The organism is Bradyrhizobium sp. MOS002, assembly GCF_003020115.1.
Classification (GTDB): Bacteria; Pseudomonadota; Alphaproteobacteria; order Rhizobiales; family Xanthobacteraceae; genus Bradyrhizobium.
In genome coordinates, this window is the sequence record NZ_PYFX01000008.1 from 111,368 (window position 1) to 223,187 (window position 111,820).

The 111,820-nt window shown below is 63.5% G+C and carries 110 protein-coding genes, 1 tRNA gene and 1 pseudogene (1 of these 112 only partly in view); 63 read left to right on the top strand and 49 right to left on the bottom strand.

All coding sequences use genetic code 11. From position 1 onward, the window contains the following. Positions 1-164, top strand: partial view of a hypothetical protein gene (locus tag C7G41_RS23655; RefSeq protein ID WP_106944778.1) — the 3' portion only. Its footprint begins 43 nt before the window's first position; only the last 164 of its 207 coding nucleotides appear in the window; its start codon lies beyond the left edge, outside the window; its stop codon occupies positions 162-164. A gap of 333 nt (positions 165-497) precedes the next feature. Here C7G41_RS23655 and C7G41_RS23660 read toward each other — a convergent pair whose 3' ends face one another. After that, complete coding sequence (locus tag C7G41_RS23660; RefSeq protein ID WP_018457953.1) at positions 498-689, bottom strand: hypothetical protein; 192 nt, start codon at positions 687-689, stop codon at positions 498-500. Between the two features lie 47 nt (positions 690-736). Continuing rightward, positions 737-1,120 (bottom strand): hypothetical protein, encoded by a 384-nt coding sequence (locus C7G41_RS23665; RefSeq protein ID WP_106944779.1) that lies wholly within the window; start codon positions 1,118-1,120, stop codon positions 737-739. A gap of 373 nt (positions 1,121-1,493) precedes the next feature. Here C7G41_RS23665 and C7G41_RS23670 point away from each other — a divergent pair, with 373 nt between their 5' ends. Beyond that, the gene (locus tag C7G41_RS23670) at positions 1,494-5,474 is read left to right on the top strand and encodes a hypothetical protein (protein WP_245446658.1); all 3,981 of its coding nucleotides are present in this window, start codon (positions 1,494-1,496) and stop codon (positions 5,472-5,474) included. Positions 5,475-5,911: 437 nt separating this feature from the next. Here the strand turns inward: C7G41_RS23670 and C7G41_RS23675 are convergent. From C7G41_RS23675 to C7G41_RS23685, 3 genes are all read right to left on the bottom strand, one after another. Continuing rightward, a tRNA-Lys gene (locus C7G41_RS23675) sits at positions 5,912-5,987 on the bottom strand. Positions 5,988-6,303: 316 nt separating this feature from the next. Continuing rightward, complete coding sequence (locus C7G41_RS23680) at positions 6,304-8,979, bottom strand: glycosyltransferase (RefSeq protein WP_106944781.1); 2,676 nt, start codon at positions 8,977-8,979, stop codon at positions 6,304-6,306. A gap of 215 nt (positions 8,980-9,194) precedes the next feature. Then, a complete protein-coding gene (locus tag C7G41_RS23685) occupies positions 9,195-9,785 on the bottom strand; it encodes a beta-1-3, beta-1-6-glucan biosynthesis protein (RefSeq protein WP_106944782.1) in 591 nt (196 codons plus the stop codon). Between the two features lie 330 nt (positions 9,786-10,115). On the opposite strand from C7G41_RS23685, the gene C7G41_RS23690 reads away from it, so the two are divergent. Further along, positions 10,116-11,675 carry a beta-(1-6) glucans synthase gene (locus C7G41_RS23690; protein ID WP_245446660.1) on the top strand — a complete coding sequence of 520 codons (1,560 nt, stop codon included), beginning with the start codon at positions 10,116-10,118 and terminating at the stop codon, positions 11,673-11,675. Here C7G41_RS23690 and C7G41_RS23695 read toward each other — a convergent pair. From C7G41_RS23695 to C7G41_RS23700, 3 genes are all read right to left on the bottom strand, one after another. Next, positions 11,635-12,015 carry a hypothetical protein gene (locus tag C7G41_RS23695; protein WP_106944879.1) on the bottom strand — a complete coding sequence of 127 codons (381 nt, stop codon included), beginning with the start codon at positions 12,013-12,015 and terminating at the stop codon, positions 11,635-11,637. The two genes, C7G41_RS23690 and C7G41_RS23695, sit on opposite strands and share 41 nt — an antisense overlap. Before the next feature lie 89 nt (positions 12,016-12,104). After that, complete coding sequence (locus C7G41_RS37925; RefSeq protein ID WP_199198569.1) at positions 12,105-12,260, bottom strand: hypothetical protein; 156 nt, start codon at positions 12,258-12,260, stop codon at positions 12,105-12,107. Positions 12,261-12,373: 113 nt separating this feature from the next. Continuing rightward, on the bottom strand, positions 12,374-13,726 hold the full coding sequence (locus C7G41_RS23700; protein ID WP_106944784.1) for a hypothetical protein: 1,353 nt from the start codon (positions 13,724-13,726) through the stop codon (positions 12,374-12,376). Between the two features lie 175 nt (positions 13,727-13,901). Between C7G41_RS23700 and glmU the strand changes: the two genes are divergently transcribed. Further along, entirely contained in the window at positions 13,902-15,269 is a 1,368-nt protein-coding gene (gene glmU, locus C7G41_RS23705; protein WP_106944785.1) for a bifunctional UDP-N-acetylglucosamine diphosphorylase/glucosamine-1-phosphate N-acetyltransferase GlmU, read from the top strand. A 6-nt stretch (positions 15,270-15,275) separates the two neighbouring features. Here the strand turns inward: glmU and C7G41_RS23710 are convergent, their stop codons facing one another. Next, positions 15,276-15,494, bottom strand: coding sequence for a hypothetical protein (locus tag C7G41_RS23710; protein WP_106944786.1), 219 nt, complete (start codon positions 15,492-15,494; stop codon positions 15,276-15,278). Between the two features lie 219 nt (positions 15,495-15,713). On the opposite strand from C7G41_RS23710, the gene glmS reads away from it, so the two are divergent. The 3 genes from glmS to C7G41_RS23725 all read left to right on the top strand — a co-directional run bounded on the left by glmS (position 15,714) and on the right by C7G41_RS23725 (position 19,361). Beyond that, complete coding sequence (glmS, locus tag C7G41_RS23715; protein WP_106944787.1) at positions 15,714-17,540, top strand: glutamine--fructose-6-phosphate transaminase (isomerizing); 1,827 nt, start codon at positions 15,714-15,716, stop codon at positions 17,538-17,540. Positions 17,541-17,628: 88 nt separating this feature from the next. Continuing rightward, positions 17,629-18,399 (top strand): DUF502 domain-containing protein, encoded by a 771-nt coding sequence (locus tag C7G41_RS23720; RefSeq protein ID WP_106944788.1) that lies wholly within the window; start codon positions 17,629-17,631, stop codon positions 18,397-18,399. 104 nt (positions 18,400-18,503) lie between these two features. Continuing rightward, on the top strand, positions 18,504-19,361 hold the full coding sequence (locus tag C7G41_RS23725; RefSeq protein WP_106944789.1) for an NAD(P)-dependent oxidoreductase: 858 nt from the start codon (positions 18,504-18,506) through the stop codon (positions 19,359-19,361). A gap of 28 nt (positions 19,362-19,389) precedes the next feature. Here the strand turns inward: C7G41_RS23725 and C7G41_RS23730 are convergent, their stop codons facing one another. Continuing rightward, positions 19,390-19,905, bottom strand: coding sequence for an AAA family ATPase (locus C7G41_RS23730; RefSeq protein ID WP_106944790.1), 516 nt, complete (start codon positions 19,903-19,905; stop codon positions 19,390-19,392). Between the two features lie 178 nt (positions 19,906-20,083). On the opposite strand from C7G41_RS23730, the gene C7G41_RS23735 reads away from it, so the two are divergent. The 3 genes from C7G41_RS23735 (at position 20,084) to panE (ending at position 22,541) form a co-directional block, all read left to right on the top strand. Further along, positions 20,084-20,473 (top strand): hypothetical protein, encoded by a 390-nt coding sequence (locus C7G41_RS23735; RefSeq protein WP_106944791.1) that lies wholly within the window; start codon positions 20,084-20,086, stop codon positions 20,471-20,473. A gap of 105 nt (positions 20,474-20,578) precedes the next feature. After that, a complete protein-coding gene (locus C7G41_RS23740) occupies positions 20,579-21,409 on the top strand; it encodes a helix-turn-helix domain-containing protein (RefSeq protein ID WP_106944880.1) in 831 nt (276 codons plus the stop codon). Positions 21,410-21,611: 202 nt separating this feature from the next. Then, positions 21,612-22,541, top strand: a complete 930-nt coding sequence (panE, locus tag C7G41_RS23745; RefSeq protein ID WP_106944792.1) for a 2-dehydropantoate 2-reductase — start codon at positions 21,612-21,614, stop codon at positions 22,539-22,541. On the opposite strand, the gene recG is transcribed toward panE, so the two are convergent. Next, positions 22,538-24,646, bottom strand: coding sequence for an ATP-dependent DNA helicase RecG (gene recG / locus C7G41_RS23750; RefSeq protein ID WP_106944793.1), 2,109 nt, complete (start codon positions 24,644-24,646; stop codon positions 22,538-22,540). The genes panE and recG overlap by 4 nt on opposite strands. A gap of 184 nt (positions 24,647-24,830) precedes the next feature. On the opposite strand from recG, the gene C7G41_RS23755 reads away from it, so the two are divergent. The 3 genes from C7G41_RS23755 to C7G41_RS23765 all read left to right on the top strand — a co-directional run bounded on the left by C7G41_RS23755 (position 24,831) and on the right by C7G41_RS23765 (position 29,086). Beyond that, the gene (locus tag C7G41_RS23755) at positions 24,831-25,121 is read left to right on the top strand and encodes a succinate dehydrogenase assembly factor 2 (RefSeq protein ID WP_106944794.1); all 291 of its coding nucleotides are present in this window, start codon (positions 24,831-24,833) and stop codon (positions 25,119-25,121) included. Next, the gene (gene mfd, locus C7G41_RS23760; RefSeq protein ID WP_106944795.1) at positions 25,118-28,636 is read left to right on the top strand and encodes a transcription-repair coupling factor; all 3,519 of its coding nucleotides are present in this window, start codon (positions 25,118-25,120) and stop codon (positions 28,634-28,636) included. The genes C7G41_RS23755 and mfd overlap by 4 nt, the downstream gene beginning before the upstream one ends. Positions 28,637-28,876: 240 nt before the next feature. After that, positions 28,877-29,086, top strand: coding sequence for a cold-shock protein (locus C7G41_RS23765; protein WP_007610535.1), 210 nt, complete (start codon positions 28,877-28,879; stop codon positions 29,084-29,086). A gap of 202 nt (positions 29,087-29,288) precedes the next feature. On the opposite strand, the gene C7G41_RS23770 is transcribed toward C7G41_RS23765, so the two are convergent. The 3 genes from C7G41_RS23770 to C7G41_RS23780 all read right to left on the bottom strand — a co-directional run bounded on the left by C7G41_RS23770 (position 29,289) and on the right by C7G41_RS23780 (position 33,976). After that, a complete protein-coding gene (locus C7G41_RS23770) occupies positions 29,289-30,515 on the bottom strand; it encodes a hypothetical protein (RefSeq protein WP_106944796.1) in 1,227 nt (408 codons plus the stop codon). A gap of 85 nt (positions 30,516-30,600) precedes the next feature. Next, positions 30,601-32,103: a class I adenylate-forming enzyme family protein gene (locus C7G41_RS23775; RefSeq protein ID WP_106944797.1), complete on the bottom strand. Its 1,503-nt coding sequence runs from the start codon at positions 32,101-32,103 to the stop codon at positions 30,601-30,603. Between the two features lie 4 nt (positions 32,104-32,107). Beyond that, positions 32,108-33,976, bottom strand: coding sequence for an extracellular solute-binding protein (locus C7G41_RS23780; RefSeq protein ID WP_106944798.1), 1,869 nt, complete (start codon positions 33,974-33,976; stop codon positions 32,108-32,110). Positions 33,977-34,237: 261 nt separating this feature from the next. Between C7G41_RS23780 and C7G41_RS23785 the strand changes: the two genes are divergently transcribed. Then, complete coding sequence (locus tag C7G41_RS23785) at positions 34,238-35,047, top strand: invasion associated locus B family protein (protein WP_106944799.1); 810 nt, start codon at positions 34,238-34,240, stop codon at positions 35,045-35,047. A 78-nt stretch (positions 35,048-35,125) separates the two neighbouring features. On the opposite strand, the gene hspQ is transcribed toward C7G41_RS23785, so the two are convergent. Further along, positions 35,126-35,458 (bottom strand): heat shock protein HspQ, encoded by a 333-nt coding sequence (gene hspQ / locus C7G41_RS23790; protein ID WP_027518019.1) that lies wholly within the window; start codon positions 35,456-35,458, stop codon positions 35,126-35,128. Positions 35,459-35,564: 106 nt separating this feature from the next. Here hspQ and C7G41_RS23795 point away from each other — a divergent pair, with 106 nt between their 5' ends. Next, positions 35,565-36,518 (top strand): AEC family transporter, encoded by a 954-nt coding sequence (locus C7G41_RS23795; protein WP_106944800.1) that lies wholly within the window; start codon positions 35,565-35,567, stop codon positions 36,516-36,518. A gap of 4 nt (positions 36,519-36,522) precedes the next feature. Here C7G41_RS23795 and C7G41_RS23800 read toward each other — a convergent pair whose 3' ends face one another. Beyond that, positions 36,523-37,707 carry a UbiH/UbiF family hydroxylase gene (locus C7G41_RS23800; protein WP_106944801.1) on the bottom strand — a complete coding sequence of 395 codons (1,185 nt, stop codon included), beginning with the start codon at positions 37,705-37,707 and terminating at the stop codon, positions 36,523-36,525. Between the two features lie 87 nt (positions 37,708-37,794). Between C7G41_RS23800 and pcsA the strand changes: the two genes are divergently transcribed. The 3 genes from pcsA to C7G41_RS23815 all read left to right on the top strand — a co-directional run bounded on the left by pcsA (position 37,795) and on the right by C7G41_RS23815 (position 40,343). Next, positions 37,795-38,562 carry a phosphatidylcholine synthase gene (gene pcsA / locus C7G41_RS23805; RefSeq protein WP_106944802.1) on the top strand — a complete coding sequence of 256 codons (768 nt, stop codon included), beginning with the start codon at positions 37,795-37,797 and terminating at the stop codon, positions 38,560-38,562. Beyond that, positions 38,559-39,293 carry a TerC family protein gene (locus tag C7G41_RS23810; RefSeq protein WP_106944803.1) on the top strand — a complete coding sequence of 245 codons (735 nt, stop codon included), beginning with the start codon at positions 38,559-38,561 and terminating at the stop codon, positions 39,291-39,293. The genes pcsA and C7G41_RS23810 overlap by 4 nt, the downstream gene beginning before the upstream one ends. Positions 39,294-39,368: 75 nt before the next feature. Further along, positions 39,369-40,343 carry a quinone oxidoreductase gene (locus C7G41_RS23815; protein WP_106944804.1) on the top strand — a complete coding sequence of 325 codons (975 nt, stop codon included), beginning with the start codon at positions 39,369-39,371 and terminating at the stop codon, positions 40,341-40,343. A 94-nt stretch (positions 40,344-40,437) separates the two neighbouring features. On the opposite strand, the gene C7G41_RS23820 is transcribed toward C7G41_RS23815, so the two are convergent. Next, positions 40,438-41,634, bottom strand: a complete 1,197-nt coding sequence (locus C7G41_RS23820; protein WP_106944805.1) for an acetylornithine transaminase — start codon at positions 41,632-41,634, stop codon at positions 40,438-40,440. A 400-nt stretch (positions 41,635-42,034) separates the two neighbouring features. Here C7G41_RS23820 and C7G41_RS23825 point away from each other — a divergent pair, with 400 nt between their 5' ends. The 3 genes from C7G41_RS23825 to C7G41_RS23835 all read left to right on the top strand — a co-directional run bounded on the left by C7G41_RS23825 (position 42,035) and on the right by C7G41_RS23835 (position 43,922). Continuing rightward, entirely contained in the window at positions 42,035-42,982 is a 948-nt protein-coding gene (locus C7G41_RS23825; protein ID WP_106944806.1) for a hypothetical protein, read from the top strand. A gap of 156 nt (positions 42,983-43,138) precedes the next feature. Beyond that, on the top strand, positions 43,139-43,570 hold the full coding sequence (locus C7G41_RS23830) for a MerR family transcriptional regulator (RefSeq protein WP_106944807.1): 432 nt from the start codon (positions 43,139-43,141) through the stop codon (positions 43,568-43,570). Further along, complete coding sequence (locus C7G41_RS23835; RefSeq protein WP_106944808.1) at positions 43,503-43,922, top strand: carboxymuconolactone decarboxylase family protein; 420 nt, start codon at positions 43,503-43,505, stop codon at positions 43,920-43,922. The genes C7G41_RS23830 and C7G41_RS23835 overlap by 68 nt, the downstream gene beginning before the upstream one ends. Positions 43,923-44,009: 87 nt before the next feature. On the opposite strand, the gene rimO is transcribed toward C7G41_RS23835, so the two are convergent. Further along, complete coding sequence (gene rimO / locus C7G41_RS23840) at positions 44,010-45,335, bottom strand: 30S ribosomal protein S12 methylthiotransferase RimO (RefSeq protein WP_007590900.1); 1,326 nt, start codon at positions 45,333-45,335, stop codon at positions 44,010-44,012. A gap of 111 nt (positions 45,336-45,446) precedes the next feature. Here rimO and C7G41_RS23845 point away from each other — a divergent pair, with 111 nt between their 5' ends. The 5 genes from C7G41_RS23845 to C7G41_RS23865 all read left to right on the top strand — a co-directional run bounded on the left by C7G41_RS23845 (position 45,447) and on the right by C7G41_RS23865 (position 51,279). Further along, on the top strand, positions 45,447-46,037 hold the full coding sequence (locus tag C7G41_RS23845; protein ID WP_106944809.1) for an ANTAR domain-containing response regulator: 591 nt from the start codon (positions 45,447-45,449) through the stop codon (positions 46,035-46,037). Next, positions 46,034-47,197: a CmpA/NrtA family ABC transporter substrate-binding protein gene (locus C7G41_RS23850; RefSeq protein WP_106944810.1), complete on the top strand. Its 1,164-nt coding sequence runs from the start codon at positions 46,034-46,036 to the stop codon at positions 47,195-47,197. The genes C7G41_RS23845 and C7G41_RS23850 overlap by 4 nt, the downstream gene beginning before the upstream one ends. A 331-nt stretch (positions 47,198-47,528) precedes the next feature. Continuing rightward, positions 47,529-49,310 carry a NirA family protein gene (locus C7G41_RS23855; RefSeq protein WP_106944811.1) on the top strand — a complete coding sequence of 594 codons (1,782 nt, stop codon included), beginning with the start codon at positions 47,529-47,531 and terminating at the stop codon, positions 49,308-49,310. Further along, positions 49,307-50,926 (top strand): sulfite reductase subunit alpha, encoded by a 1,620-nt coding sequence (locus tag C7G41_RS23860; RefSeq protein WP_106944812.1) that lies wholly within the window; start codon positions 49,307-49,309, stop codon positions 50,924-50,926. The genes C7G41_RS23855 and C7G41_RS23860 overlap by 4 nt, the downstream gene beginning before the upstream one ends. Before the next feature lie 200 nt (positions 50,927-51,126). Further along, positions 51,127-51,279 (top strand): hypothetical protein, encoded by a 153-nt coding sequence (locus tag C7G41_RS23865; RefSeq protein WP_199198570.1) that lies wholly within the window; start codon positions 51,127-51,129, stop codon positions 51,277-51,279. Between the two features lie 108 nt (positions 51,280-51,387). Here C7G41_RS23865 and C7G41_RS23875 read toward each other — a convergent pair whose 3' ends face one another. From C7G41_RS23875 to pxpB, 3 genes are read right to left on the bottom strand one after another with little or no spacing between them, the layout of a single operon-like run. Continuing rightward, positions 51,388-52,158, bottom strand: a complete 771-nt coding sequence (locus C7G41_RS23875; protein WP_106944814.1) for a LamB/YcsF family protein — start codon at positions 52,156-52,158, stop codon at positions 51,388-51,390. Positions 52,159-52,190: 32 nt separating this feature from the next. After that, positions 52,191-53,228: a biotin-dependent carboxyltransferase family protein gene (locus C7G41_RS23880; RefSeq protein ID WP_106944815.1), complete on the bottom strand. Its 1,038-nt coding sequence runs from the start codon at positions 53,226-53,228 to the stop codon at positions 52,191-52,193. After that, a complete protein-coding gene (gene pxpB, locus C7G41_RS23885) occupies positions 53,225-53,956 on the bottom strand; it encodes a 5-oxoprolinase subunit PxpB (RefSeq protein WP_106944816.1) in 732 nt (243 codons plus the stop codon). The genes C7G41_RS23880 and pxpB overlap by 4 nt, the downstream gene beginning before the upstream one ends. 246 nt (positions 53,957-54,202) lie before the next feature. On the opposite strand from pxpB, the gene C7G41_RS23890 reads away from it, so the two are divergent. Further along, entirely contained in the window at positions 54,203-54,901 is a 699-nt protein-coding gene (locus C7G41_RS23890; RefSeq protein WP_007590912.1) for a ribonuclease activity regulator RraA, read from the top strand. A gap of 25 nt (positions 54,902-54,926) precedes the next feature. Next, a complete protein-coding gene (locus C7G41_RS23895) occupies positions 54,927-55,331 on the top strand; it encodes a cupin domain-containing protein (RefSeq protein WP_106944817.1) in 405 nt (134 codons plus the stop codon). Positions 55,332-55,474: 143 nt separating this feature from the next. Here the strand turns inward: C7G41_RS23895 and C7G41_RS23900 are convergent, their stop codons facing one another. The 3 genes from C7G41_RS23900 to C7G41_RS23910 all read right to left on the bottom strand — a co-directional run bounded on the left by C7G41_RS23900 (position 55,475) and on the right by C7G41_RS23910 (position 57,869). Then, complete coding sequence (locus tag C7G41_RS23900; protein WP_106944818.1) at positions 55,475-55,825, bottom strand: hypothetical protein; 351 nt, start codon at positions 55,823-55,825, stop codon at positions 55,475-55,477. 180 nt (positions 55,826-56,005) lie between these two features. Then, a complete protein-coding gene (locus tag C7G41_RS23905) occupies positions 56,006-56,914 on the bottom strand; it encodes a DUF2147 domain-containing protein (protein WP_106944819.1) in 909 nt (302 codons plus the stop codon). 172 nt (positions 56,915-57,086) lie between these two features. Further along, entirely contained in the window at positions 57,087-57,869 is a 783-nt protein-coding gene (locus C7G41_RS23910) for a transporter substrate-binding domain-containing protein (protein WP_106944820.1), read from the bottom strand. A 138-nt stretch (positions 57,870-58,007) separates the two neighbouring features. On the opposite strand from C7G41_RS23910, the gene C7G41_RS23915 reads away from it, so the two are divergent. Then, positions 58,008-58,505, top strand: a complete 498-nt coding sequence (locus C7G41_RS23915) for a DUF1993 family protein (RefSeq protein WP_199198575.1) — start codon at positions 58,008-58,010, stop codon at positions 58,503-58,505. 33 nt (positions 58,506-58,538) lie between these two features. Here the strand turns inward: C7G41_RS23915 and C7G41_RS37930 are convergent, their stop codons facing one another. From C7G41_RS37930 to C7G41_RS23945, 6 genes are all read right to left on the bottom strand, one after another. Next, on the bottom strand, positions 58,539-59,018 hold the full coding sequence (locus C7G41_RS37930) for a hypothetical protein (protein ID WP_199198571.1): 480 nt from the start codon (positions 59,016-59,018) through the stop codon (positions 58,539-58,541). Between the two features lie 184 nt (positions 59,019-59,202). Further along, positions 59,203-60,192 (bottom strand): hydroxyacid dehydrogenase, encoded by a 990-nt coding sequence (locus C7G41_RS23925; RefSeq protein WP_106944822.1) that lies wholly within the window; start codon positions 60,190-60,192, stop codon positions 59,203-59,205. A 33-nt stretch (positions 60,193-60,225) separates the two neighbouring features. Beyond that, positions 60,226-61,326: an ABC transporter ATP-binding protein gene (locus tag C7G41_RS23930; RefSeq protein WP_106944823.1), complete on the bottom strand. Its 1,101-nt coding sequence runs from the start codon at positions 61,324-61,326 to the stop codon at positions 60,226-60,228. Positions 61,327-61,332: 6 nt separating this feature from the next. Beyond that, positions 61,333-62,244 carry a carbohydrate ABC transporter permease gene (locus C7G41_RS23935; protein WP_018457902.1) on the bottom strand — a complete coding sequence of 304 codons (912 nt, stop codon included), beginning with the start codon at positions 62,242-62,244 and terminating at the stop codon, positions 61,333-61,335. After that, entirely contained in the window at positions 62,244-63,182 is a 939-nt protein-coding gene (locus tag C7G41_RS23940) for a carbohydrate ABC transporter permease (RefSeq protein WP_106944882.1), read from the bottom strand. The genes C7G41_RS23935 and C7G41_RS23940 overlap by 1 nt, the downstream gene beginning before the upstream one ends. 147 nt (positions 63,183-63,329) lie before the next feature. Beyond that, positions 63,330-64,670, bottom strand: coding sequence for an ABC transporter substrate-binding protein (locus tag C7G41_RS23945; protein WP_106944824.1), 1,341 nt, complete (start codon positions 64,668-64,670; stop codon positions 63,330-63,332). A 484-nt stretch (positions 64,671-65,154) separates the two neighbouring features. Here C7G41_RS23945 and C7G41_RS23950 point away from each other — a divergent pair, with 484 nt between their 5' ends. Then, positions 65,155-65,934 (top strand): Spy/CpxP family protein refolding chaperone, encoded by a 780-nt coding sequence (locus C7G41_RS23950; protein WP_106944883.1) that lies wholly within the window; start codon positions 65,155-65,157, stop codon positions 65,932-65,934. Between the two features lie 111 nt (positions 65,935-66,045). Then, positions 66,046-66,423, top strand: a complete 378-nt coding sequence (locus C7G41_RS23955; RefSeq protein WP_106944825.1) for a response regulator — start codon at positions 66,046-66,048, stop codon at positions 66,421-66,423. Positions 66,424-66,484: 61 nt separating this feature from the next. Here C7G41_RS23955 and C7G41_RS37935 read toward each other — a convergent pair whose 3' ends face one another. From C7G41_RS37935 to glk, 3 genes are all read right to left on the bottom strand, one after another. Beyond that, positions 66,485-66,649 carry a hypothetical protein gene (locus C7G41_RS37935; protein ID WP_199198572.1) on the bottom strand — a complete coding sequence of 55 codons (165 nt, stop codon included), beginning with the start codon at positions 66,647-66,649 and terminating at the stop codon, positions 66,485-66,487. Between the two features lie 143 nt (positions 66,650-66,792). Beyond that, positions 66,793-66,996: a hypothetical protein gene (locus C7G41_RS23960; protein WP_018457896.1), complete on the bottom strand. Its 204-nt coding sequence runs from the start codon at positions 66,994-66,996 to the stop codon at positions 66,793-66,795. 142 nt (positions 66,997-67,138) lie between these two features. Then, positions 67,139-68,110, bottom strand: coding sequence for a glucokinase (gene glk / locus C7G41_RS23965; protein WP_106944884.1), 972 nt, complete (start codon positions 68,108-68,110; stop codon positions 67,139-67,141). Between the two features lie 254 nt (positions 68,111-68,364). Between glk and pncA the strand changes: the two genes are divergently transcribed. From pncA to C7G41_RS24030, 13 genes and pseudogenes are all read left to right on the top strand, one after another. Continuing rightward, complete coding sequence (pncA, locus tag C7G41_RS23970) at positions 68,365-69,003, top strand: bifunctional nicotinamidase/pyrazinamidase (protein ID WP_106944826.1); 639 nt, start codon at positions 68,365-68,367, stop codon at positions 69,001-69,003. A 16-nt stretch (positions 69,004-69,019) separates the two neighbouring features. Beyond that, positions 69,020-70,135 carry an alpha/beta fold hydrolase gene (locus tag C7G41_RS23975; RefSeq protein ID WP_106944827.1) on the top strand — a complete coding sequence of 372 codons (1,116 nt, stop codon included), beginning with the start codon at positions 69,020-69,022 and terminating at the stop codon, positions 70,133-70,135. 141 nt (positions 70,136-70,276) lie between these two features. After that, positions 70,277-72,310 (top strand): NAD(+) synthase, encoded by a 2,034-nt coding sequence (locus C7G41_RS23980; protein ID WP_106944828.1) that lies wholly within the window; start codon positions 70,277-70,279, stop codon positions 72,308-72,310. Between the two features lie 14 nt (positions 72,311-72,324). After that, a complete protein-coding gene (locus C7G41_RS23985; RefSeq protein WP_106944829.1) occupies positions 72,325-72,711 on the top strand; it encodes a GrlR family regulatory protein in 387 nt (128 codons plus the stop codon). A 108-nt stretch (positions 72,712-72,819) separates the two neighbouring features. After that, the gene (locus tag C7G41_RS23990; RefSeq protein ID WP_106944830.1) at positions 72,820-74,085 is read left to right on the top strand and encodes a DUF1236 domain-containing protein; all 1,266 of its coding nucleotides are present in this window, start codon (positions 72,820-72,822) and stop codon (positions 74,083-74,085) included. A 440-nt stretch (positions 74,086-74,525) separates the two neighbouring features. After that, complete coding sequence (locus C7G41_RS23995; RefSeq protein WP_106944831.1) at positions 74,526-75,362, top strand: sugar phosphate isomerase/epimerase; 837 nt, start codon at positions 74,526-74,528, stop codon at positions 75,360-75,362. Between the two features lie 29 nt (positions 75,363-75,391). After that, positions 75,392-77,027 (top strand): annotated as a pseudogene (locus C7G41_RS24000) (ABC transporter substrate-binding protein). A 3-nt stretch (positions 77,028-77,030) separates the two neighbouring features. Next, positions 77,031-78,014: an ABC transporter ATP-binding protein gene (locus C7G41_RS24005; protein ID WP_106944832.1), complete on the top strand. Its 984-nt coding sequence runs from the start codon at positions 77,031-77,033 to the stop codon at positions 78,012-78,014. Next, positions 78,011-79,003: an ABC transporter ATP-binding protein gene (locus C7G41_RS24010; RefSeq protein ID WP_106944833.1), complete on the top strand. Its 993-nt coding sequence runs from the start codon at positions 78,011-78,013 to the stop codon at positions 79,001-79,003. Before C7G41_RS24005 ends, C7G41_RS24010 begins: the two co-directional genes overlap by 4 nt. After that, positions 79,003-79,932, top strand: coding sequence for an ABC transporter permease (locus tag C7G41_RS24015; RefSeq protein ID WP_199198573.1), 930 nt, complete (start codon positions 79,003-79,005; stop codon positions 79,930-79,932). Before C7G41_RS24010 ends, C7G41_RS24015 begins: the two co-directional genes overlap by 1 nt. Beyond that, positions 79,929-80,789 (top strand): ABC transporter permease, encoded by an 861-nt coding sequence (locus C7G41_RS24020; RefSeq protein ID WP_106944834.1) that lies wholly within the window; start codon positions 79,929-79,931, stop codon positions 80,787-80,789. Before C7G41_RS24015 ends, C7G41_RS24020 begins: the two co-directional genes overlap by 4 nt. Positions 80,790-81,055: 266 nt before the next feature. Next, positions 81,056-82,906, top strand: a complete 1,851-nt coding sequence (gene ilvD, locus C7G41_RS24025) for a dihydroxy-acid dehydratase (protein ID WP_106944835.1) — start codon at positions 81,056-81,058, stop codon at positions 82,904-82,906. A gap of 237 nt (positions 82,907-83,143) precedes the next feature. Further along, on the top strand, positions 83,144-83,467 hold the full coding sequence (locus C7G41_RS24030) for a hypothetical protein (RefSeq protein ID WP_199198574.1): 324 nt from the start codon (positions 83,144-83,146) through the stop codon (positions 83,465-83,467). 2,281 nt (positions 83,468-85,748) lie between these two features. Here C7G41_RS24030 and C7G41_RS24040 read toward each other — a convergent pair. Continuing rightward, a complete protein-coding gene (locus C7G41_RS24040; protein ID WP_106944837.1) occupies positions 85,749-86,318 on the bottom strand; it encodes a hypothetical protein in 570 nt (189 codons plus the stop codon). Positions 86,319-86,731: 413 nt separating this feature from the next. Between C7G41_RS24040 and C7G41_RS24045 the strand changes: the two genes are divergently transcribed. The 4 genes from C7G41_RS24045 to C7G41_RS37005 all read left to right on the top strand — a co-directional run bounded on the left by C7G41_RS24045 (position 86,732) and on the right by C7G41_RS37005 (position 88,824). Beyond that, positions 86,732-87,103 (top strand): hypothetical protein, encoded by a 372-nt coding sequence (locus tag C7G41_RS24045; protein ID WP_106944838.1) that lies wholly within the window; start codon positions 86,732-86,734, stop codon positions 87,101-87,103. Positions 87,104-87,267: 164 nt separating this feature from the next. Then, positions 87,268-87,852, top strand: coding sequence for a hypothetical protein (locus C7G41_RS24050; protein ID WP_106944839.1), 585 nt, complete (start codon positions 87,268-87,270; stop codon positions 87,850-87,852). A 75-nt stretch (positions 87,853-87,927) separates the two neighbouring features. Then, positions 87,928-88,371 carry a hypothetical protein gene (locus tag C7G41_RS24055; protein WP_146159791.1) on the top strand — a complete coding sequence of 148 codons (444 nt, stop codon included), beginning with the start codon at positions 87,928-87,930 and terminating at the stop codon, positions 88,369-88,371. A gap of 9 nt (positions 88,372-88,380) precedes the next feature. Next, entirely contained in the window at positions 88,381-88,824 is a 444-nt protein-coding gene (locus C7G41_RS37005; protein ID WP_146159792.1) for a hypothetical protein, read from the top strand. A gap of 2 nt (positions 88,825-88,826) precedes the next feature. Here the strand turns inward: C7G41_RS37005 and C7G41_RS24060 are convergent, their stop codons facing one another. From C7G41_RS24060 to C7G41_RS24130, 13 genes are all read right to left on the bottom strand, one after another. After that, entirely contained in the window at positions 88,827-90,263 is a 1,437-nt protein-coding gene (locus tag C7G41_RS24060) for a terminase large subunit domain-containing protein (protein WP_106944841.1), read from the bottom strand. Beyond that, positions 90,199-90,591, bottom strand: coding sequence for a hypothetical protein (locus C7G41_RS24065; protein ID WP_106944842.1), 393 nt, complete (start codon positions 90,589-90,591; stop codon positions 90,199-90,201). Before C7G41_RS24065 ends, C7G41_RS24060 begins: the two co-directional genes overlap by 65 nt. Next, complete coding sequence (locus C7G41_RS24070; protein WP_106944843.1) at positions 90,591-91,361, bottom strand: hypothetical protein; 771 nt, start codon at positions 91,359-91,361, stop codon at positions 90,591-90,593. The genes C7G41_RS24065 and C7G41_RS24070 overlap by 1 nt, the downstream gene beginning before the upstream one ends. A gap of 27 nt (positions 91,362-91,388) precedes the next feature. Beyond that, complete coding sequence (locus tag C7G41_RS24075; protein WP_106944844.1) at positions 91,389-92,336, bottom strand: hypothetical protein; 948 nt, start codon at positions 92,334-92,336, stop codon at positions 91,389-91,391. Positions 92,337-92,418: 82 nt separating this feature from the next. Continuing rightward, entirely contained in the window at positions 92,419-92,640 is a 222-nt protein-coding gene (locus C7G41_RS24080) for a hypothetical protein (protein ID WP_106944845.1), read from the bottom strand. Between the two features lie 567 nt (positions 92,641-93,207). After that, positions 93,208-93,456 (bottom strand): hypothetical protein, encoded by a 249-nt coding sequence (locus tag C7G41_RS24095; RefSeq protein ID WP_106944848.1) that lies wholly within the window; start codon positions 93,454-93,456, stop codon positions 93,208-93,210. Between the two features lie 863 nt (positions 93,457-94,319). Beyond that, positions 94,320-95,420, bottom strand: coding sequence for an AAA family ATPase (locus C7G41_RS24105; RefSeq protein ID WP_106944849.1), 1,101 nt, complete (start codon positions 95,418-95,420; stop codon positions 94,320-94,322). Then, positions 95,417-95,638, bottom strand: a complete 222-nt coding sequence (locus C7G41_RS24110; protein ID WP_106944850.1) for a hypothetical protein — start codon at positions 95,636-95,638, stop codon at positions 95,417-95,419. Before C7G41_RS24110 ends, C7G41_RS24105 begins: the two co-directional genes overlap by 4 nt. Next, a complete protein-coding gene (locus C7G41_RS24115; protein WP_106944851.1) occupies positions 95,635-96,111 on the bottom strand; it encodes a hypothetical protein in 477 nt (158 codons plus the stop codon). The genes C7G41_RS24110 and C7G41_RS24115 overlap by 4 nt, the downstream gene beginning before the upstream one ends. Beyond that, on the bottom strand, positions 96,108-96,293 hold the full coding sequence (locus tag C7G41_RS37010; protein WP_146159793.1) for a hypothetical protein: 186 nt from the start codon (positions 96,291-96,293) through the stop codon (positions 96,108-96,110). Before C7G41_RS37010 ends, C7G41_RS24115 begins: the two co-directional genes overlap by 4 nt. Further along, positions 96,293-96,604 (bottom strand): ribonucleotide reductase, encoded by a 312-nt coding sequence (locus C7G41_RS24120; RefSeq protein ID WP_106944852.1) that lies wholly within the window; start codon positions 96,602-96,604, stop codon positions 96,293-96,295. Before C7G41_RS24120 ends, C7G41_RS37010 begins: the two co-directional genes overlap by 1 nt. After that, positions 96,601-96,792 carry a hypothetical protein gene (locus tag C7G41_RS24125; protein WP_106944853.1) on the bottom strand — a complete coding sequence of 64 codons (192 nt, stop codon included), beginning with the start codon at positions 96,790-96,792 and terminating at the stop codon, positions 96,601-96,603. Before C7G41_RS24125 ends, C7G41_RS24120 begins: the two co-directional genes overlap by 4 nt. Positions 96,793-96,795: 3 nt before the next feature. Next, positions 96,796-96,987 (bottom strand): helix-turn-helix domain-containing protein, encoded by a 192-nt coding sequence (locus tag C7G41_RS24130; RefSeq protein WP_106944854.1) that lies wholly within the window; start codon positions 96,985-96,987, stop codon positions 96,796-96,798. A gap of 156 nt (positions 96,988-97,143) precedes the next feature. Between C7G41_RS24130 and C7G41_RS24135 the strand changes: the two genes are divergently transcribed. Beyond that, a complete protein-coding gene (locus C7G41_RS24135; RefSeq protein ID WP_106944855.1) occupies positions 97,144-97,425 on the top strand; it encodes a hypothetical protein in 282 nt (93 codons plus the stop codon). Then, the gene (locus C7G41_RS24140; protein ID WP_106944856.1) at positions 97,422-98,588 is read left to right on the top strand and encodes a tyrosine-type recombinase/integrase; all 1,167 of its coding nucleotides are present in this window, start codon (positions 97,422-97,424) and stop codon (positions 98,586-98,588) included. Before C7G41_RS24135 ends, C7G41_RS24140 begins: the two co-directional genes overlap by 4 nt. A 199-nt stretch (positions 98,589-98,787) precedes the next feature. On the opposite strand, the gene C7G41_RS24145 is transcribed toward C7G41_RS24140, so the two are convergent. Beyond that, the gene (locus tag C7G41_RS24145; protein WP_245446662.1) at positions 98,788-99,900 is read right to left on the bottom strand and encodes a site-specific integrase; all 1,113 of its coding nucleotides are present in this window, start codon (positions 99,898-99,900) and stop codon (positions 98,788-98,790) included. A 38-nt stretch (positions 99,901-99,938) separates the two neighbouring features. Continuing rightward, the gene (locus tag C7G41_RS24150) at positions 99,939-100,460 is read right to left on the bottom strand and encodes a hypothetical protein (RefSeq protein ID WP_106944858.1); all 522 of its coding nucleotides are present in this window, start codon (positions 100,458-100,460) and stop codon (positions 99,939-99,941) included. Between the two features lie 108 nt (positions 100,461-100,568). Between C7G41_RS24150 and C7G41_RS24155 the strand changes: the two genes are divergently transcribed. From C7G41_RS24155 to C7G41_RS24210, 13 genes are all read left to right on the top strand, one after another. Beyond that, positions 100,569-100,769 carry a helix-turn-helix domain-containing protein gene (locus C7G41_RS24155; RefSeq protein ID WP_106944859.1) on the top strand — a complete coding sequence of 67 codons (201 nt, stop codon included), beginning with the start codon at positions 100,569-100,571 and terminating at the stop codon, positions 100,767-100,769. After that, complete coding sequence (locus tag C7G41_RS24160) at positions 100,766-101,011, top strand: DUF6074 family protein (RefSeq protein WP_106944860.1); 246 nt, start codon at positions 100,766-100,768, stop codon at positions 101,009-101,011. The genes C7G41_RS24155 and C7G41_RS24160 overlap by 4 nt, the downstream gene beginning before the upstream one ends. Continuing rightward, positions 101,008-101,592 carry a hypothetical protein gene (locus C7G41_RS37015; protein ID WP_146159795.1) on the top strand — a complete coding sequence of 195 codons (585 nt, stop codon included), beginning with the start codon at positions 101,008-101,010 and terminating at the stop codon, positions 101,590-101,592. The genes C7G41_RS24160 and C7G41_RS37015 overlap by 4 nt, the downstream gene beginning before the upstream one ends. 227 nt (positions 101,593-101,819) lie before the next feature. Continuing rightward, positions 101,820-102,074 (top strand): hypothetical protein, encoded by a 255-nt coding sequence (locus C7G41_RS24170; protein WP_106944862.1) that lies wholly within the window; start codon positions 101,820-101,822, stop codon positions 102,072-102,074. Between the two features lie 161 nt (positions 102,075-102,235). After that, the gene (locus C7G41_RS24175) at positions 102,236-102,928 is read left to right on the top strand and encodes a recombinase family protein (protein ID WP_106944863.1); all 693 of its coding nucleotides are present in this window, start codon (positions 102,236-102,238) and stop codon (positions 102,926-102,928) included. Between the two features lie 16 nt (positions 102,929-102,944). Continuing rightward, the gene (locus tag C7G41_RS24180; protein WP_106944864.1) at positions 102,945-103,400 is read left to right on the top strand and encodes a hypothetical protein; all 456 of its coding nucleotides are present in this window, start codon (positions 102,945-102,947) and stop codon (positions 103,398-103,400) included. A gap of 200 nt (positions 103,401-103,600) precedes the next feature. Beyond that, positions 103,601-103,921, top strand: a complete 321-nt coding sequence (locus tag C7G41_RS24185) for a hypothetical protein (protein WP_106944865.1) — start codon at positions 103,601-103,603, stop codon at positions 103,919-103,921. Next, positions 103,918-105,345, top strand: coding sequence for a hypothetical protein (locus C7G41_RS24190; protein ID WP_106944866.1), 1,428 nt, complete (start codon positions 103,918-103,920; stop codon positions 105,343-105,345). The genes C7G41_RS24185 and C7G41_RS24190 overlap by 4 nt, the downstream gene beginning before the upstream one ends. A 2-nt stretch (positions 105,346-105,347) precedes the next feature. After that, positions 105,348-106,220: a hypothetical protein gene (locus C7G41_RS24195; protein WP_146159797.1), complete on the top strand. Its 873-nt coding sequence runs from the start codon at positions 105,348-105,350 to the stop codon at positions 106,218-106,220. Continuing rightward, the gene (locus C7G41_RS24200) at positions 106,221-107,783 is read left to right on the top strand and encodes a DUF4055 domain-containing protein (RefSeq protein ID WP_106944868.1); all 1,563 of its coding nucleotides are present in this window, start codon (positions 106,221-106,223) and stop codon (positions 107,781-107,783) included. After that, a complete protein-coding gene (locus C7G41_RS24205; protein WP_106944869.1) occupies positions 107,780-108,328 on the top strand; it encodes a hypothetical protein in 549 nt (182 codons plus the stop codon). The genes C7G41_RS24200 and C7G41_RS24205 overlap by 4 nt, the downstream gene beginning before the upstream one ends. Next, a complete protein-coding gene (locus C7G41_RS37425) occupies positions 108,325-108,498 on the top strand; it encodes a hypothetical protein (RefSeq protein ID WP_158268028.1) in 174 nt (57 codons plus the stop codon). Before C7G41_RS24205 ends, C7G41_RS37425 begins: the two co-directional genes overlap by 4 nt. Before the next feature lie 4 nt (positions 108,499-108,502). Then, positions 108,503-111,637: a hypothetical protein gene (locus C7G41_RS24210; RefSeq protein ID WP_106944870.1), complete on the top strand. Its 3,135-nt coding sequence runs from the start codon at positions 108,503-108,505 to the stop codon at positions 111,635-111,637. Positions 111,638-111,820: the final 183 nt, after the last annotated feature.

The window sequence follows — 111,820 nt, forward strand, 5'->3', positions numbered from 1 at the left end:
GGCCCAAGCGCTGGGTTGCTCGCATCACGCGGACGGACGGCCAGAACATCCGCACGATTCTGCCAGCGACCGAGCTCCCCTACCTCGAGACGAAGCCGACAACGTCCGCAGAGGAAGCCGAGGCGCTTGCCAAGGAAGGCATCGACTTCGGCGGCGTGGTGTAGTCCGCCGTCGCGACCTCCTGACTTTCATTCGCGAACTCGCCGGCGGCTTCATCCGCCTCCGCAGCAGGCTCTTTACCCGAAAACTATTGTGGCTCGGTTGGCTTATCTCGCTCATGGCTCTCGGCCTCGGCGGCCGCGCACGCGTCCATGCCATGACATTTGCTTAGATAGTATCGAGCGCCTGCGAAGATCGAGCAAACGATCACCACGGAAGCCAGCAGGAAGATCATCCACCGTCGATTCAACATTCCCATGACCTTCTGCACCTACATCCGACGCGGCCCGTCGCCTGACCGACCCAGCCAGGCGAGGCGAAAGGTCGATTAGCTCGAATCAGACCTTGCGCTTCGGATTCAGTCTAGCCTCACGCTCCAGCCGCTCGGACTTCAGGCGTTTGAGGTTTTCCTGAAACTCCGGCGTGGCTTGACTGTCCGCGATTGTCTGTCTCGATCCTATCGGATTGAGGGTCCTTCGATCGGCCTCGTCCGCGACTTGTTGCGCGGCCGAACGTTTAGGTTTGATCATTTGCTGTTGCCTTCAGGCCGGGATTGACCAAGCGGGCGCCGGTCAGTTCATTTTCGATTTGGCCGGTCGCGTCGAACGTTTTGAAATTCCTCAGGCCCCTTGACGAGCCGCCGCTTGCGGCTGGCCTGGTCATCCGGGCTCGCTTTGTTGTCTTTGAGCTTGTCGATCGCGTTACCCGCCATTTCCCGAGCCCGCTCGGACGAGGCCTTGGCGGCAGAGGTGACCGCGAGGGCGGGGGCGGCTTTGCCCAAGCCAATATCGACCAGCCGACGGATGGATTCAGAGCGAGCCGGAGTGTCTTCCTGCCACGACGCCCATGCGTCGATCTGAGCGACCGTCGCCTCCGGCCAGCGCGAGCCGATCTGGACGCCCTGACCAGTAGCGGGGCGACCGCGATGTTTCTGAGGACGAATCTTTTTTGCTGGTTTCATTTTATTTGGTACCAAAAAATCAGGCCGAGGGGAAGCGCGAACTTCCGAGAACTGTGACTGTTTAGTGCATTGGACTGCACCCGTGGAACGAGACACGGTAATTCGTCAACCTCCTCGCGTTCCGAGATGACGTTGTGTCTCCATTTGTGCAGGCAGAAGACGGCCGGAACTCGAACGGCGTTGGGCTCGTGCTCCTCCTCCTTCAGTTCGCACCGCTCCAAGAGGATGCGTTTTGCCGCCGACGCGATCGCCTCATTCTTAAGTTGAGCCCTTGGGCAGGGGAACCTTGATCCATCTCAAGCCGCGCGAGGACGTATTGTGTCGTTGAGACAGTGTTTATGTCGTTTGATCTGGGTGGGCATGAGAGAGCAAGATGCGCAAGGATTGTCGCCGCTCAGCCGTTTTCGCTGTTCTTAGCGCCGGGCTGCAATGTTTCACTGCCGACATTTCCTTCGCGCAAAACGCGCGCGACTTTATGAATGTGTTCGGGGCGATCATGCAGTCGGCTATGGTTCAGGCGACCCAAGCAGAATGGAGAAAGCTTCCGCCCGAGAGCGTGGCATGCGTCGATGAAACGCTAAGACAGCGTGGAATGAACGTTCAGGCATTGATAAGCAGCGGTATTGCTCCGTCAGACGGCAGAATATCTGATGTGGTGACGAACTGCCGGTCGCAGAGGCACTTGCAGCAGCTTGCAAATACCGGGGTTCAGGCTTCGGAAGATCGTGCCAATACAAATTATGTGACACCACCTAACGCACAGTCGACAAGAGATCCATCTAAATACAAGGTCGAAAAGACACCTCTAGCCAGCGTGGTGTTCGATTCCCCGAACTACAGAGAATATCTATGCAAACCTAGTGATCAGTTTCCGGGTTTCACCCGCTGCGAAAAACAGCGTACAGAGCGCGTGGCGCGAGGAGCTTATCTCTCTTCATCTAGTATGCTGCACGCGGAGAACGGACGCGCATTCTATCTGAATCGCTATCTGGAGCCCGCCTTCTTTGATCCGGGAGAGGCAAACGCCGACATCGACCGATTGTCACGGGCGTTTGAAGAGCAGCCGCGCTCCATTGCGATGCCCCAGCGCGTCGAGGGAACGTCGGGCACAATTGCGTATTGGGGCGATGTTGTTCTCGAGCCCCTGAACGCGACTGCATCCTCGAGCTTAGCGTCGGGAAATAGCCCCGGTGGGATGCTCGTCGACTTTCTCGGCAGTTTTCGAGAGTCTGTCCGCAAGGATCTTCCCGTGTATAGGGTAGCAGGCGGTCCCGGCTTCGTGTGGGCGGAGAGCCATGACGCTAACGGCCGCGGGCGACTGCGCTTCTTTGCAATAGACGCTTCCGCTCTTGCCGGGCCTGCCGGCGGTGGTCGCGAAGCCAAGGCATATGTGTCGGCTCCACCAACGCCCGACCCGTGGAAGGAGTGCCAATCATCGGATACTGACATCAGGCTTGCCGGCTGCACGAAAGTCATCGAAGGCAAAGGACCGGACCGTGTTCGCCTTGCCGACGCGTTTGATGGTCGCTGTTCCGCCTACAATCAAAAGGGTCAGTTTCAACCGGCTCTGGCCGATTGTAAGACGGCAATCGATCTGAACCCTAGATATTCGTACGCGTACGCCAATCTTGGTGCCACCTATCTGGGCTTGAATGACCCGGCTAGCGCCATGTCGGCCCTAAATAAAGCAGTTGCGCTAAAGTCGAATTTTGTCTGGTCTCGGTTAAGCCGGGCGAAGGCCCTCGAGGCGTCCGGAGCCCCGAATGACGACGCTCTCCAAGAGTACCGGTACGCCCTGCTGATTGATCCATCAAACCCGGTCGCCAAGGATGGTCTTCTCAGGCTGATGGTCGGATCAACATCAAGCGAAGAGGCACCCTGTCTCGGAGATATCAACGAACAAGCACGGTATATCGCTGTGAAAGCCACCGCTTCCAGTACACCGAGCGCCGATTCCGCAGCTTTGACAATTTCATCGACTGTTCAAGCGTATCGCGACAAAAAAGCCTCGCTGATTTCGAAGGTTGATCAGCTGTCTCGCGCGAAGGAGTCGGCAGATAAGCAACAAGCAGTCCTCTCTGGCGATGGAGAGGATCGGAGGAAAGTCTTGGCTGAGGTGCAGCGACTCAATGAGGCTGAGAGGGACGCGCAGAACAAACTGAATGCTGTTTCAGAAAAGCTCGTTGAACGTGAAGCCCAGCTCAAGGCATTGGAAAGGACGTCGAAAGAAAGAGGACGGCTTAAGGAGGTCCGCCAGGAGCTCGCGAAACTGCAGTCTTCTCATGCTGCTACCGAACGGGAGTTACATCAGAAGACTGTGGAGCGGGATCAGGCTTGGTCGAAGGCAAGGGACAAGGGAGAGGAGATCGCGAAAGCTGTGCTGGAATCAGAGAAGCTGGCCGCGGCGAAGGAGAATGCTGAAAGTTGCGTGCGCCAAATAAATGCCAGCATGGATGCGCTGGAACAGAAAGCGGGTACAATTCGACAGCTGAAGGAAGCACAAATTGCCAAAATTACGTGGAGCAATGCCGAAGCCCTACTGAGTGATCTGGCTGAATTTGCGCAGAAGAATTCGAACTTAGTGCCTCTCGAAGCTGGGCCGCTCGTGGCGGCGTTGAAGGGAGCGATCACTTCAAAAGACATTGGTCGAACTGCGGATTCGTTTTCGACATTGCTGCGGCGTCTCGACGAGATTCCGGAGTTTAAGGATTTTCGCAATTCTCGTGAGGAAGCGCGCAAGCAAGCGACAGCTGCTGAATTGGAGCAGCTTACCGATACTGCGCGAACGTTGTCGGAGTTCATTGAGAGCTTTGTGCGGCGGAATATTACCTCTGACAGCGCACCTGATCTTGTCAAACTGAGGAACGGTTTGTCAGAATTGCTCGTTACGCCAGAAGCAGAGGCGTTGAAGGATAATATCTCGAAATCTGAGAACGAGCTGGAGCGGCTGCACCTGCAGGCGGATTACCACGAGTTCCGAGCAAAGCATCCGATCCGAAGCAGGAAATCACTGCCAGAGACGACGGAGCACAACCGAGTACTTGTAGACGGGCCACTCGATGAAACTTTGCTGCTGGTGAATGAAACCGGCCGGGCAGGGGTGGTCCGCAACATCCGCGGCGATCTTGTATTTGACTCGGGTAAGGCATCGCTCTGCTTTCTGCACGAGAACAGCTTGGACGCGTTCGCGATGTCTGAACTCAAGCAGAGAATTACGGACAAGGGCGCTCGGAGTATTGAAGTATCCACCTCCACATGCGGCGCTGCTAGCTTAACGAATTACGACATCCTTGTGGTGAATAGGGGATTGCTTGCCACTTTGGCGGCGGACGCTGAAATCGCTTTGCTCAATGCTGTCGATAGGGGCGAATTGACGCTTTTGAGCACCGTTAGCGGAAGGGACCTGCAGGCCGCTCGAAACGACGACAGCATCCGCAGTCTTCAGCTGGAAAAGGACATCCTGAAAAAGCCGATCGAAGGGTTTGGTCTTGTATCGATTGCGAATGGAACGTCTGTTGTCTGTCAAACAGTTAGCGACCGCGAGAGGGCCCATGAGGAGCTATTGGCGCGCGCATCAGACCGGGTTCAGCTGGAAATTGGCTCTCCGAAGGTAATTTCGATGTCTGTAGAGAGCGCATTCGTGGCGGCGAAAAGGGGGCAGTGCGGCGCAATTTACGGCGCATCCAAGGATCTGAAAGAACTGGTGCTAAGCTCGCAACGAGACAAGATCAAGTACCACGTCATGCCTATTTGGTTTTCAACTGCCGATGTGGAGGCTGCACAGAAAGAGGTGGCTGAGGTAGAAGCCAGAAGGTTGCGGGCAGAAAGAGAGTTGGAGCAGAAGAGAAACGACGATCAGTATCGTCGGGATCAGGAAAGCAAACAAACCGAGGCCGAGAAGCGACAACGACAAGAAGTTCTCAGAAGAGATAACGGAGTGCTCGCCCGCGGGTTACAGGAAATGATCACGGAAGAGGTGAAGAAGTTCGCAGCAGCGCCAAACGAATCCGAAGACAAAACGTACGTGAGGCAGAGGTGGCCCATGTTGGCGAATTGGTATCGCGACAAGATTCGAGGAGCCTGGGAGCTCGAAAATGTTGCAAGTGACTTGCGGGACTACGGTAGCGTGAAATGGAAGAATCGTGTCCTTGAAGCCGGGTTTGTCGAAGTTACCTTCAGGCTCAAACACAGGGAGCTCGGCGAGCATCAGCAGAAATGCTTTCTCGTAGGGTACGTGGCGGACCGCGAATTTGCTGTACCTAGAGACCCGATCTCCGTGCCATGCGAAGATGCCACTGCCGCCAGCAGGTATAAAGTGGCGCACGAATTTTCGAGCAAATGGATTGCGAATTAGCCAATAGCGCGATTTCGATGAGCTTCAGCACCGCCGCTCTAGCCCTCTCTCGCGCGGATATTGCTTGCGGAGGAATGGCGAGTTAGTTGCTTGGTGCACCGGTAGACATCGATCGGCTTATTTTAGCCAGTGTCGGAGAAGAAGGTCGCGGAAGCCCTTCAACGTTGAGCGCGCGAAGCCGAGGGCTTGGGCATGACCGCATGATGCCAGACGGGCTGCTCAACATGGGCGCGCTTGTCACGGTTTTGGCAGGGAACTTTTGATTTAGATCCCCTTGGGAGTCTGCTCTAATCGATTTTGAGCATGACCAATGAAAGAGGTCCCAGAAGAGATCTAGTACGCTGTTCAGACCGCACTCAACCGCACCTGCGGGCTTGACCCGCATTGGGGTGCTCAGCTGAAAATATCGATAAATACTTGAATTAATTGCTTAATGCTGGTGAGCGCGCTGGGGCTCGAACCCAGGACCCCGTGATTAAAAGTCACGTGCTCTACCGGCTGAGCTACGCGCTCCCATGGCCGCTGATGGCTTCAAAGAGATCGCCATCGTCTTCGGTCATTTGGAAAAGCATGTCTTGCCGCCACATCGACGCAAGCGTTGCGGAAAAACCAGCTGTTTCCGGATCATGCTTTCGGCCCGCGCTGTGTAGGGGGATGGGGCGCGGAGGTCAATAGCTCGGGTGGTTGCCGAAGTTGAAGGCAACAGCGGGAATTCGCGCGCCGTTTCCAATGCTTGAGCCGGGATTTTCAACCGGTATGGCGGGGCGTCATCCACGCCGAAGAACCCGCGACGTCCGCCCACGGGCCGGATGTCGCGTTCGCAGCCCCGTCAGTTCGCCTCCCGTCGGACCTCGCTCGGCACCGGCAATTGCTGCGGCGTGCCGGCGGGGGTCGGCAGCGCGACCGGGCGCAGGCCGATCAGCTCGGCGGTGCGGATCGCGCTGTCGCGCCAGAACTGGAACGAGTTGATGCGGCTGAGCTCGAGGATGGCGATGGCGACCGCAGCCAGGAACGGCAGGCTCTGCAGCACCAGCACGCCGGCGAAGATGTAGATCTCGGTGATCTGGCGATAGCTGTTGGAAGCCACCAGCACGCCGGCGCCGATCAGGAGCAGGGCGCCGATCACGGCCTCCCAGAACGCCTGGAACTCGATCGACATCCGGGACAGGCCGCCCTTGGAGGTGCGCGCGAACGCGATGTGCTCGGTGATCAGTCCCTGCGCCACCGCGCGCGAGACCGTCCACTGCACGCTCATCGCCGCGATCATCGCGCCCAGCATCTGGCCGGGCTTGATCGCGACACGCGCGCGGTACATCGACAAAAAATGCGCAAGCGAGACGATGAAGGCGCCGATGATCGGCAGCGTCAGGATCTTGTCGGGAATGGCGATGTCGGCGAAGGCGACGATCGGCACCCAGACGAGGTTGAGCAGCGCCACGACCACGCCGAGGCTTTCGGCACCCAGCCAGTTCAGCCAGCCCAGGCCATATTCGCGCTTCTGGTCGGGGGTCAGCCGGCTCCGTCCGGGCAGGAAGTTCCGCCAGTGCTTCTTGACGATCTGGAGGCCGCCATAGGCCCAGCGGTGACGCTGCTTCTTGAAGGCCTCGTAGGTGTCGGGGAGCAGGCCCTGACCGTAGCGGTGGTTGGTATAGTGCGTGGTCCAGCCGAGCTGCTGGATCGAAAGGCCGAGATCAGAGTCCTCGCAGATCGTGTCGGACGACCAGCCGCCGGCCATGTCCATCGCGGCGCGGCGGATCAGGCACATCGTGCCGTGCACGATGATGGCGTTGGTCTCGTTGCGCTGGACCATGCCGATGTCGAAGAAGCCGGCATATTCGCCGTTCATGATGTAGTGCATGATCGACAGGTCGCCGTCGCGATGTTCCTGCGGCGCCTGCACCAGGCCGACGCTGGGATCGGCGAACGCCGGCACGAGGTCCTTCAGCCAGTCGGGATCGACGACGTAGTCGGCATCGAGGATGCCGATGATCTCGGCGTCAGCGGCGGTGCGGTCCATCGCGATGCGCAGCGCTCCGGCCTTGAAGCCCTGCACCTTCTCGGCGTTGATGAACTTGAAGCGTTCACCGAGCGCGCGGCAATGATCCTGGATCGGCTGCCAGAAGGCAGGGTCCGGCGTGTTGTTGATGATGACGACGCATTCGTAGTTCGGATAGTTCAGCCGCGACAGCGCATCGAGCGTCTGCTTGAGCATCTCGACCGGCTCGAAATAAGCGGGGATGTGGATCGAGACCTTCGGAAAGTAATTCTCGGGCACGTCCTCGAGCGGCTTGCCCTTCGTGAGCAGCCGCTGCGGCGGCCGGCCGAACGCGACCGCGGCGATCTCGTCGATGCGCGCCATCGCAATGAGGACGAGGGGAACAAGCAGGATCATGCCGAGGGTAAGCGCGAAGGCCGAGCCGAAGATGAAATAGTGGCCGTTCCAGAACGCGAACACGGTGGCGGCCCAGGCGCCGACGCCATTGGCGGTCGCCGACAGCAGGAACGCCTGCTTCGCCGTCGGCTGCTGCAGCCGCAGGATCGGAAGCGACAGCAAGATACCCACCAGGAGGGCGACACCCATCAGCTTCCAATAGTCGGGATTTTGCACCGGGCCCGTCCAGGCGAATTTCGGTTCGCGGCTGGCGTTGAGGATGCCCCAGTACGGACCGACGCCGCCTTCGAAGTATTTCCAGGGCTGATCGATGGCCTCGACGATGTTGTATTCCATGCCGATGGCGTCGGCGCGGCTGACGAAGTTGCGCAAGGTCAGCGCCTGCTGGAACGGACCGGGGTCGGCGTTGCGCAAATTGTAACCCGCGCTCGGCCAGCCGAACTCGGCAATCACGATGCGCTTGCCGGGGAACAGGTTGCGTAACAGATTGTAGCGGTCGACGGCCTGGTCGACCGCCTGGTCGGAGCGGAAGTTTTCCCAGTAGGGCAGCACGTGGGCGGCGATGAAGTCGACGTTGGAGCCGAGGTCGGGATTGTCGCGCCAGATGTTCCAGATTTCACCGGTCGTGACGGGCACGCGGACCGAGCCCTTGACCTTCTTGATCATCTCGATGAGGTCTTCGACCTTCTGCTCGCCGCGGTAGATCACCTCGTTGCCGACGACGACGCCGTTGACGTTGCTGTTCTTGCGGGCGAGCTCGATGGCGGCCTTGATCTCGCGCTCGTTGCGATCCTTGTCCTTGTCGATCCACGCGCCGACGGTGACCTTGAGACCGAACTCGGCCGCGATCGGCGGCACCAGTTCCACGCCGCCGGTGGACGAATAGAGCCGGATCGCGCGCGTCATCGTCGACAGCGTCTTCAGGTCGGCGCGGATTTTCTCCACCGTCGGGATGTTGTCGATGTCGGGGTGAGCCGAGCCCTCGAACGGCGCGTAGGAGACGCTGGGCAGCAGGCCCTTGAAGTCGGGCGCGGGTTCCTTGTCGCGCAAGACTCCCCAGAGGCCGGCGTGGAGCGCGGACACAAGCAACAGAACGGCGGCGACAACGCGCATCGCGGCTAAACCAAAAGGGGCTGAGGGGGCAGGGAAGCGGATCCGACCCCGAGATCCGACCAAGTCCGCGGCAAATGGAGCATACCTCTGCCGCGCGGTTTCACAACTGCCATGGCCTCATGACCTTATGAGGGCATGGCACATTTCGGAATACGCAGCAGTGCCAATTGCTTCTATCGCCGATCGTTCCTGAACGGAGGCTGAAACAATCGCGGCTATTTCGGGGGCGCCGGTGACGGGCTTGCCGCCGGCGAGGGGCTCGCGGCCGGCTGCGGCTGCGCATTGCCCGATGCCGGCGCGGCCGGCTGCGAAGCCGCGGCCGCCGCCTGCTGCGGCTGTGACGCCGGGTTGATCCAGCAAGCGTGCACACGGCTGTCCAGGGTCTCGGCGACCTTGGGATCGATCTGGCCGCCGAAGCGGGTCAGGCAGCGGAAGGCGGCCTGGATGTGGCCGCCCGGGCAGCCGAAGCGGTCGTAGAGATCGAGATGGCGGAATGCGGTATCGAGGTCATCCCGCCACATCAGCCGGACCACGCGCCGGCCGAGCCAGACGCATTCGGGGTTGCCGGCCGGACCGCTGATGACCTGGGCTGCTTCGGCGAACTCGTCGGTGCGTCGCTGATTCTGGGCGGCATCCTTGGCCGCGTCGGCGGGCTGGGCGGCTGCCTTGCTCTGGTCCGGCGCCGGCGTGCCGCTCTGGGCGGAGGCCGCGCCGATACCCATCAGGATGACAAGGGAAGAAACGGCCAAGGTGGCGGCGAACTGCCGCAGGACCGCATTTCGTAACTCGAGCACCCGTTGCCGCATGAATTCCCCAATATATCACTGACCGTCCGCGTCAGGACCTTCGCGGACGCGCCTGCGTGATGGCGTCCAAATGGGTCTCCAATGCGGCGGAAAAGTCCTCCCGAGTCCATGGCCTGAATCTGGAATTTTGTCCAGCAAAGTCACGATCCTAGGCCTCGGTCGAAGGGCCGCAGGTAAATTCCTCAGGGGAGGGATGGATCCATAACGGAGTCACCCCCTTGGCAGACGGCGTGCTAGCAGGTAATCGACGGCCCTTCGCGGAGGACGGAACCGATTTCTCTTCGTACGCCACTGGCGCTTCTGCTCGTTTCACTGGGTGCGATCGCTGCCGTGTGGTGGTGGCTTGCCACGCCGATCTCGCTCGCGCGCGCCCCGATCGATCCCGCCGACAAGGTCCAATGCGTCTCCTACGCGCCGTTCCGCGGCGAGCAGTCGCCGCTGAACGCATGGACCCATATCGAGGCCGACCAGATCGAGCAGGACCTGCGCCAGCTCAAGGAGATCACCGACTGCGTCCGCACCTATTCGATGGAGAATGGGCTCGACCAGGTGCCGGCGATCGCCGCCCGGATCGGCGGGCTGAAGGTGCTCCAGGGCATCTGGCTCTCCAGCAACCGCACCAAGAATTTCGAGCAGGCCGCGCTCGCCATTCGCCTTTCCAAGGATTTCCCCGGAATCATCACCAGCATCATCGTCGGCAACGAAGTGCTGCTGCGCGGCGAGATGACGACCGCGGACCTCGTCTCCATCATCCGCTCGGTGAAGGCGCAGGTCAGCGTGCCCGTCACCTATGCCGATGTCTGGGAGTTCTGGCTCAGGAATCGCGAGATCTATGACGCCGTCGACTTCGTCACGATCCACATCCTGCCTTACTGGGAGGACATCCCGGTCAAGGCCAAGTTCGCAGCCTCCCATGTCGAACAGATCCGCGAGCGCATGGCGGTCGCGTTCCCCGGCAAGGAGATTCTGATCGGCGAAACCGGCTGGCCGAGCGAAGGGCGCATGCGCGAGGGCGCGCTGCCGTCGCGCAGCAACCAGGCACGCGTGGTCTCGGAGATCCTGAGTCTGGCGAAAGCGCAGAAATTCCGCGTCAATCTGATCGAGTCCTACGACCAGCCGTGGAAGCGCAAGCTGGAAGGCACCGTCGGCGGCTATTGGGGCCTCTATGACTCGGTGCGCCGTGGCCTGAAATATCCGCCGGGCGAGCCGATCAGCAATTTCCCGTACTGGAAATGGTACATGGGCGCCGGCATGGGCCTCTCCGTGCTGGTGTTCGCGGTCGCCGGCCTGACGTTGCGGCGCAGGCCGTGGACGCCGCGCTTCTCGGCCTGGCTCGGTGTGGCGATCTCGGCGACCTCGGCAGGCATCCTGCTCGGGATCGGCGCCGACAAGATGTACTACGAGAGCTATGGCATCGGCGGCTCGCTGCTCTGGGGCACGCTGCTCGCGGCCGGCATCCTGTCGCCGATCTTCTGCGCGCAGGCGATGGTGATCGGCCGCAGCCTCCCTACTTTCCTCGATCTGCTCGGTCCCCGCGAGGGCCGGAAATGGTCGAAGCTCACCGCCGTGCTGGGTCTGACGCTGGCGGTGGCTGCGGTGATCGCGGCGCAGACCGCGCTCGCCTTCGTGTTCGACCCGCGCTACCACGACTTCCCCTACGCCTCGCTGACGATGGCGGTGGTGCCGTTCGCGCTGTTGATGCTGAACCGGCCGCAGATCGGCCAGCGTCCGATCGCGGAGTCGGTCTTCGCCGGCCTGCTGACGCTGTCGGCGGCTTATGTGCTCTTCAACGAGGGCCGCGACAATTGGCAGTCGCTGTGGACCTGCGCGATCTATCTCTTGTTCGCGCTCACGCTGTGGCGGGCGCGGGCCGAGCAAATCCAAGAATGAACAGGCCGATCGCCAGGCCCGACAGCACGACATTGTAGAGCACGATGCCGAGGCCGGCGGCGATGATGCCGACGGTGAGCAGCACGATCGACGGCCGCATCAGGTTCAGCGTCGCCACCACCACCGCGACGATGCCGAACACCGAATTCTTGAACAGCACGGTCGAGACCGAGCGCGCCTTGCAGACCAGGGTCTGGAGCCCGGCGTCGCAGGCGAGACCGACCTGCGAGTTTTCGATTCCGAGGTAGCGCAGATAAAGCGCATAGCCGACGCTGGCGAAGCCGACGACGATCAGGAACTGCACCTGGTAGGGCGTGAGGCGGAAGGGCTTTTTTGTCATGGCGGCAATATGGTCGGGATGGCGCGGGCGGGCAACAGGGAAGGCGAGTTTATGTTGATCGCGGGCCGATTGCATGCGTCAACGAGCCATCAAGGGCGATTTTGCACCGCCCGGTTCTGGTCCGCCAGCCGACGTTCGTATTTTTCGGCCAAGGCCAGCAATCGCTTCCTGATATAGGGGTCGGCCTGTTCGGCCAACTCGCGGATGAGCGCGAGGTGCTCGCGCAGAAACGTCTCTTCCGCCATCTCCGCTCCGAATCATGTTCGTCGCGGATACTGCGGTTATCTGTTGAGGGCCTTCGTATCGTTTGATACGTCGCCGCGAGACAGTCTTCACCGCCGCAGAGCGGATGCCACGTCTATCGTCTGAAGAACGATGACAGCGTCGATCCCGCCGACGCCGTCTCCGGCTTCGGCTGTGCGGCCGGCTGCGCCGCAGGAGCAGGCGCCGGCTCCTCGCGCTTCGACGAGCGCTTCGAGGAATAGCTGCGGCGATGCTTGTCGGGCTTCGCGGCCGGAGCGGGCGCCGGGGCGGTCTCGGCTTGCGGCACAGAGTCCTGGTTCTTGTCGGAGTTCTTGTCCTGGACCCTGTCTTGCGACTTGTCCTGTCCCTTGTCTTGCCCCTTCTCCTGGCCGCCGCGCATTGACAGCCGCTGGCCGTCGAACACGGTGGTCTCGCAGTGGCGGTCGTTCTCGGCGAGGCCGGCGCAGAGTTTTGCCGCGGCCGCCGCGTTGAGCAGCGGGCCGGCACCGAGGCGGAGCTGCATGCCGAGGCCGGTGTTGCCTTCCTTGATCATGATGATCGGCCGCAGCGCCGCGATCTCGGGATTGGATTTGGTGACCCCGCGCCACAATGCGCGCAGGCCTTCGAGCGAGTTGGCGCCGCCCAGATCAATCGCAAAGCGCGTCTGCTGGACCGCGATCGCGGGAGCGTCGCTTTCGGCGCCCTCCGGCGGCTTGGCTGGTGCCGCAGCGACTTCGACCGGGGCGGGCGTCGGATCGGGCTTCTTCTCGGCAGCCTTCTCACTGGTCTCGGGCTGAACCAGTTTCGGGGCGGCCGGATCGGGCGGCGCCATGATCGATTTGGACGGGACCAGCGGAAGCATCGGCAGTGGCGAATTCGTTGCCGGCGACTGCCCGACCAGCGAGGCCGCGGCTGCGCTTTGTGGCGGCGGGCTCGACGGCTCCTTTGCGGCCTCGGCGCGCGGCTTGTCGTTGGCCGGAGCTGGTGTCGAGGCGACCGGCGCGATGCCGGGCGCCGGCGGGCCGATCAAAGCTGGCGCGTCCTGCGGCTTCGCAACGGACGCCTGCGGCGGCGTTGTCGTCTGCTTGGCGATGGCGCCGGTGACGGAATCGAGCCCTTGCTCCAGCACGGTGACGCGCGAATAGAGTCGGTCGCGATCGGTGTTCAGCGTCTCGATGGCGGAGGCGAGCCGTCGGGCCTCGTTCTGGCTCTCCTTGGTCAGGATCTGGAGCCGGTCCGCCTGTCGCGCGAGATCGGCGGACGCAACCTGATCGCGCCGCCAGCCGAGCTGGGCCTGGTTGGCGAACACGGCAATGACCACGGCGGCGACGGCCGCCACGCCCCATGAGCCCAGCCGCCACATCATGCCGCGATCGAACGAGCTCTCCTCGGCCACAAGTCCGGAGAACAGCCCGCCGGTCTCCTTGGCGCCGAAGGCATCCGCCAGTGGGTCGGAATCCTTTGCCATGAACGTTAAGTGCCCAACCCCTGTCCGGCTTCCCCGAATCAATCAGGGAACATTAACAGGAAAAGCGTGTCGCACTTGAACTCCGGGCGTTTGCGGGGGTAGCAAGGCGATAGCTGATGAGGGCGGCCCGTCGCCCGCTGGCGCCGATTGATTCGGCCGGATTGACAGGATTTCGATGACCGCCCGTTCCAGCCTCACGATCGTGCTCGCCGCCGGCGAAGGCACGCGTATGCGCTCACACCTGCCAAAAGTGCTGCATCCCGTCGCACACCAGAGCCTGCTCGCCCACGTGCTCGCCGCGGCGCCCAGGGGAACCGGCACCTCGCTCGCGGTCGTGATCGGACCCGACCATCAGGCGGTGGCGGACGAAGCAAAGCGCATCCGCCCCGACGCGCTCACCTTCGTGCAACGCGAACGGCTCGGCACCGCGCATGCGGTGCTGGCGGCGCGCGATGCCATTGCGCGGGGCGTGGATGATTTGCTCATTGCGTTCGGCGACACGCCGCTGATCTCGGCCGAGACCTTCGCGCGGCTGCGCGCGCCACTCGCCAAAGGCGCCGCGATTGCGGCGCTCGGCTTCCGCGCCGCCGATCCCACCGGCTATGGTCGCTTCATCGTCGAGGGCGACCGCCTGGTCGCGATACGCGAGCAGGCCGATGCGAGCGCCGAGGAGCGCAAGATCGACCTGTGTAATGCCGGGGTGATGGCGATCGACGGGCGCCGCGCGCTCGCGATCCTCGACAAGATCGGCAATGCGAATTCCAAGGGCGAATATTATCTGACCGATGCGGTCGGCATTATCAGCGAGCAGGGATGGGATGCCGTGGTGATCGAAACCAGCGAGGACGAAGTGCGCGGCATCAACACCAAGGCGCAGCTCGCCGAGGCCGAAAGCGTGATGCAGGCGCGGCTGCGGAAAGTGGCGATGGAAGCCGGGGTGACGCTGATCGCGCCCGAAACCGTCTATCTCGCCGCCGATACCGTGTTCGGCAAGGACGTCACGATCGAGCCGTTCGTGGTGATCGGCCCCGGCGTTTCGATCGGCGACGGCACGGTGGTCCATTCCTTCTCGCATCTCGTCGAGACCAAGCTGGGCAAGAAGGTCTCCATCGGCCCCTATGCGCGGCTGCGGCCCGGCACCTCGCTCGGCGACGGCGCGCGCATCGGCAATTTCGTGGAGACCAAGGCTGCGACGCTGGAGGCCGGCGTCAAGGTCAACCATCTCTCCTACATCGGCGACGCCACAATCGGTGCCAATTCCAACATCGGCGCCGGCACCATCACCTGCAACTACGACGGCTTCAAGAAGCACAAGACGATCATCGGGCAGGGCGCCTTCGTCGGCACCAACTCCTCGCTGGTCGCGCCTGTGACGATCGGCAGCGGCGCCTATATCGGCTCGGGCTCGGTGATCACGCGCGACGTGCCCGACGACGCCATGGCGCTGGAGCGCAGCCCGCAGACCATCCGCGAAGGTGGTGCGGCGCGCTATCGCGAGATGAAGACGGGTGGCAAGAAGCTTGAAAAGAAGCCGGAGAAATGAGCGCCGCTATTCGTCGTCGGCGAATTCGGAGAAGATCGCGCGCGTCAGGCGCCAGCCGCGCGGTTTGGCACGCTTCGCCGGCTCGCCGGCGACGTGCTTGATGAACACGGGCTTGCTTTCCTTGCCGCGCTGGGGCGGCGGCCAGTGCGCAAGGTGCGTGCCGGTGGTCTCGCTGGCGCGCACCGACATCGATGACAGACTTTTGCGGTCGGATGAGCCTTTCATGGCCTCTCTCCTCGGTACGCAAGGGTTGGCCAAATTCGTTGACAACTCGTTAATGCGCGCGGTTTAAGGCCCAGCCAGTTCGACGCAGGTGAGGCTCGTTGCCGTCGGTGCTGTCTCAATCAGCAATAATTATTGAGTATCTGGTTCCCTACGAACTTCGCTAAGAACCGAGCGCGTCGTTTAGGCGATTTTTCGACGATTTGGGGGATATTGATCCGCATGTGCGGGATTGTCGGCATTCTCGGGCGCGAGCCGGTTGCAGAACAATTGGTGGATTCGCTCAAACGTCTTGAATATCGCGGCTATGATTCCGCGGGCGTCGCCACGCTCGAGGGCAAGCATCTCGAGCGCCGCCGCGCCGAGGGCAAGCTGAAGAATCTGGAGAAACGGCTGGAGGCCGAGCCGCTCAAGGGCACGACCGGAATCGGTCACACCCGCTGGGCCACCCACGGCAAGCCGACCGTGAACAATGCGCATCCGCACGCGACCGAGCGTGTCGCCGTCGTTCACAACGGCATCATCGAGAATTTCCGCGAGCTGCGCGAGGAGCTCGAGAAGAAAGGCACGGTGTTCCACACCCAGACCGACACCGAGATCGTGCTGCATCTCGTCGACGATCTGCTCACGCGCGGCAACAAGCCCGTGGAAGCGGTGAAATTGACGCTGGCGCGGCTGCGCGGCGCGTTCGCGCTCGGCTTCATCTTCGCCGGCGAAGACGATCTCATGATCGGCGCCCGCAACGGTCCGCCGCTCGCGATCGGCTATGGCGACGGCGAGATGTATCTCGGCTCCGACGCTATCGCGCTGGGTCCGTTCACCGACACGATCAGCTATCTCGAGGATGGCGACTGGGTCGTGCTGACCCACAAGAACGCGACGATCTTCGACAAGGACGGCCACGCCGTCCAGCGCGACAAGATCAAGCACGCCGCCTCGACCTCGCTGGTTGACAAGGCCAATTACCGCCACTTCATGGCCAAGGAGATCCACGAGCAGCCGGAAGTGGTCGGCCACACGCTGGCACGCTATGTCGACATGGCGACCGAGCGGGTCTCGCTGCCGGTCAAGCTGCCGTTCGACTTCAAGAACATCCAGCGCATCAATATCACGGCCTGCGGCACCGCGAGTTACGCCGGGTTCGTTGCAAAATACTGGTTCGAGCGTTTTGCGCGCGTGCCGGTCGAGGTCGATGTCGCCTCCGAATTCCGCTACCGCGAGGCGCCATTGCGCAAGGGCGATCTTGCCATCTTCATCTCGCAATCGGGCGAAACCGCCGACACCCTGGCCGCGCTGCGCTATGCCAAGGACCAGGGCGTGCACACGGTCGCCGTCGTCAACGTGCCGACCTCGACGATCGCGCGCGAAAGCGAGATCGTGCTGCCAACGCTGGCCGGCCCCGAGATCGGCGTCGCCTCGACCAAGGCCTTCACCTGTCAGCTCATGGTGCTGGCAAATCTTGCGATCGCGGCCGGCAAGGCGCGTGGCGAACTGTCCGACGAGGACGAAACCAAGCTCGTCCATGGGCTCGTCGAGATCCCGCGTCTGATGTCGGATGCGCTCACCACCGAGCTCCAGATCGAGAAGCTCGCCCGCGAGATCGCCAAGTCGCGTGACGTGCTCTATCTCGGCCGCGGCACCAGCTTCCCGCTCGCGCTCGAAGGCGCGTTGAAGCTGAAGGAGATCTCCTACATCCACGCCGAGGGCTATGCCGCCGGCGAGCTCAAGCACGGCCCGATCGCGCTGATCGACGAGACCATGCCGGTCGTCGTCATCGCGCCCTACGACCGGGTGTTCGAAAAGACCGTCTCCAACATGCAGGAGGTCGCCGCCCGCGGCGGCAAGATCATCCTGATGACCGACGCCAAAGGCGCGGCGGAGGCGACCGTCGAGTCCCTCGTCACCATCGTGATGCCGGATATGGCGGCGGCGTTCACGCCGATGGTCTATGCCGTCCCGGTTCAGCTGCTCGCCTATCATACGGCGGTGATCATGGGGACCGACGTCGACCAGCCGCGCAATCTCGCGAAATCCGTGACCGTGGAATAGGCAGAAGGGCCGGGCCGGAACGCTTCGTGGTCTTCAAAAACCTGCTAGAAGACCCTAGCTTGAACGAAGCGACCGACCTGGAACCAGAATGAACCCCCGTGACGACGCGCCTGCGCCTCTCGATCCCGTGCCGGAGCCGCATACCGGCCTGATAGGCCGCTTTCGCAATTACTTCCTCACCGGTCTCGTGGTGACGGGACCGGTTGCGATCACCTTTTATCTGGTTTGGTGGTTCGTCACCTGGGTCGATGGCGTGGTGCGGCCGTTCGTGCCGCTGGCCTATCGGCCGGAAACCTACATGCCGTACGTCATCCCCGGCTGGGGGCTGATTGTTGCATTTTTCACTTTGACGCTGGTCGGCTTTCTCGCGGCCAATCTGATCGGCCGGACGCTGGTCGATGTCGGCGAGACCTTCCTCGGCCGGATCCCGGCGGTGCGCGCCATCTACCGCGGCCTGAAGCAGGTGTTCGAGACGCTGTTCTCGGGCAAGGGCTCGAGCTTCCGCAAAGTCGGCCTGGTCGAGTTTCCCTCGCCCGGCATGTGGTCGATCGTGCTGATCTCGCAATCGCCGAACGAGGACCTCTCCCGCAGCCTGCCGGGTCAGGAGGAGCACGTCTCGGTGTTCCTGCCGTGCTCGCCGAACCCGACCACCGGCTTCTTCTTCTACGTTCCCAAGAGCAAGGTCATCGAGGTTGACCTCAGTACCGAAGACGCAGCCACGCTGATCATGTCGGCCGGCGTCGTGCAGCCGGGCTCGGCGCCCGACCCGAAGAAGGCGGCTGCTCTCGCGGGCATGGCGAATGCCGCGCGTATTGCCAACGCCTCGGCGCTCCAGCCTCAGCCTGCGAAGGTGGAGTAGGGCCATTCCTCTGTGGGATGGCCGCCGTTCACGCGGACGTCCCGTCCTCTGCTAGTCTCCGGTTGAACCGAGCGCGTTGCTCGCAATTCGATCTGGAGTGCACGATGTCCAAAACCATTGCGATCCTCGCGCCCGGTGCCATGGGCAGCGCCGTGGCCCGCCGTCTCAGCGAGCACGGTGCGCAAGTGCTGACGTCGTTGAAAGGGCGGAGCCAGGCGACGCGCAAACGCGCGGCGGATGCCGGCATGATCGGCGCCGAGGACGACGCGATCGCGGGCGCCGACATCATCCTCTCGATCGTGCCGCCGGGCGAAGCCGTGGCGCTTGCCGAGCGGCTGGCCGGGCTGATCGTCCGGCGCGAGAAGAAGCCGGTCGTGGTCGATTGCAATGCCGTCAACGTCGATACCGTGATGAGGATCGAGGAGATCATCGGCTCGGCACAGGCGCCGTTCGTCGATGCCGGCATCATCGGGTTCCCGCCCCAGCCCGGCGGCAAGAGCCCGGCCTTCTACATGTCCGGCGAGCACGCCAGGGACGTCGCCGTGCTGAAGGACCTCGGGCTCGACGTGCGGATCGTCGAAGGGCCGGTCGGTGCCGCGTCCGCTCTGAAAATGTCCTACGCCGGCATCGTCAAGGGTCTCGCCGGCATCGGCTCGGCGATGGTGGTCGCGGCAACGAAGGCGGGAGCTGCGGATGCGCTGCGCGACGAACTCGCACTCAGCCAGCCCGCGGTTCTGGCCCGGCTCGAAGTCGCGCTGCCGGACATGATCCCGAAGGCCTATCGCTGGGTTGCAGAGATGCGGGAGATTTCCGGCTTCCTCGGCCCCGATCATCCCGCCAGCCAGGTGTATGAAGGCTTTGCGCGCTGGTTCGAGCATCTCGCCGAGGACGCGAAGGGCGATGCGGCGGATACCGACCTGATGAAGGCATTCGCCGTGCGTATCGCGCAGAAGAAATCCTGATTGTCCGGTCTCGCGTCGCGGTCATCGATCATGTGCCGTGCACCGAATCCAGAAAACCCTCGATGTCCCGATCGCGTCTCAAGCGCACGACCGGGACGTCAGCGCCATACTGCACGCGCTCGGCCTCGATCACAGGCGCGCGCTCGGTGTCGTAGCGCCACGCCTCCCGCATCAGTTTCCAGTCGAACTGTTCGGTACACCCCTCCGGGAGGTCAGGCCGGGTCTTGTCGCGATCGAAGGCGGAGCGCAGCAGAATGCGCCACTGGCAGAGCCAGCGCGGGCGGTCGATGACGACCAGAGTATCGGCGCGCGCGAGCGTGAGATCGAAGGCGAGTCCCGAGAAGCTGCCGTCAACAACCCATGCGTCGCCCGCGATCGCAGCAGTGACGCGCGTCCGGAAGCTCGGTTTGTCGGATGGCTTCCAGCCCGGCCGCCAATAGAGCACGTCGAGATGCACCACCGGCAGCCCGAGCTTTCGCCCGAGATTTCGGGAGAGCCTCGTCTTTCCGCTGCCCTGACAGCCCACGACAATGATCCGGCGCATCGTCGTAGGGTTCCATAAAGTCGGGCCCAGGGAAAGAGGAGGCCTCCTGAACGCGCTTTATTACCTGGCATGTAATTGAGCCAATCCGCTGCTTGACTACTGTCCCGGTCATCCACCCAACAGGCAGCATTCAATCAAGCCTCCTGTTGTGCGTGTGTCAGTGCATGAGGAGAGAGATATGCAAGTCGTGTTTACGAAGAAGGAGCCCCCGCAATGGCTGCTCAACATGTGGCAGGAGATCGACGACAAGACCTTCGGACCAGGCTTCGACTGTTTTACGGAGGATGCCGTTTGCAACCTCGGCGTCGCCGATTGGAGAGGGCGCGAGGCGATCCGCGGCAATCTGAAGGCCTTCATCGACACTGGCTTCACCGCGCTGCATCACATCACCGAATATTGGGACGCCGGCCCGCTGAAGGTGTTTCGCGGTGTCGTCGACATGACACCGGATGATGCCTCGATGAAGACGGTTCATCCCACGATGACGCACTTCTTCTACATGGACGAGAGAGACGCGACCAAGGTACGGCACTGGGTCGGCGCCGTGGGGCCGGTCGCTTTCGGTTGACGCCTCGAACCTGCTACCATCGGCGGCGGTGCCTCGGATAAGCCGGCGCACCGCCGCCGATGCGTGTTGACGATGCCGCACATCGACAGGAAGGATCAGTCGACCATGAAAGCGACGGCCAGTGCCCTCAAGACGCGCGCCAGTTCCGCGGGCGCGCTGCTGCGTCAATGGCGGGACATTCGCGGCAAGACACAGCTCGATCTGTCCTTCGACGCCGGCGTCTCGCAGAAGCACATCAGCTTCGTCGAGAGCGGCCGCAGCGTTCCAAGCCGCCAGATGCTGCTCGATCTTGCGCAAGCCCTCGATGTCCCCTTACGCGAACGCAACGAGCTGCTGCTGGCCGCCGGCTATGCGCCGACCTATTCCGATCCCGCGCTCGAGGCACCCGCCATGACGAGCATCAACCGTGCCTTGCAACGCATGCTGCGTCAGCACGAGCCGTTTCCCGCCATCGTCATGGACCGGTACTGGAACGTGCTGATGACGAACGAGGCTGCGCCGCTTCTGTTCAATTGCTTTATCGACATGTCGGCGCGGCCGTCGCCACGAAATCTATTGCATCTCATGTTCGACCCCGACGGCATGCGTCCCTTCATTGCGAACTGGCCGCAGACCGCACGCGGGCTGCTCGCACGGGTGTATCGCGAGGCGGTCGGACACGTGGTTGACATCAGGACGAAGGCACTGCTGGAGCAATTGTCGCAATACCCCGGGGTGAAGCCGGAATGGCGTGCGCCGTCAGCCTCCGATGCAATGCCGATGATCCCGCTGTCCTTCGTCAAGGACGGCGTGGCGCTGGACTACTTTTCCCTGATCACGACGGTCGGAACCCCGCAGACGGTGACGGCGGAAGAGCTGCGGCTAGAGTGCATGTTCCCCGCCAACGATGCGACCGAAGCGGAGCACGGCAAATTTGTGCAAGCTCATTCCGGGTGAGGGGCGTCGCCCCGATTCCACCCGATCGTTATGTGCCAGGCTCGACCCACACCGTCATTGCGAGCGCAGCGAAGCAATCCAGAGTCTTACCGCGGAGGGATTCTGGATTGCTTCGCTGCGCTCGCAATGACGGGGAGGAGACGGAGCGTGGGCCATCTGTTATTGTTTCTGCGGAAGCGGTCGCTCCGCAATGGGAGTTCGAATGAGAGTGCTTGTGATCGGCGCGGGAGCGCTTGGAGGCTATTACGGCGCGCGCCTGGTCCGAGCCGGCGGCGACGTGACCTTTCTGGTGCGGGCCGGGCGGGCGGAGCAGTTGCGGCGGAATGGATTGCAGGTCGTGAGCCCGCACGGCGATTTCGCCGTGCAGCCGAGGGTCATCCTGGCCAAGGATCTCAAGGAAGCGTTCGACGTCGTGCTGGTCGGGGTGAAATCCTACTCGCTCGACGATGCGATGGCCCAGTTTGCCCCGGCGGTCGGCGCCAACACGATGATTTTGCCGATCCTCAACGGCTTGAAACATGTCGACGCCCTGACCGCGCGGTTCGGCGCGAGGTGCGTCCTCGGCGGGCTCGCGAACGTCAGTGCCGGGCTCGATGCGGATGGCCGTGTCGTTCAGTTCATGGCCAATCAGACCATCGTCTTCGGCGAGATCGAGGGGGCGTTGAGCGAGCGCGTGCTCGCCCTGGAGACGCTGCTGCATGTGCCCGGTATCGACGTGCGCGCCAGCGAAGCGATCATGCAGGACATGTGGGAGAAGTTCGTCCAGCTGAGCACGCTCGCCGGCATCACCTGCCTGATGCGTGCAAGCATCGGGGACATTCTAGCCGTGCCGAACGGCGAGCAATCCATCTTCCGCCTGTTCGCCGAATGCTGCGCCGTCGCGACGGCCTCAGGTTTTGAGCCGCGGGCGCCTTTCATCGAGTTTGACCGGAAGCTGTTCACGACGCTGGACTCCCCGCTCAAGGCCTCGATGCTGCGCGATATCGAGCGCGGCTCGATCACCGAGGCGGAGCACATCCTCGGCGATATGGCCAACCGGGCCCGCGCGCTGGGCATCGACACGCCCCTGCTGGATCTCGCCCGCGCGCATGTGGCGGCCTATGAGATCGGGCGGCAGAGAGCGGCCAGCTAACCCGCTCCGATCAGCGGGATGGCTTCATCCCGCTCATACAGATACAGCAGGCATCGCAGCGCCTCACCGCGCTCGCCCTTGAGTTTCGGATCGTCCTTCAGGATGCGCAGCGCCTCGTCGCGGGCCTGCGTGATGAGCTGGCCGTGCACCTCCGAGCGGGCGATGCGGTAGCCGGGCAGGCCGCTCTGGCGCACGCCGAGCACATCGCCTTCGCCGCGCAGCTTCAGGTCTTCTTCGGCGATGCGAAAGCCGTCGGCGGTCTCGCGGATCACCTTCAGCCGCGCTTTCGACATCTCGCCGAGCGGCTCGGAGTAGAGCAGCAGGCAGGTCGAGGCCTCCGAGCCGCGCCCGATGCGGCCGCGCAGTTGATGAAGCTGGGCGAGGCCAAAGCGTTCGGCGTTCTCGATCACCATGATGGTCGCCGCCGGCACGTCGACACCGACCTCGACGACGGTGGTCGCGACCAGCAGGCCGATCTCGTGGGCGGCGAACTGGCCCATCACGCGGTCCTTCTCGGTGCCCTTCATCTGGCCGTGGACGAGGCCGACGCGGTCGCCGAAACGCTTCTGCAGGCTTTCGAAGCGCTTGGTCGCATTGGTCAGGTGCTCGGTGCCCTCGGCCTCGGATTCCTCGACCAGCGGGCAGATCCAGTAGACCAGCTTGCCGGACTGCAGCGCGCGTCCGATGCTCTCCGTGACCTCTTCGAGGCGGCTCATCGATATGGTGCGGGTTTCGATCGGCTGGCGGCCGGCGGGCTTTTCGCGCAGCTCGGAGATGTCCATGTCGCCGAAATAGGTCAGCACCAGCGTGCGCGGGATCGGCGTTGCGCTCAGCACCAGCACGTCGACGGCCTCGCCCTTTGACGTCAGCGCCAGCCGCTCGCGCACGCCAAAACGATGCTGCTCGTCGACGACGGCGAGGGCGAGATCGTTGAAGATCACGTCGTCCTGGATCAGCGCGTGGGTGCCGACGAGGAGGTCGATCTCGCCGGCTTCGAGCTGTGCCAGCAGTTCCTGCCGCTCCTTGCCTTTTTCGCGGCCGGTGAGGATCGCGACCCGCATGCCGGCGCGCTCGGCAAGCGGCGCGATGGTCTTGATGTGCTGACGGGCCAAAATTTCGGTCGGGGCCATCAGCGCCGCCTGCTTGCCGACCTCGGTGACGGCAGCGGCGGCCAGCAGCGCCACCACGGTCTTGCCGGAGCCGACGTCGCCCTGGAGCAGGCGCAGCATGCGCACCGGTTGCTGCAGATCATTCGCAATGGCCGCCGCGGCGTCGCGCTGGGAGATTGTCAGCGCATAGGGCAGGGCATCGATGATCCTGTTGCGGAGGTGCCCGTCGCCGGCGTTGCGCACACCGGCCGGGCGGCGCAATTGCGCGCGAATCAGGGCAAGCGCAAGTTGCCCGGCCAGGAGTTCGTCGAAGGCGAGCCGCGACCAGAACGGCTGGTCGGGCAGAATGTCGGTGAGCTCGACCGGCTGATGCACGCGGGTGAGCGCCTCGGTGATCGGCGGGAAGCTGCAGCGGCGCAGCACCTCTGGGCTGATCCATTCCGGCAACGCCGGCAGCTTTTGCAGCGCCTGCGCAACCGCGCGGCGCAGCGAGCCGAGCGCAAGGCCTTCGGTCAAGGGATAGACGGGATCGATGCCGGAGAGTTTCGAAATCGCCTCCTCGTCCAGCACCCGGTCGGGATGCACGATCTGCGGGATGCCGTCGTACATCTGCAGCGTGCCGGAGACGAAGCGCTTCTCGCCGATCGGCAGCAGCTTCTCGACATAGCCGGGCTTTGCGCGGAAGAACGTCAGCACGACGTCGCCGGTCTCGTCGCTGGCGTAGACGAGGTAGGGCGCGCGGGCACTGCGCGGCGGGGGCGGGCGGTGGCGGTCGACAGTGACCTCCAGCGTCACCATGGTTCCCTGCACGGCGTCGCGGATCTTCGGGCGGGCGCGGCGGTCGATGACCTGGCTCGGCAAATGCAGCAACAGATCGACCAGCCGCGGCGTCTCATTGCGGCTGAGCAGATATTGCAGCAGCTTGTCCTGCTTCGGACCGACGCCGGGCAGGCTGATCACGGGGGCAAACAGCGGATTGAGCAGGCTGGGGCGCATCACGCGAACCTAGGATCGTTTCGGCCCGTCATGCCCGGCTTTATGCCGGGCATCCACGTCTTTTTTCGGAGGTAACGCCGGGTGACGAGCCATGACAAATCGAGGGCTGACACGGGCGGTCCGAGTGGCTATATCACGCCGGCCCGGCACGTCCGGGCTTTTGGCGTTTGACTGGAATTGAGACATGACGGGAACGACACGATCGAGCAACGGGCTGGACGACCGCCGCAAGCGGCTTCTGTTCCGCTGCTGGCACCGCGGCACGCGCGAGATGGACCTGATCCTCGGCCGCTTCGCGGATGCCGAGATCGGCAATCTGTCCGATGACGAGCTGACGCAGCTCGAGACCCTGCTCGAAGAAGCCGATCCCGACCTCTATGCCGCCATCACCGGCGACAAGGTGCTTGCCGCCGAAGTCATCGGCCCGCTGTTTGCGCGCATCAAGGCGTTTCCGATCGCGGACCGCGACGTATGAAGCAGGGGATGAAATCGCCGGCCGAGCTGCTCACGCCCGGCCGCGCGCTGACGCTTGCCAATGTCGCCGAGGGCGCCGAGGGCCTCGTTGTCTCCGATCTCGCGCGCGCCATCGCGGCGCGGCCGAAGAAGCCGGCTGTCAGCCTCGCGGTGATCTGCCGCGACGGCCCGCGGATGCAGCACCTCGAACGGGCCCTGCAATTCTTCGCGCCCGATTTGCCCGTGCTGACCTTTCCGGCCTGGGACTGCCAGCCCTACGACCGCGTCTCGCCGCATGGCGGCGTCCTCGCGCAGCGACTGACGACGCTGGCACGGCTTGCGTCCCTGACTGGCAGCGACAAACCGCTGATCGTGCTGACCACGGTGAACGCCGTCGTCCAGCGCGTGCCGTCGCGCGACCTCGTCGCGGCGCAGGCGCTGTCGGTCGCGCCCGGCAACGTCGTGCCGATGGACACCATCATCGCCTGGCTCGAGCACAACGGCTACAACCGCTCGTCGACCGTGCGCGAGCCCGGCGAATACGCGGTGCGCGGCGGCATTCTGGACCTGTTTCCGGCCGGCCTCGAGCAGCCCGTCCGTTTCGACTTCTTCGGCGACAGCCTGGAATCGATCCGCACCTTCGATGCCGAGACCCAGCGCACGCTGCTCGACATGAGCGCGCTCGATCTCGTGCCGATCTCCGAATTCCAGCTCGTCACCGATACCATCCGCCGCTTTCGCATGGGCTATGTCGCCGAGTTCGGCGCGCCCGAGCGCGACGATGCGCTCTACGAGGCCGTCAGCGAGGGCCGCCGTCATCCCGGCATGGAACATTGGCTGCCGCTGTTCCAGGACCGGATGGACACGCTGTTCGACTATCTGCAAGGCGCGGCCATCGCGATCGAGCCGCAGGCCGAGGATGCCGTCCGCGAACGCTTCAAGCAGATCGTCGACTATTACCAGGCCCGCCGCGATGCGATGGAGCATCCGGGCGGCGGCGCCATCTACAAGCCGCTGCCGCCTGACCGGCTCTATTTGACCGAGGAGGAGTGGGCCAAGCGCGAGAGCGAGATGCCGTTGGTGCGGCTGACGCAGTTTTCGGTGCCTGCCGATGGTACCAGCGTGGTCGATGCCGGTGCACGCAAAGGCCGCGACTTCGCGCCGGAGCGCAACGATAACAATGTCAATGTCTTCGAAGCGGTCGTCGCACATGTGCATGGGCTGCTGACAAGCCGCAAGAAGGTGGTCATCGCGCTCTGGACGGAGGGCTCGCGCGACCGCATGACCTCGATGTTGCGCGATCACAAGCTCACCCCCGTGACCAGCGTCAACAGCTGGCGCACGGTGCAGGCCACTCCGCGCAACGAGACCATGCTCGCCGTGCTCGGCCTGGAAAGCGGTTTCGAGACCGACGAGATCGCGCTCATCAGCGAGCAGGACATCCTTGGCGATCGCCTGGTCCGGCCGCGCAAGGCGAGCCGCAAGCTCGACAATTTCATCTCGGAGGTGACGAGCCTCGCCGCCGGCGACATCGTGGTCCACGTCGATCACGGCATCGGCCGCTTCATCGGTCTGCAGACGCTCGACGTCGCCGGCGCGCCGCATGACTGCCTCGAGCTGCATTATGCCGCCGAGACCAAGCTGTTCCTGCCGGTCGAGAACATCGAGCTGCTGTCGCGCTACGGCTCCGACCAGACCTCGGTCGAGCTGGATCGTCTCGGTGGTTCGGGCTGGCAGACACGCAAGGCCAAGCTCAAGAACCGCATCCGCGAGATCGCGGGCGAGCTGATCAAGATCGCCGCCGAGCGGCATCTGCACGAGGCGCCGAAGCTGCCGGTGCAGCCGGGCCTCTACGACGAGTTCTGCGCCCGCTTCCCCTATGACGAGACCGAGGATCAACTTGGCGCGATCGAGTCCACGCTGAAGGACCTCGAGCTCGGCCGTCCCATGGACCGGCTGATCTGCGGCGACGTCGGCTTCGGCAAGACCGAGGTGGCGCTGCGCGCGGCCTTCGCCGTGGCGCTCGAAGGCAAGCAGGTCGCGGTCGTGGTGCCGACCACGCTGCTCGCCCGTCAGCACCACAAGACGTTCACCGACCGTTTCAAGGGTTTCCCGGTCCAGGTCGCGCAGGCCTCGCGCCTGGTTCCGGCCAAGCAGCTCAATCTGGTCAAGAAGGGCCTCACGGACGGCTCGGTCGATATCGTCGTCGGCACCCACGCGCTGCTCAGCAAGTCGATCAAGTTCCGGGACCTCGGCCTGCTGATCGTCGACGAGGAGCAGCATTTCGGTGTCACCCACAAGGAGCGGCTGAAGCAGCTCCGCGCCGAGGTGCACGTGCTGACGCTGTCGGCCACGCCGATCCCGCGCACGCTCCAGCTCGCGCTCACCGGCGTGCGCGAACTCTCGATCATTGCCTCGCCTCCTGTCGACCGTCTCGCGGTCCGCACCTTCGTCGCCCCGCACGATCCCCTGATGATCCGCGAGGCGCTGCTGCGCGAGCGCTATCGCGGCGGCCAGGCGTTCTACGTGGTGCCGCGCATCGACGACCTCGCCGAGGTCAAGGACTTCCTCGACAAGAACGTGCCGGAGATGAAGGTCGCGGTCGCGCACGGCCAGATGCCGCCCGCCGTGATCGAGGACATCATGACCGCGTTCTACGACGGCAAGTTCGACATCCTGCTGTCGACCACGATTGTGGAATCCGGCCTCGACATCCCCAACGCCAACACGCTGATCGTGCATCGCGCCGACATGTTCGGCCTCGCCCAGCTCTATCAGCTCCGCGGCCGCGTCGGCCGCTCCAAGCTGCGTGCCTATGCGCTGTTCACGCTGCCGGCGCAGCAAAAGATCACGGCGCAGGCCGAGCGCCGGCTCACCGTGCTGCAATCGCTGGAGACGCTGGGCGCGGGCTTCCAGCTCGCCTCGCACGACCTCGACATCCGCGGCGCCGGCAACATTCTGGGCGAGCAGCAGTCCGGCCACATCAAGGAGGTCGGCTTCGAACTCTATCAATCGATGCTGGAGGAGGCGATCGTCAACCTCAAGGCCGGCGTGTCCGAGCCCGCCGCCGATCGCTGGTCGCCGACGATCACCATCGGCATGCCCGTGCTGATCCCTGAGGACTATGTCGGCGATCTCTCGGTGCGGCTGTCGCTCTACCGCCGGCTCGCCGACCTCGACAGCGAAGAGGAGATCGAGAACTTCGGCGCCGAGATGCGCGACCGTTTCGGCGTGCTGCCGGACGAGGTGCGCTATTTGTTCAAGGTCGCCGCGATCAAGGCATTCTGCCGCCAGGCCAATGTCGGGAAGATCGATGCCGGCCCGAAGGGCGCCGTCATCGCCTTCCGCGACAATTCCTTTGCCCATCCCGACCGCTTGGTGAGCTTCATCCGCAGCCACGGCCAGGCCGCGAAGGTGCGGCCCGACATGAAGGTGGTGTTCCTGCAGGACTGGGAAACGCCGGAGGAGCGTCTGGCCGGCACCACCGAGATCATGCGCCAGCTGGCGCAGCTCGCGCAGAGCAAGAAGGCGGCGTAGTAGTTTCGAGAGGCGGCGGCGCGAAACGACGCGCCGCACCCGGATCCCGGAATAGCGACATATGATCACTTGCGGAATGATCGAACAGTTGCTACGTTCAATCTATCGAGTTTCGGCCGAACGACTTGGCCTCGCCGCTGAAAAGCGCGCCTGACTGACGACCCTCCCTCCAGATCTCGACGACACCCACCGCGCTTTTGAGCGCGGCTAAACGTTTATCTATCTTAAAGGACGATCCCCATGACGACGGGAACTGTGAAGTGGTTTAACAGCCAAAAGGGCTTCGGATTCATTCAGCCGGACGAGGGCAGCCAGGATGTGTTCGTTCATATCAGCGCCGTTGAACGCGCCGGCATGAATACCCTCAACGAAGGGCAGAAGGTTTCTTTTGAAATCGTTGCAGATCGCCGCACCGGCAAGTCTGCTGCTGAAGATCTGCGCGCCGCATAGGCTGCCGCAATCTCAATGACGTTGCTTTGACCACGGATGTACTGGCAGAGCTTCGGATCTTTGGACCCGCGACCGTTCATCGGTCGCGGGTTTTTTGCGCCGGCGGCCGCCCGCCGCGCACGAGAATGCGAACGGTACGTTTCACGTAAAGATTCCATATAAGAGCAGTCGAGCTCCGACGGCAGCGAGCGCGGGCGGATGATTACGACGCCGCGCGCGAGGCCTCGGCCGACAGCCGCCCAAGCAGCGACCTTGCCGTATCCGACGGCGACAGCGAATCCACCGAGACGACGGGATCGCTGCGCATCTCGTGCTTGCCGTTCGACGTGTGCCGCATCACTGAGGAGAGGCGGCGGGCGATCATGTGGGCGGTGCGGAAGTCGGTCTCGGCGAATACGACGATGACCGAACCGTCCTTTTGCGCCACGCCAAAATCCATCTGCCGCATCAGGCGGCTCAGAATGCGCGCAGCATCGAGCTGGGCCCGGGAATTGCCGGGATCGAACGCGAAGCGTGCGACCGAAAGACCGCCGCCGCGGGCCAGCGTCTGCTCGACCGCCTTGGCAAAATCGCGCGCAAAAGCTTCCACCGTGAGCAGGCCACTGCGTGGGTCGAGCCAGCCGCCGGCATCGATCGAGCGCAGCGTGCGGCTCAGCTGGGCTTCCATGGCGTGCTGGCGGATCAAGGTCAGCGCGTTGGCGGCGACCTTCGCCGGCTCGCCCGGGATCAGCTCGAGATTGGGCAGGTCGTAAGTCTGCGTCAATTGATGCGCGGTGACGACCACGGGCAGGCTGCGGAAACGGGTGTCCTCGGCGAGCACCGTGAGGAAGGCATCGGTCACGCGGGGGGTAAAGCCTTCGGCGAGCACGACACCGTCGAGGTCGCGGGTGTTGAGATGCTTGGCCGCGGCCTCGATCGAGAGCGCCCCGATGACGCCGACGCGCTCGCCGAGCGCAACGGAAAGCGCGGGGTAAGCCGCGCCGCGGCCGATCAGGAGCACTGTGGCATCGCGAACGGGATCGGCCTCCGGCAGCGCGACTTTCACCTCGGGCAGCCGGCGCAGCACCGTGGCATGAAGCGTGCGAATGCGCAGCGCGGCGCGAAGCCGCGCGATCAGGCGTTCGGAATGACCGGCGCGCGAAGAGGAGAATGGCAGGGCGTTGTGCGGGAGCGTGCCCGCCGCATCCAGCGCCACGAAGGGAAGGTAGGGTGATTGCTCCGCGATCTTCCTCGCGAGCGGTGCCAGATAGGGCTCGTGCCCGGCATGCATCGCGGCGAGGACCACGGCCGGCTGCACCTCCTCGACCGCGCGTGCCGCGCCCGCCCAGCCGGTGTCGATCACGGGGAAGAATCGCGCCTCGTCCAGCGCCGTAATGAAGCCCGGCCGCTCGGCATTGGACACAAACAGGATCGGGCCAGCCTGGGACATCGAGAGACTCTGATCACGCGACAGGTGCTGCGCAATCTAGTCCGGCCGCCTTAATGCAGCGTCAATGGAACGGTCGAAACTACGCTTAGACCGGCCCGGAACGGTCGCGAAAAGCTTCGACCATCAGGGGGTTAAGCCCGAGCTCGCTGAGCGCTTCGCGGGCGCGGGCATTGTCCTGGGCCCGGCCCGCGAGCCGGTGACCGGAGAGCCGGTCGGGCAGCGCGGTCAGCAGCGCGCCCTGGCCGAGCCGGCGTGCCCATTCCTGGAGGTCGTTGGAGAGGAAGCGGTAGCCGCCGACAGCCATGATCCCGGAGGGCGGCGCGGTGATGCAGATCGCGCCGCTGGGACGGTCGAGCCGTGCGGCATAGCCGGTGTCGACATAGTCGCGTGGCGGCTGCGCGATCAGGGTGTCGCCGACCGGCTGCGGCGGGGCGTAGGCCGCGATCGGCACCATCGGGCCGCGCAGCCCGAGCGTTCCTTTCGGCGTCAGCAGGATCTCGCCGGCGATCGACGAACCCGACTGCTCGCGCGGCGCGCCGTGTGGTCCCGGCATCACCGGCACCGGCATGCCGTCGTCGCCACGCCGTGCGCCGAACAATCCGGCCTCGCCGAACAGATAGACGTCCGTGAACGGCGCATGCGGCGCGATCCATGCCTCGCTCGCTGCCACCTGCTCGGGGGCGCGCCACAGGCCGATGACGTTGCGCAAGGTCGGCATCCGCGCCGCCAGATCGGAATCGCCGAGCCGCTGGGCGAATTGTGCCGGTGCGATCAGCACGTCGCATTCGTGCGCGTTGACCTGCTGCTCCAGCACGTCGTTCTCGAACGGATGATGCAGCGCCAGCGTGCCGCCGCACAGCAGCCACACTGCGAGCGAGGAGGCGAGCCCTGCGAACGACATCGGTGTGAACGCCGCCATCACGGTCGCGCCTTGCCTGATGTCGGCTTCCAGCGACATCGCGAGCCCACCGGCGATCAGGCTGAAATGCGGCCGCGGCACCGGACGAAAGCCTTCCGCGGTGACGTCGAAGGAGATCATCGCCGCCTTGCGGCCATCCTGGATCACGGCGCGCGCGGTGCCGGGCGGACGGGCCTGCACGTCGTCGAGCGAGGCCATGCCTTCGGGCAGGTTGGTGCCGAAGCCGCAGACATGGCGGATCGAGAAGGCTTCCGCGGCCGCGTGCATCGCGAGATCGGCATAGTTGACGCCGTCGACGGTGCTCATGGTGACGATGGCGCGCGCCGCGGTGCGGTTCAGAGCGGCGGTCAGTTCGGCATGGCGCCAGAGCAGCGGCAGCACGGCGACGACGAGGCCGGCGCGATGGGCGGCGAGAACGGTGAGCACGAACTCGACCGTATTCGGCAGCTGGATGGCGATGACGGAATTGGCCGGCAGGCCTGATTCGACGAAATAGGCGGACAGCGCCTCGATGGCCGTGTCAGCCTCGGCATAGCTCATCCGCCGCGGCTCGTGCCCGGTCACGCGGAACTTGTTCAGCGGGTCAAGCAGTGCGGTCGCGTGCGGCTGCCGCATCAGCGTGCGCTGAAACAGCGTGTCGAGCGTCGGCGATACGGCTGGCTGGTTCACGGCGTCACTTTGCTTGATGAGCTTGCGGCTGCCCCTTCGACCACCAGGTCTCCGGCAAATAGCCGGACAGCGAGATGGCCTCTGGCCGTTCTATCGGATTCCAGCGCGCGATCCATTGCTCGGATACGTTAAACAGGGGGATTGTATAGAATCCGGAGATCAAAGCGCGATCGAGCGCCCGCACCGCCGACACGAAAGCCGTATGTTCACGGGCTTCCAGCAGTGCGGCGATCATCGCATCGACCGCGGGATCCCTGGCCCCCATGTAGTTGCGGGTGCCCGGACTGTCGGCGGCGGCGCTTCCCCAGTAGAAATATTGCTCGTTACCGGGCGACAGCGACTGGTCCCAGCGGTTCTGAATCATGTCGAATTCGTAGGCGAGCCGGCGCTGGTCGAACTGCACGGGATCGACCGATCGCACGCCGGGCTCGATGCCGGCGCGCCTGAGGTCGCGCTGGAAGGCAAGCGCGACGCGTTCCTGGTCGCGGGTCGTGACCAGGATCTCGAAGGTGAAGGGCGCCTTGGTCGCGCGGTTGCGCAGCACGGTGCCGTCGAGATCATAGCCGGCCTCCGACAACAGCTTCAGGGCCGCGCGCAGCGTGGTCCGGTCACGGCCCGAACCGTCGGTCACCGGCAGGCGGTAGCTGCCGTCCATGATGTCAGGCGGGATCTGCGCGGCGAACGGCTTGAGCAGCTCGCGCTCGCGCGCATCGGCAGGATGGCCATATGCTGACAGGTCCGAGCCGGCAAAATACCCGGCGGCGCGCGCGTAGAGGTTGAAGAAGTAGTTGCGGTTGACCAGCTCGAAATCGAACAGCAGCGTCAAGGCCTGGCGCACGCGGATGTCGGCGAAGATGGGACGCCTCGTGTTGAACACCAGAAATTCGGAAGGTTGCGGCACGCCGGGCTTGATGGTGTCGCGGATCACCTCGCCATTCTTCGCCGCGGGAAAGTCGTAGCCGTCGTGCCAGCGCAGCGGCTCGTGCTCGATGCGGAAATCATACAGGCCGCGCTTGAAAGCTTCGAACTGGCCGTTGGCCTCGCGAAAATAGTCGAGCCTGATCTCGTCGAAATTGTAGAGCCCGCGATTGATGGCGAGGTCGCGGCCCCAATAGTCGGGATTGCGGGTGAGCGTCACGCTGGCACCGGGCCTCACCGCGGTGACGCGATAGGGGCCGGAGCCGACCGGGCCCGTCAGCGTCGTCTCCTCGAAAGCTGCGACGTCGACCGCGTGTTTCGGCAGGATCGGCATCAGGCCGAGGATCAGCGGCAGTTCACGGTCGTTGGCCCCCGCAAGGTCGAAGCGGACGGTGAGGGGATCTGGCGCCTCGGCACTTGCGACCTTGCCGTAATATTGCCGGTGGTTGGGGCGGCCGTGGTCGCGCAGCAACTGCCAGGAGAACAGCACGTCCTCGGCGCGGACCGGCTTGCCGTCGGAGAAGCGGGCGCGGGGATCGATGTGGAACGTGACAAAGCTCCGCTCGTCATCGGTCTCGACCGATCTGGCGAGCAGGCCGTAGAGCGTGAACGGCTCGTCATTGCCGCGCGCGAGCAGACTCTCGACCACGTAGTTCCGCATCTGCTGCACACCCAGTCCCTTGACGATGAAGGGATTGAGGCTGTCGAAGGTGCCGAGAACGCCCCAGGTCAGCCGGCCGCCCTTGGGAGCGTCGGGGTTGACGTAAGGCATGTGGGCGAAATCGGCAGGCATCGCCGGCTTGCCGTGCATGGCAATGGCGTGGGCTTCCTCGGCCCCTGCGCCGCTTGCCGGGAGCCCCAAGGCGAACGGGAGGACCAAGATAAAGGCCAGGATGCGGAGGCGGACGCAAAGACCCTTAAGGCGGCCCTCGAGAAGGCGCTGGAACATGAACATCGGGACACGTTGATTCGAGGACCGGGTGGGCCTGAATCCTATCACAGGGATTTTCCCCGGGGCGCACGCCGGCGCGCGGTCAAAGACGCTTGTCGGCATTGATCTTTTCGTCGGCCACGTTAAGAAGGCGGGCAATCGCGCACGAGCGCCGAGCCGTCACTTATCCGCCTCATTTGACGGGGAGAGAGCCGCGCCCAAGGCGGCCAGGTTCGGCGTGTCGAGGCGGTTCGGGCACTTCCCGTTCAGAAAGGGTTTTCCGCAATGAATTTCCGTTACTTGGCCGCGTCCGTCCGGCCGCGCGGGCGACTTCTCGCCTTGTTGACGGCGACGGCGTTGGCCGTCCCGTTTGCCGCCGAGGCCCAGGCTCCTGCGCCAGCTCCGGGCGCGCCCGCGCCCAAGGCCGCCCCGAAGGCCGCTCCGAAGGCTGCCCCAAAGGCGCCGGCGCCGGCTGCTCAGGCACCCGCCCAGCCGGCTCCCGCCCAAGGCGCTCCGGCGCAGCAGGGCGCGGCCCAGCCGGCCGATCAGCAGATCCAGCTGATCTATGCCCCCTGGACCAAGTTCTGCCTTAAGGGCCAGGACGCCAATGCCAAGCAGGTTTGCTTCACCGGCAAGGACGGCCGTATCGAGTCGGGCCAGCCGGTCATCGCGGCCGTCATCATCGAGCCGGAAGGCGAACCGAAGAAGATCCTGCGCGTGACGCTGCCGCTCGGCATGCAGCTGGTGCACGGCACCCGCATCATCGTGGATAGCAATCCGCCGTTGCAGAGCCCGTACGTGATCTGCTTCCAGAACGGCTGCATGTCCGACTACGAGGCCACGCCCGACTTCATCAACAGCATGAAGAAGGGCCAGAACCTTGTTGTTCAGGCGATCAATGCCAACGGCGCGCCACTGACGCTGCCGCTGCCGCTCGCGGGCGAATTCCAGAAGGCCTATGACGGTCCGCCGACCGATCCGAAGGTGTTCGAGGAAACGCAGAAGAAGCTGCAGGAAGAGCTCCAGAAGAAGGCTGAAGAGCTGCAGAAGAAGCAGCAGCAAGCGCCTGGCGCCGCTCCGGCCGGACAGAAGTGATCGGCGATCAAATCGCGGACATGAAAAAGGCGCTCGGTTCGAGCGCCTTTTTTGCTGGCCAGTTGATGGCTGCGAAACTCAGTTCAGCGATGGATTGCGCGGGCGGTAACCGCCGGTCTTGTCCTTGACGAAGATCTCGGCGACCTGGGAATGCCGGACCGGTTCGCCGGAATCGTCCGGTACGAGGTTCTGCTCGGAGACGTAGGCGACGTATTCCGACTCAGCGTTCTCCGCGAGCAGGTGATAGAACGGCTGGTCCTTGTGGGGCCGCACCTCCTCGGGGATCGACAGCCACCACTCCTCGGTGTTGTTGAATTCCGGATCGATGTCGAAGATCACGCCCCGGAACGAGAAGATCCGGTGGCGCACGACCTGTCCGATCTGGAATTTGGCGGTCCGCGCTTTAATCATTCCCCGTCGATAGACCAGGATTGTGGCCGATGCTAGTGCCCTGGTCTGGAATTAACCCGCGGGCGCGGGGCAGATAGCCCCCAAATCTTCAGAAAACACTTCATCAATGGTCGATATCCTCAATCTGGCTCTACCTTATTTCGGCTTGATCTTCGTTGGATTCGCCTGCGGCAAGGTCAAATCCCTGCCGGAATCGGGCCTCGCCTGGATGAACTTCTTCCTGCTCTATGTGTCGCTGCCGGCGCTGCTGTTTGCGATCATGTCGAAGACGCCGTTCTCGGAATTGAACAACCCACCGTTCCTGGTCGCGACCACGCTGTCGACGGTTGCGGCGTTCACGCTCGCGTTGGTCGTCGGCAAGGTTCTCGGCGGGCTGACATTGCGCGAGGCGACGCTCGCCGGGCTCTCCGGCGGCTACGGCAATATCGGCTACATGGGACCGGGGCTGGCGCTCGCCGTGCTCGGGCCGAAGGCCTCGGCACCGACTGCGCTGATCTTCTGCTGCGACAGCATCTTCCTGTTCACGATCGTGCCGCTGCTGATCGAGCTCTCCGATCGCGATCATCCCTCGATCGTGCATGCCTTCGGCGTCGTGCTGAAGCAGATCGTGCTCAATCCGTTGATCATGTCGGCCTGTTTCGGCGCGGCCTTCGCATCGCTGCATATCGAGATGCCCGTCGCGCTCGATCGCACCATCACGTTCCTCCAGAACGCAGCCGCCCCGACCGCGCTGTTCGTGCTCGGCGTGACCGTGGCGCTCCGCCCGTTCGACCGGGTCCCGTGGGAGGTGCCGGGCGTGATCGCGATCAAGCTGCTGATCCACCCGCTCGCGGCGTTCGGCTTGATGCTGGCGTTCGGCCCGTTCGCGCAGCCCTGGGCCGCGACCGCCGTGCTGATGGCCTCGCTGCCGCCGGCGCTCAACGTGTTCGTCATCGCCCGGCAGAACGACGCCTGGATCGAACCCGCCTCCGTCGCGGTGCTGCTCGGGACGTTCGCGTCCGTGGTCACGCTGACCAGCGTGATGTGGGCGATCCAGACCGGCCGGCTGGCGTTTCCCTAAGCGGTTACTTCCGCCAAGTCGGCGTCAGGCCTTCGCGCATCGCAAAACGCCGGAGCGGGCCGATCGCGCCGAGCAGGTGCATGCCGACCGCGCGGACCGGCTGGAGCGGGAGGAAATCGTTGAGCAGCGAGCGGTTGGCGATGTCGATCGCAAAGGTCCGGCTCAGGATGTCGGGACGCCGGGCGCGGTCGTAACGCGCGAGCACGTCGGGTGCGCCGGCATCCTGGCCTGATGCGATGGCCTCGCCCGCAAGCCGCGCAATGTCGGCGGCATCGCGCAGGCCGAGATTGAGCCCCTGGGCGCCGATCGGGGGAACCACATGGGCGGCTTCGCCGACCAGCGCAATGCGGTCGCGGCCAAAGCATTTGGGACGTTCGATCGCCAGCGGGAAGAGATGGCGCCCGGGCTCCACCTTCATGCGTCCGAGGATCGAGTGCGACTGCTTCTCGATCGCGGCGGACAATTCCTCGTCGCTCAGTCCGCGAAGCCGCTCGGCGTCCGCAGGCGCCGAGACCCAGACGACGCTGGAGCGATCGCCGGGCAGGGGTACGAACACGCACGGGCCGTGCGGCGTGTGGAACTCGGTCGAGACGTTGCGGTGGGGCCGCGCGTGGCTGACGTTGAAGGTCAGCGCCGTCTGGCTCAACTCGCGCCGCGTCACCGCGATGCCGGAGGCTTCGCGGCAAAGCGAATGCCGGCCGTCAGCGCCGACCACGAGGCGGGCCGTGAGAAATTGCGCAGCCGCCGTGCGGATCGCGACGTCATCGGCTTCGATGACGACAGTTTCGGCCTCGTCGTCGAAACGGACGAGACAGGGCAGCTCGGCCGCGCGCGCTTCCAGCGCCAGCATCAGCGAGCGGTTGTCGATGTTGTAGCCGAAGGCATCGAGGCCGATTTCGTGGCAAGAGAACCGGACCTCGGGGCTGCGGAACAGCCGGCCGGTGTCGTCGACCAGCCGCATGATTTCGAGCGCGGCCGCCTTGTCCTTGCAGCGGGACCAGACGTCGAGGCTCTCCAGCAGATCGACGGAGGCACCGAGTAGCGCCGTGGTGCGATTGTCGGCATAAGGCACGCGACGCGCCACCAGTGCGGTCCGTGCGCCCGCCTGCGCCAGTGCGATGGCCGCGCTAAGTCCCGCCGGTCCGCCGCCGATCACGGCCGCGTCAAAGAGTGTCGATGCATCTGTCATGGAACGACATTGGACACGCCCCGCGGCAAATTCAAGCCCACTGATATTTCCCTGATTTTATGACGAATTGTGCGACCGGACGCCGCAATGGCTTATGTGCAAACCGGTGTCATTCTGATAGCAGAAGCCATGGACAGCCAAGAGGATTCCCTGAAGCCCAGGCCCGCGATCCGCGCCGCTGCCTTCTCGGTGCACATCTTCACCGCGTTCGGTGCGGCGATCGCGCTGCTGGCGATGCTTGAGGCCGTGCGCGAGCACTGGGCGGCGATGTTTCAATGGCTGGGCGTCGCCCTCATCATCGACGCGATCGACGGGCCGATCGCGCGCCGGCTCAACGTCAAGGACGTGCAGCCGAACTGGTCGGGCGACGTGCTCGATCTCGTGGTCGATTTCGTCACCTACGTCTTCGTGCCGGCCTATGCGATCGTGGCCAGCGGCTTGCTGCTGCCGGTCGCAGCACCCTTGCTTGGCGTCGCCATCATCGTCACCAGCGCACTATATTTCGCCGATCTGCGCATGAAGGCGGACGATAATCATTTCCGCGGTTTTCCGGCGCTGTGGAATGCGGCGGCGTTCTATCTGTTCCTGCTGCACTGGCCGCCGCTGCTGTCGACGCTGCTGGTCGCAAGCCTGGTGGTGCTGACCTTCGTGCCGTTCCACGTGCTGCATCCGGTGCGCGTCGTGCGGCTGCGCTGGCTGACGATGTCGCTGATCGCGATCTGGGCTCTGCTCTCCCTCTATACGCTGCAAATGGACTTCCGCGTGGGCACCGGCGTGACTGTCGCGCTCTGCGCGATCGCGCTCTGGATCAGCTTCAGCGACGCATTGATACGGCTGACAAGAACTTTCGCATGATGCACCTGTTGACCAGCCCCGAAGCCTGGGCCGCGCTCCTCACCTTGACATCGCTTGAGATCGTGCTTGGGATCGACAACGTCATCTTCCTGTCGGTGATCGTCTCGCGCATTCCCGAGAAACAGGCGCACCGCGCCCGCCAGATCGGGCTCGCGCTGGCGCTGATCTTCCGCATCATCCTGCTCGGCCTCCTGGTCTGGTTGATCGGCCTGACCGCGCCGGTGTTTTCGTTTTCGGGCTACGGCTTCTCCTGGCGCGACCTCATCCTGATCGGCGGTGGCCTGTTCCTGATCGCGAAGGCGACTCACGAGATTCACGGCGAGGTCGAAGCCGATGAAGGCGAGGGCGACGAGAAGCCGCCTCGTAACGCCTTCTTCTGGGTCATCGTCCAGGTCGTGATCATCGACATCGTGTTCTCGCTGGACTCGATCATCACGGCGATCGGCATGGCGCAGGACATCGAGATCATGATCGCGGCCGTCGTGATCGCCTGCCTGATCATGTACATTTCGTCCGGGCCGGTGTCGCGATTCGTCGCGGAGCACCCGACCACCAAAATGCTGGCGCTGGCCTTCCTGGTGCTGATCGGCGTCGCGTTGGTCGCGGACGGATTCCAATTCCACATCCCGCGCGGCTACATCTATTTCGCGATTGCGTTCTCGGCGGCGGTCGAGTTCTTCAACGTGCTGGCGAAGCGCAACCGCAGGAACACCCGCAAGCCGTCGGTCTAGCCGTTCCAGCCAGCGTCGAGTTGACAAGGCGGGCGCGATGTCTTTCGCTGGCCCGCGAGAAGAGGAGGTCAGGTGATGACCAAAGCCGTCCGTGTGCACAAGGTCGGAGGCCCCGAAGTCCTGGTCTATGAGAGCGTCGATGTTCCGGCGCCCGGTCCCGGCGAGGTGCGCATCCGCCAGCATGCCGTCGGCCTGAACTTCATCGACGTCTATTACCGCACCGGCCTCTACAAGGCCCCGGGGCTGCCCTTCATCGCCGGCAACGAGGCCTCGGGCGAGGTCGTCGCGGTCGGGCCGGGCGTGACGAATTTCCACCCCGGCGACCGCGTCGCCTACTACCACAATCTCGGCGCCTATACCGGCGAGCGCAACATCCCCTGGGAGCGGCTGGTCAAGCTGCCCGATCACATCACCTACGAGCAGGGCGCCGTGCTGATGCTGAAGGGGCTGACGGTCTGGTATCTCCTGCACAAGACCTTCAAGGTCGAGCCGCATCATCGCGTGCTGATCCATGCCGCGGCCGGCGGCATCGGCCTGCTCGCCTGCCAATGGGCGAGGGCGATGGGCGCTCACGTCATCGGCACCGTCGGCTCGCGCGAAAAGGCCGCGCTTGCCGAAGCCAATGGCTGCGACCATGTCATCCTCTACAACGAGGAAGACTTCGTCGCGCGCGTCAAGCAGATCAGCCGCAACGAGGGTTGCGACGTGGTCTATGACGGCGTCGGCAAGTCGACGTTCCCGGGCTCGCTGTCCTGCCTGAAGCCGCGCGGGATGTTCGTCTCCTTCGGCAATGCCTCAGGCCCGGTGCCGCCATTCTCGATCGCCGAGCTCAACACTCACGGCTCGCTGTTTGCGACCCGGCCCAAGCTCAACGACTATATCGGTACGCGCAAGGAGTTGCTGGAAGGCGCCGACACGCTGTTCGCCGCCGTCATCAACGGCAAGCTGCACGTGCCGATCAACCATGCCTACGCGCTCAAGGACGCCGCCAAGGCGCATATCGATCTCGAAAGCCGCAAGACCACGGGCGCGTCGATCCTGAAGCCGTAGCTCACCGTCATTGCGAGCAAAGCGAAGCAATCCAGAATCTTTCCGTTGAGGCAGTCTGGATTGCTTCGTCGCTGCGCTCCTCGCAATGACGAGCTTACGCCACCCGCCGTGCCGCGCCGGCCCTGGTCAAGATCCCGTCGAGACAATCGATCATCTCGGCGATCTCGGCCCGCGTGACGTTCAGCGCCGGCATGAAGCGCAGCGTGTCGACCTGCGGCGCGTTGAGGAGCACGCCGGCCTCGAACGCCTGCGCGACGATGCCGGGTGCGATCGGCAGCTTGAGGTCGAGCGCGAGCAGGAGCCCGCGGCCACGCACTTCGCCGAGCCCATGCCGCGCCGAGACCTTCTGCAATTCGCTTTCGAGCAGCAGGCCGGTTTCGGTCGCTGTCTTCAGGAAGTCCGGCTTGCTGACTTCGTCGAGCACCGCGAGCCCCGCCGCGCACATGATCGGGTTGCCGTTGAATGTGCCGCCCTGGTCGCCGTGCTCGAAGCAGGCCGCCCGTTCGGTCGCGAGCAGCGCCGCGAGCGGCACCCCGCCGCCGATGCCCTTGCCGAGCGTCATGATGTCGGGCGCGACGCCGGTGTGCTCGTAGTGGAAGAGCTTGCCGGTCCGGCCCATCCCGGTCTGGATCTCGTCGAAGATCAGGAGGAGGCCGTGCGCGTCGGTGAGGGCGCGCAACTCCTGCAAGAACTGATCGGTCGCCGGCCACACGCCTGATTCACCCTGGATCGGCTCGAGCATCACAGCGACGGTGTTGTCGTTGATCAGCTTTTCGACCGACGCGATGTCGTTGAGCTTCGCCTTCTTGAAGCCGGCGACCTTGGGTTCGAACAGCGGCTCGAAGGCCTTCTTGCCTGAAGCCGACATCGTCGCCAGCGTGCGGCCGTGAAAGCCGCCTTCGAAGCTGATGATCTCGAACGCGCCGCCTCTATGGATACTGCCATATTTGCGCGCGAGCTTGATGGCGCCCTCATTGGCTTCCGCACCGGAATTGGCAAAGAACACCTGATCGAACGCGCTGTTTGCGACAAGCTGCTCAGCGAGCTTCAGGCTCGGCTCGTTGTAGAAGGCCGGGCTTGGCGTCAGCAGCCGCTTGGCCTGCGCGGCAAGCGCGTCGGCGATCGCCGGCGGGGAGTGGCCGAGGCAGTTGACGGCCCAGCCCTGCACGAAATCGAGATAGCGCTTGCGGCTGTCGTCCCAGAGGTAGGAGCCGGCGCCGCGGACGAACACGGTCCTGGGCCGGGCGGTGATGTCCATCAACGCGTCATAAGGATGGGTGGCGTTGGTCATGTCGAACTCCTCTGGAGGCGGGGGGAAAGGGCGCGCGAAAAGCAAAAAGGCCGCACCTTGCGGGTGCGGCCTTTTCGAAAACTTACGCTGAACTGAGTGGCTCAGCGGCGTCGTCGGACATGGCGCACCCTCTCATCGTCGCGGGAGCGACGGCGGAGCATTTCGGTGCGCTGATGGGTCCGAGCGTTGATCATGGGGCGCGGCAATACATGCGAATGGCGGGGCTTGTCAAGCGGGTGTTTTACAAACCACACGCCCAGCGTGCATGGGTCAAGAGAGATACGCGGCTGAAACCATCGCGTCTCTAGCGCGTTTGTGATCACAGGACGCGAATTGGTTCGAACCGAACGCATGAAGGTTCAGACCAAGAGGAGCGGGACCAATCAGATAGTTTTAAGCCTTGTCCGACACGCCTTATCCGATCGACCTCGACAGCATTCGCGGCGCGTTTCCGCCGGGCATCGAGGCGCCGCCGCTGTTGCTGGACTTCGCCGGCTGGCTGAAGGGACGGCCCTGGGGCAGCGTCGGCTGCTTCTCGCTGCAGGGCCAGTTTTCCGATCAGGCGCCGATCTTCGACGGCAGTCCCTTGCGCGACAGGTTTTCGCTGTTCATGCGGCTGCCGGATGGCTCGGCTGTTGGCGGCTGGTATGGCGCGGGTCTCGACCGCGACAACCCGCCGATCGTCGGACTGGGCTCGGAGGGCGATTACGAGCTGCTGGCGCCGAGCCTCGATGGCCTGTTCGCAAAACTGACGTCGCAGCAATTCGACAAGGCGTGGAGCGATCTGAAGCCGCACGACGAGGTCGCATGCCAGACGGTCGAACTCGCGCAGTGGCTGACCGGACGGCTGACCGGGGAGATGGCGGCGCCCGATGACCACGCGTCGGAGCTGCCCGACTTTCGCGGCTTCATGGAAAAATGGAGCCGGGATCGCGAAGACTACTGGGCCAATCATCGCTTGATGGCCGAACTCGGCTGGCGTCTCGCCGCGCATCTGCCGAAGGGCAAGAAGCCCTGGGACAAGACGAGCTTCGAGATCGCGATCGTCGGCAGGCAATACGAGGGGCGTGTCCTGACGCGCGGGCCGCAGCCGTTCGAGGAAGCCGCCTCGATCGAATCCCTGCTGCGCGACCTGCGTGAGGAGATGCGCCGCGCGCAGCCCGCGCTCGGGCTGTGGCACGCCATGAAATTCGGGCTCTATGCCGACGGCCGGGTCATGCCGAACTTCGAATACGATGTGCGCCCGAGCATCGACGGCGAGCCAGCGAAGCTGTCGGAGGCGCAAGCTGATCTTGCCCGCGCACCGCGGCCGGAGCGCTGGGTGCCGAAATGGCTGGCGGCATCCTGAAGCTCGGAATGCCGCGAAGCTGCCGCCCAGCCGGCGCGCCGAAATCCTCCGCTGTCGCGCCATCATGACCTCGCGGGAACGTCACCTTCGATCCCCTTGACTTAGAGCGCGCTCGAAGGGGTATCTGTACGTGCGTCAGTACGAGAACGGGCACACATGAAGATCGGCGACCTCGCAAAACGAACCGGCCTATCGACGCACACGCTGCGCTACTATGAGCGCATTGGACTGCTGCCATACGCTGACCGGGATCGCTCCGGCCAGCGCGACTTTGACGCATCGATCCTCACATGGATCGCATTCCTTGGTCGGCTCAAGACCACCGGAATGCCGATCCGGGACATGTTGCGTTACGCGGCGCTTCGTGACGAAGGCGACGCTACCGGGCCAACCCGGCAGCAGATGCTGGAAGTCCACCGGGAACAGGTTCGCACGCAGATTGCCGAACTTCAGGAATGCCTGCTCGTCCTTGATACCAAGATCGCCGGCTATGCCGGGGACGAACAGAGGACGAAGGAAAATGACGCACGCCCCAACACAAGACGAAAGCCGCTTCGATCGCGGCCAGCGGGCCCTGTCACGCATTGACGGCAGTGCCGGCGAAAAGGTCGTGGCTTCACTCGCCGACATAGCTCCGGATTTCGCACGATACGTGATCGAGTTTCCGTTCGGCGACATTTACTGTCGCCCGGACCTCGGCCTGCGCGATCGAGAGATCGCGACGATCGCCGCGCTGACGGCGCTTGGAAATGCCGCGCCTCAGCTCAAAGTGCATCTCGAGGCGGGGCTGAATGTCGGGCTGTCTCGCGACGAGATCGTGGAGATCATCATGCAGATGGCCGTCTATGCGGGCTTCCCGGCGGCGCTGAACGGGCTGTTCGCAGCGAAGGAAGTGTTCGCCGCGCGTGACGAACAGCAGGCGTCGGGAGAAGCGACCTGACCTCGTAGTTCGGCACGCCCAGCCTGAACGCCGGCTGCTGGAATGCCTGAGGCGCGCCGGTCTTGCCGGCGTGCCGCGGCCGGAATCTCAGAATCCCGCGACGCTGCCGTGCAGATCGTATTGATCGGCGCGTTCGATCTTCGCGGTGACGATCTCGCCAACGCGCAGCGGGCGGCGGCTCGACAGGTAGACGGCGCCGTCGATCTCGGGCGCATCGGCCTTGGAGCGGCCTTTTGAGACGGTCGGGCCGACCTCGTCGATGATGATCTGCTGGCGGGTGCCGACCTTGCGCTTCAGCCTGCGCGCGGAAATCTTCTGCTGGCGCGCCATCAGCGCATTGTAGCGCTCCTGCTTGATCTCTTCCGGCACGGGGTTCTCGATCGCGTTCGCGGTGGCGCCAGCGACGGGCTCGTACTTGAAGCAGCCAAGCCGATCGATCTCGGCTTCGTCCAGCCAGTCGAGCAGATAGGCAAAGTCGGCATCGGTTTCTCCGGGGAAGCCGACGATGAAGGTCGAGCGCAAAGCGAGATCGGGACACTGCTCGCGCCAGCGCTTGATGCGCGCCAGCGTCTTGTCCTGCGCCGCCGGGCGCTTCATCGCCTTCAGCACCTCGGGACTCGCGTGCTGGAACGGGATGTCGAGATAGGGCAGCACCTTGCCCTCGTTCATCAGCGCGATGACCTCGTCGACATGCGGGTAGGGGTAGACATATTGCAAGCGGACCCAGGCGCCGAGTTCGCCGAGCTCGCGCGCGAGGTCGATGAATTTGGCGCGGACCTGGCGATCCTTCCACGGGCTCTCGGCGTATTTGAGATCGACGCCGTAGGCCGAGGTGTCCTGCGAGATCACCAGCAGCTCTTTCACGCCGGCGCCGACCAGGCGCTCGGCTTCGCGCAGCACATCATTGGCCGGGCGTGAGACGAGGTCGCCGCGCAGTTTTGGAATGATGCAGAAGGTGCAGCGGTTGTTGCAGCCCTCGGAGATCTTCAGATAGGCGTAGTGCCGCGGCGTCAGCTTGATGCCCTGCGGCGGCACCAGATCGAGATGCGGATTGTGGGCGGGCGGCAGCGCGCGGTGGACCGCGTCGAGCACGCTCTCATATTGCTGCGGGCCGGTGATGGAGAGCACGCCGGGATAGGCCTGCTCGATCTGCTCGGGTTCCGCGCCCATGCAACCGGTCACGATCACCTTGCCGTTTTCGGCCATGGCTTCGCCGATCGCCGAGAGCGATTCCTGCTTGGCGCTATCGAGGAAGCCGCAGGTGTTGACGATGACGATGTCGGCCCCGTCATGCTTGCGGGCGAGCTCGTAGCCCTCGGCGCGCAGACGCGTGATGATGCGCTCGGAATCCACCAAAGCCTTGGGGCATCCGAGCGACACGAAGCTGACCTTGGGCGCAGCCGTCTGATCCATATCCAAATCTGCCTGATTGACAGGGTTGAGCTAGTCCCAATTGCCCATAATTACAACCCTTTGCATGGCCTGCGGGCATGCTATGGATGAATCACTGGTGGTGAGTGAGCAATGAGCGCCGAACAGTCGCCCAAAATCGTGATCGTCGACGAAAGCCCGATCCGGGCTGCGATCCTCGAGGAAGGGTTGCGCGAGGCCGGATTCACGCAGATCGTCCATATCAGCGAGATGCAAAGCCTGCTCGCCCGTATTTATGCGGTCGATCCCGATATCATCCTGATCGATCTGGAAAACCCCAGCCGCGACGTGCTTGAAGCGATGTTCCAGGTCAGTCGCGCCGTGCGGCGCCCGATCGCGATGTTCGTCGACCAGAGCGATTCATCCTCGATCCAGGCTTCGGTCGAGGCGGGGGTCTCCGCCTATATCGTCGACGGGCTGAGGAAGGAACGCATCAAGCCGATCCTCGACCTCTGCGTGTCGCGCTTCAATGCCTTCGCAAAACTCCAGGAGGAACTGGAGCGCACCAAGTCGCAGCTCGAGGATCGCAAGGTCATCGAGAAGGCCAAGGGCATCCTGATGAAGGTGAAGGGCCTCACCGAGGACGAGGCCTATGTGCTGCTGCGCTCCACCGCGATGCGCGAGAAGAAGAAAATCGGCGAGATCGCCCAGTCGATCATCACCGCGTCGGAGATGCTGAAATGACTGCTCCCCTCCGCATCGGGTTCATTCCGCTGGTCGATGCCGCAGCGCTGATCGTTGCCGTCGACAAGGGATTTGCCGCGGCCGAAGGGCTCGAGGTCGAACTGGTCCGCGAGGTCTCCTGGTCCAACGTCCGCGACAAGCTCAATATCGGCTTGTTCGACGCCGCGCATCTGCTCGCGCCCGTCGCGATTGCGTCCTCGCTCGGTCTCGGCCACGTCAAGGTGCCAATCGCGGCGCCCTTCAATCTCGGCATCAACGGCAACGCGATCACGGTCTCGCCAGCACTTCATGCCGCGCTGATGGAGGAGACCGACGGCGACCGCTTCGATCCGCTCGTCACGGCGAAAGCGTTGGCTCGCGTGGTCGCCAAGCGGCGCAAAGCGGGGGCCGATCCGTTGACCTTCGGCATGACCTTCCCGTTCTCGACCCACAATTACCAATTGCGGTTCTGGATGGCGGCGGCCGGCGTCGATCCCGACGAGGACGTGCGGCTGGTAGTGTTGCCGCCGCCCTATATGGTCGACAGCCTCGCCAATGGTCATGTCGATGCGTTCTGCGTCGGCGCGCCCTGGAATTCGATCGCGGTCGATCTCGGGATCGGCCACATCCTGCATTTCGTCTCCGACATCCTGGCCCATGCGGCGGAGAAGGTATTGGCGCTCCGCCAGGTCTGGGCCGACAAGAATCCGGACGTGGTCGCGAGCCTGGTGCGCGCGGCAGTGAAAGCCGCGGAGTTCATCGAGGATCCGGAAAACCGGACCGAAGCGGCTCGGATCCTGGCGCAACCCGACCGCATCGGCGTGGATGCGGAAGTCATTCAGCGCACCCTCACGGGACGCCTCAAGATTTCGCCGGACGGCATCTTTCGCGAGAGCGGCAGCTACCTTCTGGTGGGACGCGAGGAAGCAGGGCGCCCCGATCCGGTCCAGGCCGCCTGGCTTTATGCGCAGATGGTGCGCTGGGGGCAGACGACGCTGACGCCCGACGGCGTCAAGACGGCCATGGCCGTGTTCAGGCCTGATCTCTACGACGGCGCCCTCGGCCGCCGGCCGCCCACCCAGGCCCCCGCGGCATTCGGCGCATTCGCCGGCCCCGCGTTCGATCCTGCCAATATTCGGGGGCACCTTGAGGCCTTCGAGGTGGGCCGCTGGAAGGCGTGATTCGGCTCTGCATCGTTTTTGAGCGTTGGAGATCCGCGTCTAAATTTTAGGCCGACTGCTCGAATTTCGTAAGAGCTCCAGACCCCTGAGTTCCCTTTGGCGCTCTTAATTGCCTGATACTACAAACATTTTCAATTCATCAAAGCTGGCACGCAACTTGAATGTTGCAGTGCGGCCAGCCTGTCACAGATGCCTGCTGCGCCAAGTCCCAGCAACGAAGCTGATCGGACCGTTGGGTGCACAGCCGGCTCTCGAGCCAGCCGAGCTCCTCGCGGGTCGTGCACTTTCCCTCGATACCACCCAGGTGGCCGCAGGAGCTTCGTTACTGACCATGAAAATCGACACCGTCTCAGTCGACTTTACCGACGACCAGAAACGCTATCTCGAAGGCTTCACGACCGGTCTGCAGATCAGCCGCGTCGGTCGCGGTCTGGGCAGCGGCGCCGGCAAGGCGAACGCCGAGCCGACCGGTCCCGATGCCGTGCACATCAAGGCGCAGGACAAGGTCATCGCCGCGGGCAAGAAGCTCGCCGACCAGGAGAAGGTTAAGCGCGACGAGCATCCCTTCGATGCGTATCCGCGCCTCCGCCAGCAGGCGCTCGACAATACGCCGCCGAGCCCGGCGGACAATTTCCGCTGGCGCTATTACGGCATCTTCTACGTCGCGCCGACGCAGGACTCCTACATGTGCCGTCTGCGCATTCCGAACGGCATCATGAAGCACTGGCAGCTGGCCGGCCTTGCCGATCTCGCCGATCAAACGTGCGGGCCTTACAGCCATGTCACGACGCGCGCCAATCTGCAGCTTCGCGAGATCCCGCCGAAGAATGCCGTGAAGCTGATCGAGGGCATTCAGGACCTCGGCCTGTGCTCGCGCGGCTCCGGCGCCGACAACATCCGCAATGTGACGGGAACGCCGACGGCGGGCATCGATCCGCAGGAGCTAATCGACACGCGGCCCTATGCGCGCGAGTGGCACTACCACATCCTGAACGATCGCTCGTTGTATGGCTTGCCGCGCAAGTTCAACGTCGCCTTCGACGGTGCCGGCAGGATCGCCGTGCTCGAGGAGACCAACGACATCGCTTTCACGGCGATCGAGGTGAAGGACGGCTTCGGCGTCGAGCCGGGGGTCTGGTTCCGCCTCGGCCTCGGCGGCATCACTGGCCACAAGGACTTTGCCAAATATTCCGGCATCGTCGTCAAGCCTGAAGACGCCACGGCCGTTGCCGACGCCATCGTGCGCGTCTTCATCGAGCATGGCGATCGCACCAACCGCAACAAGGCGCGGCTGAAATACGTGCTCGACGCCATGGGCCATGACGGCTTTCTCAAGATCGTCGAGGAGCGGCTGAAGACGCCGTTGACGCGCGTGCCGGAAGAGGCGTTTGCGCCGCGGCCGGCCGCGGACCGCATGGCGCATATCGGCGTGCACAAGCAGAAGCAGGACGGCTTGAACTGGATCGGGGTGTCGCTGCCGCTCGGCAAGATCAGCTGCGATCAGATGCGGGGCCTCGCCAAGGTGGCGCGGGACCTCGGCGACGGCGAGATCCGTCTGACCGTCTGGCAGAACCTGCTGATATCAGGGGTACGCGACGAGAATGTCGAACTGGCCGTCGCGGCGATCAAGCAGATCGGGCTTGCGGTCGAGGCCTCGCACATCCGCGCCGGCCTGATCGCCTGCACCGGCAATGCCGGTTGCCGCTTTGCTGCCTCCAACACCAAGCGTCATGCCGCCGAGATCGGCGACTGGTGCGAGCCGCGCGTCGAGATGGACAAGCCGGTCAACATCCACGTCACCGGCTGCCACCATTCCTGTGCCCAGCATTACATCAGCGACATCGGCCTGATCGGGGCGCGTGTGTCTGTCAACGAGGAGGACACGGTGGAGGGCTATCATCTCTTCACCGGCGGCGGGTTCGGCCCTGACGCCGACGTCGGGCAGGAGGTCTATCACGACCTCAAGGCCGAGGACGCGCCGAAGACGGTCGAAGGCCTGCTCAAGGCCTACATCGCCCATCGCTCGTCTCCCGACGAAACCTTCCTGTCCTTTGCGCGCCGCCACGACGGCGAGACGCTGCGCAAGCTTGCCGATGCCGAGGTGTCTTCATGAACCAGATCAGCCCTCCGCCGAAACTCGACATCATTCCCACGAGCGCCCCGTTCTCGGACGCGCAACGCTCCTGGCTGAACGGCTTCTTTGCCGGGCTGCTGTCGCCTGACGCGGCCACGCCGTTGTCGGCGGAGCAGGGCGCCGCTGTCATGCAGGCCGGTGATGGTGACGACGGTGAAGCGCCTTGGCACGACCAGACCATGCCGATCGCCGATCGGATGAAGCTCGCCGAAGGCCGTCCCGTGCGGCGCAAGATGATGGCGGCGATGGCGCAGCAGGATTGCGGGCAGTGCGGCTACAATTGCCACGACTATTCGGAGGCGATCGCGGGCCGCAGTGAAGCGCGGCTCAACCTTTGCGTCCCCGGCGGCAAGGAAACCGCGCGGATGCTGAAGTCGCTGCATGAAGAGCTGGACAAGGCGCCGGCGCCCAAGGCTGGCGACAAGGCGTCCGACAAGGGCGACGCGGTGACGGCTCCCGCCGTGACCGTGACGATCGCCGAGCCCGGCCGCTCGCGCGACAATCCTGTTGCGGCGACCTTCCTGTCGCGCCGTCTTCTCAACAAGGGAAAGTCCGAGAAGGAAACCTATCACGTCGAGTTCGATCTTTCCGACAGCAAGCTCGACTATGTCGTCGGTGACAGTTTTGGCGTGTTCGCGCGCAACGAGCTCGGTCTCGTCGACCAGGTCATCGCGTTGCTCGGTGCCTCCCACACTACCAAGGTCAACGGCAAGACGCTGCGCGAGGTGCTGGTCGATGACGTCTCGCTGTCGCCGGCGCCCGATACGCTGTTCGAGCTGATCTCCTTCATCACCGGCGGCGCGCAGCGCGAGAAGGCGCGGGCGCTGGCGCAGGGCGAGGATCCCGATGGCGATTCCGCCACGCTCGACGTCATGGCGGCGCTGCAGAAATTTTCGGGCACGCGGCCTCATCCCGAAGCCTTCGTCGAGGCGCTGGAGCCGCTGCAGCCGCGGCTCTACTCGATCTCGTCCTCGCACAATGCCACCCCCGGAAAGCTGTCGCTGACGGTCGATTCCGTGCGTTACGTGATCGGCAAGCGCAAGCGCATCGGCGTCGCCTCGACCTTCCTCGGCGAGCGCATCGCCGAGGGCGATAAGCTCAAGGTCTATGTGCAGAAGGCGCACAATTTCGGCCTGCCGCAGGATCCGAAGACGCCTATCATCATGATCGGCCCCGGCACCGGCATTGCGCCGTTCCGCGCCTTCCTGTTCGACCGCAAGGCGACCGGTGCGCCCGGCAAGAACTGGTTGTTCTTCGGCCATCAGCGCAGCGATTGCGACTTCTTCTACCAGGAGGAGCTCAACGCGATGAAGACCTCGGGCCTGCTCACGCGCATGTCGCTGGCCTGGTCGCGCGACGGCGAGAAGAAGTTCTACGTGCAGGACCGCATGCGCGAGGTCGGCCGCGAGCTGTGGACGTGGCTTGCCGAGGGGGCGCATCTCTACATCTGCGGCGACGCCAAGCGCATGGCCAAGGACGTCGAGCGTGCACTGGTCGACATCGTCGCCCAGTTCGGCGCGCGTTCGACCGACGAAGCCGTCAGCTTTGTCGCCGAGCTCAAGAAGACGGGCCGCTTCCAGGCTGACGTCTACTAGCTGTCATCCAGGCGTCGTCCGAGCCGGTTCCAACTGGCTCGGATTTGAACGAATAAGATTCTCGAAAGCGGCGGGCGAGGAGAATTTGCTCCTGCGATGGGAGGTTTTCAGAGAACCCGCATCGCTATTTCCGCGGGTCTCTTGCCTGCCACCCCGGTTGATCCCTCATAATCCCACAAATGGGGCGTTGGAGATCGACCATGCGCGAACTATCGGCGGAAGCCAGGCTGCACCTCTACGCGCGCTCGCTCTCGCGGCGGACCGGGGCGAGCGTGCATCATGCCGCGATGTACAGCGCGTTCGCCGTCATCGCCGCCATCGTGTTCGGCACGCTCTCGGTGCACCCGTTCTAAGTTGTCGTTCCGGGGCGGCGAAGCCGAACCCGGAACCTCGAGATTCTCAGGTGCGCAATTGCGCACCATGGTCTGATGCTGCGCATCATCCCGGAATGACCGAAAGCCTCACGCCCCGCGCTTGAACGGCGCGACCTCGATCCCTGCATCCTTCAGAGCCTGACGCAGGCCGCGCGCGATGTCGACCGCACCGGGCGTGTCGCCGTGGATGCACACCGTGTCGGTGCGCATCTTGATGACCTTGCCCGTGACCGAGACCACCGCGCCATCCTGCACCATGCGCACCACGCGGTCGGCGATCGCCTTGGCGTCGTGCAGCACCGCGCCTGGCTTCTTGCGCGAGACGAGGTTGCCGTCGTCCTCATAGGCACGGTCGGCGAACACCTCGTGCACCATCGGCAGATTGGCGGCTTCGCCGGCCTTGACCAGCTTCGAATTGGCGAGCACGACGAAAATCAGGCCGGGATCGACCGCCTTGATGCCGGCCGCGATCGCCTTCGCCGTCATGTCGTCCTCGCAGGCGACGTTGGAGAGCGCGCCATGCGCCTTCACATGCGTCACCTTGTGGCCCGCCGCGGTCGCGATCGCCTGCAGCGCGCCAATCTGGTAGGCGACGAGGTTCTCGATCTCGGACGCCTTCAGGCCCGCGATCGGATGGCGGCCGAAGCCGTGCAGGTCGCGATAGCCAGGATGCGCGCCGACCGAGACGCCGCGCGCCTTCGCCAGCTCGACCGTCCGGCGCATGATATCGGGATCGCCGGCGTGGAAGCCGCAGGCGACATTGACCGAGCTCGCCAGTTCGATCATGGCGGCGTCGTTGCCCATCTCCCACGCGCCAAAACCTTCGCCGAGATCGCAATTGAGATCGATCGTCTTCATGGGGTGCTCTCCGTCTCTGATCGTCTTGTCGTTTACGGCTCGGCCGCAACCTGCCAGGTCCCGGCGTCGACGGCACTTACAGCATAGCCCGCGACGTTGGCGTCGCTGAGCGCTTCGATATTGAGCGCGACGGTGTCGGCGGAGCGCAGGCGATCGGGCAGGTTGCGGATCAGTTGCGCGAATTTCTTCGCCTCGTCCTGCGCCTCGGCCATGCTGACCGCCTTGAACCGGAACGCCGTTCCTGCCGAGGTTTGCGCGAGACGGCCGACATCGGCCGTGATCACGGTCGCGATCTTCGGGTAGCCGCCGGAGGTGCCGCGATCCATCATCAGCGCGATCGGCGCGCCGTTGCCGGGCACCTGGATGCTGCCGTTGACCGTACCGTCGGAGACGATGTTGTGGCCGTGCAAATGCTTGATCGCAGGGCCCTCGAGCCGATAGCCCATGCGATCGGAGGTCGCCGAGATCTTCCACTCGCTGTCGAGGAACAGCGCCTTGTTGGCGTCGTCGAACTCGTCGTCCTGCGGTCCCAGCAGGACGCGGATCGGACCGCTCGATGGCTTCGGCAATTCAATGCGCAGGTCCGGTGCACCGCTTGCGGCATCGACGGCGAATTCGTCGCCGGCCTGCAGCGGGCGCGGGTAGGGGCTGCCGAGACCGGCACGGGCGTTGACCGCGAGACTGCCGAACACCTGCTCGCCCTTGATCCCGCCTTCGATCGCCAGATAAGTGAACGCACCGCCGCGGGCGAAGCCCAGCGTCAGCGTCTCGCCGTCCTTCAGTGTCACCGACGTGTCCATGGCGACCGGACTGCCGGCGATGTCCGCGTTACGCGGCGCGCCTGAAATCGCGACGCGCACGGCACCGTCACGCGCGGTGAACGAGGCGCCGAACGGGCCGATCTCGACAACGGCTGCGAACGGTTCGTTGCCGACAAGCGTGTTCGCAGCCGCGAGCGACAGGCGGTCCATCGCTCCGCTGACCGTCAGGCCATAGCGTTGCGCGCCGTGACGTCCGCCGTCCTGGACCGAGCTTGCGGGCCCGATGCTGGCGATCACGAGCCGGCTCATGCGGCCACCTGTTCCGCAATGATCTCGCCGGCCTCGGCGGCGCGGTCTTGTTCCTCGAACGTCTTGTGGTCGATGGCGAAAAACGTCACGCGATCGCCGGGTTCGGTGAGGAAGGTCGGATTGCGGTGGAGCTGATAGGTCCGCACCGGCGTGCGGCCGAGCAGGTGCCAGCCGCTCGGCGCTGCGAGGCACTGGATTCCGGCCTGGATGCCGCCGATCGAGATCGTGCCGGCAGGCGTCAGCAGCCGTGGATTCTGCCGCCGCGACATCTGCAGGGATTTGTCGAGGCCGCTGAGATAGGACCAGCCCGGCGTGAAGCCGATCATGGCGACCTTGTAGTCGCCGGCGACGTGGCGCGCGACGATGTCGTCGGGTGTGGTGTTCAGCGTCTTTGCGACGTCCTCGAGGTCGATGCCGTGCTCGCCGCCATAGGCGACGGGAATGCGCCAGCGACGCGCCCTGGTCGCCGGCGGCAGCGGCTGGCTGGCGAGCGCGAGCAGCTTTTCGCCAAGTGCGTCGAAGCCGATCTTGCCGGGATCGTAGTGCACCAGCAGCGAGCGATAGGTCGGCACGGACTCGGTGATGCCATCGATCGGGCTAGCCGCGAGCGCCTTGTCCAGCGCCAGCACGCGCTGGTTGGCGTCGTCGTCGATGGTACGGCTGAACTCGACCGTGACGGCGCTGTCGCCACTGGGCAGAAGGCGGGGCGGAGGAAGCGTCGCGGACATGGGCTGTCAAAATCGGGCTTCTGGAGCTATGCGGGCTCGGCCTTGAGCTCCGCTGTCCCTGCTTCGCGTAAATGCGCCCGCAAGTCCAATAAATTAATGCAGGGGCAGACGATAAAGCCTTGTTATCGCGACGCATAACAGCGCTGCGGCACTGCATGATTGGTATCCTCTTGGCCCTTGACGCAAGGCCCGCACCCCGCAAGATGCGCGCGTTCTTTCCCGCCCATCCGGAGCTCGTCTGTTTCCATGTCGCTGTCCCCCGAAGCCCGCAAGACCCTCGCCGGCATCACCACTGCCACCATCACCACGGTCCTGCTGAAGAAGGGCCTGCGCAACATCTGGATGCGCGGCGCGCGTCCGCTGCGCCCGGGTCTGCCGCGCCTGGTGGGACCGGCCTTCACGCTGCGCTTCGTGCCGGCGCGCGAGGATCTGGCGACGCCGGAATCCTGGTCGTCGCCGATCTCGACCCGCACCGCGATCGAGGCGATGCCGGAGGGCTGCATCGCCGTGGTCGACGCCATGGGCATCACCGATGCCGGCATCTTCGGCGACATCCTGTGCGCGCGCATGATGAAGCGCGGCGTCACCGCACTCGTCACCGACGGTGTCGTGCGAGACGTCGAGGGCGTGCTCGGCACCAACCTGCCGGTCTGGTGCGACGGCTATGCCGCGCCGCCGTCGGTTGCCGGCCTGACCTTCGTCGGCTGGGGCGAGCCGATCGGCTGCGGTGGCGTTGCGGTGTTCCCGAACGACATCGTGGTCGCCGACCAGGACGGCTGCGTGCTGATCCCGCAGGCGATGCTCGAACACGTGCTCAATGAGGGTGTCGAGCAGGAGCGCATGGAAGCCTGGATCGTCAACGAGGTGAACAATGGCGCAGTGCTGCCGGGCCTCTATCCCATGAACGCCGAGACCAAGGCGCGCTACGCCGCAAGCAAGAAGTAATCGGGAAGGAAACGAGGTAAATCCAATGGAGATCACTGTAGCAGGCACGCGGCCGACACGCCGTGCGCCCGGGGAACACTTCACCGGCACCGTGTGGCAGGACCCCGTGATCATGGCGCCCGCGCCGGCGCGGCTGAACTGCTCGCGCGTCTCGTTCGAGCCGGGCGCGCGCACCAACTGGCATCACCATCCGCTCGGGCAGACGCTCTATGTGATTTCGGGGGTTGGCCGGGTCCAGACCAAGGGCGGCCCTGTCATCGAAATCCGTCCCGGCGACACCGTCTGGATTCCGCCGGGCGAGTTGCACTGGCACGGCGGGTCGCCAACCAACGGCATGACCCACATCGCCATGCAGGAAGCGCTCGACGGCGTGTTCTCGACCTGGTTGGAGCCGGTGACCGACGCCGAATACGGCGCGGCGGTCGGCTAGCGTCTCGTGTCCCGGACAAGACGCATCGCCGCCAGGCGATGCGGCGCCGATCCGGGGCCCAGAGGTTTGGGACCCACGAAGAATGCTGGTCCCGGCTCTGCGGAGCAGCGTTGCGCGCTGCACCGCGTCCGGGACAAGAGCACTTACATCCGCTCGGCCGTCCACGTGCCCGTGCACATGCTGCCGCGCCAGGTGCCGGAGCCCGAAGTGCCGCTGAGCCGGCCGAAGCCGACGGCGCGCTTGATGCCGGTGCTCAAGGTGACGTTGATGCTGCCGGCGTCCGCGACGCGGCCCGACGCCGTCACCATTGCGCTGCTCGAGGCAATCTGACCGTTGTTGATGCCGATCGCGACGGTCGAGCCATTGCCGCAGGTCTCGCTCGACGACGAGATCCGGACGTTCCATGCGCCGTCGAAAGTGCTGGCGCTGGCCTGCGCTGCCGGCAACGCGATGATGATGATGGTGGCGAAGAGAGCCTTGCGAAATCCGTTCATGACACGCCCCTTGGGTTGATCATGCGGGGATCGTGACATGGACGCGGAACCCGCGATGTGAGGGCTGTCACGCGCGCGACGGGCTCTGTGATGTCGCGCACGTCGCAATCGATGTGGCGGCAAAAGCAAAAGGGCCCGCGCTGCGGGCCCCCTTCATGTCGGTCAGAGTATCGCCGGAAGTCAGTTCACCCGCGTCCAGGTCTGGCCGCCGCAGAACATGCCGCCGAAGGCGCAGCCCTGCACGCGCAGGCGATCGGTGCCCTTCAGCGCGATGGTTGAATCGTAGGTCGAGCCGGAGTTCGGATCGAGGATGCGACCGGACCATTTCTGGTCCTTGTTCTGGTCCTTGCCGGGTTTCATGTTGATCAGAACCTGCTCGCCGTTCTGGTTCGATTTCGAATCGACCGAGTAGCCGCAGAGATTGCTGCCGCATTGCTCGATCCGGACCTTGCCTTCCTTCTCCTCGGTGAGCCAGACGCCGAGTGGTGAATTGAGATCGCGCGTGGCCGCGGTTGCGGGAGCCGGCGGCGCGACGGCAGCCGACTGAACGGGGGCAGGCGCGGGCGCCGGGACGGGAGGCGGAGACGGCGCCGGAGGCGCGGCTGCGATTGTCGGGGCTGGCGGTGGAGGCGGCGCGGGCGGTACTGCGGCCACCGTCGGGGCAGCACTCGGGGCCGGCTGCGGCGGCGGCACCAGCGCCTCTTCGGCCGGAGCATTGTTAGCCGTGGTGGCCGGAGGCGCCGGCGGGGCAGGAGGCGCGACGGCCACGGGGGCTTGGACGGGGGCTTGGACAGGGGTCTGCTCGGCTGCCGGAGGCGCCGTGACCGGTGCCGGGGCCGGATTGGCAGGCGGCTGCGGGTCAGCCTTGGCCTGTTGCGGTGCCTGCGGGTCCGCTTTTGGAGCCCCCTTGGCATCGTTCTTGGCCTTCTTCGCCTTGCCTTGGCCGGTGTTGTCGTAGACGCCGGGGATTTGCACCGTGCCGCGGTCGGGATCGATGCGGATGGTCCGCCCGCCATAGTCGAAGGTGTACTGCGCCTGCGCAGCGGTGCTCGCCAGAAGGAATGCGGCCGTGGCCAACAGCTTCCTCATTTCGCGTCTCCTGAAACAGGTGGTCCCCGCACCGAGGCTTACGCCCCGGTTCGATCGCAAAAAGTGATCTAGATCACTGTCACCGTATGAGTCGTGCTTTCTGCGTTTCGGGTTCAATAACACCGGAGCCGGTCCAAAGTTTGGCCGGGGCAAGCGACAGGAGGACGCGGTCCTAGTCGAACCAGGCGGCGTAGATCTTCTTGTAGCTGCCGTCCTGCATCGAAATGTGCAGCCATTGGTCGACGAACGCCTTCAGCGCCATGTCGCGCTGCAGCCAATAGGCCTTCTCGGAGAAATCGAACGGCTTGTCGGGATGCACCGCGCAGAGCACGCCTTGATGCTGCTTCTGCTGGTAGCGCGTCTCGGAGGCGTCCGTCATCATCAGATCGGCATTGCCCTTGGCGATCTCCTCGAAGATCACGGTATTGTCCGGGAAGACGGTGATGTCGGCGTCCTTGATGTTGGCACGCGCGAAGCGCTCATTGGTGCCGCCGGGATTGACGATCACGCGGGTGCCCTTCTTGTCGATGTCGGTGATGCTCTGATATTTTCCGACATCGGCACAGCGCGCGATCGGCGTCTTGCCCTCGCGCATGATCGGCGTGGAGAAGAAGCCCTTCTTCTGCCGGTCGAGCGTGACCGAGACGCCGCCCATGGCGATGTCGAACTGATCGGCCTCGAAATCCTTCATCAGCTTCGGCCAGGCCGTCGGCACGAACTCGACCTTGACGCCGAGCGCCTTGCCGAGTGCCTCCGCCATGTCGACATCGAAGCCGTTGAACTGCTGCGTCGTCTTGTCGAGATAGGTGAAGGGCTTGTAGTCGCCGGTCATGCCGACGCGCAAAGTGCCGCGCTTGACGATCTCGTCGAGGCGGGAGGGCGCCGCCTGCTGGGCGTGAGCCGAAAGGTTTGCCAGCAGGACCGCGGCCAAAGTCGCCAAAATTCGAATGGTCATTCGAACGATCATCTCTTTTCCACCCATGCCCAAGCTGTCATTGTGCAGCTCTTGAAACCTGTCTTGAGGCTTGGATTTAGACCAGATGCCCGTCGCTGGCGAGGCGGAAGTGAAGGGAATTTTGAAGTGACGATCTCGATGTATGACGCCTCGGTCGGACTCTTCGTGCCGTATCTGCGCAACCTGTCCGCACTGCTCGACAAGGGCGTTGCCTATGCCGAAGCCCGGAAGTTCAACCCGGCTGTCCTGCTCGGCATGCGCATGGCGCCCGACATGTACGATCTGGCGCAACAGATCGGCGAGGCCTGCCGCCATGCCACGGTCGCCGCGGCCTTGCTCGCCGACCGCGAGCCGGTGACGCTGCCGGTGCTGGAGCACGACATGGCCGGGCTCCAGGCCCGCATTGCGACGTCAATCGAGTTCATCGAAAGCCTGCCGCGCGCGGAGATCGATGCTGCGGCGGAACGGAATGTCTTCTTCAGGCTGAAAAACGGGACCGAGTTGCCCTTCACCGGGCGGACGCTGCTGCTGACCTTCAGCATGCCGCAGTTCTTCTTTCACGTCACGACCGCCTACGACCTGTTGCGGCACGCAGGCGTCGAGCTCGTGAAGAAGGATTATCTCGGACGACGATAAGCCGAACCGGTATCCGCTTCGCGCGAAAGCGCTCTAGGCTTCGCCCTTGCGCTCGTAATCGGCGAGCGAGCTGCGGCCGGCGATCTCGCTGCGCAGCTCTTCGAAGCGCCGTTGTGCCTCGTGCTCGTGTGCGTCGACGAAATGAACAGCGGCTTCGCCCGTCATCGGGCCGCTGACCACGGGCACGGACTGCTCGCCGATGGTCTCGTGGACGTAGAACTGGCCGTCATCGCCGCGATGGACCGTCCATTTCAGGCGGATCGCCACCATCGGCCCGGGGCCGACCTTGCTGTAGCCGTCGGCATCGGTGTGCTCCGGCACCAGCGGCTGCTCCTCGACCACCGGATGCTCGTCGACCATCGGGTGCTCGTCGGCGACCCCATGCTCACCGGCAACCACCATTTCGGTCACGGTTACGGTCTCGGTCTCACGCACCACGAGGACGGGTTCAGGGTGCTCCAGGATGCTGGCGATGGTCGCCAACGCGTGGTCGGTCGGGTCGATCTCTGACAAGGGTCCATCCTCCAGCTCGACGCGGCCGGCAAGTCTGTCCCACTGCCGCCGCGGCCGGACCTATTACGCGGGTTTGATTAAGGCTGAGTGAGGGCTCGATCTGCACCAAAATGGGACTCATTCTGGCGTTCCGAAGGCGGGGGGCGGCCGCCCGCCGGAAGAACCACCCGCCGGGGAGATGGTCTCAGCCCAGGACATCCTGATTGATGATGTTCTGCCTGATGGGATCGCCGTCCAGCACACTCAGGATGTTGCGCGCGGTCTGCTCGCTCATCCGGCTCACCGCCTCGACCGTGACGCCGGCGACGTGGGGGGCCATGATGACGTTGGGCAGTGCAAACAGCGCGTTGCTGACCGGCGGCGGCTCGACCTCGAACACGTCGATGCCCGCACCGGCGAGCTTGCCCGAGATCAGTGCGTCGTACAGCGCCGTTTCCTTCACGATGCCGCCGCGCGCGGTGTTGATGAGATAGGATTTCGGTTTCATCCGGCCGATCCGCGCCGCATCGAACAGGCCGACGGTTTCCGGCGTCTTCGGGCAGTGGATGGTGACGAAATCGGCGTGCGGCAGCGCGGCATCGAGATCGGCGACCGGCTCGCAGCCTGCCGCCTTGATCTCCGCGGCTCCCTTGTAGGGATCATAGACCTGTACATTCATGTCCATCGCCAGGCAGCGCTTGGCGGTGCGGGTGCCGATGCGGCCGAAGCCGATGATGAGGACGGTCTTGCCGTAGAGATCGAACGGCAGCATGCCGAGCCGGTCGGCCCATTTGCCGTCCTTGACGCAGGCGTGCATCTCCTGCGCGCGTTTTGCCAGTGTCAGCATCATGAACAGCGCCTGCTCCGCGACCGAAGGCGAGTTCGCGCTGCCCGCGACCATCAGCGGTACCTTGCGGCGGGAGAGGGCGGGGACGTCGACGGCGTCGTAGCCGACGCCGATCCGGGTCACCACCTTCATGTCCTTTGAAGCTTCGAGCTCGGTCTCGCCGAAAGCGGTGGCGCCGAGCGCCACGCCATGGACCGGCGCGTGGCTCTTCAGCAGGGCCTCGAAGTCCTTGGCGGAGATCAGGTTCGGAAACTCGATGAGCTCGATGTCATCTCGCTGGGTGAGGAGGGCGCGTGCCCCTTGCGACAAAGTTTGAGTGACAAAGATTTTCTTCTTGTTGGTCGACATCGTCCCTACCTGCACGAGTTTCTTGCCCGGCCGTCACAATACGACGCCGGTCGCCTCGTTTAGCAGGTGCATATTGTTGAGGTCCATCGCCAAACGCATGGGGCCCCCGTCCTTGGCGCCCGCATTGGGATCGACACGGCCGCAGATCGGCGTGCCTTCCAGGCCGAAATAGACCAGCGTCTCCATTCCCATCGGCTCGGTGACATCAAGCACGGTGTCGAAGGTCTCGACACCCGGCTCCAGATGCGCATGCGATTCCGTGAGATGTTCGGGCCGGATGCCGAGCAACAGGTTTTCAGTTCGGGGCAGCGCGCTGTAACGGGCGGCGCGGGCCGGCGGCAACGGGAACGAGATGCGGTCCGTGAGGCGGACGTTGAGCTTGCCGCCGACCTCCTCGAGCCGGCATGGAATGAAGTTCATCGCCGGCGAGCCGATGAAGCCGGCGACGAAGCGCGTCGCAGGCTTGTGGTAGAGCTCGTTCGGTGTGCCGATCTGCTCGATCCGCCCCTTGTTCATTACCACCACGCGATCGGCCAGCGTCATCGCCTCGACCTGGTCGTGGGTGACGTAGACCGTCGTGGTGCGCACTTTCTGGTGCACCTTCTTGATCTCGATCCGCATCTGCACGCGCAGCTTGGCGTCGAGATTGGACAGCGGTTCGTCGAACAGGAAGACTTTCGGGTTGCGCACGATGGCCCGGCCCATCGCAACGCGCTGGCGCTGGCCGCCGGAGAGCTGCTTCGGCTTGCGGTCGATCAGGTCGGTGATGTCCAGGAGGCGGGCGGCCTCGGTTACCCGCGCCTTGATCTCGGCCTTCGGGTAATGCTTGAGGCGCAACCCGAACGACATGTTCTCCGCGACCGTCATGTGCGGGTAGAGCGCGTAGTTCTGAAACACCATCGCGATGTCGCGGTCCTTCGGCGGCACGTCGTTGACGACGTCGCCGCCGATCATGATGTCGCCGTCGGTGATGTCCTCTAGGCCCGCGATCATCCGCAGCGTCGTCGACTTGCCGCAGCCGGAGGGGCCGACGAGTACGATGAACTCATGGTCGGAGATGTCGAGATCGATGCCGCGCACCGCCTCGACGTCGTCGTAACGCTTGACCACCTTCCGCAACGCAACTTCAGCCATAAGACATCAACCCTTTGTCGCGCCGGCGGTCAGGCCGGCAATGTAATAGTCCATCAGGAAGGCGTAGATGACCAGCGGCGGGGCTGCGCCAAGCAGCGCGCCGGTCATGATCTGACCCCAGTTGAAGACGTCACCCTTGATCAGCGTGGTGGTGATGCCGACCGGCAGCACGAGCTGGTCGATGGATGTCGTGAACACCAGGGGATAGAGAAACTGTGCCCAGGATACGGTGAAGGCGAAGATGGTCGCTGCGATCAGGCCGGGCAGGGCGACGGGGATGAAAATCCGCGTCAGGGTCTGGAGCCAGGAGGCGCCGTCGATGAGAGCCGCCTCGTCCAGCTCCTTCGGGATCGAGGCGAAATAACCGATCATGATCCAGGTGCAGAACGGCACGGTCAGCGTCGGATAGATGAACACCAGCACGTACCAGCGGTTGAGAAGAGTGATGCCGGTGACGTCCTGGACGACCGCGAGCATCTTGAACAAGGGAATGAACAGGAGGCTGTCCGGGATCAGATAGGTGAGAAAGACGCCGGTCGCGAGCGTCGCCGAGCCCCAGAACTTCATCCGGGCCAATGCGAACGCCGCCGGAATGCTGATCAGCATCGTCACGATCACGACCACGATCGAGATCATCGACGAATTCCAGAAGAATCGCAGGAACTGGTTCGAGGTCAATAGCTCGACATAATTCGACAGGGTCGGATGAAATACCCACCACGGATTGGTGGCCGCCGAGATCTCCGCGCTGCTCTTGAGCGAGGTGATCAGCATGTAGATCGGCGGGATCAGGAAGAAGATCGCAAACAGCACCAGGAAGAAGTAGGACCAGCGCAGCGCCCAGGTGCGGTCGCGGCTCATGCTTCGAAGCTTGACCTTGCGTGTCGGTCCGGCCTTGTCGATTGCGAGCGTGCTCATCAGGCTTCGTTCCCACGTTTGTTGACATCGCGCAGGATGAAGACCGCTGCGACGGCGAGGATCGGCACCATGAACAGCGAGACGCAGGCGCCGAGCGGAATGTCGCTGCTCTGGATGCCGACCTGGAATGCCCAAGTGGCGAACAGATGCGTCCGGTCCAGCGGACCGCCGGAGGTGAGGATGCGCACGATGTCGAAATTGGCGAAAGTGACGATCAGCGAGAACAGCGTGGTGATGGCGATGATGTTGCGCATCATCGGCAAGGTGATGTGCCAGATCTTCTGCCACCAATTGGCGCCGTCGATCGCTGCGGCTTCATAGAGCTGGTCGGGTACGGATTTCAGCGCGGCCAGGTACATGATCAGGAAGAACGGCGCGCCGTACCAGACGTTGACGAGGATGACGGAGAAACGCGCCCAGAAGGTGTCACCGAGCCACGGGATGGGACCGATGCCGAAGAACGAGAGCGTATAGTTGAAGGCGCTGTAGGAGGGATCGAACAGCCACAGCCATGCCAGCGTGCTCATCGCCGGCGGGATCACCCAGGGCACCAGCAGCATGCCGCGCCATTTACGTTGCTTCTTGCCGGGAATGTTGTGGACGAAATGCGCGACGATGAAGCCGATCAGGGCCTTGAAGACCACGGCCGTCACCGCAAAAATGCAGGACTGTCGCACCACCATCCAGAACGTTTCGCGCTTGAACAGGAAGGTGAAATTACTGAGGCCGACGAACTTCGTCATCGCCTTGTTCAGCGTCGCCAGGTAGACCGAATAGAAGGCGGGATAGAGCACGAGCAGGGCGATCAGGAGGATCAGCGGCAGCGTCAGGAAGAACGCTACGGTCGATTTCCGTCCCATTGCATTGCGCAGGCTCGCCCGTTTGCGCGGTCTCGCTGCACGAGCGAGACGGCCTTGCTCAACGACGACATCGGCCATGAATTTAGCCTCTTTGCAGGACATGTAGCAGGACATGTGGAACGGCGAAGCCGGCGCTGACGTCGGCTTCATTCGGCAAGCGGATCGCGCGAGGGGTGCCTCGGCGGCTCACGCGCGAGGCGTGAACCGCCGTGGCACACACCCGGCTCAGGTCCGCATGAAGCCTTCGCACTCACCCTCGGCCCAGGTGAGCGCCGTTTCCAGCTTCTCTCCTTGCGCAAAGCGCAGCGCCATCTTGGTCAGCGTCGCCTGGAAGTAGATCTGCTGGGCGATCTTCGGTGGCGCTGGAGACGCGGCGATCGACATGGTCTGCTGCTTGTAGGGATCTGGATAGTGGAAGAGCGTGCCCTTCGGCGGCCCTTCCTCGGCCCAGGTCTTGAACTTCGTCATGTTCGCGTAGGCCGGGAGATCGTACCCGCCGCTCGCGGCGACGAACTTCTCGATCGCCGCGGGCGAGGACAGGTGAACGAGCAAGCTCTTGGCCGCTTCCTTGTTCTTGCCAAAGGCCCAGACGCCCCAGAAGTACGGCAGGAAGGGCGCAAAACGTCCCTTCGGACCGGATGGGAAACCGTGCGTCCAGCACTGTTCGGCGACTTGCGGTGCGTCGCGCTTGGCGACCGCCCAGGCACTCGGCGGATTGAGGATCATCGCCCCGCGGCCCGAGATCAGCCATTTGTTGTTGGAGGCATCGTCCCAGGACGGTGCGTCGGTGGGCAGCACGGCGATCAGCTTCTTGTAGAATTCGAGTGCCTGTCTGACCGCGTCGGTCTTGACGGTGATATCGCCCTTGGCGTTGACCAGCTCGGCGCCGAATGACTGGAAGATCGCCCCGGCGGTGTCGACGCTGTCGGTGGTCTCGCCGAGACCGATGCCGAACGGGAAGCCGGCCTTGTGGCAGGCCTCGGCCGCCTTCAGGAACGTTTCCATGGTCCAGTTGTCCGCCTTTGGTGGACCGCCGGCCGGATACATCTCCTGCACGTCGATGCCGGCGTGCTTCTTCATCAGATCTATGCGGGAGCAGGGGCCTTTGATCTGGCTTCCCGGCGTCGCGGGCACGGCGAGCCATTTGCCGCCCGATCGCCCGAGATATTTGACGGTGTCGTTCACCTCGCCGTTCTGCTTGATGAGCGGCTCCATGACGTCGTTGAGCGGTTCGAGATTCTCGGAATAGGCGTGCGGCCACCAGCTCGGCATCTGGAGAATGTCGTGACCGGACTTGGCCTGGGCTTCGGCCGCCGCCGTCAGCTCGATCTTCTTGTTGTTGCTGGTGATGTAGTCGATCGAGACTTCGACCTTTTCCCTCTCGCCCCATTCCTTGACGAGGGCGGTAGAAGCATCGTTGGCGCCGGGGACCCAATGGTCCCAGAAGCCGATCGAGAGCTTGCCGGCGGCGTAAGCGCCTCGGACATAGGGCGCCGTGATCAGCGCCGCGGAGGACATTGCAGTGGCAGCCACAAATTGACGTCGCGTCAGTGTCTTGCGTGACATCTCGTTTCCTCGCTTGGGTGTTTTATTGTTCTGGCGTTTCCTCTGAACTCTTCGGAGTTCTGTTTTTGATTTTCTTTTTGAAAGTTTGTTGTTGGACGTTTCTTATTGATGCCGTCGGCTTCGAAGGCAAATTGGTAGCGCGATCAGATCATGATTGATTGCGTCTGTCGAGAAAACCGAACGGCTTGCGCCTAGAACTAACGTTGTGTCCGGGGACGCGGCAGTTGCCCTCGACGTCATGCGCGGGCCACGAAACGGAGTCGGTTGTTTTGCGATGCACACTTGGCGCTGGCGCGCTGGACCGACATGTGCGCAATTACGCCGCAGTTTCCAAGGACCCTGCATAAGCACTTCGCGGCAAACACTTTTCGGGCGTGGATAGCATTTGTCGGCGCCTAGACCTCGAAGCGGTGAAAACGATAGAGTTGCAGCTGGCGGGTGGCTCTCACCCCAACAGGCCAATCAGATCGACATGGAGACCAGAATGATCAACCCGGCGCCGCTCGCGCGGCTTTACCTGCGACGATGGCTCGCGCTGGGGTCCGTTTTCGTGTTGCTGCTCGGCGCAGCCGCGGCGGCAAACGCTCAAGGCCTGGTCAAAGGGGTTCAGGAAGGAGCGGCGGCCGGGAACAAGGCGGCAGGTCCGGTCGGCGGCGTGCTCGGCGGCGCGATCGGCGGTGTCGTCGGTGTCTTCACCGGCGTGCTCGGTGTTGGCAATAATGGCAATCAGGCGCCTGCCGCCAAAGATTCCAGCAAGGACGCGGCCAAGGACGCCAAGCAGGGCGCCGGCAAGGACAAGGACGCCAAGAGCGCCAAGGCGGGCAAGGGCGCCAAGGCGAGCAAGGAGGCCAAGAACGCGCCGCAGGACAAGGATGTCACGGTCCTCACTCAGACCGGCGCGCCGCAATTGACCGCCGACCAGATCGTCACCAACAGCGACTCCTATATCGAGCGGATCAAGGCCGAACTGAATCTCACGCCCGACCAGGAGAAGCATTGGTACGGCTTCTCGAGCGCCATGCACTACCTCGGGCATAACGGTGCCGAGCGGCTCAACCTGCGGGTTGCGCGCGCCAAGCGGGATCCGCCCGACGACATCGTCGAGCAGATGCGCAACGAGGCCCAATTCCTTATCGACCGCGCTGCCGACCAGCGCAATGTGGCCGACGCCGCCGAGCCCCTCTATTCGAGCCTGGATGACAAGCAGAAGCAGGTCTTCGTACAGGAGATGGTGCGGCTCAGCCACGAACGAGGACTGGATTGATCAAGTTGAATCGGATCGGGCGCGTCTGAATTAACGGCGCCCGCCACGAATTCGTGAATCCTCTTCGCGATTCGGCTATGATTAGCTTCGGAAGCTGATTGCGGGGTTGATATGGCGGACGGACTCTCCGTTTTCCTGGTCGAAGACGAGACGTTGATCCGGATGATGATGGCGGACATGGTGGAGGAACTCGGCCACCACGTTGCTGCGGAAGCGGACAATGTCAGGGACGCCACTGCTTTCGCCATGACCGCACAGTACGATCTTGCGATCCTCGACATCAATCTCAAGGGCGTCTACGTCGATCCGGTCGCCGACCTGATCGAGCGTCGCGGCAAGCCGTTTCTGTTTGCCACGGGCTACGGTCCGGAACTGCTGCCGTCCTTGCTCCGGCGCCGGCCGATCCTGCGCAAGCCGATTTCGATCGATCAGCTCAAGGCGATGATCGATTCGATGTTTCCGGAAGCGGCAGCGAAGACGCCGCACTGATTCCAAACAAAAATGGCCGCCCGTCAGGGGCGGCCATTTCGCGACGGAATGCGTCGCGGTCTCACATCAGGCCGGCACTGAGATCGATGCCGCGCGCCATCAGGCCGAACGAGGCGACCAGGCCCGCGCAGCAAAACAGCAAGATGGTCTTGAACGAAGAAAACGAAGAATCGGCCAAACGCGCTTCGATGGTGGCCGGCATCGCGGCGATCGAAATCATGCTCATGTTCATTCCCCCCTTTGTTGCCCCTGAATTGGATCAGGTGAGGGAAGTCCTAGAGCAAAAAGTTTGACGCGAGCTTTCGAGGGATCGTTAACGAAGTCGCAATCGATGCCGCGTTTACGGGCACTGTAGGGCGGTCACTCGTTTCAGTGGCGCCCGTTCTTCAGCACGGTGGCGATGGTGTGGGCTGTCATGGCGGCGCGGTCCGAAGCGCGCTGGGCGGCAAGCCGGTCACGCGCCTTTTCCTCGATCAAGAGCTCGATCAGCGCCAGCCGCTTGCCCTCGTCGTCCGCCTCGAGCAGCAGGCGGTGATAGCGGTGATAGTCGAAACCCAAATCCTGCTTACGCATGTCACGCCCCCGCAACTACGCCACACACAAGCCAGGATTGTTTCTCATCCGGGACGTGCGCGCAAGCACGATCCCGCGTCGCGCGCGCGTACTGTGCAATCAGCTGTGCATGACTGGAACCCGCGGACGGAGGAGCGCGCCGTTAAGGCTGGCTGTGCTCGGCGAACATCTTCAGGCCAACAAAACTCGCATCAGGTTTCGTGACCAGCCTGGTCGGAATGTTGCGCAGATAATCCTGGAAGCGTCCCTTGGCTTCGAAGCGCGCCCGGAACGCGGAGGCTGCAAGGAACTCGGGAAAGCGCGGCACGATTCCGCCGGCGATATAGACGCCGCCGCGGGCGCCGAAGGTCACCGCGAGATTGCCGGCGACCGAGCCGAGAATGGCGCAAAACATGTCCAGCGTCGCGCGGCTGAGCTCGCAACTGCCCTCCAGGGCCGCCTTCGTGATGGCGGCAGCATCGCGATGCGGCACCTGAACGCCGTCAACCTCGGCCAGCGCCTCGTAGAGGCTTTGCAGGCCGGAACCGGACAACGCGCCACGCTCGATGGAGACATGGCCGAGGCGTCGGCGCAGGCGCGCAATCACGCGTTCCTCGCGCTCGTCCTCTGCAGGCAGGGTCGCGTGGCCGGCCTCGGTGACGACGGCCAGCCGTGAGCCGTGGCGCTCGACAAGGCAGGAAACACCAAAGCCGGTTCCAGGTCCGACCACCAGCAGCGGCTCGCCGGGAAGACCCTCCTGTCCGCCGAGCGGGATCAGGTCGGCAGGCTGCAGAGCGGGCAGGGACCAGGCCACCACCTCGAAATCGTTGAGAACATGGACGCTGTCGAAACCGAGGGCGGGCTGAAGCTCGTTGCCGTCGATGACCCACGGGCTGTTGGTCATGACGCAGCGGTTGTTGGTCACCGGTCCCGCGACGGCCAGCACGGCCCTTGCGGGCGGTTTGCCGTCGGAGCGACGCGCAAGAACATCGGCAATGGCTTCCCGGACGGTCGGGAAGTCCGCCACTTTGACGTAGTCGATCGGTCCGGTCTGATCGCCCTGACTGAGCGCGAAGCGCGCATTGGTGCCGCCGATATCGGCGAGAAGAATCTGTCCTGTCTTGCCGATGGTCATGTCCATATGGCTGCCGCGGCCTTTCCGGCTGCGGGAACCGCTTCCTCCGCTATATCCGATCGCAAGACGCGAACGGCTTTCAGAATCCGTCCCCGGGTGGATCTAGTCAACACGTATGAGCCCAAACCGTTGCATCCGGGACCGACGGGGTGCGTTCGCGCAGATCGCCGCACCGCTTCGGTGGTTGCGAAGCAGCGCGGGAAGATCGACACTGGCGAGGTGCCTTCGACGCCGGTCGCGCGGGATGGCCTGGAATGGACCTTGCGATGAAGATTTCCGACCGCGACGTGCTGCTGGTCATCGACGTGCAGAACGATTTTTGCACGGGCGGGGCGCTTGCCGTGCCCGGCGGCGAGAAGGTCGTCCCCGCCATCAATCGGATCGCCCAAAAATTCGCCAATGTGGTGCTGACCCAGGACTGGCATCCCCGCGATCATGTCTCCTTTGCCCCGAACCACGCGGGCAAACAGCCGTTCCAGACCATCGCGCTTGACTACGGCGTCCAGGTGCTCTGGCCGAGCCATTGCGTCCAAGGCACGGCGGGCGCCGAATTTCATCGCGACCTCGACGCCACCCGGGCAAGCCTGGTGGTGCGGAAGGGGTTTCGGCGCGGCATCGATTCCTATTCGGCGCTGTTCGAGAACGACAAGAGGACGCCGACCGGCCTGCTCGGATATTTGCGCGAACGCGAGCTGAACACCGTCTTCGTCGCCGGCCTCGCGTTCGACTTCTGCGTCCGCTTCTCGGCGGAGGATGCCCGCAAGGCCGGGTTCGGGGTCGCCGTCATCGAAGACGCCTGCCGGGGCATCGATCTCGACGGCTCGGTGGCCGCGACCCATCAGAGTTTTCGGGAGCGCGGCATTTCGCTCGTCAGCTTCGAGGCCTTCCTGTGAGGACCGTGACATAGCCATGGCGGAGAAGACCGGCAAACAGCAGCGCGCACCGGGCCCGGTCCCGGATGACCCGCTGCTGTGGCCGTTCGCAGCGGCTCGGCTGGCCATGGACGCCTGCTTCGGATGGCTCGAGCGCGGTCCGCCGGAGCAGGCCGACAGCAGCCTGCCCTGGACCACGCCCAATTCCGTCGCGCTGGAGCTCGCGACCATGCGCCTGCGCGATTGCACGCGGACGGGGTCCGGCCAGCCGGCACTGGTCTGCGCGCCCTATGCGCTGCACCGGGCCCTGATCGCCGACTTCGCCCCCGGCCACAGCGTGGTGCAGTCCCTGCAAAATGGCGGCATCGACCGGATCTATCTCACCGACTGGCGCTCTGCCGCACCTGACATGCGCTATCTCTCGATCGACAGCTATCTCGGCGATCTCAACGTCGCCATCGACGAGATCGGCGCGCCGGTCGATCTCGTCGGCCTGTGCCAGGGCGGCTGGCTGTCGCTGCTCTATGCGGCGCGCTTTCCCGCCAAGGTGCGGCGGCTGGTGCTAGCAGGCGCGCCCGTCGACCTCTCGATCGACTCCAGGCTGTCGCAACTCGCCCGCAACGCACCAGAGATGATCTATGACCAGATCGTCGCGCGCGGCGGCGGCAATGTCAGCGGCGGGGAGATGCTGCACGTCTGGTCGAAGGCGCCGAGCCGCGACGACATCGTGACGGCGCTGCAGAGCGAACTCTCCGGCGAGGAAGGTGCGGCGCTGCTGGCACGCTTCGAGCGCTGGAACGCCGAGCCTCTCAATCTGCCCGGCACGTATTATCTCGAGATCGTCAACTGGATTTTCCGGGAGAACCGGATCGCGCGCGGCCAATTCACGGCACTCGGCCGCGCGATTGATCTGAAGGACGTCAGGGCGCCGGTCTTCCTGCTGGCGGGGCTCCATGACGACGTCGTGCCGGCTGCGCAGGCGCTCGCCACCGCCGGCTTGCTCGGCACACCGCCCGCCTTCATTGCGGCAGCCTCCGAGGCCTGCAACCATCTTGGCCTGTTCATGGGCGCGCGGACCCACGCCCATGCCTGGCCCCGGATCGCCGAGTGGCTGTGCGACGATCTGCCCGGCGCGCTGGTGCGCACAGCCTGACCCTACCCCAAGGGCCGGGCAGCGAAGCTGCAAATCCGTTATGCATGCCGTTGAATGGCCTGCACGGGGCCATGTCGATGGGTTAAATGGAGTGCGGAGCTGGCGGGAGCCGGTCGCGACGAGACAAAGGGACTGCGCTCGATGAGTTTCCACTCGATCTATGCCCACGGATTTGCGCGCGTGGCGGCCTGCGTCACCACCTCTCATGTTGCCGATCCCACCGCAAACGCGAGGGCGGTTCTGGCGGCGGCGAAGGACTGCCATGCGCAGTCGGTGGCGGTTGCCGTGTTTCCCGAGCTGTGCCTGTCCGGCTATGCGATCGAAGATCTCGTGAAGCAGGACCCGCTGCTCGATGCGGTCGAGCGCGGGCTCGTGGCCATCGTCGAGGCATCCTCGGCGCTGATGAGCGTCCTGATCGTCGGCGCGCCGCTGCGCTTTGGCAATCGCATCTACAATTGCGCGGTCGTCATCCATCGCGGCAAAGTCCTCGGCGTCGTGCCCAAGAGCTACCTGCCGACCTATCGCGAATTCTACGAGGGACGGCATTTCGCCTCCGGCGCCGGCATCGTCGGTGAGATGATCGCGTTTGGCGGGCTGCATGCCCCGTTCGGCGTCGACCTCCTGTTCGCGGCCGAGGACGTTCCGGGCCTGACCATCGGCGTCGAGATCTGCGAGGACATGTGGATCCCGGTGACGCCGGCCTCCGAGCTCGCACTCGCAGGCGCGAGCGTGCTGATCAATCTCTCGGGCAGCCCGATCACGATCGGCCGGGCCCGCTCGCGCGCGCTCTTGTGTCAATCGACTTCGGCGCGCTGCCTTGCGGCCTACGTCTATTCCGCCGCCGGGGCAGGGGAATCGACCACGGATCTCGCCTGGGACGGCCAGACCTCGATCTACGAGAACGGCGTGCTGCTGGCTGAAGGCGAGCGGTTCCGGCAGGAGGGTCAGATCACGTACGCCGACGTCGATCTCGACCTGCTCAGGCAGGAGCGCGCGGCGATGGGCACGTTCGATGACAATCGCCGGCAGCGCGAAGGCTTCTTTCGGCAAGTCAGCTTTGCCCTGAAGCCGCCGGCCGCCGACATCGGCTTCCTGCGCAAGGTCGAGCGCTTTCCGTTCGTGCCGAGCGACGAGAGCCTGCTCGAGCAGGACTGCTATGAGGCCTACAACATCCAGGTCGCGGGCCTCGTCCAGCGCATGCGCGCGACCGGCACCAAGCGCGTCGTCATCGGCGTCTCGGGTGGGCTCGATTCCACCCACGCTTTGATCGTCGCCGCCAAGGCCGTCGACCTTCTTGGCCTGCCGCGCGAGAACATTCTCGCCTACACCATGCCGGGCTTTGCTACCGGCAGCGAGAGCAAGACCAATGCGCTGGCGCTGATGAAGGCGTTGCAGACGCGTTGGCAGGAGCTCGACATTCGCACCACGGCGACGCAGATGCTGAAGGACATCGGCCATCCCTTCGGCAAGGGCGAGAAGGTCTACGACGTCACATTCGAGAATGTGCAGGCGGGCCTGCGCACGGACTATCTGTTCCGGCTCGCCAACCATCACGGCGGCCTCGTTATCGGCACCGGCGATCTCTCCGAGCTCGCGCTGGGCTGGTGCACCTATGGCGTCGGCGATCAGATGGCGCATTATAATGTCAACGCCGGAGTGCCGAAGACGCTGATCCAGCATCTGATCCGCTGGGTGATTGCTTCCAAGCAGTTCAGCGACGACGTCAACCAAACGCTTGGATCGATCCTGTCGGCCGAAATCTCGCCGGAGCTGGTTCCGGCCGAGCCCGGCGAGAAGCCGCAGAGCACGGAAGCCTCGGTCGGTCCCTACGAGCTCCAGGATTTCAACCTGTTCTACACGCTGCGGTTCGGCATGCGGCCGTCCAAGATCGCCTTCATGGCGCTGCAGGCGTGGAAGGACGTCGCCGAGGGCGAGTGGCCGCCGGCATTTCCGAACGACAAGCGCAAGGCCTACGATCTCAAGGAAATACGCCGTTGGCTGGAGGTGTTTCTGCGCCGCTTCTTCGCTTTCAGCCAGTTCAAGCGCTCGGCGATGCCGAACGGACCCAAGGTTTCGGCCGGCGGCTCATTGTCGCCGCGCGGCGACTGGCGCGCGCCGTCGGATTCGAGCGCGGCGGCGTGGCTTGAAGATCTCGAACGGAATGTGCCGGTTTGAACGGGAGATGAGCGATGTCGGCCGGCGATGGGCCCGAGCAGGGCGGCAACCCAAGGAAGGTCCTCAACGGACTCTACATCTTTGAGATTGAGATGCGCGACGGCAAGCGCGGCCAGGCCAAAGGCGTCGTCGTGCTCTGCGATGGCCGCATCATGGGCGGCGACAGCTATTTCTACTACACCGGCAGCTACACGTTCCGGAACGGAAAATGGCGCGGCGATATGACCGTCAATCAGCACACCGAGGCCGTTGGCAAGACACTCGCGTTCGGCGGCAGGGAAGTGACCTGCGGCTTTTCGGGCGACTACTCCGCCGACGGCGCCGAGGTCGAAGGCATGGCGCTGGTTGGCAAGACCAGCGTGACATTCACCGCGCGGCTCACGATGAAGGACCCGATGTGAGACCCGTGAGATGTGAGACCCGCGTGATCGGCCTTCGTTCCTGATCAGGAACCTTCGCACCCACAGAGCGTTCGCGTCTGTTGTTGCGAGTTTCCGAGGAGAGGGACCATGCGCAAGCACTTGATGTTATCGACTGCGGCGATCGGACTGATGCTCACTTCCGGCTTCGCCTACGCCCAGGCGCCCGGTGAGCGGAGAGACGAGCCGAAACGGACCGAGGAGCCGGCGAAGGGCGCTACGCCGCAACGCGGCGGCGCCCAAGAGCATGTTCAAGAGCGTGTTCAAGAGCGCGCGCAGGGCGCCCAGGAGCGATTGCAGGGTGCGGGCCGCGAGGACAAGGGCGGCGCGGCCAAGCAGGAGGCGAGCGACGACAAGCGCCAGCCGGCCGGTTCTGCCGAGCGCAACCAGCCGAAGTCGAAGGATCAGGCACAAGACTCCCGCGAGCCTTCGCGTGATCGCAATCGCGAGGCGGAGAGCACGAAACCCGGCCGCGACGGCAAGAGCAGCGCCGAGACGAAGCAGGACAAGTCCGCGCCGCCGAAATCAACCGCGGAGTCCGAGAAGTCCAAGTCCGGCCCGGCCGGCCAGCAGAACGAGCGCACGGGAGCTGCGGCCAACCAGAACGAGCGCAACCAGACCCAGCCGCCGCGCAACGCGGCCGAGCAGCAGCCGCCGGCGCAACAGAGCAACCGGCCAGCCACCGCGACCGACACGAACCGGACGGCCCCGACCAACAATGCGCAGACCGCGCCTGCGGCCTCGGGCACGCAGACCAATCAAGCCAATCAGACCACCCAGACCAACACGCAGGTCAATCAGCAGACACAGGTGACGTCCGAGAAGCAGGTGCGGATCTCCGAAACGGTGAGCCGTGCGCGCCTGGCGGAGCCGGAGCGCAATCTGAACATCTCGATCCGGGTCGGCGAGACCATTCCACCGCGCATGCGTCTGCACAGGCTTCCGCCCGAGATCGTCTCGATCGAGCCCGAATATCGGGACTACGAATATTTCGCGACGGATGAGGACGTCGTCATCGTGGAGCCGCGGACGCATCGCATCGTCAGCCAGGTGCCCCGCGATCCGTCACGAGCCCGCGCCCAAATGAGCGGCGGCAGCTCATCGAGCATGGCGGCGGCCGGGAGCAGCAATGTGAACTGCCAGATCATGCGGCGGGACGCCTCGGGCAATGTGGCCCAGGCAGAACCCTCGACCGTGGGCTCGACCGCGCGAAGCGATTCCCTGAGCGTGACTGTCCAGATGCCCGGCGGCGGCTCGTCCGCGCCGATCGCCCTCGGCGCTGCCGCGGGCAACATCGTGGTGGCGACGCAAGGGCAGGGCGACTGCACGGTGACCATCGAACCGCAGACGCGCTAGCGCTGAAAGAAAACGACGCTGAAACGACAACGCGCCGCCCGGCTGAACCAGCCGGACGGCGCGAAGTTGCGTTCAATCTAGAAAGTCCCGAGGTCCGGAGTGCCTAGGAGTCCGGACCTCGTAACCTTGCCCCAGCCTTTGATCCCCCCGCCCCATGTGGTCCCCCAACCCCATGTAGCGCGATCAGAGGGTGATGCCCTTGGAAGGCCGCCGATCGATGTCCCGCGATGTACGCGACATCGGAATAGGATTCCATTCCGGATCACTACGGACTCGAACGCGCTTGATCCGCGCCCGGATGCATGCGTCTGCACGCGCCGCACTCGCGTTGCCTGAATTCGATGCACGCGATCGCCGGGATGTCCACATCTCCTCAGCGCTTTGGAACCTGCATTTCACCGGCCTGTCATTGAACTGGTCTAGCGCTGCTCCCGTCATTGTTGACGGCCGAGGAGCAAGCCAGGTCGAAGCCGGTACTGGGCGCCGCATTGTCCATCAAATCGATCCCCGCGCATCGCGACTGGCTTCTCGAAAGGCAGCGCGACCTCGAAATCCAGGATTTCTTTCGCGCGGATCTGCTCGACAGTGATTGGCGGAGCACGGCCGGCGAGATCAAGCAGATGCTCGCTGGTCACGCCGGCCGGCTCGGCATTCACGGCCCGTTCTGGGGCTTCAAGATCGACAGCCACGATCCCATGATCCGTCAGGCGGTGACCAGGCGCCTGCTTCAGGGGTTGGAAGCCGCCGAGTTCCTCGGCGCGACGCAAATGGTGATCCATTCGCCGTTCACGACCTGGGATCACAACAATCTCGACCTCTATCCAGATAATCGCGGCAATCTCGTCGAACGCGTCAAGGCGACACTCGCCGAGGTGATTGTGCGCGCTGAAACCATCGGCTGCGAGATCGTCGTCGAGAACATCGAGGACAAGGATCCGCGCGATCGCGTGCGTCTCGCCAAGGCGCTCGAAAGCAGCAAGGTGCGCGTCTCCCTCGACACCGGCCACGCCAACTACGCTCACATCTCCACCGGCGCGCCGCCGGTCGACTACTATGTCGAAACCGCCGGCGACATGCTGACGCACGTCCACCTGCAGGACACCGACGGCTTTGCCGACCGGCACTGGGCCCCGGGCGAAGGCAATATCCCGTGGGTCGCTGTGTTCCGCGCGCTGGGCCGGCTGAATTCCAATCCCCGGCTGATCCTCGAACTTCGCAACCACGACAACGTCCGCGCCGGCGCAGCGCATCTCGCCGCGCTTGGTCTCGCTGAATAATCGCATCATCCAGGGCAGGGGTTCCCGTTATGAGCAAGCTTACCCGTCGCACCATCCTGAAATCCGGCGGCGCTGCCGCAGGCACACTGCTTCTGCCGCGCTTTGCGATCGGGCAGGCCGACAACCGTCCTTCGGTGACGATTGCCGTCCAGAAGGTGACCAATTCGAACGTGCTCGACGTGCTGCGCGAGCAGTCCAATGTCGGCGAGCGCGTGTTCTTCTCCTCGATCTGGGAAGGCCTGATCTCCAAGAACTGGCGCGGTAGCCTGGAGGCCGTGCCGGGGCTTGCCACCGAGTGGCGCCGTATCGACGACCAGACTGTCGAGGTGAAGCTGCGCCAGGGCGTCAAATTCCACAACGGCGACGAACTCACTGCTGAAGACGTCGTCTTCACGTTCAGCCGCGAGCGCATGTTCGGCGAGACCGAGGCCAAGAGCCGCAGCACCATCCAGGCTTTCGAGAAGATCCCGACGCCGCGGCCGGGCAAGGAATTGCCGCCGGACGTTCCCGCGGTCGCGCGCCGGATCTGGCCGGATCTCGTCCGCGTCGATGCCGTCGACAAGTATACGGTCCGCTTCTACAACGCGACGCCCGACGTCACGATCGAGGGCCGGCTGTCGCGCTACGGCTCCGACATTGCGAACCGCCGCGCCTGGGCTGAATCAGCGAGCTACCTCGACTGGGCGCGCAAGCCTGTTACCACCGGCCCCTACAAGGTCGTCGAGCTCAAGCCCGACGTGTCGCTGACGCTCGAAGCACACGACGAATATTGGGGCGGCCGTCCACCGCTCAAGCGCATTCGCTTCCTCGAAGTCCCGGAGGTCGCGAGCCGCATCAACGGCCTGTTGTCGGGCGAGTACCAGTTCGCTTGCGACATCCCGCCGGACCAGATCGCCGGCATCGAGAAGAACTCAGCCTTTGAAGTGCAGGGCGGTACCATCCTCAATCATCGCCTGACCGTATTCGACAAGAACCACGCCCAACTCGCCAATCCGCTTGTAAGGCGCGCCTTCACCCACGCGATCGACCGCCAGGCGATCGTCGACAGCCTGTGGGCCGGCCGAACCCGCGTCCCGAAGGGCCTGCAGTGGGAGTTCTACGGCGACATGTTCAATGCCGACTGGAACGTGCCGGCCTACGATCCCAAGCTGGCGCAGGATCTGCTGAAGCAGGCCAACTACAAGGGCGATCCGATTCCCTATCGCCTGCTCAACAATTACTACACCAACCAGGTCGCGACCGCGCAGGTGCTGGTCGAGATGTGGAAGTCGGTCGGTCTCAATGTCCAGATCGAAACCAAGGAAAATTGGTCGCAGATCATGGAACGTGCGCCGACCCGCGCGGTGCGCGACTGGTCGAACTCGGCCGCCTTCAACGATCCGGTGTCGTCACTGGTTGCCCAGCATGGCCCGAACGGCCAGCAGCAGCAGATCGGCGAGTGGACCAATGCCGAGCTGAACACGCTCTCGGAGTTCCTGGAAACCTCGATCGACCGTGCCGCCCGCAAGAAGGCGTTCCGCCGCATGCTGGAGATCGCCGAGCGCGAAGACCCGGCCTATACGGTGCTGCACCAGAACGCGACCTTCACGGCCAAGCCGAAGTCGATCAAGGAAGGCGTCGCCGGCCTTCGCGATGGATTTCCGCGCCGGCAATTTCGAGGCTTGATCGGTGGCGCCGCTGATCAGCATCAAGGACCTCCGCGTCGCCTTCTACGGCGTGCCGGTCGTGCGCGGTTTCGATCTCGCCTTGGGGAAGGGCGAGGCCCTCGGCCTCGTCGGCGAGTCCGGATCGGGCAAGTCGGTGACGTGGCTTGCGGCCCTCGGCCTCTTGCCGCGGAATGCCCGCGTCGCGGGCTCCGTTCGTCTCGACGGTCGCGAAATCCTCGGTGCGCCGGCCGTCGAGCTCGATCGTATCAGGGGCGGGCGCGTCGCCATGATCTTCCAGGATCCCGCTAGCGCACTGAATCCCGTGCTGACCATCCGCAGGCAGCTCTGCGAGTCCCTGGCGCTGCATCGCGATCTCTCGGGCGGCGCGGTGAAAGCGGAAGCGCGGCGGCTGCTCGATCTCGTCGGCATTCCCGACGCGGCGCGCAGGCTCGAAGCCTATCCGCACGAATTTTCCGGCGGCCAGGTCCAGCGCATCATGATCGCGATGGCGCTGGCCGGAAATCCCGACCTGCTGATCGCGGACGAGCCGACGACGGCGCTCGACGCCACGATTCAGGCGCAAATTCTGGAACTGCTCGCGACCATCCGCCGCGAGATGAGCATGGCGATGGTCCTGATCAGCCATGATCTTGGCGTCGTCGCGGAAAACTGCGACCGCGTGGCCGTGATGTATGCCGGCCGCATTGTCGAGGAGGCGCCGGCGAACCAGCTCTTCGCCGATCCCGTCCATCCCTATGCGCAGGGCCTGATTGGCGCGCTGCCGCCGCTCGACGGACCGAGGCGTCGCCTGACCGCGATTCCCGGAACGGTCCCCGATCCCGCGAGCATGCCTGATGGATGCGCCTTCGCGCCACGTTGTGCGCTGGCAGAAGGGCCGTGCGGCATTGTGCCGCCAACCCTCGCGCCGATCGCGGAGGATCGCGCCGTCGCCTGCGTCCGCGCCGAGGCTTCGCGTCGCGCGCTGCTCGGGATCGCTGCCGAATGAGTGGTCCGCTCGTCGAAGTGTCCTCGATCTCGCGCAGCTACAGCATGCGCTCCGGGATGTTCGGCCGTAGTACCGCCGTACATGCGGTCGACCGCGTGTCGTTGTCGATGCGCAAGGGAGAAACGCTGGGCCTCGTCGGCGAGTCCGGCTCGGGAAAGTCGACCACCGGCCGCATCGTGCTCGGCCTCGAGCCGCCGGACCACGGCGAGGTGCGGTTCGACGGCAAGCCGATGGCCACGCCCGGAACGCCCGCATGGCGTGCGCAACGCGCGCGCATGCAGATGATCTTTCAGGATCCGCTGGGCGTGCTGGACCGGCGGTTGCCGGTCGCGACGCAAATCCGCGAGCCCCTGGATATTCACGGCCTCGGTACGCCCCTTGAGCGCGAGGAGCGTGTCCGCGAATTGCTGCGCGCGGTCGAACTGACACCCGCACATGGTGTGCGCTATCCAGGCGCGCTCTCCGGCGGACAGCGCCAGCGCATCGTGCTGGCGCGGGCGCTGGCGACAAGGCCCGATTTCCTGGTCTGCGACGAGCCCGTCAGCGCGCTCGATGTCTCGATCCAGGCGCAGGTGGTGAATTTGCTCGCCGATCTCCAGGCGCAGCTCGCGCTGACCTTGCTGTTCATCAGCCACGATTTGCGGGTCGTCCGGCAGATCAGCAATGTGGTGGCCGTGATGTATCTCGGCCGCATCGTCGAGATCGGCAGCGCCGACGATCTGTTCGCGCGGCCGGAGCACCCGTACACCCAGGCACTGGTGTCTGCATCGCCGGCGCCGGGGCGCCGCAGCGCGGGCCGCATCGTGCTGGCAGGCGATCCGCCGAACCCGGCGGCGCGTCCCCAGGGCTGCGCCTTCCATCCGCGCTGCCCGCGCGCGGTCGCGCGTTGTGCAAGCGAGGTGCCGGCGCTGTCCAACGTCGGCGGCAACAGGCAAGTCGCCTGCCATCTCGTGACTGGGCCGCAAGTCGAGACACAGGACGCGGCCTGATGGGACGCTATTTCGCCCTTCGCATCGGACGCGCAGCGTTGACGATCGTGCTCGTCGTCACCTTCGCCTTCGTGGTGCTGCGTCTCTCGGGCGATCCCGCGCTGATGATCTTGGGACCGGAAGCGCCGCCGGAAGTCCTCGCCGCGTTCCGCAAGGCGTGGGGCCTCGATGATCCCATCTGGTTTCAGTATCTCGACTATTTTGGCGCCATCGCCAAAGGCGAGCTCGGCCGTTCCATGCGTGACGGGCGGCCTGCGATCGAGCTTGTGCTGGAGCGGATTCCGGCAACCCTGGCACTGACGCTGCCGGCCTTCGCATTCAAGGTCGCGCTCGGCATTCCCGCCGGAATCTACGCGGCGCTGCACCGGGGCTCGGGAATCGACCGCGCGGTGATGATGACGGCGGTCGCCGGCTTCACCGTACCGAGTTTTGTGCTGGCGCTTCTGCTCGTGCTGGTCTTTGCCGTGCAGCTCGGATGGCTGCCCTCGGGCGGGCAGGACAGCTGGCGTCACGCCATCCTGCCGATCGTGACACTCAGCCTTGGCGGCGCCGCGGTGCTGGCGCGCTTCACCCGCAGCGCCATGCTTGAGGTGCTGGGCCAGCCCTATATCCGCACCGCCTCGGCGAAGGGCGTGCCGTGGCGAAAAGTCGTGACGTCGCATGCGCTGCCGAACGCGGCGATCCCGACCGTCACCATTCTGGGCTTCATGGTGGGCACGCTGATCGCGGGCGCGGTCGTCGTCGAGAGCGTGTTTTCGTGGCCGGGGGTAGGGCGCCTGCTTGTCGTCGCCGTCGCCAACCGCGACCTCGCCGTCGTGCAGTGCATCCTGTTGCTGGTGGCGATGACCATGGTCACCTCGAACCTGATCGTCGACTTCCTCTACGGCTTCCTCGACCCGCGGCTGCGTGCCAAAGGAGCGCATGCATGACGGACGCCACGCTGAAGGAGGCAGGCGTCCGCCGCCGCCTGAGCCTCCCGGCGATCCCGGTCTCGGTCGCGCTCGCGATCGGGTGGATCGTCGCGATGTTGGTGATCGCGGCCTTCGCCGAGAAGATCGCCCCCTACGGCTATACCCAGCTCGACCTGCGCAACCGGCTGGCGGCACCCGGCAATGTCGCGCACTGGCTCGGCACCGACGAGCTTGGCCGCGACGTGCTGTCGCGGCTGCTGGTCTCGATCCGCATCTCGCTCCTGATCGCCTTCGGCGCGACGGCCATTTCAGCCATCGTCGGCACCACGCTCGGCTTCCTCGCCGCGCATTTCCGCGGACCCGTCGAGCAGCTCGTGCTGATGCTGTCCGACTTCCAGGCCAGCATGCCCTTCCTGATCATGGCGCTCGCGGTGCTCGCCTTCTTCGGGAATTCGCTGCCGCTCCTGATTGGCCTGATGGGATTTTTCGGCTGGGAGCGCTACGCCCGCATCGCACGGGGCCTTGCCATTTCCGCCAATGCGCAAGGCTATGCGGCTGCGGTCCGCCAGCTCGGCGCGACGCCGGCGCGGATTTACCTCCGGCATATCCTGCCCAACATCGCCTCGACCCTGATCGTCTCGACCACGCTGGTCTTTCCCGAGGTGATCCTGATGGAGTCGGGCCTGTCTTTCCTCGGCCTCGGCGTGCAGCCGCCGATGACCAGCCTTGGCAACATGGTCGGCTATGGCCGCGAGTACCTGACCCGGGCGCCCTGGATCATGCTGGCGCCGGCCACCACCATCGTGGTGACCACGCTGGCGGTCTCGGTGATCGGTGACTGGCTGCGCGACCGGCTGGATCCCGAACTGCAATAGGCCTCCCGTAGCCCGGATGGAGCGCAGCGAAATCCGGGACCGGTCTCTCATCGCGGTGCACACCGCCCCGGATTGCGCTTCGCTCCATCCGGGCTACGAAGAGCCGCGCCGGGAGCAGGGGAGGCCTGCGATCGGTCCTTTAGGCTCGGCTCGGCCCAAGTTCCCGTTGCGCGCGTTCCCCCCGTGCGCTATCCGGCCGGAAAGGCCTGAGGCGGCTTCGAAAATTTGCCCCGCCCGGCCAGCCAAACCCGAGGACGGAAACCGCCATGCCAGCCTATCGCTCCCGCACCACCACCCACGGCCGCAACATGGCGGGCGCCCGCGGCCTCTGGCGCGCGACCGGCATGAAGGATGGCGATTTCGGTAAGCCGATCATCGCGGTGGTCAATTCCTTCACCCAATTCGTGCCCGGCCACGTCCATCTGAAGGACCTCGGCCAGCTCGTCGCCCGCGAGATCGAGCAGGCCGGCGGCGTGGCGAAAGAGTTCAACACCATCGCGGTCGACGACGGCATCGCCATGGGCCATGACGGCATGCTCTACAGCCTGCCGTCGCGCGAGCTGATCGCCGACAGCGTCGAGTACATGGTCAACGCCCATTGCGCCGACGGCATGGTCTGCATCTCCAATTGCGACAAGATCACCCCCGGCATGCTGATGGCGGCGCTGCGGCTCAACATCCCCGCCGTGTTCGTCTCGGGCGGACCGATGGAGGCCGGCAAGGTCACGCTGCAGGGAAAGACCAAGGCGGTCGACCTGATCGATGCCATGGTCGCGGCCGCCGATTCCAAGGTCAGCGACGAGGACGTCAAGGTGATCGAGCGCTCGGCGTGCCCGACCTGCGGCTCGTGCTCGGGCATGTTCACGGCCAATTCGATGAACTGCCTCACGGAAGCCCTTGGCCTTGCGCTCCCCGGCAACGGCACGGTGGTCGCAACCCACGCCGATCGCAAACGCCTGTTCGTCGAGGCCGGCCACACCATCGTCGATATCGTGCGCCGCCACTACGAGCAGGACGACGCTAGCGTGCTGCCGCGCAATGTCGCGAACTTCAAGGCGTTCGAGAACGCGATGACGCTCGATATCGCCATGGGCGGCTCGACCAACACGGTGCTGCATCTGCTCGCCGCGGCCCATGAAGGCGAGGTCAAGTTCAGCATGCAGGACATCGACCGGCTGTCGCGCCGCGTGCCTGTGCTCTGCAAGGTCGCACCATCGGTCGCCGACGTGCATGTCGAGGACGTGCATCGTGCCGGCGGCATCATGGGTATTCTGGGCGAGCTCGACCGCGCCGGCCTGATCGACACCTCGGTCTCGACCGTGCACGCGCCGACCATGAGCGACGCGCTGGAGCGCTGGGACATCAAGCGCTCGAAGAGCGAGTCGGTCCGCACCTTCTTCCGGGCTTCGCCCGGCGGCATCCCGACCCAAGTCGCGTTCAGCCAGGAGCGTCGCTACGACGAGCTCGATTCCGACCGCGAGAAGGGCGTCGTCCGCAACCTCGAGCACGCCTTCAGCAAGGACGGCGGTCTCGCCGTGCTCTACGGCAACCTTGCGCAGGACGGCTGCATCGTGAAGACCGCGGGCGTCGACGCCTCGATCCTGAAATTCTCCGGCCCCGCCCGCGTGTTCGAGAGCCAGGATGCGGCGGTGGAAGGCATTCTGGGCGGCAAGGTCGTTGCCGGCGAAGTCGTGGTCATCATCTATGAAGGCCCGCGCGGCGGTCCCGGCATGCAGGAGATGCTGTATCCGACCAGCTATTTGAAATCGATGGGGCTGGGCAAAGCCTGCGCGCTCGTCACCGACGGACGCTTCTCGGGTGGCTCGTCGGGCCTGTCGATCGGCCATCTCTCGCCGGAAGCAGCCGAAGGCGGCAACATCGGTCTGGTGCGAACCGGCGATCGGATTGCCATCGACATCCCGAACCGCAGCATCACCCTCGAGGTCTCCGACGAGGAGCTGGCCACGCGTCGCGCCGCGGAAGAGGCGAAGGGCGATGCCGCCTGGCAGGCGAACGGCCGCAAGCGCAACGTCTCGACCGCGCTTCAGGCCTACGCTGCGCTCACCACCAGCGCCGCGCGCGGCGCGGTGCGCGAGGTGAAGCGTCGCTCGAAGTAACCGCGTCTCGTGCGGGCGTGATGCAAGCATCACGCATCGCACATGGTCAACAAGTTCTGAACGGCCGGCGCAAGCCGGCCGTTTGCATTAAGGATGCCCCGACGAACTTCGGCAAAGCAAGGTTTTGCGGCGTATACTGCCAGCGATCTTCGCAAATCCGTTTCGGGCAATTGGGGCACCACAATAATGTCTCGCACTCTCGCTGTCGTTTTCTCAACGATCGTCGCTGCGATTTCCATGACGACTGCTGCTTCCGCCGGCTGCTACAATTGCTACACGCCGCCGCCGTGCACGACCTGCTACCAGCAGCAATACGTGCAGCCGCAATACCGCACCGTCGACGAGACCGTGATGGTGTCGCCCGGCTCCGTCGTGGCGCACCGCGCGCCGGCGCAGTACCGCACCGTGATGGTGCCGCAGACCGTGATGGTGGCGCCGCCGAGCGTCCAGTACGAGCGCATCCCGCCGCAATACGCCACGCGCCAGCGCGTCGAGATGGTCCAGCCGGGCTATTCCTATTACGCACCGGTGCAGATGAACTGTGCGTCCTGCGGGTACTGAGCCGACGAAGCTACGAAGAATTCAAGCGGCGCTCCTGACGGGGCGCCGTTTTGCTTTTTAGAGCGGGAAACGAGGCCCGGAGATAGACCGGGCCTAACAACCCGCGACGCCCTGCAGGGCAGTTGCGTATGACGTGCACGATGCCGCGACATCGGCAGTGAGGTCCCTCTCCCGCTTGCGGGGGAGGGCTGGGGTGGGGGTGTCTCCGCATCGGGATTGTCGAGATTGCGGAGGATGTCCCTGTGTGGTGAGAGCCCTCACCCGCCGCGCGCGGGACGATGCTGCGCATCGCCCGGGGCGCGTCGGCCTCTCCCGCAAGCGGGAGAGGCGGAGCAAGCCGCGCCGTCCTCGGGAAATCAATATGAGATTGCACTGCGACGTCCTGGGGGATGTCGCGGTGTCCGGGATTGCTGAGAGGGGTCTAGACAAGGGAAGAGGCGTTGCCTGACGGTCGTGTGCGGCCGAGAGGTTTCGGGTCCGGTGCCAACTTCGCGTTGCCATGCGCCGTCGACTGCGTTAAGCGACAGCCATTCTGGACTTGGAAGGGTGGCCGAGTGGTTTAAGGCACCGGTCTTGAAATTCAGGAGCGGCCATTCCGGCCCGTACCACGGAATGCCGTTCAGGCCTTAGATTGCAGGGTTTTCCGCAATCTCAAGGCGCTTTCGTCTCGCTCTATCCTGCGTCGTCCCAACGAGTTGGGTAGCAAATCCGGTAGCACCGGGCGCGCCCCAACCAAGCGGGGCGGCCATGTTTGGAAAACTGAGAACTCTCGGCTTTTGGCTCGGCATCGCTGCCGGCCTGGCACTGGCCTTGTGGATGTGGATCGATATGGCCCGCGGTGAGCCGGCGGGGTCAATCCGCGGTGGGTGCAGCGGGAGCTACGACGCGCAGTAGGTCGCGCACGTTCTGAGCTACTAGGAATCGATAATTTGCGATGTACTTACGATGCCGCTTTGATGGCTGTATGCCTCGTCTTATCCGACACCACACGCCTACGCATGCCGACGGCCGGCAGATGAAGATTACCTTTGGCGAGATGCGCGAGATGGGCCTATGTCGCGTTCTGGTTTATTGCCATTGTGGCCATCACGTTGCACTAAGCGCCGATCGCTGGCCGGACGATGTTCGCTTGTCTTGTGTGCGCCGGATGCGGCAACCGGGGGGCTCAGGTCAGACCGGATTTCACCAGCGGCAAGCCGCCCCAATTCGCGACCTCGCACCCTCGTTAGCCGCGCGTAACCTCCAGCTAAGTGTCCCTCAGAAATTACGGATGAGAGTTGTTGCGCGGAAGACACCACCTCGCCAATTCGGCAGCAGCCCCTTTGCGCTGCATCGCAACCGTTGGTAACAGGTGGCGGCCGTGCACTTCGCCTGGGGTAGGTTGAAGGACGCTCGGCACACGGCCGCCCGGTCACGGGGCGGCCGTGACCGTTTCCAGCAAAGCATGAATTGCTTAAACTTGTGTCGATGTGGCGAGCGTTAAGTTCATTGCGCTCAACGCTTTTTTCACAGTCCTGCCGACGCGGTCTCGCGCCTGATCAAGTCGGCCCCGAGCATGGGGTCCGCACCTAGCCAGCGCGGGGGCCGAAGGTCTGCCGGACCAAGCCCGACAGCCAACGCGTGAGCCGCTATTGCTCCTGAATCGAGACTCAGCTCTCATTCCGTCATCAAATTGCCCGGAGGGCGATCGTGAGTGGCGAAGCCGGATGCATCGTTTGTAGCCAACCTCGAGTGCTCAAAACTGTTTTCCCCGTGACCAAAGGCTACGAACTGAAGCGTTATGAATGCGCCAGTTGCGGCAGCGATCTGTTGCTAGTCACTAGAGTGTCCAAACTATCCGCCCCCAAGCGGCGGAGGGCAAGACTTGCTCCAGGTACGCGGTTCAAGACGATCGACGCGGCGCTAAAGGGGGCAGCTCGTGCGGGAGTTGCTGCAAAGAGCCGAAAAGCCCGCCAGGGTGAACCGGCGGGCTTCGTCGTTAGCAGTGGTACAGCGGGAATAACGGATCGGAACCGCACTCGACCCCGCTGATGCTTTGACCGGCTATGGCAAGGGACAAGCTCACCTTTAAGAACAGCCTCGCGACGTAGAGGCGCATCAGTCGCATGTGGGCTCCCCGTGCCATGCGGCCTGATACCTGTCGACGAGCTTATCCAGCATTTCGGACAAGTGAAACACGGCGAAGCACAGCTCTGGTCGTGTGCCGTCGTCGACCTCCGAGATCATCTGCGCGGCGATCTTGCACATGCGGTCGGGGTCACCGGCAATCCAACAATGTTGCTCACGCCACCACCCCCGGCGCTAATTCGGGCAGGATCTCGGCAAGGTTCTCAATTAGCAATTGCTGCCATGAGCCGGTCTTGGTCGGGCCCGGGTCGTTAACGTCACGATAGAGACCCTCAGGCCAACTCATACCATCGGTATCGGCTTCGACGGCGTATTTGAGCAACGCGATACAGCCCGCCATCGTTGTCGGCCCCTCGGAAAGCAAAGCGCAGGCCGCGTCAGTTTCAGCGCCGTGGCAGTGCTCTAGAGCGCTCTCGGCTTCGATCCACCGCGGATCATCGGTCTCTACTATGGTTTCTTCCCACGCGGTTACACGGGACCGGCATTTTTCGAACGGCAATTCGCGGTCTAGCGCCGAATGCAGGTCGAGGGCGGCTTCCAACGCTGCCTTGGCTCTCTTGTGAGCTTCGATAGCCGCATAGATCGGGTCCGGACTCGCCACAGCGGCTCCGGCCGGGTGGGGCAGTGGAAGTGCCATCCCGAGCGCGGCGCTACCAGCGGCCACGCCAGCGGCTTGCAAGAGAAATCGCCGCCTGGGCGGGAACATGGGTCTTTCAATGGTCATGGTGGTTGCTCTCGGTATCGGCTTCTTAAGGCCGTCGCCGGTGTCAGACCGGCAGCCGGGAGTTAAGAACTGGCCGAGAGACCAGCGGCGACGCTTTTAAGGGTTTCCCCTCTGGACATAGCGCGGCCCTCCCGGCCATAATGGCCAGGTTGGGACGCACGCCAATGCGCCACCACGTTCGGCCGCAACCCCACGACGCCAATCGAAGGGGCATTCTGACAAGGAATGGTGCGGCTATATCTCGGTCCGGGTTCTTAAGCCCACGGACATGCTGCTCCTGATTTGCTTAAAAATCCATCCCCTCCCTTGGGCGCATTAATCCGTAGGACTACCCGTGCAGCGAAAGATCAATTGATCTCGCGCGCTAGTTGAGCTTGGGTAGCGCTTTAGAAATCGGCCGGGGGGCAACATTCATGCGCATTTTGGGAATCGTGGCGCTTGGCGCCATGTTAGCTGGCTGTGCGTCAGCATCGTCGGATATCGCGCCATCGTACGTTTCACCGGTCGTGTACCAGTCCTACAACTGCCAACAATTGGGACTTGAGGCTCAGGGTATTTCGCAGCGAGCGGCCGCCCTTTCTGGCGCCCAAGACAGCCAGCGGACGAAAGACGGCCTGGTGACGGCGGCTGCTATCGTCGTGTTCTGGCCCGCCGCATTTTTTGTCGGCGGTGACAAACAGTTTGCCGCGGAGCTCGCCAACATGAAGGGCCAAATGGTCGCGATCGAGCAGGCGAGCATTCAGAAAAAATGCAACATCCAATTCCAGGGGAAGCCCCCGGCGTAAATGGGGCGGCAAGCACCGAAACTGAACACGCCAATCGAGTGAACATGCTGACCTGCCAGCGCCCGTGAATTACCGGGAGAGGGCCTCACGCGACCTGTACGCGAACAGGGATCGGCTCATATTCCCAAGCCAGCGATCCGCAATCCAGCCTCGGGAGCAAAGAAATGAGCATTTTTGACAGCCTGCCTAAATCAGATTGCGAAATCGTCAGCGCCACAGGTCAGGTCAGCCAAACGAAGGCGGCGATCCTGCCGGAAAACATTGTCGTGACCGACACCAAAATTCCGATCGCTGTTGGCGATGAGATCCGGCGTCGTATTCCTAGTGGTCAGGACGAAGTCTACGAGGTGTTAGACCCGGCTTACTTCGAGAGTTGGAAAAACATACCCGCGCATTACAAGATCAAATATCGACGAAAGGGCACCTTCAAACACGGTGAAGGCGGAAATTATACAATCCAACTGTCGGGCAACAATGCTCGTGTAAACATTCGCTCTCACGATCAATCGACCAATGTCGCCGTCGAGGGCGACGTTTTCGGAGATCTGACGGCAGCTCTAAAGGGTGGCGTATCGAATGGGGATCAGCTAGCGAATCTTCTGTCGGCTGTTGACCAGATGCGCAAATCACAGAAGCAGCCTGGCTTCCCGGCGGCGTTTCAGAAGTTCATGTCCCTTTGCGCAGATTGCCTTCAACTGGTGACGCCCTTCCTGCCGGCGCTCACGGAGTTGCTGCCCAAGAGCGGCTGAGGAAGGATGCGCGGACCCCCTGAGGATTCACGGTGTTGGCTGGGCACATATTGTTGGATGAACTAGAGGAACCCAATGGATCAACGACCCAATATGCGCGAGTTCTCGACGATCGCCGGGCTTATCCTCGATCAGCTGCTGGAGCACCATCCGATTCGCGTGAACATTAGCGACTATCCGGTGATGCTGATCATGGGGGTTACTGACCCAACGGACAAATTGGAGTCGGGACGCATGTTCAAGGAGATGTTTGGCGCAACGCTGCAATGGTTGAACGAGGAGGAATTCGTCCACGGCGGAGGCTTGAGCCCCCGCGAACGCTTGAGGCTAACTACAAAGGCGCTGGCTGTTTTGAATGCGGTGCCTCCAAATCTGGGTGGCCGGTCCATCGGAGACTCCATCGCCGAGGCCAAGAACGCAGATGCACCTGAGGCCCGAAACAGGATCGCTACTTTCTTCGGTGATTTCATCGGCTCAGCCGCGGGATCATTCCCCAAATCGGCGGGATCGGGCGGATAGGCGCGACCAATGCCAGCGGAATCTAATAAGTTCCTAGCTGTCAGTTATCTTACTGACGCCACTCAATATAGACGAGCTGCAGAGGTCCTCCATGCCTCTCAATTTCCTGAACTGAGCAGCCCTCAGTATTTCCTGATCGCCCAGAGTATCGAGCTGTTCTTAAAGGCGTACATAATCGCAAATGGTGGCACCCAGAAGGAGTTAACCAAACGCGACATTCGCCATTCGTTAAGTCGGCTTTTCGAAAGAGCAGTGGTTTTGGGCTACGTGTCACGAAGTGTGAAAAGTAAAGCAGTTGTCGATCTTCTCGATCCGCATCACGCGGAGCATACTTTTCGCTATCGGAAAACAGGATACAAAACGTATCCGACCATACGGGAGGCCCTGGATACGCTTTCTCGCATGGAACGAGAGATCGCTCCGGTCGTTTCGCGAACGATCAGTTCTGCATAGACCTAACTGCCCAACCAGGCGGTCGCGTCGTGCCCACCACCCCAGAAGAAGCCCCGCCGGCGCCGCGGCTTGTCCCGCCGATAGATCTGCTCGGCAAAGCGCAGCATCATCATGGCGTACCGGGTGGCGGACAGAAGGTCGTCTCCCAGCTTCACGACCTTGCCGTCTTTCCGGTGGAATAGCCGGAATTCCTCGAACCAGTCGAGCAGGCTGCTGAACACCTTGAGCTTGCCGGTTTCCATCCGTGTCAACATGTCCATCAGCCCCGCCTCGACGCTGACTGATCCGTCCTGAAACTGCGCGTGGACGTCGAGCATGTTGAGCTGCTGGGCCCGATACTGCTCCGCAAGCGCGACGCCAGCGCCCTCCAGCGTCTCCCGGCGGCCGTCTCGAGGCCATGCCCAGGGCAGGGGCCCCCACGACCTGATGGCGCCAGCGTGCACCACCGGTGTTGCTTCCCGCAGCCGGTGCGCCTTGATCACGTACACGACATCCTGATCAGCATCCCAGGCGAGCTCCACCGCGGCGAAAGGGTGATCCCAGCCGAAGTCCATGCCGCCGATCCGGTGCCAGTGGGTGGGGATCTCGAACGGCTCGACCGTGATCGATTCCTCGGTGACCGGGAAGATGCGGCCGGAGCCCAGGATCGGAATGCCCTTGGTTCGGGCGTCGCGCTCGTGCGCCGGGTAGCTGGTGATGATCTTCTGCCGCTGCTCCGGCGTGAAATGCTCGGCTTCCTCGATCGTCATCGAGGTATCGTTGCGGTCTGGAGACTTCTCGAGCAGGAAGCGGCGCACCACGTCCGACATGCCGAGCAGGGGCGTGAAGGTCAGCCAGACCGGTCCTTGTGTGACGTTGGTTCGCGTCAGGCCTTCCGAATAGATGTCCTCCGGAGGCTCCTCATCGAACCAGAGCCAATGCAGGGTTTCCCCCTGCCATTTCTCGCGGCCCTGAACGTAGGATTTGAGACCGATCGAGCTATGACCGGCCTGGACGTCGCCGCCGCCGCCCCAGCGAACAATGATGGTGCCGACGAGGTCGGACACCCCAGCGCCAGGCACGGTCTCCACGATCGCATCTTTCGGGATCGAGCCGGTACCGTGCTGGCCCACGCGACCAAGCAGGATCCGCTGCGGATTGTCTCGCAACGTTTCACCGGTGGGGCTGCCAACCCACGCGAAGGTGGGCTCATCGAATACCTTGCCGGTCCAGTCATCCGGGTAGCGGCCGGTCGCGTGCATTGCCGCTTCAAAGCCGCCAGCAATCGTCTTGCCAACCTGGTTGGCCGCACGGAATAGCCGCTCGCGATAGGTTGCGCCGGCTTCGTGGAAGGCCCGCTGCTTCGCATACGGCCGGTAGTACTTGAGCCGGTTCTCAGTTAAGCGCCGGTTTAGCTCCGCTTGCGCCTTCGCCAGCGCTTTGGCCTCTTTCTCGCTCAAATGCTTTTCGGCGGAAGTCGTCGATGATTTCCCTGAGCTCTTCGTCGCCGACGTCGTCATACCGGTTGTCCTCGATGGTGTATTCCTTGGGAAGCACGCTCGCGATCAGCTTCAAATAATCGCGCGGGTTCTCACGGTAGACGATCTCAATAGCTGCCTGGCCGCGGGGAAGTTCGGCCGCGTTTTGCGCACCGCCCCGCATGTGGAAGTGGTCCAACAGCGCCTGGATGAAATCGGCATGCAGCTTGTTGCGCGCGCCCTTGTGGCGCCCACCATTGCCGCTGTTGCCCGGCAGAAACCGGCCGGTTTTCGCGTCCTGCTCTGCCATCAATCCTCGCCGCTCTGGTTTGGATTGTTGGAGAAAGACAATCCGGGATTGAGCACGGTCTCATGATCGACATAGCCACCCGGGTGCCAGCCGTCAGATTCATCCCGCTCGAACGCCTCTGCCGCGTCGAGATCGGTGACACCGTTTTTGTCGGTCGCCTTCTCCCAGCTCGAGCGATCATCTCGTTTCAACGAGAAGGGCTCGACTTTGCTGCCGTCCGGGTTTTTTGTGTTGCCGTATTTTTCGTTGAGGTAGCGTACGAGCTTGTTGTCATGGTCGGGCCGAGTGTCGTATCGGCTACCGAATGCCTCGACAGCCGCCCCCTCGTGATCCTCATCTGCGATCATGTCGTCCAGACGTTCGCTCCGGCCAACGTGATCACGGGAAAGCTGCGCGTACGTCTTGCTATCGATAGTGCCGTCCTGCCACTTCTGTTCGAGTGCATCAGCCTTGACCTTCCGCTCGACCGCCTTCCGGCTGTCAATCACGTCACTGGAATCGCGGTCATCTTCATAACCGCGCGCCAACGCTTCCAGATCGTTAAGCGAGCCGTCCGCTTGCATCTCGGAAAAAACGTCCATTGGCATTTTGTCGAGCATCTCGTGCCAGAGATGGGCCTCATAATCTTTGTATTCCTTGTGCGTCAGCTTGCCCGCGGAAACCATCCCACGCGCGTGCGCGATGGCGAAATTGGCCCCGCGAAGGTCATCGTTCCACTCGGGATTGCGTTTGGCGAACGCGGTCTGTGCCAGAAGGTGTCGGCTCGTCATGGTGCATCCTTTCAGTGTCTGCTGAACTCAGAGCTTGATGAAGGTTGTCGCGAGGATCGTCGGCTGCACGACCGCGTGCGGCAGGCTCAGGCCGACCGGGTCCGTGGCATTAGCCACGTTGTCAATCGAATGGATCACGATGCCCGTAAATGATGCCCCTGTGGTTCCCGTCACAAGCTGGCTCTGAACAGTCGCGGCCTGCGTGCCGTCTTGGCGTGCCGCTGTGCCGTAGTACTGGTACTGATGTGTATGGCCCGGATCGCTCATCGTCACCGAATGGCGATGGCCGGCAAGCTCATTCACCGTTAGAATGTGCTTTTCGTCGCCACCAGCAGCCCCGAGGTTGATGGCTGTTGCGCCAAAGTAAGTCGCTGTGAGCCGCCCAGCCGCCGTGTTGCCCATGTCGTCGAGGCTAGCCAGAACACGACCGCGGCAATCAGGGAGCGTCAGCAGCTTGTTTGCTGCCCAGTCCGCTGCTGCAGAGGCGCCCCGGCCACCGCTTACAGCAAGGTTTGCATCAGCGCCCCAGAGATACTGGAACAGCGCCTGCACATCAGCGTTCGCACGCTCGCTCGCGCCGGAGCTTGCAGAGCCTATCGTCTTGCCGTTGCAGCGAACCCAGCCCGTGAGCGAGCCGGTCCCATAGAACTGCATGAAGGCGCCGGTTTGGAAGATCGTGGTTGGGTCTACCGTGCCGCCACCACCGCCACCGCCCGAAGGACCGACGATCAGCAGATTGTCCTGAACGAGCTTTTGAGCGCCGTTCTTGTCGGTGAGGCGGATCTTGATGTTGCCGTCAGCACAGAAGAGCTGAGGCACACGGCCGGCAGCATCGAGCGTGACAGGGTTGGGCCAGGGCAGGGTGAGCCCCGTGTCCTGATAGCAATTCTGCGGCGTAGCCGTGGTGCCAGCTTGAATGAGGTAAAGTTTCCCGCCGACAAGAGGCTTGGCCAACTCGTCAAGCTGCTGCGTCATGCTGATGCCGGGGATGGTACCGGCGGCGAAAGCTGGCGCGCTAGTAGGGCAGGGATAAGCGCTGCGAGGATCAGTTTGCGCATCACTGCACCACCGTCAGATTCTTACGGAGAACGGCCCTGGTCAGCTTGTCCGGGTTCTCTCGCAGGATGGACACCAGGTCCGTCAGTTTTACGGGATTTGCGCGGCAATCCTCGATCCGCTGGGCGATGCCTAACAACAGCAACGCGACCGCGTCTGATGGGCTGCCATGGCTGACCTCATCGCAGAGGTCTTCGTACAGCTTGTTGTGAATGATCCTCATTGGGCAGCCCCCGCCACAGTCGCACGCGGGGAGGGGATCACACCTTCCCGCCGGAGCCGTTCAACGACGGTATCGCGGAGGAAGTTGGAGCGGGTGGTGAAGCTCGCAGCCGCCGAGCGGTCGATTACATCAAGCAGCTCAGGCGAACACTTGAAGACGGCTCGCTCGGTGAAGTGATCGGACGTTTGTTCGGGCATCTTGGTTCGCACCAGTGAGTGATTTGGTGCGATCAATATAGGTCTGATGGGAATCCGAAGATAGAAAAAACGTGTTGTGGATCAAAGGCTTAATGGCACTAAAGAGTACTGATCGACATGGTGAGGGATTCGCGGTCTTTAAAGTTGTGAAATGCGCCGACACTTGCGCGGATCCTCGCGAGAGTGGCTCACTTGGCTCCAATCAAAACGCTAACCAGCCAACCGATGGAGCCGCCCACCAAAGGGCAGAGAATGAAAGGGATGCCGAGGTTATACCAAAACTGCGACCACGAGTCCGCTGCTCGCCAAAGCCAGAGAAGCCCGAGAGCAATACCGCTTAGGCCCCCAGTCGTAACAAACTCATTCGACATCAGATATCCAATTGCTCCCGCACCATGCAGACCGACGGCGGCTCCATCGAGGCCAGCCGGCGTTCGCATTCGGCTTTGGTCTTGTCAGAGTATTTCAGCCCGTCATGCCATCCTGGCCGAGGTGCATTGCCGTAGCGGAGGATATACTCCACGCCGTCTAGCTTCGGCGGGAAGACGTCCCCCTTGGGCTGTTGAGCCAAAGCCGGCCCTGCCGTGAGGGAAAGAATTGCGATCGTCAGAGCCCGCATTTTGCCTCCTACCGAATTGCCAAACCGGTGCTTGTCAGCCGCTAAACTATTGAGCCGACTCAAATTCTCTCACGTCTGAACGTGTCGTTGCTACCGCTTTGCTACCAAAGGCCCGGAAAACGACGCCTCCAGGACGATCGCGCCGAACGCGCTGAGCCATTCGTGCCGCTGCTCGGACGATCGCTCGGCGCTGATGCCGATCAGGCTTGCCGCTGGATTGTGGATAGCACCAGGCGGCCAATTCCGCCGTTGTAAGTTCGGTTTCGGGCAGAGCCATGAAAGCTCGCCAAACTCGCCGCTGGATCCTGCCAGCGCCTCGCAAGGCGACAGCCGCAACGGTCTCGCCGCTTGCTCCGGCCGCTGTTGGGGTCCTTTCCAAGTCTTCGGTTCCTCAGTTACGGGTTACGGTTCGGGTTACGTTACGGTTACGGTTCAGACCGGTTACGGAGTTACGTTACGGTTCGGCTCTCTTTAGAGAGCCGTAACCCGTAACCGAACCCCTGGGCGAAAGTGCCGGCTTTCGAACATCTCCAAATTGGTGCACTCTGGACGTCTTTCGAGGAGCACGATGATGAAAAGTATTCAGTTGGCGATGCTCGTGACTGCCCTTGCTATCTTTGCTGGCGAAGCGCAGGCGGCGTGGGGTTGCGGCGAAGGCTGTCACAGGACAAGCGGTGGCGCCTGCGTCGTTGACGGCTGGGGCACGGGAGCCAAGGTTCGGAACGAATGCCCGGTGACCTCCCGCCCCCGTCCACCTTGCGGCGGTGGGGAGTTCGTCTGGGACCGCGGCAAACAGGCATGCTTTCTCAGTCCCCGCAGCTGGTTCTGATCTCTCGCATTCGCCCTGGCTCGCAGATTGAGCATCAGCCATGGTTCACCTTCCAACGACCGCCGCACTCCCTGACCATGGATCGATCCTCCAAGGCTTTGCGGAGGTCGTGCAGGGTTGCTTTGCGGTTGGCGCCAAGGCCGACTGCCTTTGCCTCGTTGTTCCACTCCTCAAGGGTCAGGCCAGCGTCCCCCGCATCATAGAGCAGGCGATAGAACGTCTGCTGATTGGATGAGAGCTTGGGCGACCGAGACGGCGGGGCCGGCGCGTCGGCGGCTTCAACGATGTTGACCGTGATCGGGTCTCCGTCCTCGTCCAAGCCGAACTCATGTACTTTCGACTTAAAGGAAAACAGCGGGCCTTCCGGCATATCGTTGGCTTTGAGCACCGTGGCTGTCTTCACCTCGGTGCCGGCGATCGTCACCATCACGTCAACGTCCCCCAGGAAGGCGTTGGAGCCTCGGGAGCCGCGGGTCTCGTCCTTGCCTGTATGACCGACCAAAGCAACGTGCGGGCCATGGCAGGCGTCCTTGATGCGCTGGACATTTGCAAAAACCTTGCCCTGGTCCTTGTCTTTGTCCTCATCACCTCCGCCGGCAGCAATGAGTTTGGCGAAGGTGTCAAAGATTAGCAGGCCGGGACCGACGCCGTACTCCTGGCTCAGCTCTTTGATGCTCTGCATCACATGCGGAACGCTATCGGCCGCCGTAAGGTCGACCATGCCGGGGCAGATCATAACCGGCATCTGGTCGCGGTCGTCTTCCGAAAGCTCCATCCGTATGCAGTGAGCCATCAGCCTGCGGTGAACGAGGTCGGACCTTTCCAGGGCGAAGTACATCACGCCATAGCAGTGATCGACCTTCCGGCCGTGCCACGGCTGCTTATTCGCAACGCACATGGTCAGCTCTGCCATTAAAGCCGACTTCATTCCGCCGGGCGGCGCGATCCATGCCGACGTTTCGCCTTGGGCGAGGAGCCCTTTCACAAGCCAGTTCTTAGGCTTTGGCAGGAACGACAGCTCCTGAATGGTGCGTACCGGATACTTGAGCCTGGCGCGGCGCGCGCGCGTCTCCCTGTCTTGCTCTTGCCGGAAGGCGGCAACCTCGGCCTCTACGTCGAGCGCGTGCACCGTCATTCGCACACCATCAATTCCGGGTACACGATGTGCAGCACACCCATTTCCTCGAGTCGAGAATCCACCTCCGCAGTCGAAAGATTGCCGTTCTTGAGGCTGATGCCGAGGATCTTAGCCTCGCTCTCGAGCCAGCGCGCGCGGCTGCACATGAAGCGGAGGCCGGCGAGCTGCAGTTGCTTTCGGATGTTGGGGTCGGAGACCATGAGGGGATGGCTCATGCCGCACCCCCGATCAGACGCAAGGTTTCGGCTCCATAGCGGGCTATCAGGGCGGCTTCGGCGCGGCCGTGGTCCTTCTTGCGCTTGAAGTGGTCGGCGCAAGCCGGGAACAGCCTTAGCGCTAGTGAGCGAGCCTCCTCCTTGTCCGAGGACAGGCGGAGATGCCCCTTCCACTTGGAAGGCGTCACAAGGTGTAAGGGAATTGCCGCCGCACCAATCACCCCCAGGACTACGCCATAAGCGCGCCCGAACTTGAAGGTGGACGAGACGCCTTGTCCTGGCATGGCATTGACCCGCTCCAGGAAGACGAGATCAGGCGCCATAGCGGCAATGCGCCGTGCGAGGTTCACGGCGTCCACTTCACCGGCCGCGATCGGCATGTCTTCCACGGCCACTCGTTCGGGATGGCCGGGAAAATAGAACGCGATCGCTCCGGAAGCGCCGGGATCGATACCGAGAATGCAGTTTGTCATGCAGTCCCCCTGGGATTGGAGGGCACCAGGGACGCCAAGAACCCGGCTGTCTTGCTTGATTGAATAAGGCGTGCGGCTTCCAGGAATTTCCTGGCAAGCTCTTCCTGCTCTCCGCGCGCATAGTGCTCGAGGCCATGATCGCGGATGCAATCGATTTGCTGCTTTAGGGCTTTGATGTGCATTACAGCGCCTCCGGTTTGGAGATGCGGTCAAGGGCAGCGCCGATTGGAGACGACGCAATCCCGAACTTGTCGCGCTTGATGCTATGGGAGATCTGCCGCAGAGAAACGCCGTACTGCAGCGCAAGGCTGGCGATGATTGCGGCGTCAGACATGAGCACGTCGAGCATGCTGTTGGACCGATCGGCGTTCAGGAAAATCTCGCCAACCTCTCCATCCGGCCTATAGCCGGTGGTGAGGATCACACGGATTCCGTCGCGCTCGAACTCTTGCGTCTCGTTCGGCCGGCGATTTGGGAGTTTTTCGCGGCTCATTGGCGCACCTCACCGAAAGCGAGCTCCGCGATCATGACGGCGGTTTGGGCGGGCAACGCGAATATCTCAGCGAGGTATTGCTTGCGAAGGGTGGCGAGAGCATATTCCGGGTTGTTCGAGCCGTCCGCCTGAACAGTTACCGGACAACCCCGTGCCGCCAGCGCGGGGTTTTCCATTTTTGAGGCCATGATCTATGCGGCCTCCGTCTTGCGCGGGTTTTCGAGCATCTGCTCCAGCGCCTTGACCGGCACCTTCAGCAGCCGCCCGATCTTGATGGTGGGGATTTCCCCGCGATCTGCGGCGGCATAGGCCGCATTCCTCGAAAGGCCAAAGTAGCGCTGCCCGGCCTCGGGTACGCTGATCGTAAGCGCCTTCTCCGTCATTGCTCAGCTCCTTGTGGTACAAAATCGTACCTACCGAAAGCTGGCTGCTTCGTTGCTACCCTGCAAGAACGTTTTTGTACCCACATGGTACTTTTCTGTTCCTAATCCCGAAGCTCCGTGCTATGTCATCCCTTGTCGTACCAACGGAGCACGGGAATGGCGGAAAAGGATCAAGAGCATTTGCGCATCCGGCTAGGCGCGAAGCTCCTTAAGAAAATCGACGCTGCCCGGGAAAAGAGCGGCCGCACAAGAACGGACGAGATCGAGGCGCGGCTGACGGAGTCCTTTACGCGGCTCGAGATGCAGGAAGTCGCTCAGATCGCGGCTCGGGAAATGATCGTCGAGCTCGAGCGGCGAGCGCGGGAACTGAACGCTCAGAAAAGCCAGCTCGTCGACTTCTACGAAGCTCTGATTGGCAAAAAGGGGAATGATAAATGAAGGGCTCCATCCGCGAACGCTCGCCCGGCCATTGGGCCATCATCCTTGATCAGCGCGACCCGGCTACCGGCAAGCGCAAGCGCAAGTGGCACAGCTTCAAGGGCACCAAGCGGCAGGCGCAGGACGCATGCGCGCGGCTGATCACCGAAATGAACGGCGGCGGCTACGTCGAGCCTTCCAAGGTCACGGTCCTGCAATTCCTCGACCGCTGGCTAAAGCACATCAAGCCGAACGTCTCGCCGCGGACCCATGAGCGCTATGAGCAGATCGCCACCAAGAACCTCGGCCCACTGCTCGGCGCCAAGATCCTTTCGAAGCTCCAGCCGATCGATATCAGCGAGGCCTACGGCAAGGCGCTGGAAAACGGCCGCCGGGACGGGAAGGGCGGTTTGTCCCCCCGCACCGTGCACCACATGCACCGCGTCTTGTTTTCGGCTCTTGGACAGGCCGAGCGCTGGCGGTTGATCCCCCGCAATCCCGCCGCGCTGCTCGAGAAGCGAGATCGGCCCAAGATCGAACGCAAGCCCGTCAGGACCATTGATCCGAACGCTACAGCAGCGGCTTTTGATGCCGCCCGGGAGCGTCGCCTGTTTATCCCGCTCATCTTGGCAACGCTCTGCGGGCTCCGCAGGGGCGAGATTACCGCCCTCCGGTGGCGATCGGTCGACCTTGAGACCGGTCAGCTTGCCGTCATTGCCAGCACCGAGCAGACCGACGCCGGCGCGATACGCGAGAAGGAAGCCAAGAGCGGCCGCGCGCGCACCATTGCAATGCCGGCCATGGCCGTTGAGGAGTTGCGCCGGTGGCGTGTCCTGCAGGCTGAGGAACTCTTGCGCCTCGGCGTGCGCGGAGATGGTGATTGGCACGTCGTTACCCAGGCGGACGGTTCACCGCTCCAGCCTCGCAGCCTGACGCATACGGTTTCCGAGTTCCTGAAGGAGTGGAAGGTCACGCTGCACGGTCTCCGGCACAGCCATGCCAGCCACATGCTGGCCTCGAATATCCATCCCAAGATCGTGCAGGAGCGGCTTGGCCGTTCCTCAATCGCGATCACGATGGACATCTACAGCCACCTGATGCCGAACATGCAGGGTGGGGCGGCGGCGGCGGTTGACGACGCCATGCGAGCCGCCATAAAGAAGCGAACCGACGACGTTGGGTAGCAAAGCGGTAGCAGAGTCCTCTAAATGTTCTCTGCCAAGCGACGAAAAGCTAAACAATTTCAAAGTCCGGAAGGGTGGCCGAGTGGTTTAAGGCACCGGTCTTGAAAGGCGTTCTCGGCTGTTGCGCCTAATACCGAGTTGTCACCGTGCGTCGGATTTCATTTAAGAAAATCCAGTAACCACGCTCATTGAATGGCCGTTAATCACGTTCCGTAATTGCCTGTCCGGTGGCAAATCCGGTGGCAAGAATCGCAGTCTCGATCGCCGCTGCTGCCCGCTCGTCTGTTTGAGGGATCAGGTGGGCGTACACGTTCATGGTGATTGCTGCTGAGGCGTGCCCTAAGCGGCGACTCACTGTCAGAATATCGATGCCGCCCGCGATCAACTGGCTGGCGTGCGTGTGTCGAAGGCTATGGAATGTAGCGGTCACTTTCGCCATGCCAGCGGTGCGCTGCCATTCCTTGGTGACGGCGTTTGGCTTTCGCGGCTCGCCGTTGCTGTCCGCGAAAACCAGCGAACTTGGTGGAGATTTGCCGGCGCCGAGCGCCAACCGCAGCTCCTGCTGCGCCTTCCAATGCGATCGCAGGTCCGCGACCGCAGAGGCGGGCAGGGTAATTGTTCGCCGTCCGTGTCGCGTCTTTGGTGGCTTGAACCGAAGGCCCTGGGCGGTTTGCTCGAGAGATCGAGCCACGGTGATCTGGGATCGATCCAAGGAAATGTCCTGCCAGCGGAGGGCAAGCAACTCACCGCGCCGCATGCCGGTTGCGAGCGCCAGCGCCGCGATCTGGTAGATCGGGCGGCCGCGCGCCTTCTCCAGGACGGCTCGGATCTCGGCCGCTGTGAGAGTTTCCACTTCCTCCTGGTCGACGTGTGGGGCTTTGACCCGAGCGGCCGGGTTGGTGGCGAGAATGTCCCAATCCATCGCATGACCGAGAGACTGCCGGAGGACTCGATGAACATGGCCGACCGTCCGGGGCGCAAGTGACGCGCCTAGCTTGCCGTACAACTGTGTCAGGTGGACCGCGCGCAGCTTTTGGACACGGCCGACGCCGAGATGGGGGCGGACGTGAAGCCGCAGCAGCTCGCCATATCGCTCGGCGGTTTTGGGCGACACATTGCCGGGCACCCAATCGCGTAACCAGCGATCGAGGAATTCAGAAACCGTCATCCGCGTGGGGTCAACTTGCTCGCCGGCGGCGGCCGCGGCAATCAGTTTGGCGAGCTCGATCGCCGCCTCGCGCTTGCTGCCTTTAAACGAGGCGTAGCGCGTCTTTCGCTTGCCGGCGGCGTCGGTGCCGACGTCGTATTTCAATTCCCATGTGCGGTCTCCACGGGGGCGTATATGGCCTGTCATGTCTGTGCCTCCAGCGTTTGCGCCAAAGCGACAAGATCGTCGCCACCAAACAAGCTCGCCTCGACGGTCAAGAGAGCAGGAGGCCGGGCATCAGCGAGCCCTATGAAGTTGACGCCCTGCCCATTCTCGAGCCCAATCGAGCCGCCGTAGAGCTTGCGAACGGCTCTGATCGAGGTGATCTTTCGTGCGAGCCCGGCGTCAGCGAGGGCCTGTGCTACTGCATCTTTGAAGCCTGTCTCCGCCGCGAAAGGGCCGCGCCGCTTCGTTCCGATCCGGCAGTTGGCGAGAGCTGGCGTCGCTTCCGGCACTTCCGAAAGATTATCTGTCGCCAGTACTGACACGAGTATCCAAGCCACCGAATCCGGAGTTGCAGCCGCTCCGCCGCTCGCCCATCCACGTCCTGTGGCCTTGGGAAGTGCTCCGATCCGCACGAGCGCTTTCTGGCGTTCGTAAAGGGCGGCCTCAGAGAACCCCAGCAGGGGGGCAAGAACTCGGTGGAAGCTCGCAAGACTGGCCATGACTAGGAAGTCCTAGTCCATCTTTCGTGTGATTGTAAAGAATATCATTGCAGGACAAAAGACGAACGCGTATCTTTCGTGTAATTCACACGAAAGAAGGGCCTGACAATGACGAGCGATGATAACAACCATCACGACTCCCGCCTTGTTTACGATGTGCCAGAAGCTGGCGCGCTGCTCGGCCTGACGCGTAACGCATCTTACGAGGCTGCCAAACGCGGCGATCTGCCCACGATCCGTATCGGCAAGTTGATCAAGGTGCCGCGGGCAGCCTTTCACCGCATCCTCGAGCAGGCGGGTGAAAAGTGAGTGCTGCGGTTTTCCCGTTTCCGCTGGCCAGGCGCCGAGACATGATCGCCCGCCAAGCGCGGTATGCCGCTGAGCTCAGTGCCGACGCGGGTGAGCGCCACATAGCGCATCAGGTCAAGCTGCAGGCCGACGCCATGCGTCGAAAGGGGGTTAGCGAAGATCTGATCGCGCGCGAAATTGCCTGCATGGACAGGGCGATCAGAGCGCTGCTGGAGCGCGCAATGTCTGGCGGTGTTCGATGAGCCGTAGCAGCGCCAAACGAATTCCCGGGCAGTTTGCGCCTCGACTTGTGGAGATGCTGGAATCGCCAGCCTTCTGCGTCCTCACCCTGTCTGGCCGGCGAGTGTTAGACCGGGTTGAGATCGAACTGGGCCATCATGGCGGCAACGAGAATGGTCGGCTGCCCGTCACTTACGATCAGTTTCAGGAGTATGGGGTCGATCGGCAAGCCATTGGGCCGGCCATTCGGGAAGTGGTCGCGCTCGGCTTTCTCAGGATTACGCGGCCTGGCCGGGCAGGTAATGCTGAATGGCGGCGACCAAACCTGTTCCGGCTAACCTACCGGCACAGCAAGGGCGAGATCGCGCACGGCACCAACGAATGGCGCCAGATCATGACGCTTGAGCAGGCGGCCGCCATTTCAAAGGCAGCAAGGTCAGCCAAGTCGCAAAAAACAAAACCCCAGTGTGGGAAAACACCAAGTTTCAGGGGGGATAGTCCCCACCGAAAACAGCCAATTCATGGTGGGGAAACCCACACTACAGCGCATGGTGGGGAAACCCCTACTACTATCGATATATCGGGTAGGGAGGACGCAGCTTGAGGGACCAAGACCTTCGCGTCCTCGCCATCGTGAGGCGGAGCCCATCCGGCGCCAGCGCCGTCGACATAGCCAAAGCGGCTCTCGGTCACAAAGCCCGTAGGCACTCCAAGACTAGTTTGAACATGATCGGCCTCGGGATCGCGGCGCGCTTGTGCGGGGAGGGGGCGATCGAGCCGACGCGAAGCAACCTGTTCAAAATCAACCGTGACGGAGACTGAGACCACCGCATGAGCAATACCGAGAACGCCAACACATGGGCCTCCCCGATCTGCGTCGGGTGGGAAGAGATCGGGTTGCACATGCGCTGCTCGGATGAAGCGGCCAGATACCGGGCCCGCATCCATGACCTTCCAGTCTACAAGCCAACGGGCTGGAATAAGCCCATCGCCATCAAGGCCGAATTGGACGCCGCGCTGCTCGAGATCGCCCGCCATGCGCAAAGGCTGACCTGGGGCAAAAAAGTAAGCGAGACCGAGGGCTGATCTGCTGATCTGGTCAGCGCTTCCGGACTGGAAGTGGTCCGTCGTGGAAATGTCCGCGCTCCGGACGTTTAAGGTCATCTCGAAAGCGTGACTTGCGCGGCTCGATCTTCCATTACATAACTGTCAACGAACGTTGACGGCACTGTAATGGGGGATTGGGCATGGCTAACACCGGGGCATTCATCACCTACTACCGCGTGAGCACCACCAAGCAGGGCCGCTCTGGGCTGGGCCTGGATGCGCAGCGCGCCGCCGTCGCGACCTACCTCAATGGTGGCGACTGGAAGATCGTTGCGGAGTTCGTCGAGGTCGAGTCTGGCAAGCGATCGGACAGGCCCGAGCTGGACAAGGCCCTGGCCGCGGCGCGCGTGCACCGCTGTCCGCTGATCGTCAGCAAGGTCGACCGGCTCACGCGCTCGGTGGCCTTCCTGTCCCGGTTGCTGGAGGCCGGCGTCGACGTTCGGTTCGCCGACCTGCCCCAGATCGAAGGCGCGACCGGTCGCTTCCTCTTGCAGCAGATGGTTGCGGTGGCCGAGCTCGAGGCCGGCATGATCAGCGCCAGGACCAAGGCGGCACTGGCCGCGGCGAAGCGGCGTGGCAAGAAGCTGGGTGGCAACCGCGGCACCGTGCCGACGGCTAAGGCCGCCAAGAAGGGCGCAGCGGCCACTGGGAAGCGTGCGGCAGAGAGAGCGGTGGATCTAGCCCCCACGATCAAGGCCCTCCAGGAAGGCGGCGCTGCCTCTTTGCAGGCCCTTGCCGATGGGCTGAACGCTGCCAGCATCCCGACGGCCCGGGGCCAAGGCCAGTGGTCGCCGGTGCAGGTGATGCGCGTGCTGTCTCGCATCGCGCCATGAGTGGCAAGGGTTGAGCATGAACAAACTACCGTCTCGCAGGCGCACGGCTTGGCACGAAGCAGGCCATTCGGTTGTGGCGTGGTCGCAAGGCTTCACACCAATACTCGTCTCCATCCGCCGGCAGGGCGAGAGCTTTGGTAGGTCCCACCACACGCCGGCCGGCAATCCCGCGGTGCCCGAGGAGCGACAGCGCGAGAATATCGTCGCCATGGGGGGCTGGGCGGCCGAACTGGTCTCGGGTGAAGCGTCTGACGGCATCACCTACGATTCCGGGGACATGAGCGCTGTCCTGAACAGCATCGCTCCCGATCGGATTGCAATCGAGCTTGGCTGGGCGGAAGCTGAGGCGCATCGGATCGTTACGGCGAATGTAGACCGAGTCCAGAGGCTCGCTGAGGAGCTTCTCAGGCGTGACGAAATAGAGGGCGCCGCGAACATCTTAGCGATTATTGAGGGGCCCGCGTCGCAGTGACGAAATAATTCTGCACGGCCCATCCCCATCATTGAACGCATCAGCACGCAAGACGCCGCGATGAGCGCGGTGCTGCACCCCCTCGACCTATTCACAGGCGGCCCGCGCGTGCGCATGTTCGCGGAATGTCGAACATTAGTCCGCAGCAAGTTGAACGTTTCGCCCGTCAGGGCAGGTCCGCAGTCACCAACGGAAAACGGTTGGTGATCGGCGTCGATGCCCGTTCGAAACATGGGCGTCGATTCCGCGATCTGGTGACCGCCTACACCGATGAAATCGGTGGCCGCCTCACCGCGAGCGATCAGGCGATGGTCAAGCAGGCCGCGGCGCTGGCCGTCCGAGCCGAGATGGCGCAGGCCCAGATCATCAACGGCCACGAGGTCAATGTTGACGATATGGTCCGCCTCTGCTCCGAGAGCCGGCGCCTGATCGACAATCTCAAGGGCAAGGCAGCCGCGCGCAAGCCCGAAGCCGAGCCTGACCTCGCCGACTACCTCAAGGGAGCCACGGCGGCGGCATGACCCTGCTCGAGGCCATCAACGATCAGAAGCTGTTCGGCCGCTGGTTTCGCGACCCGGCGACGTGGCAGCCGTGGTTTGCCTTCGTCGCCGCGCTGTTCGGCCTGCCTATGACCGCGGAGCAGGAAGCGACTTACCGTAAACATACGGGGCGCGAGTACCTGCCTCTGGGCGCGTTCATGGAGGCCTGGCTGATCTGCGGGCGCCGCGCCGGCAAGAGCTTCATTCTCGCGCTGATTGCGGTGTTCCTCGCCTGTTTCAAATCCTACGGCCAATATCTGGGCCCTGGCGAACGCGGCACGGTGATGGTGATCGCGGCCGATCGCAAGCAGGCTCGCGTCATCATGCGCTACGTGCGCGGCATCATCACCGGCACCCCCATGCTGGCGAAGATGATCGAGGGCCAGCTCCGCGCCGACGGCATCGACCTGAACAACTCGGTCACGATCGAGGTCGGCACCGCATCCTTTCGGACCTCCCGCGGATACGCGTTCGTCGCTGTGCTGTGTGATGAGCTCGCGTTCTGGCAGACGGATGAGGCGGCCGAGCCCGACTATGCCGTTCTCGACGCGCTGCGGCCGGGCATGGCGTCGATCCCGGGCTCTGTGCTGCTCTGTGCCTCGTCCCCGTACGCAAAGCGGGGCGCGCTCTGGGACGCCTACAAAACCTACTTCGGCAAGGACGATCCCGCCGTCATGGTGTGGCGCGCCAGCACCCGGGAAATGAACGCGACCATCCCTCAGTCGGTCATCGATCGAGCAATGGTTCGCGATGCCGCGAGCGCATCGGCCGAGTACGGCGCCGATTTTAGAACGGACGTTCAGACCTTCATTTCACGGGAAGCGATCGAAGCCGTTGTAGAGCCGAACTGCCTTGAGCGGCCGCCGGTTGAAGGAATCCAATATGTCGCCGCGGTCGATCCCTCCGGTGGATCCAGCGATTCCATGACACTCGCCATAGCGCATTTTGAACAGCTGACCGGCATAGCCGTGCTCGATTGCGTGCGAGAGGTCAAACCGCCGTTCTCCCCGGACTCGGTCTGCCGCGAATTCGCCGAAACGATCAAGGCCTACGGCATCGCCACCACCCGGGGTGACCGGTACGCCGGCGTTTGGCCGCGCGAGGCGATGGAAAAGCACGGGATCACGTATCGCGTGTCCGATTTGGTCACCAATGACCTGTACCGGCAGCTTCTGCCCCGCATCAATTCCGGCAAGGTGGATCTGCTCGACCATCCGGTCTTGATCAACCAACTCGCGGGCCTGGAGCGGCGCACCGCGAGAGGTGGCCGCGATTCCATCGATCACCCGCCCATGGGCCACGATGACGTCTGCGCCGCGGCAAGCATGGCGCTGCACTACGCCGCCGACGGCAACCGAATTCACATCACCGGCGCCGACCTGGTCGGCCGCTACAGTTGGGGCTGAAAATGGCAACCATCGCGCAGATTATGAACGGCACGGCTAGCCCAAATCGCTATTTCACGAGCGACGAGGCCAAATGGGCTGGCCCGTCACACATCGCACCAGGAAAGCGCCCCGAGAAGCGCATCGGCCGATTTGTCTATGATGGTCCAGACGACTCGCCGATCGCAAAGCTTCGCGCATCGTACGAGAGCGCGATCGCCGCGGTCGACACGCTCCGGACTAAGCGGGGCGAGACAGAAAAGTCCGGCCAGTTCACGCCCTTGGGGGTGACCGAGCAGCTTGCCCGCGGCGCTGTGACCGATGAGATCCCGGCGCTACGCCGCGCGCGCGCCGCGGTCGACAAGGTCAAGGCTGACATCGCCGAGAGGCGCGGCTCCCTCAAGCTCGCCAAGCCCACGCCAGAGCAGATTGAGGAGCACAAGGAAATCCGCACCGCCATGCGCATGATGGGCCGCGAGCAGCGCGAGGCGTTTCTCAAGGAACACAGGACGGATCCGACCGTCGCGGCGGCGATCGTGAATGCCATTCCGGCGCTGAGCGGCGTGGACCCGCTGATAAGGCAGCACATCGCACACGAGCAGCTGCAGCGCGAACACGGCGAGGCACTGAGCGAGATCGCCGATCTCGAGGAAGTCGCGCTGGTTGTCGACGAGGTCACCGGCAAGGCTCGAAATGAGCTGCGGGAGATCATCGGCACCAGCCGCGAGGTGTTCGAAAGCATCGCCAAGGTCGGCGAAGCCCGAAACGGCGAACTGCCGATGAAGGTGGAGCAGCGCCTGATCAACGGGCAGCAGGTCGAGGTCTGCCGCGTATTCGACATGGCCGCCCGTGAGTGGCGCGACGCCTCGGCGGACGAAGTCGGGAGGGCCGCCTAAGTGGCATCGGAGTCATTCTGGCGCTCGCTGTTCGGCGGCGGACCGCCTCGGTTCATCAACATTCCGCTCGACCTGCCCAGGCCTCCCGGGATGCCGGCGGGCCCCGACACCGTTTCCGCCGACATCGCGTGCATGCGCGAGAAGTGGGAGCTGATCGACCTGGTCACCGAAGGCCACGACGCGGTCAAGAATTGCGGAGAGAGATTTCTTCCGAAGTTTGAGTGCGAGACCCCGGAAAAGCACAAGCGCAGGCTCCGCGAGGCGCCGTGGCGGCCGATCTTCCCCGACGCGCTGGAAAGCATCACAGCAAAGCCCTTCACCAGTCCGGTGGCGCTCGCAGGCGAGCCGGACGCGCGCATGAAGACGTTTGCCGAGGACGTCGATGGTCAGGGCAACGATCTCAACGTGTTTGCGCGCTCGATCTTCGACGATGCCGTGAGCCATGGCGTTGCGACGTTCTTTGTAGACTTTTCGCGCAATATTCCCCGCGCGGACGGCCGGTCCAAGACGCTGGCCGAAGAAAAGGGCCAGGGTCTCAGGCCCTTTTGGGTGCACATCCCGGCCGGGAATCTGATCGACGTCCGCACCACGTTCGTCAAAGGTCGCGAAATCGTCAGTCATGCCCGATGGTGGGAGCGACCTATCGTCGCCGACGGCTTCACCGAGAGCTGTATTCCACATATTCGCGTCGTCGAAATCAAGGACGACGGCCGCGTGTGGTGGACCTTGTGGCAGCAGCAGGCCGACGGAAACTTCGCGCAGACGGACAGCGGCGTGCTCAGCGCGGTGACAGAAGTGCCTTTCGTGCGCATCTTCACCGGCAAGCGCAAGGGAGCCATCGAAAACCGGCCTTGGAGCTACGGGCTCGCCATTATGGCGCTGGAGTATTTCCGCGCGCTGGCTCGGCAGACCGAGATCGAGAACCTGTCTGGCTGGCCGATCCTCGCCGGACAAGGGCTCACGAAGCCCACGGGCGAGGCCGAGGTGCAGATGGGGCCTCATACCGTTTTGTACGCTCCCAGCATGGAGGGGAACGCCAAGTGGGAACTGCTAGGCCCCGATGCTTCCCTGGTTGAGCAAATCGGAAAAGGCCCCGAGCGGGTTCTGGACGTCTTCTCGAAGCTCGCCATGGAGCCGACGATTCCCAAGGCAGGCGTCACCGCGACCGCGGCCGGCGTCGACAATTCACGAGCTCACAGCGCGATTGAAGCCTGGGCACTCGCCCTCAAGAACGGCCTCGACGAAGGTCTCGCCTACACCGCCCAATGGCTCGGCGTCGCCGACACGGCTACCGCAAACGTTGCAACCGACTTTGCAGTGCTCGGCGGCAATGGTGCGGCAGAGGCCCAAGTGCTCGCCTCCGCGCAGACCCGCGGCGTGATCTCGGCCGAGACCGAGCGCGCCGAGCTCAAGCGGAGATCCATTCTCGGTCCCGAGTTTGACGAGGAAGCGGAGATCGTCCGCATCGCAAGCGAACGCGAAGGCCTCGAACCCGAATTCCAGATCGATCCGGTGACCGGTCAGCCGATCGACCCGGCCAACTCCAGGAGCGCGTTGCAATGACGACATTCGCCGGCACGATCTCTCAAGGCAGCAGCGAAACAATCGTAATTCCGTACGGTCGGGTCATCGAGGTGACAACGGCCGGCGAGGCAAGCTTGGTGTACGACGACGGCGACATCGCGCGCGCCTTGAACGGCGCACCGTTGCGAATACCGGCCAACCGAGGCGACCTGCGCTTGAGGGTTCGAGCCGTGTCCGCGTTGGCGCATTACTCAATCTTTCTTTCCAACATGCTTGCAGGTGGTGATCGCGTCATCCCTTTCACGGGCGATCGAACACTGAGCCTGGACGACAATGGCAAAATCCTCCGCTGCGACGACGGATCCAACGTGACCGTCACCGTTCCGGGCGCTTTGCCGGAGTGTTTCAACGTGGGCTTCATCATGATGGGCGGCGGCACCGTGACGCTCTCTGCCGGGTCCGGCGCCACGAACAGGTCGAGCGGGACGACGCTCTCGACGCAGTATCAGAAGGGCTCATTGCTCGTGGCCCGCAACACCAATGACGCTGCGGCCGAATACCTCACCAGCGGAGATTTTGCATGAAAACGCAACCAGCCGAAGGCACATGGAGCGAAGTGCAGGCCGCGATTGCGGGCAAGGTTACCGGCGACAACGGCAAAACCGTCAGCGGCGCCGGCCCGTCGACGCCTGGCCCGAAGCTGACGCCGAAGATCGCCCTCGGCAACGCGCGGCCCACGAAATTGAAGGGCTGAGCTGATGTCAGACGTGGCCGAACTGGGTCTGAAAGTTGATTCAACGCAGGCCACAACCGCGACGACTGCGCTAAAGGGCCTCAGCGGTGCGGCCGATCAAGCGGCTGGCGCCAGCGATGCACTGGCCGCCGCGGCCGCGAAGGCCGGCGTCGCGACCGGCACGCTGAGGAGCATGGCCGACCGCGCCGGCGTTAGCTATGGCGAGATGGCGAGCCGCATCAAGGCCACCACGTCTAACCTTCAACAGCAGGCCGGCCAAATCAATAACGTCACGATGCAACTGTCTGGATCGCTTAGCGGCACGCTCGGCACGCTCGGACTCGCCGGCATCGGTTTCGGAACGGTCCTGGAAGGCGCCAAGGCTTTATTTCACTATCTGCAGGAGCAAGGGCCGACCACAGAGAAGCTGTTCGCCGAGCACAATCGCCTGCTCGGAGTGATCAAGGACAGCTACGATCGCGTCACGGATTCGACGCGCAAATGGTTCGAGCAATCGAAGAACGTGACCCAGGTTCAGCTCTTGCAGCAACAGATCGAGTTGCAGCAGAAGCTACGGGACGAGGTGGGCAACACGATCAAGGCCGTCACCCAGCCATCGAACTTCCGCGGCGTCGACGTGATCAGCAGTCTGTTCGGGGGCGGCACCAACACCGTGCGCGAAAAGTTCGGCCCGTTCGAAGATGCGATTGTCGATCTTCAGCAGTCGTTCAAGGCCGGCACGCCCGACGTGACCCGGTTCACCGAAGCGGTCGCGAAGATCGCACTGGCCGACCCGGCGCTGCAGAAGGTCGCCGCTCAACTCATCAAGACGGTTGAGGCTGCCTCGAAGGTCGACAATGCGCTCAAGGCGGTTGGCTCCGCCCTTGACGTGATCAACGGGAAGGCTCCGACCGAAGAGGACCGCGCTCGCTTGGGCTTGCCCGATGCCAAGGTTATAAAGGCGACCAAGGACGCGCTCGACCGCGCAACCGAGAGCGTCGAGAAATACATTTTGCAGACCAACGCGCAGGCCGGCGCGGTCGGCAGCAGCGTGGCAGAGCAAGAGAAGGCGAAAGTGATCGCCGACCTGACGGCCGCGGCGCTGCGCGACGGTAAGACCAATCTACAGCAGTACGCGGCAGCGTGGGACGATCTCGGCACGCGCGCAGGAGAAGCTGCGCAAAAGCTCGCCTTGGCGCGTGTCCACGATCAAATCAAATTCGAAACGCAGACCACGTTCCTCTCGCCCGAGGACGTCAAAATCGCGCAGCAACTTAAGGGCCTCTTCCCCGACCTTGCCACGGCGCTGGCGAGCCCTGAGGCCGCGGCAATGCGATTCAACGATCAGATCAAAGAAATCCGACAAACTGCACAGGACCTCTCAATCACCTTTGCTCAGGACTTCGTTCAGGGAGTCTTGTCAGGTAAGAGCGCAATGGAATCCCTGACACAGTCAGCGGCAGCTCTCGGCAAGTCACTGACCAATGCCGGCATCGCAAATATCATCAAGGATCCAACAAGCATTACCGGATACGTGGAAGCCGGCATCGGATTGGTGACGCAACTCATCACCGGAAACTCGGAAGCGCAGAAGAAGGCGGCCGAGGAGCTGAAGCAAGCCCAAGACGCATGGAAGGGAATGACCGACCAGGTTGTTGCCTTCAACCGTGCGGCAAGGGGCTTTGATCTCGGCCCGCTCACCAGCCAGATCGTCCAACTCCGCAACACCTATGACACGCTCGCGATGGCCGCGGCAAAAGCAAAGGATTTTGGAGCCGTCGCGCAACTCCAGAACACCTTTAACCAAGGCGTCTCGCGTCTAACCGAAACCTTCATCAACGGAAACCCGGTGATGACGGACCTCCAGCAGAAGATGAAGGCTGTCGCGGACGAAGGCCTTGGCCTGATCGAGACGCTTCAGCAGATGGGGCTGGCAACAGCGGTGGGCACTGCGCGGATCACCGATGCCATCGCTCGCCAGCAGGCCGCAATTTTAGAGGCCGAAGAAACCGCGAGGCGCGCGAAAGTCGAAAGCGACACCAACAGCCTCATCGCGGACGTTCGTAATAACTCCGGCGTCGGCTACCTCAACACGATCACCGACGCGATCCAGAAGTTCAATGATCTGGCGGCCGAGGGTGTCCAGCCGGGCGTTCTGCAAGGCTGGCTGATCTCGACCGCTCAGACCGCGGTCAACGGCGCCAAACTGACCGGGCAGGCGTTCCAGGATCTGATCGCGGAGTTCCCGCAACTTACCAACGCCGTCCATGAGTTCATCGATACGGAAGCGGCGGCGGCGGCGGCAACTGCGGCGGCGGCCAAACTCGCAGCGGACGCCACCCAGAAGCTTAATCTTCAGTTGCGCCTTCTGACCGCCACCACGGACACCAGCACGCAGGGCGGGGCTCTCACGCTGTTTGACGCCAAGGCGAAGCAGGAGCGTGACGCGGCCGTTGCTGGGGGCATCTCGCCCGAAAATCTGCTCCTGCTCGACCAGGCGCTCGCAGCGGAGCGGCTCGGCGTCATCAAGACGTTCACGGATCAGGCTGTCGCGGCTGAAAAGCAGCTTGCCGACGCGCGCCTCGCTCAGATGCAGCGGATTCAGCAGTACCTGGACAACCTGACGGCGGGTTCGGGGTCCACGCTGGCGCCGGGCGATCGGCTTGCAGCGGCGCAGTCGCAGTTCACCTCGCAGCTCGGCGCGGCCAAGAGCGGCGACGCCAACGCGATCCAGAACATCACCAGCTATTCCGACAATTTGTTGCAGGCGGCAAAGGACTATTACGGCTCGACCGTGGGCTACCAGTCGATCCTGGCGCAGGTCCAGTCGTCGCTCACGGGGCTGATCGGGACCGGATTGGCCGGGAGCGTGGCCGCGTCTGGCCTGCCGGGAACGGGTTCGTCTATCCCCGGCGTTTCCACGCCGACGGCAACGCCGGCCGCGGCCAACACAAACACCAATCTGGCGTCGTTGCTCTCAACTCTGATCGCTAAGCAGGACGCGCAGACGGCGGAGATTGTGGTTCTGAAAACAACGATTAAGGCATCGATCGACACCAACACGCAGGCGATTGGCGTCGCTCATGAGGAAGAGGAGGTTGAGCTGAAAGGCATGAACGCCTCGCTCAACTTCCTGAAGACAGCCGGTAAGTTGGCATGACCCAGGGGTGTGCTGAAGCAAACGCCCGCAGCAAAGCATAAAGGAGAACGGCTATGAATTTTCTTCCCTTTCCACTGAGTATGATCGGATCTGGCGCCCTCACGTCGGCAGCGACATGGGATCCCGCAGCCAAAGCGTCCATTTTTACGTTGAGCAACGGCAATCTAACTGCCGCAGGCACGG

What these genes read in the sequence shown, in the direction of transcription:
- C7G41_RS23695 (WP_106944879.1), bottom strand. Translation starts at nt 12,015, where the DNA reads ATGACAAAAAAGCCCTTCCGCCTCACGCCCTACCAGGTGCAGTTCCTG.
- C7G41_RS23925 (WP_106944822.1), bottom strand. Translation starts at nt 60,192, where the DNA reads ATGTCGACCAACAAGAAGAAAATCTTTGTCACTCAAACTTTGTCGCAA.
- C7G41_RS23685 (WP_106944782.1), bottom strand. Translation starts at nt 9,785, where the DNA reads ATGCGGCAACGGGTGCTCGAGTTACGAAATGCGGTCCTGCGGCAGTTC.
- C7G41_RS24180 (WP_106944864.1), top strand. Translation starts at nt 102,945, where the DNA reads ATGAACAAACTACCGTCTCGCAGGCGCACGGCTTGGCACGAAGCAGGC.
- C7G41_RS23855 (WP_106944811.1), top strand. Translation starts at nt 47,529, where the DNA reads ATGAAAATCGACACCGTCTCAGTCGACTTTACCGACGACCAGAAACGC.
- C7G41_RS23950 (WP_106944883.1), top strand. Translation starts at nt 65,155, where the DNA reads ATGATCAACCCGGCGCCGCTCGCGCGGCTTTACCTGCGACGATGGCTC.
- C7G41_RS24190 (WP_106944866.1), top strand. Translation starts at nt 103,918, where the DNA reads ATGACCCTGCTCGAGGCCATCAACGATCAGAAGCTGTTCGGCCGCTGG.
- C7G41_RS23800 (WP_106944801.1), bottom strand. Translation starts at nt 37,707, where the DNA reads ATGACAGATGCATCGACACTCTTTGACGCGGCCGTGATCGGCGGCGGA.
- C7G41_RS23985 (WP_106944829.1), top strand. Translation starts at nt 72,325, where the DNA reads ATGTCGGCCGGCGATGGGCCCGAGCAGGGCGGCAACCCAAGGAAGGTC.
- C7G41_RS23915 (WP_199198575.1), top strand. Translation starts at nt 58,008, where the DNA reads ATGTATGACGCCTCGGTCGGACTCTTCGTGCCGTATCTGCGCAACCTG.
- C7G41_RS24120 (WP_106944852.1), bottom strand. Translation starts at nt 96,604, where the DNA reads ATGAGCCGCGAAAAACTCCCAAATCGCCGGCCGAACGAGACGCAAGAG.
- C7G41_RS23710 (WP_106944786.1), bottom strand. Translation starts at nt 15,494, where the DNA reads ATGAAAGGCTCATCCGACCGCAAAAGTCTGTCATCGATGTCGGTGCGC.
- C7G41_RS37010 (WP_146159793.1), bottom strand. Translation starts at nt 96,293, where the DNA reads ATGCACATCAAAGCCCTAAAGCAGCAAATCGATTGCATCCGCGATCAT.
- C7G41_RS24115 (WP_106944851.1), bottom strand. Translation starts at nt 96,111, where the DNA reads ATGACAAACTGCATTCTCGGTATCGATCCCGGCGCTTCCGGAGCGATC.
- C7G41_RS24015 (WP_199198573.1), top strand. Translation starts at nt 79,003, where the DNA reads ATGGGACGCTATTTCGCCCTTCGCATCGGACGCGCAGCGTTGACGATC.
- hspQ (WP_027518019.1), bottom strand. Translation starts at nt 35,458, where the DNA reads ATGATTAAAGCGCGGACCGCCAAATTCCAGATCGGACAGGTCGTGCGC.
- C7G41_RS23820 (WP_106944805.1), bottom strand. Translation starts at nt 41,634, where the DNA reads ATGACCAACGCCACCCATCCTTATGACGCGTTGATGGACATCACCGCC.
- C7G41_RS24080 (WP_106944845.1), bottom strand. Translation starts at nt 92,640, where the DNA reads ATGAGGATCATTCACAACAAGCTGTACGAAGACCTCTGCGATGAGGTC.
- glk (WP_106944884.1), bottom strand. Translation starts at nt 68,110, where the DNA reads ATGACCATCGGCAAGACAGGACAGATTCTTCTCGCCGATATCGGCGGC.
- C7G41_RS23880 (WP_106944815.1), bottom strand. Translation starts at nt 53,228, where the DNA reads ATGAGCCGGCTCGTGATCGCCAGCATCGGGCCCGCAAGCTCGGTCCAG.
- C7G41_RS23945 (WP_106944824.1), bottom strand. Translation starts at nt 64,670, where the DNA reads ATGTCACGCAAGACACTGACGCGACGTCAATTTGTGGCTGCCACTGCA.
- rimO (WP_007590900.1), bottom strand. Translation starts at nt 45,335, where the DNA reads ATGGATCAGACGGCTGCGCCCAAGGTCAGCTTCGTGTCGCTCGGATGC.
- C7G41_RS23935 (WP_018457902.1), bottom strand. Translation starts at nt 62,244, where the DNA reads ATGAGCACGCTCGCAATCGACAAGGCCGGACCGACACGCAAGGTCAAG.
- C7G41_RS23930 (WP_106944823.1), bottom strand. Translation starts at nt 61,326, where the DNA reads ATGGCTGAAGTTGCGTTGCGGAAGGTGGTCAAGCGTTACGACGACGTC.
- C7G41_RS23810 (WP_106944803.1), top strand. Translation starts at nt 38,559, where the DNA reads ATGATGCACCTGTTGACCAGCCCCGAAGCCTGGGCCGCGCTCCTCACC.
- C7G41_RS37005 (WP_146159792.1), top strand. Translation starts at nt 88,381, where the DNA reads ATGCCAGCGGAATCTAATAAGTTCCTAGCTGTCAGTTATCTTACTGAC.
- glmS (WP_106944787.1), top strand. Translation starts at nt 15,714, where the DNA reads ATGTGCGGGATTGTCGGCATTCTCGGGCGCGAGCCGGTTGCAGAACAA.
- C7G41_RS24040 (WP_106944837.1), bottom strand. Translation starts at nt 86,318, where the DNA reads ATGACCATTGAAAGACCCATGTTCCCGCCCAGGCGGCGATTTCTCTTG.
- C7G41_RS23670 (WP_245446658.1), top strand. Translation starts at nt 1,494, where the DNA reads ATGCGCAAGGATTGTCGCCGCTCAGCCGTTTTCGCTGTTCTTAGCGCC.
- C7G41_RS23720 (WP_106944788.1), top strand. Translation starts at nt 17,629, where the DNA reads ATGAACCCCCGTGACGACGCGCCTGCGCCTCTCGATCCCGTGCCGGAG.
- C7G41_RS23890 (WP_007590912.1), top strand. Translation starts at nt 54,203, where the DNA reads ATGTCGCTGTCCCCCGAAGCCCGCAAGACCCTCGCCGGCATCACCACT.
- C7G41_RS24195 (WP_146159797.1), top strand. Translation starts at nt 105,348, where the DNA reads ATGGCAACCATCGCGCAGATTATGAACGGCACGGCTAGCCCAAATCGC.
- C7G41_RS23865 (WP_199198570.1), top strand. Translation starts at nt 51,127, where the DNA reads ATGCGCGAACTATCGGCGGAAGCCAGGCTGCACCTCTACGCGCGCTCG.
- C7G41_RS24175 (WP_106944863.1), top strand. Translation starts at nt 102,236, where the DNA reads ATGGCTAACACCGGGGCATTCATCACCTACTACCGCGTGAGCACCACC.
- C7G41_RS24130 (WP_106944854.1), bottom strand. Translation starts at nt 96,987, where the DNA reads ATGACGGAGAAGGCGCTTACGATCAGCGTACCCGAGGCCGGGCAGCGC.
- C7G41_RS24150 (WP_106944858.1), bottom strand. Translation starts at nt 100,460, where the DNA reads ATGGCCAGTCTTGCGAGCTTCCACCGAGTTCTTGCCCCCCTGCTGGGG.
- C7G41_RS24030 (WP_199198574.1), top strand. Translation starts at nt 83,144, where the DNA reads ATGACGACTGCTGCTTCCGCCGGCTGCTACAATTGCTACACGCCGCCG.
- C7G41_RS23660 (WP_018457953.1), bottom strand. Translation starts at nt 689, where the DNA reads ATGATCAAACCTAAACGTTCGGCCGCGCAACAAGTCGCGGACGAGGCC.
- C7G41_RS23845 (WP_106944809.1), top strand. Translation starts at nt 45,447, where the DNA reads ATGAGCGCCGAACAGTCGCCCAAAATCGTGATCGTCGACGAAAGCCCG.
- C7G41_RS23665 (WP_106944779.1), bottom strand. Translation starts at nt 1,120, where the DNA reads ATGAAACCAGCAAAAAAGATTCGTCCTCAGAAACATCGCGGTCGCCCC.
- C7G41_RS24105 (WP_106944849.1), bottom strand. Translation starts at nt 95,420, where the DNA reads ATGACGGTGCACGCGCTCGACGTAGAGGCCGAGGTTGCCGCCTTCCGG.
- C7G41_RS23975 (WP_106944827.1), top strand. Translation starts at nt 69,020, where the DNA reads ATGGCGGAGAAGACCGGCAAACAGCAGCGCGCACCGGGCCCGGTCCCG.
- C7G41_RS23785 (WP_106944799.1), top strand. Translation starts at nt 34,238, where the DNA reads ATGAATTTCCGTTACTTGGCCGCGTCCGTCCGGCCGCGCGGGCGACTT.
- C7G41_RS24075 (WP_106944844.1), bottom strand. Translation starts at nt 92,336, where the DNA reads ATGACGCAGCAGCTTGACGAGTTGGCCAAGCCTCTTGTCGGCGGGAAA.
- C7G41_RS23830 (WP_106944807.1), top strand. Translation starts at nt 43,139, where the DNA reads ATGAAGATCGGCGACCTCGCAAAACGAACCGGCCTATCGACGCACACG.
- C7G41_RS24070 (WP_106944843.1), bottom strand. Translation starts at nt 91,361, where the DNA reads ATGACGAGCCGACACCTTCTGGCACAGACCGCGTTCGCCAAACGCAAT.
- mfd (WP_106944795.1), top strand. Translation starts at nt 25,118, where the DNA reads ATGAAGCAGGGGATGAAATCGCCGGCCGAGCTGCTCACGCCCGGCCGC.
- glmU (WP_106944785.1), top strand. Translation starts at nt 13,902, where the DNA reads ATGACCGCCCGTTCCAGCCTCACGATCGTGCTCGCCGCCGGCGAAGGC.
- C7G41_RS23960 (WP_018457896.1), bottom strand. Translation starts at nt 66,996, where the DNA reads ATGCGTAAGCAGGATTTGGGTTTCGACTATCACCGCTATCACCGCCTG.
- C7G41_RS23860 (WP_106944812.1), top strand. Translation starts at nt 49,307, where the DNA reads ATGAACCAGATCAGCCCTCCGCCGAAACTCGACATCATTCCCACGAGC.
- C7G41_RS23895 (WP_106944817.1), top strand. Translation starts at nt 54,927, where the DNA reads ATGGAGATCACTGTAGCAGGCACGCGGCCGACACGCCGTGCGCCCGGG.
- C7G41_RS23730 (WP_106944790.1), bottom strand. Translation starts at nt 19,905, where the DNA reads ATGCGCCGGATCATTGTCGTGGGCTGTCAGGGCAGCGGAAAGACGAGG.
- C7G41_RS24065 (WP_106944842.1), bottom strand. Translation starts at nt 90,591, where the DNA reads ATGGCAGAGCAGGACGCGAAAACCGGCCGGTTTCTGCCGGGCAACAGC.
- C7G41_RS24045 (WP_106944838.1), top strand. Translation starts at nt 86,732, where the DNA reads ATGCGCATTTTGGGAATCGTGGCGCTTGGCGCCATGTTAGCTGGCTGT.
- C7G41_RS23780 (WP_106944798.1), bottom strand. Translation starts at nt 33,976, where the DNA reads ATGTTCATGTTCCAGCGCCTTCTCGAGGGCCGCCTTAAGGGTCTTTGC.
- C7G41_RS23700 (WP_106944784.1), bottom strand. Translation starts at nt 13,726, where the DNA reads ATGGCAAAGGATTCCGACCCACTGGCGGATGCCTTCGGCGCCAAGGAG.
- C7G41_RS24125 (WP_106944853.1), bottom strand. Translation starts at nt 96,792, where the DNA reads ATGGCCTCAAAAATGGAAAACCCCGCGCTGGCGGCACGGGGTTGTCCG.
- pncA (WP_106944826.1), top strand. Translation starts at nt 68,365, where the DNA reads ATGGACCTTGCGATGAAGATTTCCGACCGCGACGTGCTGCTGGTCATC.
- recG (WP_106944793.1), bottom strand. Translation starts at nt 24,646, where the DNA reads ATGCGCCCCAGCCTGCTCAATCCGCTGTTTGCCCCCGTGATCAGCCTG.
- pxpB (WP_106944816.1), bottom strand. Translation starts at nt 53,956, where the DNA reads ATGTCCGCGACGCTTCCTCCGCCCCGCCTTCTGCCCAGTGGCGACAGC.
- C7G41_RS23875 (WP_106944814.1), bottom strand. Translation starts at nt 52,158, where the DNA reads ATGAAGACGATCGATCTCAATTGCGATCTCGGCGAAGGTTTTGGCGCG.
- C7G41_RS23980 (WP_106944828.1), top strand. Translation starts at nt 70,277, where the DNA reads ATGAGTTTCCACTCGATCTATGCCCACGGATTTGCGCGCGTGGCGGCC.
- C7G41_RS37925 (WP_199198569.1), bottom strand. Translation starts at nt 12,260, where the DNA reads ATGGCGGAAGAGACGTTTCTGCGCGAGCACCTCGCGCTCATCCGCGAG.
- C7G41_RS24155 (WP_106944859.1), top strand. Translation starts at nt 100,569, where the DNA reads ATGACGAGCGATGATAACAACCATCACGACTCCCGCCTTGTTTACGAT.
- C7G41_RS23850 (WP_106944810.1), top strand. Translation starts at nt 46,034, where the DNA reads ATGACTGCTCCCCTCCGCATCGGGTTCATTCCGCTGGTCGATGCCGCA.
- C7G41_RS24205 (WP_106944869.1), top strand. Translation starts at nt 107,780, where the DNA reads ATGACGACATTCGCCGGCACGATCTCTCAAGGCAGCAGCGAAACAATC.
- C7G41_RS23905 (WP_106944819.1), bottom strand. Translation starts at nt 56,914, where the DNA reads ATGAGGAAGCTGTTGGCCACGGCCGCATTCCTTCTGGCGAGCACCGCT.
- C7G41_RS23910 (WP_106944820.1), bottom strand. Translation starts at nt 57,869, where the DNA reads ATGACCATTCGAATTTTGGCGACTTTGGCCGCGGTCCTGCTGGCAAAC.
- C7G41_RS24050 (WP_106944839.1), top strand. Translation starts at nt 87,268, where the DNA reads ATGAGCATTTTTGACAGCCTGCCTAAATCAGATTGCGAAATCGTCAGC.
- C7G41_RS23765 (WP_007610535.1), top strand. Translation starts at nt 28,877, where the DNA reads ATGACGACGGGAACTGTGAAGTGGTTTAACAGCCAAAAGGGCTTCGGA.
- C7G41_RS23835 (WP_106944808.1), top strand. Translation starts at nt 43,503, where the DNA reads ATGACGCACGCCCCAACACAAGACGAAAGCCGCTTCGATCGCGGCCAG.
- C7G41_RS24020 (WP_106944834.1), top strand. Translation starts at nt 79,929, where the DNA reads ATGACGGACGCCACGCTGAAGGAGGCAGGCGTCCGCCGCCGCCTGAGC.
- C7G41_RS24210 (WP_106944870.1), top strand. Translation starts at nt 108,503, where the DNA reads ATGTCAGACGTGGCCGAACTGGGTCTGAAAGTTGATTCAACGCAGGCC.
- C7G41_RS23680 (WP_106944781.1), bottom strand. Translation starts at nt 8,979, where the DNA reads ATGCGCGTTGTCGCCGCCGTTCTGTTGCTTGTGTCCGCGCTCCACGCC.
- C7G41_RS24055 (WP_146159791.1), top strand. Translation starts at nt 87,928, where the DNA reads ATGGATCAACGACCCAATATGCGCGAGTTCTCGACGATCGCCGGGCTT.
- C7G41_RS23770 (WP_106944796.1), bottom strand. Translation starts at nt 30,515, where the DNA reads ATGTCCCAGGCTGGCCCGATCCTGTTTGTGTCCAATGCCGAGCGGCCG.
- C7G41_RS24135 (WP_106944855.1), top strand. Translation starts at nt 97,144, where the DNA reads ATGGCGGAAAAGGATCAAGAGCATTTGCGCATCCGGCTAGGCGCGAAG.
- C7G41_RS23735 (WP_106944791.1), top strand. Translation starts at nt 20,084, where the DNA reads ATGCAAGTCGTGTTTACGAAGAAGGAGCCCCCGCAATGGCTGCTCAAC.
- panE (WP_106944792.1), top strand. Translation starts at nt 21,612, where the DNA reads ATGAGAGTGCTTGTGATCGGCGCGGGAGCGCTTGGAGGCTATTACGGC.
- ilvD (WP_106944835.1), top strand. Translation starts at nt 81,056, where the DNA reads ATGCCAGCCTATCGCTCCCGCACCACCACCCACGGCCGCAACATGGCG.
- C7G41_RS37015 (WP_146159795.1), top strand. Translation starts at nt 101,008, where the DNA reads ATGAGCCGTAGCAGCGCCAAACGAATTCCCGGGCAGTTTGCGCCTCGA.
- C7G41_RS37425 (WP_158268028.1), top strand. Translation starts at nt 108,325, where the DNA reads ATGAAAACGCAACCAGCCGAAGGCACATGGAGCGAAGTGCAGGCCGCG.
- C7G41_RS23725 (WP_106944789.1), top strand. Translation starts at nt 18,504, where the DNA reads ATGTCCAAAACCATTGCGATCCTCGCGCCCGGTGCCATGGGCAGCGCC.
- C7G41_RS23900 (WP_106944818.1), bottom strand. Translation starts at nt 55,825, where the DNA reads ATGAACGGATTTCGCAAGGCTCTCTTCGCCACCATCATCATCATCGCG.
- C7G41_RS24110 (WP_106944850.1), bottom strand. Translation starts at nt 95,638, where the DNA reads ATGAGCCATCCCCTCATGGTCTCCGACCCCAACATCCGAAAGCAACTG.
- C7G41_RS24170 (WP_106944862.1), top strand. Translation starts at nt 101,820, where the DNA reads ATGAGCAATACCGAGAACGCCAACACATGGGCCTCCCCGATCTGCGTC.
- pcsA (WP_106944802.1), top strand. Translation starts at nt 37,795, where the DNA reads ATGGCTTATGTGCAAACCGGTGTCATTCTGATAGCAGAAGCCATGGAC.
- C7G41_RS23755 (WP_106944794.1), top strand. Translation starts at nt 24,831, where the DNA reads ATGACGGGAACGACACGATCGAGCAACGGGCTGGACGACCGCCGCAAG.
- C7G41_RS23940 (WP_106944882.1), bottom strand. Translation starts at nt 63,182, where the DNA reads ATGGCCGATGTCGTCGTTGAGCAAGGCCGTCTCGCTCGTGCAGCGAGA.
- C7G41_RS23795 (WP_106944800.1), top strand. Translation starts at nt 35,565, where the DNA reads ATGGTCGATATCCTCAATCTGGCTCTACCTTATTTCGGCTTGATCTTC.
- C7G41_RS23815 (WP_106944804.1), top strand. Translation starts at nt 39,369, where the DNA reads ATGACCAAAGCCGTCCGTGTGCACAAGGTCGGAGGCCCCGAAGTCCTG.
- C7G41_RS24010 (WP_106944833.1), top strand. Translation starts at nt 78,011, where the DNA reads ATGAGTGGTCCGCTCGTCGAAGTGTCCTCGATCTCGCGCAGCTACAGC.
- C7G41_RS23955 (WP_106944825.1), top strand. Translation starts at nt 66,046, where the DNA reads ATGGCGGACGGACTCTCCGTTTTCCTGGTCGAAGACGAGACGTTGATC.
- C7G41_RS24095 (WP_106944848.1), bottom strand. Translation starts at nt 93,456, where the DNA reads ATGCGGGCTCTGACGATCGCAATTCTTTCCCTCACGGCAGGGCCGGCT.
- C7G41_RS23990 (WP_106944830.1), top strand. Translation starts at nt 72,820, where the DNA reads ATGCGCAAGCACTTGATGTTATCGACTGCGGCGATCGGACTGATGCTC.
- C7G41_RS23740 (WP_106944880.1), top strand. Translation starts at nt 20,579, where the DNA reads ATGAAAGCGACGGCCAGTGCCCTCAAGACGCGCGCCAGTTCCGCGGGC.
- C7G41_RS24140 (WP_106944856.1), top strand. Translation starts at nt 97,422, where the DNA reads ATGAAGGGCTCCATCCGCGAACGCTCGCCCGGCCATTGGGCCATCATC.
- C7G41_RS37935 (WP_199198572.1), bottom strand. Translation starts at nt 66,649, where the DNA reads ATGAGCATGATTTCGATCGCCGCGATGCCGGCCACCATCGAAGCGCGT.